Origin of the sequence: Proteiniphilum propionicum, assembly GCF_022267555.1 — a bacterium.
Taxonomy (GTDB): Bacteria; Bacteroidota; Bacteroidia; order Bacteroidales; family Dysgonomonadaceae; genus Proteiniphilum; species Proteiniphilum propionicum.
Map to the genome: position 1 here is coordinate 3,120,355 of NZ_CP073586.1, position 115,343 is coordinate 3,235,697.

General features: G+C 42.2%; 92 protein-coding genes, 1 tRNA gene, 1 other RNA gene and 2 pseudogenes (2 of these 96 only partly in view). 31 read left to right on the top strand and 65 right to left on the bottom strand.

From position 1 onward, the window contains the following. From KDN43_RS12965 to KDN43_RS13035, 16 genes and pseudogenes are all read right to left on the bottom strand, one after another. Positions 1 to 425, bottom strand: the 5' portion of a protein-coding gene (locus KDN43_RS12965) for a phytoene desaturase family protein (RefSeq protein WP_238866742.1). The gene continues 1,042 nt to the left of window position 1, outside the view; only the first 425 of its 1,467 coding nucleotides appear in the window; its start codon is at positions 423 to 425; the stop codon falls past the left edge of the window. A 1-nt stretch (position 426) separates the two neighbouring features. Then, positions 427 to 555: a hypothetical protein gene (locus tag KDN43_RS16485; RefSeq protein ID WP_256448710.1), complete on the bottom strand. Its 129-nt coding sequence runs from the start codon at positions 553 to 555 to the stop codon at positions 427 to 429. Positions 556 to 710: 155 nt separating this feature from the next. After that, positions 711 to 2,057: a cryptochrome/photolyase family protein gene (locus KDN43_RS12970; protein WP_238866744.1), complete on the bottom strand. Its 1,347-nt coding sequence runs from the start codon at positions 2,055 to 2,057 to the stop codon at positions 711 to 713. A gap of 59 nt (positions 2,058 to 2,116) precedes the next feature. Further along, positions 2,117 to 3,211, bottom strand: a complete 1,095-nt coding sequence (locus tag KDN43_RS12975; RefSeq protein ID WP_238866746.1) for a glycosyltransferase family 2 protein — start codon at positions 3,209 to 3,211, stop codon at positions 2,117 to 2,119. After that, on the bottom strand, positions 3,208 to 3,741 hold the full coding sequence (locus tag KDN43_RS12980) for a 1-acyl-sn-glycerol-3-phosphate acyltransferase (protein WP_238866748.1): 534 nt from the start codon (positions 3,739 to 3,741) through the stop codon (positions 3,208 to 3,210). The genes KDN43_RS12975 and KDN43_RS12980 overlap by 4 nt, the downstream gene beginning before the upstream one ends. 121 nt (positions 3,742 to 3,862) lie before the next feature. After that, complete coding sequence (locus KDN43_RS12985; protein ID WP_238866750.1) at positions 3,863 to 4,387, bottom strand: carotenoid biosynthesis protein; 525 nt, start codon at positions 4,385 to 4,387, stop codon at positions 3,863 to 3,865. A gap of 122 nt (positions 4,388 to 4,509) precedes the next feature. Beyond that, the gene (gene idi / locus KDN43_RS12990) at positions 4,510 to 5,031 is read right to left on the bottom strand and encodes an isopentenyl-diphosphate Delta-isomerase (protein WP_238866753.1); all 522 of its coding nucleotides are present in this window, start codon (positions 5,029 to 5,031) and stop codon (positions 4,510 to 4,512) included. Continuing rightward, positions 5,028 to 5,891: a phytoene/squalene synthase family protein gene (locus tag KDN43_RS12995; RefSeq protein WP_238866755.1), complete on the bottom strand. Its 864-nt coding sequence runs from the start codon at positions 5,889 to 5,891 to the stop codon at positions 5,028 to 5,030. The genes idi and KDN43_RS12995 overlap by 4 nt, the downstream gene beginning before the upstream one ends. A 778-nt stretch (positions 5,892 to 6,669) precedes the next feature. Beyond that, positions 6,670 to 7,824 (bottom strand): cytochrome d ubiquinol oxidase subunit II, encoded by a 1,155-nt coding sequence (gene cydB / locus KDN43_RS13000; RefSeq protein WP_238866757.1) that lies wholly within the window; start codon positions 7,822 to 7,824, stop codon positions 6,670 to 6,672. A gap of 35 nt (positions 7,825 to 7,859) precedes the next feature. Then, on the bottom strand, positions 7,860 to 9,464 hold the full coding sequence (locus KDN43_RS13005; RefSeq protein WP_238866758.1) for a cytochrome ubiquinol oxidase subunit I: 1,605 nt from the start codon (positions 9,462 to 9,464) through the stop codon (positions 7,860 to 7,862). A 29-nt stretch (positions 9,465 to 9,493) separates the two neighbouring features. After that, on the bottom strand, positions 9,494 to 9,733 hold the full coding sequence (locus KDN43_RS13010; RefSeq protein WP_238866760.1) for a DUF4492 domain-containing protein: 240 nt from the start codon (positions 9,731 to 9,733) through the stop codon (positions 9,494 to 9,496). Continuing rightward, positions 9,687 to 9,908 (bottom strand): hypothetical protein, encoded by a 222-nt coding sequence (locus KDN43_RS13015; RefSeq protein ID WP_238866763.1) that lies wholly within the window; start codon positions 9,906 to 9,908, stop codon positions 9,687 to 9,689. The genes KDN43_RS13010 and KDN43_RS13015 overlap by 47 nt, the downstream gene beginning before the upstream one ends. 47 nt (positions 9,909 to 9,955) lie before the next feature. Then, complete coding sequence (locus KDN43_RS13020; protein ID WP_238866764.1) at positions 9,956 to 10,264, bottom strand: DUF3467 domain-containing protein; 309 nt, start codon at positions 10,262 to 10,264, stop codon at positions 9,956 to 9,958. Between the two features lie 267 nt (positions 10,265 to 10,531). Further along, a pseudogene (locus tag KDN43_RS13025) lies at positions 10,532 to 11,998 on the bottom strand (NAD(P)(+) transhydrogenase (Re/Si-specific) subunit beta); the annotation flags it as partial. After that, positions 11,995 to 12,303 (bottom strand): NAD(P) transhydrogenase subunit alpha, encoded by a 309-nt coding sequence (locus tag KDN43_RS13030; protein ID WP_238866768.1) that lies wholly within the window; start codon positions 12,301 to 12,303, stop codon positions 11,995 to 11,997. The gene KDN43_RS13030 and the pseudogene KDN43_RS13025, both read right to left, overlap by 4 nt. Positions 12,304 to 12,384: 81 nt before the next feature. After that, the gene (locus KDN43_RS13035; protein WP_238866770.1) at positions 12,385 to 13,542 is read right to left on the bottom strand and encodes an NAD(P) transhydrogenase subunit alpha; all 1,158 of its coding nucleotides are present in this window, start codon (positions 13,540 to 13,542) and stop codon (positions 12,385 to 12,387) included. A 299-nt stretch (positions 13,543 to 13,841) separates the two neighbouring features. Between KDN43_RS13035 and KDN43_RS13040 the strand changes: the two genes are divergently transcribed. Then, complete coding sequence (locus tag KDN43_RS13040) at positions 13,842 to 14,834, top strand: class II fructose-bisphosphate aldolase (protein ID WP_238866772.1); 993 nt, start codon at positions 13,842 to 13,844, stop codon at positions 14,832 to 14,834. Between the two features lie 96 nt (positions 14,835 to 14,930). On the opposite strand, the gene KDN43_RS13045 is transcribed toward KDN43_RS13040, so the two are convergent. The 3 genes from KDN43_RS13045 to prmA form a co-directional block, all read right to left on the bottom strand. Next, entirely contained in the window at positions 14,931 to 17,600 is a 2,670-nt protein-coding gene (locus KDN43_RS13045; protein ID WP_238866774.1) for a 4-alpha-glucanotransferase, read from the bottom strand. Positions 17,601 to 17,932: 332 nt separating this feature from the next. Next, positions 17,933 to 19,603, bottom strand: coding sequence for a putative transporter (locus KDN43_RS13050; RefSeq protein ID WP_238866777.1), 1,671 nt, complete (start codon positions 19,601 to 19,603; stop codon positions 17,933 to 17,935). Positions 19,604 to 19,669: 66 nt separating this feature from the next. Beyond that, complete coding sequence (gene prmA, locus KDN43_RS13055; RefSeq protein WP_238866779.1) at positions 19,670 to 20,506, bottom strand: 50S ribosomal protein L11 methyltransferase; 837 nt, start codon at positions 20,504 to 20,506, stop codon at positions 19,670 to 19,672. Positions 20,507 to 21,028: 522 nt separating this feature from the next. On the opposite strand from prmA, the gene KDN43_RS13060 reads away from it, so the two are divergent. The 4 genes from KDN43_RS13060 to KDN43_RS13075 are packed head-to-tail and all read left to right on the top strand — an operon-like array spanning position 21,029 to position 23,684. Continuing rightward, a complete protein-coding gene (locus tag KDN43_RS13060; protein ID WP_238866781.1) occupies positions 21,029 to 22,120 on the top strand; it encodes a tetratricopeptide repeat protein in 1,092 nt (363 codons plus the stop codon). Positions 22,121 to 22,167: 47 nt separating this feature from the next. Further along, positions 22,168 to 22,719, top strand: coding sequence for an RNA polymerase sigma factor (locus tag KDN43_RS13065; protein WP_238866783.1), 552 nt, complete (start codon positions 22,168 to 22,170; stop codon positions 22,717 to 22,719). Positions 22,720 to 22,772: 53 nt separating this feature from the next. Then, positions 22,773 to 23,189 (top strand): hypothetical protein, encoded by a 417-nt coding sequence (locus tag KDN43_RS13070; RefSeq protein WP_238866785.1) that lies wholly within the window; start codon positions 22,773 to 22,775, stop codon positions 23,187 to 23,189. Positions 23,190 to 23,222: 33 nt separating this feature from the next. Next, positions 23,223 to 23,684 (top strand): hypothetical protein, encoded by a 462-nt coding sequence (locus KDN43_RS13075; RefSeq protein WP_238866786.1) that lies wholly within the window; start codon positions 23,223 to 23,225, stop codon positions 23,682 to 23,684. Positions 23,685 to 23,939: 255 nt separating this feature from the next. On the opposite strand, the gene ssrA is transcribed toward KDN43_RS13075, so the two are convergent. Continuing rightward, positions 23,940 to 24,341: a transfer-messenger RNA gene (ssrA, locus tag KDN43_RS13080) on the bottom strand. Positions 24,342 to 24,597: 256 nt separating this feature from the next. Between ssrA and KDN43_RS13085 the strand changes: the two genes are divergently transcribed. Then, on the top strand, positions 24,598 to 25,323 hold the full coding sequence (locus KDN43_RS13085) for a glycosyltransferase family 2 protein (RefSeq protein ID WP_256448711.1): 726 nt from the start codon (positions 24,598 to 24,600) through the stop codon (positions 25,321 to 25,323). 191 nt (positions 25,324 to 25,514) lie between these two features. On the opposite strand, the gene KDN43_RS13090 is transcribed toward KDN43_RS13085, so the two are convergent. From KDN43_RS13090 to KDN43_RS13100, 3 genes are read right to left on the bottom strand one after another with little or no spacing between them, the layout of a single operon-like run. Further along, on the bottom strand, positions 25,515 to 26,636 hold the full coding sequence (locus KDN43_RS13090; protein WP_238866788.1) for a glycosyltransferase family 4 protein: 1,122 nt from the start codon (positions 26,634 to 26,636) through the stop codon (positions 25,515 to 25,517). After that, entirely contained in the window at positions 26,633 to 27,646 is a 1,014-nt protein-coding gene (locus tag KDN43_RS13095) for a glycosyltransferase family 9 protein (RefSeq protein ID WP_238866789.1), read from the bottom strand. Before KDN43_RS13095 ends, KDN43_RS13090 begins: the two co-directional genes overlap by 4 nt. Positions 27,647 to 27,651: 5 nt before the next feature. Further along, positions 27,652 to 28,275, bottom strand: coding sequence for a DUF4254 domain-containing protein (locus tag KDN43_RS13100; RefSeq protein ID WP_238866790.1), 624 nt, complete (start codon positions 28,273 to 28,275; stop codon positions 27,652 to 27,654). A 348-nt stretch (positions 28,276 to 28,623) separates the two neighbouring features. Here KDN43_RS13100 and KDN43_RS13105 point away from each other — a divergent pair, with 348 nt between their 5' ends. The 4 genes from KDN43_RS13105 (at position 28,624) to KDN43_RS13120 (ending at position 33,888) form a co-directional block, all read left to right on the top strand. Continuing rightward, complete coding sequence (locus KDN43_RS13105) at positions 28,624 to 29,409, top strand: sulfide/dihydroorotate dehydrogenase-like FAD/NAD-binding protein (RefSeq protein ID WP_238866791.1); 786 nt, start codon at positions 28,624 to 28,626, stop codon at positions 29,407 to 29,409. Positions 29,410 to 29,462: 53 nt separating this feature from the next. Beyond that, on the top strand, positions 29,463 to 30,932 hold the full coding sequence (gltA, locus tag KDN43_RS13110) for an NADPH-dependent glutamate synthase (protein ID WP_238866793.1): 1,470 nt from the start codon (positions 29,463 to 29,465) through the stop codon (positions 30,930 to 30,932). After that, on the top strand, positions 30,929 to 32,047 hold the full coding sequence (pdxB, locus tag KDN43_RS13115) for a 4-phosphoerythronate dehydrogenase PdxB (RefSeq protein WP_238866796.1): 1,119 nt from the start codon (positions 30,929 to 30,931) through the stop codon (positions 32,045 to 32,047). Before gltA ends, pdxB begins: the two co-directional genes overlap by 4 nt. 140 nt (positions 32,048 to 32,187) lie before the next feature. Further along, a complete protein-coding gene (locus tag KDN43_RS13120; RefSeq protein ID WP_238866798.1) occupies positions 32,188 to 33,888 on the top strand; it encodes a tetratricopeptide repeat protein in 1,701 nt (566 codons plus the stop codon). Positions 33,889 to 34,001: 113 nt separating this feature from the next. Here KDN43_RS13120 and KDN43_RS13125 read toward each other — a convergent pair whose 3' ends face one another. Beyond that, on the bottom strand, positions 34,002 to 35,150 hold the full coding sequence (locus tag KDN43_RS13125; RefSeq protein WP_238866800.1) for an Sb-PDE family phosphodiesterase: 1,149 nt from the start codon (positions 35,148 to 35,150) through the stop codon (positions 34,002 to 34,004). A 719-nt stretch (positions 35,151 to 35,869) separates the two neighbouring features. On the opposite strand from KDN43_RS13125, the gene KDN43_RS13130 reads away from it, so the two are divergent. The 3 genes from KDN43_RS13130 to KDN43_RS13140 all read left to right on the top strand — a co-directional run bounded on the left by KDN43_RS13130 (position 35,870) and on the right by KDN43_RS13140 (position 38,850). After that, entirely contained in the window at positions 35,870 to 37,321 is a 1,452-nt protein-coding gene (locus tag KDN43_RS13130) for a TrkH family potassium uptake protein (protein ID WP_238866802.1), read from the top strand. Positions 37,322 to 37,384: 63 nt separating this feature from the next. Further along, positions 37,385 to 38,677, top strand: coding sequence for a tyrosine--tRNA ligase (gene tyrS / locus KDN43_RS13135; protein WP_238866804.1), 1,293 nt, complete (start codon positions 37,385 to 37,387; stop codon positions 38,675 to 38,677). A 102-nt stretch (positions 38,678 to 38,779) separates the two neighbouring features. After that, a tRNA-Gln gene (locus KDN43_RS13140) sits at positions 38,780 to 38,850 on the top strand. 675 nt (positions 38,851 to 39,525) lie between these two features. Here KDN43_RS13140 and KDN43_RS13145 read toward each other — a convergent pair. The 7 genes from KDN43_RS13145 to KDN43_RS13175 all read right to left on the bottom strand — a co-directional run bounded on the left by KDN43_RS13145 (position 39,526) and on the right by KDN43_RS13175 (position 46,398). Further along, a complete protein-coding gene (locus tag KDN43_RS13145; RefSeq protein ID WP_238866806.1) occupies positions 39,526 to 40,176 on the bottom strand; it encodes a hypothetical protein in 651 nt (216 codons plus the stop codon). 2 nt (positions 40,177 to 40,178) lie between these two features. Then, positions 40,179 to 40,367, bottom strand: coding sequence for a hypothetical protein (locus tag KDN43_RS13150; protein WP_238866808.1), 189 nt, complete (start codon positions 40,365 to 40,367; stop codon positions 40,179 to 40,181). Between the two features lie 144 nt (positions 40,368 to 40,511). Then, positions 40,512 to 41,387, bottom strand: coding sequence for a DUF6371 domain-containing protein (locus KDN43_RS13155; protein ID WP_238866810.1), 876 nt, complete (start codon positions 41,385 to 41,387; stop codon positions 40,512 to 40,514). Positions 41,388 to 41,527: 140 nt separating this feature from the next. Beyond that, complete coding sequence (locus KDN43_RS13160; RefSeq protein ID WP_238866812.1) at positions 41,528 to 42,829, bottom strand: DUF3987 domain-containing protein; 1,302 nt, start codon at positions 42,827 to 42,829, stop codon at positions 41,528 to 41,530. A gap of 23 nt (positions 42,830 to 42,852) precedes the next feature. Beyond that, positions 42,853 to 43,161, bottom strand: a complete 309-nt coding sequence (locus KDN43_RS13165) for a helix-turn-helix transcriptional regulator (RefSeq protein WP_238866814.1) — start codon at positions 43,159 to 43,161, stop codon at positions 42,853 to 42,855. 304 nt (positions 43,162 to 43,465) lie between these two features. After that, positions 43,466 to 44,851, bottom strand: a complete 1,386-nt coding sequence (locus tag KDN43_RS13170) for a tyrosine-type recombinase/integrase (RefSeq protein ID WP_238866816.1) — start codon at positions 44,849 to 44,851, stop codon at positions 43,466 to 43,468. Positions 44,852 to 45,210: 359 nt separating this feature from the next. After that, positions 45,211 to 46,398, bottom strand: coding sequence for an MFS transporter (locus KDN43_RS13175; protein WP_238866818.1), 1,188 nt, complete (start codon positions 46,396 to 46,398; stop codon positions 45,211 to 45,213). 200 nt (positions 46,399 to 46,598) lie between these two features. Here KDN43_RS13175 and KDN43_RS13180 point away from each other — a divergent pair, with 200 nt between their 5' ends. Next, positions 46,599 to 46,805: a hypothetical protein gene (locus KDN43_RS13180; protein ID WP_238866820.1), complete on the top strand. Its 207-nt coding sequence runs from the start codon at positions 46,599 to 46,601 to the stop codon at positions 46,803 to 46,805. A gap of 97 nt (positions 46,806 to 46,902) precedes the next feature. Here the strand turns inward: KDN43_RS13180 and KDN43_RS13185 are convergent, their stop codons facing one another. The 5 genes from KDN43_RS13185 to KDN43_RS13205 form a co-directional block, all read right to left on the bottom strand. After that, positions 46,903 to 47,796 carry a sugar phosphate isomerase/epimerase family protein gene (locus tag KDN43_RS13185; protein ID WP_238866822.1) on the bottom strand — a complete coding sequence of 298 codons (894 nt, stop codon included), beginning with the start codon at positions 47,794 to 47,796 and terminating at the stop codon, positions 46,903 to 46,905. A 66-nt stretch (positions 47,797 to 47,862) separates the two neighbouring features. After that, a complete protein-coding gene (locus tag KDN43_RS13190; protein ID WP_238869477.1) occupies positions 47,863 to 48,594 on the bottom strand; it encodes a 3-keto-disaccharide hydrolase in 732 nt (243 codons plus the stop codon). A gap of 147 nt (positions 48,595 to 48,741) precedes the next feature. After that, the gene (locus tag KDN43_RS13195; RefSeq protein ID WP_238866824.1) at positions 48,742 to 50,211 is read right to left on the bottom strand and encodes a Gfo/Idh/MocA family protein; all 1,470 of its coding nucleotides are present in this window, start codon (positions 50,209 to 50,211) and stop codon (positions 48,742 to 48,744) included. A gap of 41 nt (positions 50,212 to 50,252) precedes the next feature. Beyond that, positions 50,253 to 51,923 carry a Gfo/Idh/MocA family protein gene (locus tag KDN43_RS13200; protein ID WP_407681770.1) on the bottom strand — a complete coding sequence of 557 codons (1,671 nt, stop codon included), beginning with the start codon at positions 51,921 to 51,923 and terminating at the stop codon, positions 50,253 to 50,255. Positions 51,924 to 52,133: 210 nt separating this feature from the next. Beyond that, complete coding sequence (locus KDN43_RS13205; protein ID WP_238866826.1) at positions 52,134 to 52,613, bottom strand: DoxX family membrane protein; 480 nt, start codon at positions 52,611 to 52,613, stop codon at positions 52,134 to 52,136. Between the two features lie 644 nt (positions 52,614 to 53,257). Here KDN43_RS13205 and KDN43_RS13210 point away from each other — a divergent pair. Beyond that, positions 53,258 to 54,913 (top strand): AMP-binding protein, encoded by a 1,656-nt coding sequence (locus tag KDN43_RS13210; RefSeq protein WP_238866828.1) that lies wholly within the window; start codon positions 53,258 to 53,260, stop codon positions 54,911 to 54,913. Between the two features lie 122 nt (positions 54,914 to 55,035). Here KDN43_RS13210 and carB read toward each other — a convergent pair whose 3' ends face one another. Further along, a complete protein-coding gene (gene carB / locus KDN43_RS13215; protein WP_238866830.1) occupies positions 55,036 to 58,248 on the bottom strand; it encodes a carbamoyl-phosphate synthase (glutamine-hydrolyzing) large subunit in 3,213 nt (1,070 codons plus the stop codon). Between the two features lie 60 nt (positions 58,249 to 58,308). After that, positions 58,309 to 58,761, bottom strand: coding sequence for a carbamoyl-phosphate synthase domain-containing protein (locus KDN43_RS13220; RefSeq protein WP_238866832.1), 453 nt, complete (start codon positions 58,759 to 58,761; stop codon positions 58,309 to 58,311). A 746-nt stretch (positions 58,762 to 59,507) separates the two neighbouring features. On the opposite strand from KDN43_RS13220, the gene KDN43_RS13225 reads away from it, so the two are divergent. Then, on the top strand, positions 59,508 to 61,739 hold the full coding sequence (locus KDN43_RS13225) for a glycosyltransferase family 4 protein (RefSeq protein WP_238866834.1): 2,232 nt from the start codon (positions 59,508 to 59,510) through the stop codon (positions 61,737 to 61,739). A 137-nt stretch (positions 61,740 to 61,876) separates the two neighbouring features. Here the strand turns inward: KDN43_RS13225 and KDN43_RS13230 are convergent, their stop codons facing one another. Beyond that, the gene (locus KDN43_RS13230; protein ID WP_238866836.1) at positions 61,877 to 63,343 is read right to left on the bottom strand and encodes a glycoside hydrolase family 130 protein; all 1,467 of its coding nucleotides are present in this window, start codon (positions 63,341 to 63,343) and stop codon (positions 61,877 to 61,879) included. 249 nt (positions 63,344 to 63,592) lie between these two features. Here KDN43_RS13230 and KDN43_RS13235 point away from each other — a divergent pair, with 249 nt between their 5' ends. After that, on the top strand, positions 63,593 to 64,606 hold the full coding sequence (locus KDN43_RS13235) for a glycosyltransferase family 4 protein (RefSeq protein ID WP_238866838.1): 1,014 nt from the start codon (positions 63,593 to 63,595) through the stop codon (positions 64,604 to 64,606). 236 nt (positions 64,607 to 64,842) lie between these two features. Further along, a complete protein-coding gene (locus tag KDN43_RS13240; protein ID WP_238866840.1) occupies positions 64,843 to 65,544 on the top strand; it encodes an SIMPL domain-containing protein in 702 nt (233 codons plus the stop codon). Positions 65,545 to 65,604: 60 nt separating this feature from the next. Here KDN43_RS13240 and KDN43_RS13245 read toward each other — a convergent pair whose 3' ends face one another. The 11 genes from KDN43_RS13245 to KDN43_RS13295 form a co-directional block, all read right to left on the bottom strand. Beyond that, positions 65,605 to 66,297, bottom strand: a complete 693-nt coding sequence (locus tag KDN43_RS13245) for an NUDIX hydrolase (protein WP_238866842.1) — start codon at positions 66,295 to 66,297, stop codon at positions 65,605 to 65,607. A gap of 93 nt (positions 66,298 to 66,390) precedes the next feature. After that, the gene (gene galK, locus KDN43_RS13250; RefSeq protein WP_238866844.1) at positions 66,391 to 67,539 is read right to left on the bottom strand and encodes a galactokinase; all 1,149 of its coding nucleotides are present in this window, start codon (positions 67,537 to 67,539) and stop codon (positions 66,391 to 66,393) included. Between the two features lie 62 nt (positions 67,540 to 67,601). Further along, the gene (locus KDN43_RS13255; RefSeq protein ID WP_238866846.1) at positions 67,602 to 68,885 is read right to left on the bottom strand and encodes an MFS transporter; all 1,284 of its coding nucleotides are present in this window, start codon (positions 68,883 to 68,885) and stop codon (positions 67,602 to 67,604) included. Between the two features lie 64 nt (positions 68,886 to 68,949). After that, positions 68,950 to 70,023, bottom strand: coding sequence for an aldose epimerase family protein (locus KDN43_RS13260; protein WP_238866848.1), 1,074 nt, complete (start codon positions 70,021 to 70,023; stop codon positions 68,950 to 68,952). A gap of 207 nt (positions 70,024 to 70,230) precedes the next feature. After that, positions 70,231 to 71,544 (bottom strand): hemolysin family protein, encoded by a 1,314-nt coding sequence (locus KDN43_RS13265; RefSeq protein WP_238866850.1) that lies wholly within the window; start codon positions 71,542 to 71,544, stop codon positions 70,231 to 70,233. A 36-nt stretch (positions 71,545 to 71,580) separates the two neighbouring features. Continuing rightward, entirely contained in the window at positions 71,581 to 72,483 is a 903-nt protein-coding gene (locus tag KDN43_RS13270) for a sugar phosphate nucleotidyltransferase (protein ID WP_238866852.1), read from the bottom strand. Between the two features lie 196 nt (positions 72,484 to 72,679). Beyond that, positions 72,680 to 73,345, bottom strand: coding sequence for an RluA family pseudouridine synthase (locus KDN43_RS13275; RefSeq protein WP_238866854.1), 666 nt, complete (start codon positions 73,343 to 73,345; stop codon positions 72,680 to 72,682). A gap of 301 nt (positions 73,346 to 73,646) precedes the next feature. Then, positions 73,647 to 74,393: a 3-oxoacyl-[acyl-carrier-protein] reductase gene (fabG, locus tag KDN43_RS13280; RefSeq protein WP_238866856.1), complete on the bottom strand. Its 747-nt coding sequence runs from the start codon at positions 74,391 to 74,393 to the stop codon at positions 73,647 to 73,649. Positions 74,394 to 74,416: 23 nt separating this feature from the next. After that, on the bottom strand, positions 74,417 to 75,007 hold the full coding sequence (locus tag KDN43_RS13285; protein ID WP_238869480.1) for a TetR/AcrR family transcriptional regulator: 591 nt from the start codon (positions 75,005 to 75,007) through the stop codon (positions 74,417 to 74,419). Positions 75,008 to 75,144: 137 nt separating this feature from the next. Continuing rightward, positions 75,145 to 75,720 carry a DUF3109 family protein gene (locus KDN43_RS13290; RefSeq protein ID WP_238866858.1) on the bottom strand — a complete coding sequence of 192 codons (576 nt, stop codon included), beginning with the start codon at positions 75,718 to 75,720 and terminating at the stop codon, positions 75,145 to 75,147. A 112-nt stretch (positions 75,721 to 75,832) separates the two neighbouring features. After that, positions 75,833 to 76,732, bottom strand: a complete 900-nt coding sequence (locus tag KDN43_RS13295; RefSeq protein WP_238866860.1) for a CPBP family intramembrane glutamic endopeptidase — start codon at positions 76,730 to 76,732, stop codon at positions 75,833 to 75,835. Positions 76,733 to 76,918: 186 nt separating this feature from the next. Here KDN43_RS13295 and tig point away from each other — a divergent pair, with 186 nt between their 5' ends. From tig to trkA, 7 genes and pseudogenes are all read left to right on the top strand, one after another. Then, complete coding sequence (gene tig, locus KDN43_RS13300) at positions 76,919 to 78,301, top strand: trigger factor (RefSeq protein ID WP_238866862.1); 1,383 nt, start codon at positions 76,919 to 76,921, stop codon at positions 78,299 to 78,301. Positions 78,302 to 78,453: 152 nt separating this feature from the next. Continuing rightward, on the top strand, positions 78,454 to 79,131 hold the full coding sequence (gene clpP, locus KDN43_RS13305; RefSeq protein WP_238866864.1) for an ATP-dependent Clp endopeptidase proteolytic subunit ClpP: 678 nt from the start codon (positions 78,454 to 78,456) through the stop codon (positions 79,129 to 79,131). A 6-nt stretch (positions 79,132 to 79,137) separates the two neighbouring features. Next, entirely contained in the window at positions 79,138 to 80,379 is a 1,242-nt protein-coding gene (gene clpX / locus KDN43_RS13310; protein WP_238866866.1) for an ATP-dependent Clp protease ATP-binding subunit ClpX, read from the top strand. Between the two features lie 315 nt (positions 80,380 to 80,694). Beyond that, positions 80,695 to 82,503, top strand: a pseudogene (gene recQ, locus KDN43_RS13315) (DNA helicase RecQ); the annotation flags it as partial. Between the two features lie 60 nt (positions 82,504 to 82,563). Further along, on the top strand, positions 82,564 to 82,896 hold the full coding sequence (locus KDN43_RS16600) for a hypothetical protein (RefSeq protein ID WP_407681796.1): 333 nt from the start codon (positions 82,564 to 82,566) through the stop codon (positions 82,894 to 82,896). 65 nt (positions 82,897 to 82,961) lie between these two features. Next, positions 82,962 to 84,932, top strand: coding sequence for a 1-deoxy-D-xylulose-5-phosphate synthase (gene dxs, locus KDN43_RS13320; RefSeq protein ID WP_238866870.1), 1,971 nt, complete (start codon positions 82,962 to 82,964; stop codon positions 84,930 to 84,932). A gap of 19 nt (positions 84,933 to 84,951) precedes the next feature. Beyond that, on the top strand, positions 84,952 to 86,289 hold the full coding sequence (gene trkA, locus KDN43_RS13325) for a Trk system potassium transporter TrkA (RefSeq protein WP_238866871.1): 1,338 nt from the start codon (positions 84,952 to 84,954) through the stop codon (positions 86,287 to 86,289). A gap of 123 nt (positions 86,290 to 86,412) precedes the next feature. Here the strand turns inward: trkA and clpB are convergent, their stop codons facing one another. Further along, a complete protein-coding gene (gene clpB / locus KDN43_RS13330) occupies positions 86,413 to 89,001 on the bottom strand; it encodes an ATP-dependent chaperone ClpB (RefSeq protein ID WP_238866873.1) in 2,589 nt (862 codons plus the stop codon). A 185-nt stretch (positions 89,002 to 89,186) separates the two neighbouring features. Here clpB and KDN43_RS13335 point away from each other — a divergent pair, with 185 nt between their 5' ends. Together KDN43_RS13335 and KDN43_RS13340 are read left to right on the top strand one after the other, a co-directional pair. Further along, positions 89,187 to 90,377 carry a transposase gene (locus KDN43_RS13335; RefSeq protein WP_238866875.1) on the top strand — a complete coding sequence of 397 codons (1,191 nt, stop codon included), beginning with the start codon at positions 89,187 to 89,189 and terminating at the stop codon, positions 90,375 to 90,377. Continuing rightward, the gene (locus KDN43_RS13340) at positions 90,352 to 90,894 is read left to right on the top strand and encodes a hypothetical protein (RefSeq protein ID WP_238866877.1); all 543 of its coding nucleotides are present in this window, start codon (positions 90,352 to 90,354) and stop codon (positions 90,892 to 90,894) included. The genes KDN43_RS13335 and KDN43_RS13340 overlap by 26 nt, the downstream gene beginning before the upstream one ends. Before the next feature lie 269 nt (positions 90,895 to 91,163). On the opposite strand, the gene KDN43_RS13345 is transcribed toward KDN43_RS13340, so the two are convergent. Further along, entirely contained in the window at positions 91,164 to 91,466 is a 303-nt protein-coding gene (locus tag KDN43_RS13345) for a hypothetical protein (protein ID WP_238866879.1), read from the bottom strand. A gap of 344 nt (positions 91,467 to 91,810) precedes the next feature. Here KDN43_RS13345 and KDN43_RS13350 point away from each other — a divergent pair, with 344 nt between their 5' ends. Together KDN43_RS13350 and trhA are read left to right on the top strand one after the other, a co-directional pair. Continuing rightward, positions 91,811 to 92,011 carry an RNA polymerase sigma factor gene (locus KDN43_RS13350; RefSeq protein WP_238866882.1) on the top strand — a complete coding sequence of 67 codons (201 nt, stop codon included), beginning with the start codon at positions 91,811 to 91,813 and terminating at the stop codon, positions 92,009 to 92,011. A gap of 133 nt (positions 92,012 to 92,144) precedes the next feature. Further along, positions 92,145 to 92,801: a PAQR family membrane homeostasis protein TrhA gene (gene trhA / locus KDN43_RS13355; protein ID WP_238866884.1), complete on the top strand. Its 657-nt coding sequence runs from the start codon at positions 92,145 to 92,147 to the stop codon at positions 92,799 to 92,801. A 309-nt stretch (positions 92,802 to 93,110) separates the two neighbouring features. Here the strand turns inward: trhA and KDN43_RS13360 are convergent, their stop codons facing one another. From KDN43_RS13360 to KDN43_RS13405, 10 genes are all read right to left on the bottom strand, one after another. Beyond that, complete coding sequence (locus tag KDN43_RS13360; protein ID WP_238866886.1) at positions 93,111 to 94,496, bottom strand: MFS transporter; 1,386 nt, start codon at positions 94,494 to 94,496, stop codon at positions 93,111 to 93,113. 198 nt (positions 94,497 to 94,694) lie between these two features. Continuing rightward, on the bottom strand, positions 94,695 to 96,194 hold the full coding sequence (gene hutH / locus KDN43_RS13365) for a histidine ammonia-lyase (RefSeq protein WP_238866888.1): 1,500 nt from the start codon (positions 96,192 to 96,194) through the stop codon (positions 94,695 to 94,697). Between the two features lies 1 nt (position 96,195). Next, positions 96,196 to 96,822: a cyclodeaminase/cyclohydrolase family protein gene (locus KDN43_RS13370; RefSeq protein ID WP_238866890.1), complete on the bottom strand. Its 627-nt coding sequence runs from the start codon at positions 96,820 to 96,822 to the stop codon at positions 96,196 to 96,198. Between the two features lie 151 nt (positions 96,823 to 96,973). After that, positions 96,974 to 98,221: an imidazolonepropionase gene (gene hutI / locus KDN43_RS13375; RefSeq protein WP_238866892.1), complete on the bottom strand. Its 1,248-nt coding sequence runs from the start codon at positions 98,219 to 98,221 to the stop codon at positions 96,974 to 96,976. A gap of 73 nt (positions 98,222 to 98,294) precedes the next feature. Beyond that, a complete protein-coding gene (gene ftcD, locus KDN43_RS13380; RefSeq protein WP_238866894.1) occupies positions 98,295 to 99,191 on the bottom strand; it encodes a glutamate formimidoyltransferase in 897 nt (298 codons plus the stop codon). 99 nt (positions 99,192 to 99,290) lie between these two features. Next, positions 99,291 to 101,279: a urocanate hydratase gene (locus tag KDN43_RS13385; RefSeq protein WP_238866896.1), complete on the bottom strand. Its 1,989-nt coding sequence runs from the start codon at positions 101,277 to 101,279 to the stop codon at positions 99,291 to 99,293. Positions 101,280 to 101,304: 25 nt separating this feature from the next. Then, entirely contained in the window at positions 101,305 to 101,589 is a 285-nt protein-coding gene (locus KDN43_RS13390) for a reverse transcriptase domain-containing protein (RefSeq protein WP_294073002.1), read from the bottom strand. Positions 101,590 to 102,446: 857 nt separating this feature from the next. Continuing rightward, entirely contained in the window at positions 102,447 to 103,706 is a 1,260-nt protein-coding gene (locus KDN43_RS13395) for a hypothetical protein (RefSeq protein ID WP_238866898.1), read from the bottom strand. A 64-nt stretch (positions 103,707 to 103,770) separates the two neighbouring features. Continuing rightward, complete coding sequence (locus tag KDN43_RS13400) at positions 103,771 to 104,070, bottom strand: winged helix-turn-helix domain-containing protein (protein WP_238866900.1); 300 nt, start codon at positions 104,068 to 104,070, stop codon at positions 103,771 to 103,773. Between the two features lie 3 nt (positions 104,071 to 104,073). Further along, positions 104,074 to 104,685 (bottom strand): hypothetical protein, encoded by a 612-nt coding sequence (locus KDN43_RS13405; protein ID WP_238866902.1) that lies wholly within the window; start codon positions 104,683 to 104,685, stop codon positions 104,074 to 104,076. A gap of 308 nt (positions 104,686 to 104,993) precedes the next feature. Here KDN43_RS13405 and KDN43_RS13410 point away from each other — a divergent pair, with 308 nt between their 5' ends. Both KDN43_RS13410 and KDN43_RS13415 read left to right on the top strand, forming a co-directional pair. Further along, positions 104,994 to 105,944, top strand: a complete 951-nt coding sequence (locus KDN43_RS13410) for an IS30 family transposase (RefSeq protein ID WP_238866903.1) — start codon at positions 104,994 to 104,996, stop codon at positions 105,942 to 105,944. A 107-nt stretch (positions 105,945 to 106,051) separates the two neighbouring features. Further along, complete coding sequence (locus tag KDN43_RS13415; protein ID WP_238866905.1) at positions 106,052 to 107,650, top strand: DUF6377 domain-containing protein; 1,599 nt, start codon at positions 106,052 to 106,054, stop codon at positions 107,648 to 107,650. A 93-nt stretch (positions 107,651 to 107,743) separates the two neighbouring features. Here KDN43_RS13415 and KDN43_RS13420 read toward each other — a convergent pair whose 3' ends face one another. The 3 genes from KDN43_RS13420 to KDN43_RS13430 all read right to left on the bottom strand — a co-directional run. Beyond that, the gene (locus tag KDN43_RS13420) at positions 107,744 to 110,836 is read right to left on the bottom strand and encodes a discoidin domain-containing protein (protein ID WP_238866906.1); all 3,093 of its coding nucleotides are present in this window, start codon (positions 110,834 to 110,836) and stop codon (positions 107,744 to 107,746) included. A gap of 98 nt (positions 110,837 to 110,934) precedes the next feature. Continuing rightward, positions 110,935 to 113,211 carry a GH92 family glycosyl hydrolase gene (locus KDN43_RS13425; protein ID WP_238866907.1) on the bottom strand — a complete coding sequence of 759 codons (2,277 nt, stop codon included), beginning with the start codon at positions 113,209 to 113,211 and terminating at the stop codon, positions 110,935 to 110,937. Between the two features lie 137 nt (positions 113,212 to 113,348). Then, positions 113,349 to 115,343: the 3' portion of a GH92 family glycosyl hydrolase gene (locus KDN43_RS13430; protein WP_238866908.1), read on the bottom strand. The gene runs 372 nt beyond the window's last position; 1,995 of the gene's 2,367 nt are visible here — the last part of the coding sequence; its start codon lies beyond the right edge, outside the window; it ends in the stop codon at positions 113,349 to 113,351.

Consider the following 115,343-nt stretch of genomic DNA (forward strand, 5'->3'; position numbering starts at 1 on the left):
TTACTACGGATTACAATGTCGAAGGTGTCGTGGAAGAGGACGCCCGACTTCTTAAGGTAGCGCTCCATCTTCGCCTCGAAACCGGGTTCGATGTCGCGGAACTGCTCTGCCAGCTTCCTGATATCCTTGTAGAGGCGGAAGTTGCGCCCATCGGCGAAGTGCACCGAATAGAGCGGATCCAGCTCCACGAATCGGAAGGGCATCTCCACACCGCAGAGCTTCAAAAAGTCGGTAAAGACGTAAGACATGCTGAAGAAGCTGGGACCGGTGTCGAAGGTGAACCCATCCTTCTCGATGCGGTTAAGCCTTCCTCCGGGGCAACTGTTCTTCTCGAGGAAATGCACATCGTATCCCTTGCTTTGCAGCAGCAGTCCGCTAGCGAGGCCACCAAGCCCCGTGCCGGTGATGATCACTTTCTTTTTCATTTTATATGGTTTGCTTCCAGGTTGCCATGTCACTGTTCAGGTAAGCCCGGTAGATGGCCTCCTTCTCTCCTGCTGTTACAAGAACGGAGCAGAGGGTAAAAATTAACAGAAAAACAACTAAAAGCTTCAAAATATGAACTTTAAATTTTTAAACATCAAACTATGAGTCCTCTCCGAAAACCTCAAAACCCAATTTTATCGGTTTGTAACTTATTGAATATCAACGATCATCTTATGAAATTTTCAAGAAAAAAGACTTATCGGAGGAGACTCAACTATGGGCCATTAAACGTTATATCGTTCCAGTGCCCGTTGTCGGGCGAAAGTGTGTCCGATCACCGGTGCGGGGTATTGTGGCGTTCCCAGCTCAGGGATCCAGCGACGGATATACTCTTGTCGTGGATCGAACCGTTTCTGTTGTTCCGCTGGATTAAAGATCCGGAACCAGGGCGCAGCATCGCATCCGGTACCGGCCACCCACTGCCAGTTACCGTTGTTGGCCGCCAGATCGTAGTCGAGCAATTTCTCCGCGAATCGGGACTCACCCCACCTCCAGTCGATGAGCAGGTGCTTGGTGAGAAAGCTGGCGGTAATCATCCGCACCCGGTTGTGCATGAATCCGGTAGCGTTCAACTCCCGCATACCCGCATCTACCAGCGGGTAGCCGGTGTTGCCATTGCACCAGAGGTAGAAATCCTCCTCGTTGTTCTCCCAGAGGACCGCCTCGTACTTCTTCCGGAAAGGCCCTTCCGTTACATAAGGGAAGTGCCAGAGTACCTGCATGAAAAATTCACGCCATATCAGTTCCTTCAGGTAGGCCTCGTTGAGTAGCGAGGCGCGCAGTACCAGTCGGCGGATGCTGACAGTGCCAAATCGCAGGTGCACACCCATGCGTGTTACACCATCCTGCAGCGCCGGAAAGTCGCGTGTGCGATCGTAGGTTGCGATCACTCCGTCGTCTGCCTCAGCAGGAGGAAAGCAGAAACCGGGATCATGGAACCCGGTCTCCTCTATTGACAGCACCGGAGGAATCTCATGCAACAGGTTGTCCAGCATTTCTTCCGAAGGATAGAATACCTGTTCCCCTACATGATACTTCAGCAGCCAGGCACGGGAGTAAGGCGTATAGACGATGTAAGGCTTACCCGCAGCGGTGAGGATATCCTCTTTATGGAAGATTACCTGGTCCTTGTATTGTCGGAACGGCACCCCTCTTCGCGCAAGTAGCTGTTCCACCTTTCGGTCGCGCGTGATGGCATAGGGTTCGTAGTCCTCGTTGCAGCAGACCGCCCCGATTTGGTAATCGGCCAGCAGCTTTTCGAAGATCTCTTCCGGCTTGCCCTGCAGACAGAGTACACCGGAGTTGTATTGTTGTCGCAGCCGCCTGTTCATCGTCTCAATCGCAGAAAAGATAAAGGCAACCCTACGGTCCTCTTTCTCCCTGAGTGCACCCAGTATCTCAGTGTCGAAGATAAAAAGCAGCAGCACCGGGCAACCGGAACGCAGTGCCTGCCAGAGGGCATGGTTGTCTTCCAGCCTAAGGTCGCGCCGCATCCAGCAGACGGTCACCGGATTTTCCTTTCGAGTACTTTTTATTACCGCATCAGCCAGTTTTGTTATTTTTTCGGACATCTATGTTTAATTAAATATGATTATTCACTTTTCACATGTTGCTTTTAATAAGAATGCAACTATATACTCCGCCCCTTCCAGCGGAACGTTTTTTTTCTTTTGTTGACGAGCGAGCGTAGTATAAAGACTCCCAGCATCAGTTGTTGCGGGAGGAACAGCAGCAGGTTGTAACCCGCCTTCAGACCTGCTGTCAATGATGCAGCAATTCGGGCGAGGAGGGTGGTAGCAAGCCAGAGCCAGAGTCCGTCACATCTCCCCGCGACGATGAAGACAATGAAGCCGAGAGAGGTGACCAGCCAGTAGAGGATCGCAGCCGGCGATGAGTTGCCGAAGAAGTATGTGACGTTCTTTGAGAAACCTTCCACCGCTTCCGGCAGGGAGCGATACATGCGGCAGCGCACCCCCTCAATGCCGGTGAGGCAGCTCACCCGCCTGCGTTCCCGCTTCAGGTAGCGGGCAATCTCGATATCCTCCGCCCGGCTTTTCGGGAACTGCCGGTGAGGCTCAAGCTCTTCATAGGTTTTACGCTTGAACATCATAAACTGCCCGTTAGCAGCTGACAGCGAGGATAAACCCGATAGGCGCACCAGCGGGAGTGGCAGCAACGTGAGCAGGATAATCTGCATATTGGGCACGGTAATCTTCTCACCGATGGAGCGCATCTCCTGTGTAGGGAAGATGCTCATCAGGTCGCATTGCCACCGTTGCATATAGCACATGGAACGGTCGATCACTCCCTCTCCCACCCTAACATCGGCATCGAGGAAGAGGAGGTAGTTACCTGTTGCTTCCTTTGCCAGGCGGCAGCAGGCATGGTTCTTGCCAGACCAGCCGCCGGGCAATTCGCCACCGCGTATCAGCCGGATGCGGAAATCGTGTGCGGCAAACTCTTCTACAATCCTTGCGGTATCATCGGCGGACTGGTCGTCGAAGACGATGATCTCCCGGATACGGTCTGAGACAGTAACAAGATCGTTTAACAACCTGACAATGTTCGTCTCCTCGTCGCGCGCGGGTATCAGCAACGACAAGCTTGGCGGCTGTATTGCATCTTCACGCTCCGGCAGCCGCTCCCGGAAAAAGAGGTTAACCAGTGCTACCAAAAGTTGTATCAGCGCAAAGGCAAGAATAAGGCAGGCTATGTATTCCGTCATTCGGTCCGTGATGTTTGGAGGGTTAGACAATCGGAATAAAACCGGTTATAGGCTTCCTCCAGCGCTTCGCGGCGGAACTGCCCTTCATAATCGCGCAGGTATATGGTGAGTGATGGTTTCGGATGCGCCAGGTAGTCTATCATGTTGACCGACATAAGCAACTGAACCATACCTTCCCTACCCTGCAGGATGCGCTCGATTCCCTTCTCGAAGTGGAAGCTCTTGCAGTAGAGCGACTGCAACCTGCCCTGAGGGTATATTAGCACCATGTTGCCCTTATCTTGAAGCAGTGATGATGCATACCGGAGTGAATACAATGCCTCCCGGCTATTCCTCTTCACCGAAAAAGCTCCGGTGTAGTTGAAAAAGCGGAAACGGAGCAACTGATCTTCCTGCATCATGAAATGAATCTTGCGCTTTACCACCTCCAGCTTGAGGTACATCGCCCAGAAGCCGTCCCACCAACCAATGTGGTTACCGATCAGCAGCACTGGAAACCCCCGGTCCGCGAATGTACCCTCTACTGTCACTTGGTGGAAATGTCTTTTCAGCAACCAGCGGGTGTAGTGCTGGAAGAATGGGTAGATGAAGAAGTGGTGTCTTGAGCGAAGCATCTAAGTCTCTATTCGATATAATTGATAATACAGCGAATCAATTAATTAACAGTATAAACAGAAAGAAAAGCGTCTGCACTATGAAGAGCGGCAATGCCATCGGGTTGCGGTCGCTGACCTTCATCATGTAGCGTATTGTATGGAAGATGACAGCCAGCAGCCCCCACATAAGGTAGTTCTGTATGGGGATTACATCCTCTTGCCACGACCACATGTCCATCTTGGGAGCTACATGTTCCATGACCAGGTCATAACCCACCATCATCAGCGAGGGCCACACGATGCCGTCGAGCAGGTTACACTGCATCGGGGTGAAGATGGCCGATGTAAGATAGATCATCAACACCCAGCTGAGCCCGATAAACGGTGGTGTACCGGCAATCCTGGGTCCCAGTCCGCTACCGTAAAGGTAGCTGCCGAACAGCGCGCCGGTGTTGACTCCCCACATCTCAACCATGAAGCCGGCGGTGAAGACAAAGGTGTAAAAAACAATCCTTTTTAGCTGCCCCCCACTCCGGCGGCCGCTATCGTACCATATGAGCAGCAAGAACGAGAGCAGCAATACCAACGGCGTCAACAGCATAAAGGCCCCGTGCGTAAGGGGTATGCTGAACCCGACGACTCCCACTCCATAGATCACCACGATGCGGCGAACCATATTCTTCTCCTTGAGGGTATATTTTGTCACGTACCGGCTGAACGCTGAAAAATCAATTTAAACCACTCGGTGAAGCGACCTGAATACAGTCTCAACTCCTCATGCAGCGCCTCCGAAGTAACGTATCTCCACTCATCAACTTCATCGGGGTGTGGCCGTGGAACCTCATCGCTGGTCAGGGAGAAGACCCTGTCGTACTCATACTCGGTCAGCTCCTTATCCACCTTTGCCCGGTAAATGAAGTCGAAAAGATGCTCCAATTCTCCTTCGGCAGCGATACCCATCTCCTCCTGCAGCCTGCGACGGGCTGCATCGGCATGTGCTTCTCCCGGCAATGGGTGTGTACAGCAGGCGTTGGACCAGAGGCAGGCAGAGTGGTACTTTCCAGCGGCACGGCGGTGCAGGAGCCAGTCGCCGGAAGAGTTAAATACCAGCACCGATACTGCACGGTGCAACGTAGGATGGCGGTGTGCTTCCATTTTCTCCATGGTCCCGACAGGATTGTCCTGCTCGTCGACCAATTGCACCAGGTTTTGTATTTCTGTCATATGATCTGCATATGTAATTTGTGTTTGAGGACGGCACCGGAAAGCAACCGGAACTTTTCGGCATTGGGGATTCGTATTCTTCTGGAAATCAATTCACAGGCAGGTGTTTCACGGATCTTGTCCAGTAAACGCACATAGTATCGGTAGGCAGTATGAACGGCAAGGCGTGAGTTGTCGGGCAACCGCCGAATCCCCTTGAGGGCCTCGGCAAAATCGGCCTTGATATCATCCACCAGCTCCAGTTTGGTTTGCTCATTAAAATGCTTCAAAGAAAAGACGGGAAAGTAAATACGTCCCAGCTCCAGCACATCGTGCCGCAAGTCACGCAGGAAATTGACTTTCTGAAAAGCTGAGCCAAGGCGCATAGCCGGCATCACCAGTTCTCCGAACAACTGTTCGTCATGGTCACAAAAAACCCTGAGGCACATCAACCCCACCACGTCCGCCGATCCATAGATATACCATTCAGTCTCGAGCCTGGTGGTATAAATCTTCTTCTCCAGGTCGGCACGCATGCTGGCCAGGAATGCCCGGACATAGGCATCATCGATGCCGTAGCGGTTGACGGTGAGCAAGAAGGAATTGATCACCGGGTTTGAACTTACGCCCTGCTCCAGAGCAAAATAGTAGTCCGCCTCGAACCGGTCAAGCAGAATTTTTTGGTCACAGCCGTGGAACGAGTCAACGATCTCATCGGCCAACCGCACAAAGCCGTATATACCGTGAATTGCTTCCCTAACAGGCGAAGGAAAGAGCTGTGTAGCAGAGTAGAAAGAAGTACTGTAGTGCCTAGTCACCTCGCGGCTCATCCCAAAGGATAGCTTGCAATATTTCAAATAGCCGGTGTCTTCTGTGATCATCTGTCAATATTTTTAAAAAGTGGTGCACCATCAGCTTGTAAATATCAGAGACAAATGTAATTTGTTTTTTGAAATTTCACAATCAACACATTAAATCCGCCTGCCATTTAACTATTTATAACTGATTTAAATACTATTGAGTAGGTATGCTGATTACTCCCCTGCCCTATCATTCGAATAGATAAAAGGAGCTCAGATCTGTACTGATCTGTTATGTACTAAATTAGATTTAAAAAACATATATACACAAATATTTTCTTTATGTTATACAACATATTTTTGAACATTATGTTAATCTGATGTTATCAGCTAAACTTCTTTTTGTCAATCATTCAACAAGTTCCATCAGGTCCCGGTAAATTGTTTTCACAAATATGTTTATTCATGGTAATTGTTTAACACGGAAAATATTTTACATCATTTATAATATTTTTTTACTTGACCACCTTTATTTGAATGCTGCTTGCACATGGCTATTGATATAAAGTTTTTATCACTATTGTGCCTCTACAAATTGTTATTTTCCAATAATTGTTGTGCTCCTAAACATTTGCATTAAATTTTAAAAGTGATGGGTTAATTTTCCTCTCATTTCGACAGTCGGCATAATAATGTTTATTAGCTGATTGATCGAGCAATAGAGCAATAAATTTATTTTATTATCTAGCAACAATTATATCAATTATGTTGATTAGCATAGTAACATGCCAGACATAATAAAAGAGGGGATGAATAATCCGACTATTCATCCCCTCCGTTTTATTTTGAAATTGTAATATCAATAAGAATTTCCGTCTGTTTTAAGATCTTCAAGACTGAGTTTTTTCCTTTCAAGGGCCCTCCATGCGTAGAAAATATAGGCAACTACCACAGGGACAAAGAGAGATACTATTGCCATTACCGAGAGAGTGAATTCACTCGACGATGAGTTTTGCAGGGTTAGAGAACTCTGCAGGTCAATTGAAGAGGGATAGTAGGCCGTATTGTTATATCCTGCCACCAGAAACAACATGGTTACGGTAACTACTGTTCCTGCACCTGCAAACCATATACCTTTTTTGAATTTCAAATTGAAAACGGTATTGAAGATACCGTACAACACTGACACAACTCCCATTATAAAGAGCACCATCACTATCGGCATATCAATAAAATTGCTCAAATACTTCATTTTTTCCAGATAAACAACCTTTGTGACTGGGTTTAAAGCGTAACCTTCAGCCAAGAGTGTCCAAATAAGAAAAACAAGAAAAAACAAAACAAAAGGTACTCCATTATATAGGGTAAACCGGCGTGATCTCTTTTCCAGATCTTTATGATCGAGGCGATTCACAAAAAAGAGGCTTGCCAAAGTTCTTGAAAGGAACAATACCGCGAGTCCCAGGCTCAGGTTTCTTACATTGGCCAGCAGTTCTAGTCCATGAAGCGGATTTTGCCACTGGCTTATAACAGGGCCTGAACCTCCCAAAACAGCAATATTAGCTTTTCCTACAGTAAATTCCGAACCTGTGAAAAATGTTGCAACAACCACGCCAAGCAGAAAAGTACCTATCACTCCATTTAAAAACAGCAACATACGATAAGCACCTGCTCCAAATATATTACCAGGTTTGGATTGAAACTCGTATGATACTGCCTGCACGACAAAGCTGAAAAGGAGGATCATCCATGCCCAGTATGCTCCGCCGAAGCTGGTAGAATAGAAAAGAGGGAACGAGGCGAAAAAAGCCCCCCCAAAGGTTACAAGTGTTGTGAACGTATATTCCCATTTGCGTCCCAAGGCATTTACAAGAAGTTTTTTTTCATCCTCCTTTTTAGAGAGTGAATTAAGCATGGACTGTCCCCCTTGCACAAACATCAGAAACACAAGGAGCCCTCCCAGAAGTGACATTATGAACCACCAGTATTTTTGTAGAAAATCATATGTAATCATAGTTTTAATCTTTAATTCTGTTCAACCTTGTAAAATCAGTTATTTTTCGATACTAACTTATCCGGGCCTTTTTTAATCTGTTTTATCATAATTGTCACCTCTGCAACAAGTAATCCTGTGAATAACACTGCGAACAAGATAAAGGTGGTGATGACATTCCCCGGAGATACTGCTGAAGCAGCTGATTGTACAGGAAGTATATCCTGAATAGTCCATGGCTGGCGGCCTACTTCGGCTACCACCCATCCCAGCTGTCCCGCAATATATGATAACGGAATACTCCACAGGGCAACATACTGAAGCCAACTGGCTGTGCTCATGCTTTTCCTGTACAGGTAGTAGAGTATTACAAAAAAGAACAGTATAAAGTAGAAACCAATAACCACCATCAGATGAAAGCTGTAAAAGGTAAGTGGCACATTGGGAATAAGATCCTCACCTTTTTCCAGGTAACCATATCCGAAATGTGCATAGTTTTCCCTTAGAACAGTTTCATAATTGGCAGCTGCCACAGCAGCAGCTGCAGCTGCTGCTGAATTGCCAGAATTAATAGCTTCATTCTCCTCCTTTCTGGCTGCCTGATAATCTGCAAGCGTCTGAATAGCCTTCCTTCCACGGGCCTGTCTCTCTTCAAACGACAATGCCACTGTGCCGTCCTGAAGTATGTATCCTCCATCTACAATATCTTTTATTCCCGGGACGAAAGCATTAATATTTCTGTATCCAAGGAGTGATAAGAGCTTTGGTATCTCAAGTTTGAAAACGTATGGGTTCACATCATCGTTGTATGCTTTCTTGGCAGGATTCAACATACCGATAGCAACTAGCCCGGCGCCCGATTTTCCCTCATATAGGCCCTCCATGGCTGCAAGCTTCATCGGCTGTTTTTGTGATACCTGATAAGCTGAGCCATCACCCGTAACTGCAAGCATAACAAAGGCGACCAGCCCTACCAGTGAACTTATTTTCAAAGTCTTTATAGCAAAATCAACGTGCCTCTTTTTAAGAAGATACCACGAAGATATTCCCACTGCGAAACTGGCACCAACACCCCATGCTGAAAAGGTAGTATGAAGAAATTTATTATATGCTACCGGCGAGAAGGCTACTGCCCAGAAATCCACCATTTCGTTACGCACTGTTTCGGGATTAAATTCCATCCCTGCAGGATATTGCATCCATGCGTTTGCAACCAAAATCCAGTATGCGGATAAGGAGGCGCCGATAAAAACCAGCCAGGTTGATGCCAGATGCATCTTCTTGCTTACCCTGTTCCAGCCAAAAAACATGATAGATATGAATGTAGCTTCCATAAAGAAAGCAAAGATACCTTCTATAGCCAAGGGAGCACCAAATATATCTCCAACAAACCAGCTGTAGTTCGACCAGTTTGTCCCAAACTGAAACTCAAGGATAATTCCTGTTGCAACGCCTATTGCAAAGTTTATCCCGAAGATTTTCTGCCAGAACCTGGTAGCACTTTTCCATTTCTCATCTCCTGTTTTCACATAGATGCTTTCCATTATTGCCATAATAAGCCCCAAACCGATTGTGAGCGGTACAAACAACCAGTGGTATCCTGCAGTGAGAGCAAATTGCGCTCTAGACCAATTAACTGTAAACACATTTAGTAGATCCATAAATTGTATATTTTATTTAATTATTCCGCTTATGGCGCTTTTTCAATTAGTTCAGTACTCACGTGCCGCGCTTTGTCAGCATCGTTATTATACCTTGAGTTTAATAGATTCGGGAAGAAGAAAGGTTTTAAAATAAAGAACATGATGATTAGTTTTATGATAACCACTATCCACAATGTCTTTCCCAGACGGCTCATGTTTAGGAATCCGTCGCGAAACATTTTAAACCAGTTGAACTTTTCCGGGGGTTTGATTATTTCTATTTCCATAATTACTGTGATTTAAATTAGAGCAAAGGTCAAACTCTTTTGCCTTATGCTTAACTAAGAAATAGCCTGATTTATATAAGCCTCTATCAGCAACAGTTCCGGCCCCTGGTAAAATGGCTGTGCCATCAGCAATACATGTAAAATCACCTGAATTCATTTTACGAATAACTTTCATTCACATGGCTGTGCCGGCAGCATTACATGAAAAGCACCGGGATAAGCTTAAGCATGCCCCATTCCGCCAAGAGGCGGCAAAAACCCGAGATCGTTCTGAACACGAATAGAACCGTTATGTTGCTCAAACTTATCAATATTATCCTTCAGTGCCATCAACAACCGTTTAGCATGTTCAGGAGTGAGGATAATTCTCGATTTTACTTTTGCTTTTGGAACACCGGGGACGATGCGAATAAAATCAATAACAAACTCAGATGAGGAGTGGGCAATAACTGCAAGGTTAGAATATACACCCTGAGCTATCTCGTCGCTCAATTCAATTTGTATCTCGTTTTCTTTATTTAAATTTTCCATTATTGATTCGTATCAGGTTCATTTAACTTAGTTCTCTTCTCGCAATGGCATAAAACAAGCGAGAATTTCCCCTGCTCGTTTATATTAACGCTATCAGCGAAGTTAATATGTACAGCAAAGAAAAAGAAATTTTTGTTATCTGCAAAAAAACAGAAGATATTCTTAATAAATCTTTCACTATTTACTAAGAATATCTTTAATTGCGTTATGAATGCCTAAAACATGCTTATACCCTATTACTATACTTAGTTGGGTATTCTCAATTCAATTCAGTTTGGCTATTATTTCATTAAGTGAATCTTTTGCATCGCCCAAAAGCAGATGAAGACCTTCGGTTCGTCTGTAGAGAGGGTTGTCTACACCTGCATACCCAGGGTTGAGGTCGTAATTGCAGATAAAAATCTCCTTGGCCTGATCAACATTCAGTACCGGCATGCCAAAGATGGGTGTATCCTTTGCTTCACGGGCAGCAGGATTTATTACATCATTAGCACCAATAACTATGGCAACATCTGTTGTAACAAAATCATCATTTACTGCATCCATTTCAAACAGTTTTTCGTAGGGAACATCAGCTTCAGCAAGAAGTACGTTCATATGACCGGGCATACGTCCGGCTACAGGATGAATAGCATACTTGACTTCGGCACCGTTAGCCTCCAGAATGTCGGCAAGCTGGCGTACCAGGTGTTGAGCCTGAGCAAGTGCCATACCGTAACCGGGTACAATAATTACAGATTTTGCCGATTTCAATATCTCTTCGGTTGTTTTTTCTGACACCTCCACAGATGCCACCTCTATGGGTTCATGTTCATCATTGCCAGGAACCGCGGCACCAGTAATAACATCATGAGATAAGCCAATCTGATCAGGGATCTTTCCTGTAACCGCTATTTTTCCAGTAACCGATGTCTTGCCGGTGAGAATATCTTTCAGGCTCCGGTTCATTGCCCTGCACATAATCTGTGTAAGCAAAAGCCCTGAAGCCCCTACAATACCACCCACTGAGACAAGCAAGAGATCGCTGACCGCCATACCGGCAATGGCACCTGCAACACCGCTCAACGAGTTTAGCAAAGATATGGTTATGGGCATATCGGCACCCCCAACCCTAATGGCAAAAGCATATCCGAAAAGTAAGCTTACAATAATACTTACAACCAACGCTATCTCCACACCGAAGGAAATATTTTTCGAAAAAGCGGAAAAGATAGCTGTCATTATCAGAACAATCAGACTGAAGTTCAATATTGCAGAATGATTTTTCCAGATCACTGGCTTCTGAGGCAGAAGCTTATGAAGTTTGCCTGCTGCCACCAGGCTTCCGGTAAGAGTAACCAGGCCTATTATAATTGCCAGTACAGATGTTACATTAACAAAAACCAGATACTCTCCAGCTATAATTCCTATACCCAGGAGAGAGAGTATGCCCACCAGAGCAGAAGCAAGCCCCCCTACACCGTTGAACAACGCAACAAGCTGAGGCATCTGTATCATTTTTACCCTCACGGCAAATGCACCTCCAATGAGAACACCTACCAGCATAAAAAGATAAATACTCCACGACTCTAGAATATTATTGAAGAGTAATGTGACTATAATAGCTAAAAAAACGCTAAAAGCGCTAATCAGATTTCCAGCGACAGCCGTCTTAACTCTGCTCATCAGCGAAATACCTAACAAAACGGCAACAGACAACAGTGCACAGATGATGATATAAACAGTACTGCTCATAATTTTTTCTTCTTTTTATCAAACATTTTAAGCATTCTGTGAGTCACTCCAAAACCGCCCACCACATTCACCGTCGCAGCAATAATGGCTATACCGCCTAACAATTGCCCCAACAGCCTACCTCCGCTGTCAACAGCTATAAGAGACAACCCTACTGCAGCCACTGCTCCAAGAAGGGTGATGCCCGACAATGCATTCATGCCTGACATCAAAGGGGTGTGCAGCAGGCTGGGTACATTTTTAATAATCAGGTAACCCACAACTGATGCGGCAATAAAAACCAGTACTAAAAAGATTGGATTCATAATTTTTCAACTGTTTAAAATGTAATTAAGCATCTGCTTAACCGCTAATGCATTTTTGATGTATATAACTTTTTTTGAATATTATAATCCCATAGCTTCACGTGCGCCCTCATGTACTACCTCGTGGTTATGAGTCACCAGAATCGATCCTGTTATCTCATCTTTAAGATCAAGCACTATCTGACCCTCTTTAATAAGATAATTCACCAGATTATAAACATTATTTGCAAACATCCAGGTGGAGCTTGCAGGAATTAAGCCGGGAATATTTTTTATGCCACCAATGGTCACATTGTGTTTCACCTCCTTTGTTCCGGCAGGGGTGATCTCGCAGTTCCCCCCCTGGTCTATTGAGATGTCAACTATTACAGAACCCTTCTTCATCTCTTTCACCATATTTTCAGTGATGAGTATTGGAGCTACCTTGCCGGGTATCAGCGCACTAAGAAAGATGATATCCATCTCACATAGTACTTTACTCAACGTCTCTCTTTCCTTCTGTATCCACTCTTCTGATAGCTTTTTAGCATACCCCCCTTCACCCATAGCCTTCTCAGCAGGTACACCCGAATCAATCACTTTGGCGCCAAGGCTCTTAGCTTGCTCATTTGCAGCGGGACGGATATCCATGGCATAGGTTACCGCACCCAGCCTCTTAGCAGTTGCCAGAGCCTGTAATCCCGCTACCCCTGCACCTATAACGAGTACATTGGCAGGTTTAAGCATTCCCACAGCTGTGAACATTTGCGGCATAAAGCAGGGAAGGTCATTTGCAGCCATTATCATTCCCTTATATCCGGCACACGTGCTCATTGAGGTGAGAGCATCCATATGCTGTGCCCTCGATATACGCGGAATACCATCAAGAGTAAGGCTCGTCACACCTGCTCCGGCAAGTTTTTTCACCATCTCATGATTTCCGGGAGAGGCAGGATGTATAAAGGTGATGAGATACTGTCCCCGGTGCATCATATCCACTTCGTGCCTGTTTTCTTTTTCGTTGAACAGCGGTTCTTTTACTTTCAGAATAAGGTCGGCTCTTTTAAATAGTTGCTTCGGGCCGGGGATCAGTTCAGCCCCTACGCCTGCATATTGCTCATCATAATAGTGGGAATTTTCTCCTGCTCCGGTTTCCACAAGGACCGTTAACCCATCCTTAACAAATTTTTTCACGGTTTCTGGAGTTGCAGCAACACGGGCTTCACCCCGCATAATCTCTTTAGGTATTCCTATAATCATAATAACTAAATTGTAAGTTAAAGTAAAATAATATTAGAATAAGTGATAGTTAACTTGAAAGATATTGTCCTCAACTGAATAATGATCTGTAAGCTGACTTATCGAAAGACAAAAATAGCAAAAATAATTTGTTTAACAACCGTTTTTGGTAATTATCAATCAGATGGATTTTGTTTTTTTCACCACCTGATAATCATTTTTAAACACTCTTTCGGATTATAATTTCTCTAATTACAGATTTAATCGTATTTTTGTGATAATATTTTGATAATTCTTAAAAATAAAAAACAATTAGTACAATGGTAAGTTATAAAGAATTGGGTCTTGTAAACTCAAGAGGGCTTTTTAAAAAAGCTATTGATGGCGGATATGCTATCCCCGCTTTTAATTTCAACAACATGGAACAATTGCAGGCCATTATATCTGCTTGTGTTGAAACCAAGTCCCCTGTGATTCTGCAAGTGTCAAGCGGTGCACGTAAATATGCCAACCAGACACTGTTGCGTTATATGGCTCAGGGAGCTGTTCAATATGCCAAAGAACTTGGCTACGAAATTCCAATTGTTCTACATCTCGACCATGGAGATAGCTTTGAACTCTGTAAAGATTGTATAGAAAACGGTTTCTCATCAGTAATGATAGACGGTTCTCACCTCCCTTATGAGGAAAATGTTGCATTGACAAAAAAGGTGGTCGATTTTGCCCATCAGCATGATGTTACTGTGGAAGGAGAATTGGGTGTACTTGCCGGCATTGAAGATGACGTGCAGGCTGAACACCACACATATACCGAACCGGATGAAGTTGTAGACTTTGTAAAACGCACCGGTGTAGACTCACTTGCAATCTCTATCGGCACCTCACACGGAGCCTTTAAGTTCACTCCCGAGCAGTGCACACGCAACAAAGATGGTGTACTGGTTCCTCCTCCTTTGCGTTTCGATATTCTTGAAGAGGTTGAAAAACGAATTCCGGGCTTCCCCATCGTTCTTCACGGATCATCATCCGTTCCGCCTCAGTATGTGGAAACCATAAACAAATATGGAGGTAAGCTGAATGACTCTATCGGCATACCCGAAGAGCAATTGCGCAGAGCTGCAAAATCGTCTGTATGTAAAATAAATATCGACTCTGACGGCCGTCTTGCTATGACAGCTGCCGTGCGTGAGGTATTTGCAACCAAACCGGCTGAATTCGATCCACGAAAATATCTCGGCCCGGCACGTGAAGAGTTGAAAAAGCTCTACATGCACAAAACTGAAAATGTATTGGGTAGCGCAGGAAAAGCGTAACAATCACTATACAGCATAACTGTAAAAAGAGGGTAAAACATAATGTGTTTTTACCCTCTTTTCATGTTTACTCTAAACCTGTCATTTTTATCTCCTTTATCTCCGTGAGATTGCCTCCACTTTTTTATTGAATGTGGTCTCTTTGAGCAAGTCATCAAGCGATATATGCATTCTGTAGCGCCAGTAATGCGAAGGATTGGCGGGCACATTAATCCTTTCGTCCGCAATATCGGGATTACGAAGCCTTTCATCTATCGACATCCAGTCCTGCAAGGGAAGAATGACCCACATGGCCGATGATTGGAGATGATGTTCAATAATCTGCAGGCAGATTGCTGTATTACATTCGGCCGGTGCGGTACCCTCTCGATGCAGTACCTCATTATAATAACGTTGTGTTAGTTCCCGGTTTTCAGTCCACCATAAACGGAGGGGCGACATATCATGTGTTGATGTAGTACAAACGGAGAGATAAGGAAGCTTTTGCAGGTCGGTGAAAGTAGCATGCTGATCTTTGGGCATTCGTTCAATCTCCAAGCTCAACATCTGCAATTCATGCATTACCGAAGGTACACAGTCGGGCACCATACCCAGGTCTTCTCCACATACCATCATCGGTGTAGATGAAATAAGCACAGGCAGTTTTTTCATTGCCTGTTCTCTCCAAAAATAGTTATGACGGTTGTAAAAAAATTCGACATAAAGGCGATTAAAAGCCTCTTTTACATTATCATCCAGATACTTGTACGAATAGGTGTATTGTGCCGTAATGCGCGGATGAAAACGATTTTGATCAAGTGGATCTCGAATAAAAAGGACCTCTGTACAAAGAGATAGAAGACCATCGCATATAAGTCGGCTTTTCTTGTCAGACTTACTATCAAATAGGTGTTTGATTTTTTTTTGAGAATCACAAAACGGCTTTAGCTTGAAACGCTGCCAACCCGATACCTCCAGGTAATTCTCCTTTACTTCTTTGGTATATTTATCAAAAATATCCGGTAAAAAATGTTCATGAATAAACGGTTTTACCATTCTCTCTTCATCGAAAGGAATACCTGCCCGGTTAATCTCTTCAGCCCAGTAGGGCAATGCCGGGTTAAAGTGGCCTAATAGTCCTTGTACGGCATCCAGAGGTATTTCCCAGATACGGAAAAATCCCAGGATATGATCGATACGGTATGCATCAAAATAGTCCGCCATTTTTTGGAATCGGCTTATCCACCATGCATACCCGTCCTCCTCCATCGCATACCAGTTGTAAGTAGGAAATCCCCAGTTTTGGCCAAAGAATGAAAAGTCGTCGGGCGGTGCACCGCTTTGCGTATCCATATTAAACAGATTGGGATTGGTCCACGCATCAATACTGTTTCTACTTATTCCGATAGGAATGTCTCCCTTGAGTGTTACACCTCTGCTGTGAGCATACTTCTTTACCCGGGAAAATTGTTTGTGAAGCAGGAACTGCACAAAGAACCAGTAATTAGTCTCATTTTTCGCTTCCGGATAAACTTCAAGCATCCGTTTCAAGCGGGCTTCATCGTAACTACTGAATTCACCCCAGTTTCTAAAGTCAGCCGTACTGTTTTTATCGCGCAGCAGACAGTAGCATGCATATGGAAAGATCCAGGCTTTATTCTTTTCATAAAATACGATGTATTCTTCCGAAGACAGTACTTCCCTACCATCCTGCACGAAGAGATCCCTGCTGTAACGTCTCTTGAGCTTAAGCACCTTTTCATAGTCCAACTTGGGTAGGCAGTTAAGATGTTCCGCCTCTTCCCTGTAATCTTTAAGCTTCTTCTTATCTTTTAAAGGATATTCCATGCACCCCAAATATATTGGGTGGAGTGCATAAATTGATATGCCACTGTATGGATAGGAGTCGCACCATGTGCCCGTGGACGTAGTATCATTCACCGGAAGCAGCTGAATAAGTTGTTGACGGGTAGCCACTGCCCAGTCTATCATCTTGTGCAGATCGGTAAAATCGCCCACTCCAAAGCTTTCGTTTGTTCTCAACGAGAAAACAGGTATTGAAGTACCCACTCCCTTATATGAAAAGTGATGATGATGATATTGCAGAGCCATCTCAGCAAAGAGCCTGTAGTTTTTATGAGCCTTTCCTGCATACAGAATGCGGTTTCCACCATCTTCCCAGTGAATGGCTTTTCCACTTTTTTTATCGAGAATGACAAACTTATAATAACATGTTTCGGGCAGTTCCTCAGCATCAAGCACTATCTGCCATTCGCCGTCATTCACGAGCGATAGTGTTTTGGCTTTTTTTAAGTCCCATCCGCCCAATGCCTCGCAATCGCCGCTCACGGAAAGGATCTGGTCCCTGCATACATAAGGACATGTTACATTCAATAAAACTGTTTGAGAGTAATATTCTGAGGGTAGAGGCTCTTTTTCATGAAAAAATATACTTTCTGTAAAAGCCGATGAGTATAAATAGGTGTGGTATGGCCTGTTTTTCCAAAGGTCCTGAACAAGATACTCTTTAATCTTTTCAATGACGTTAAGTCTTCGGTTGCTTCCCCATTCACGTCGAATGGTACTGTTCCCCTGCCTGATAAAATAGTAGTATTGAAGCTCTGCCGTTTCTGATACATTAATTTCCGTATACCACCTGTCGCCATCATTCGAAAGGACAACAGCATCGGTTTCATTATAATTACCCAGTTCGGGAATAGAACCACAGAGGCATACCGACTGACCCCATGTGGTATGATAATCAATTTGAAAAGTAAGAAGTACCATTCTGTTTCTTTCGTTTAGTAAGATTTTCTTCTTTTTTAACGTATTATGCGTATTAAATTATTTTAGATTCAGAACAAATCTACAACTATTAGTCAACGAAAGAAGTGATTACATGCAACTTTTACTCATAAAACAGTGCAAACGATTGCGACAAAACATATCTCTTGCTACACTATAATACTTCCTGCCCTCCCCAAGCGTGCCCGAAACGATGGCGATAAAACATGTTTTTTGTAACACCATCCGTCACATTTTCACATTTAGAAATACAACAATCACTAATTCGCGCATCAAATATAATCAGCTGCCAGAACAATAATGGCAGCTTTAAGTTAAATAAAAAGAAGGATAAGCAGTTGCGCCGTAATTACTCTGAGAAACATCGTAAGTGGATATACGGTTGCATAACTCACTGAAGGCACATCATTTCCGGCTGTCGCATTTGAATATGACAATGCTGGCGGATCGGTCATACTGCCTGCAATCAATCCCATAAGTGTAAAATAGTTCAGCTTACATACCTTTCTTCCTATAGTACCAATTATCAATAATGGAATCACGGTGATGATAGCGCCATAGCCAATCCATTTGTAGCCACCATTAACTACTGTTTCTACAAAATTCTCACCGGCACCCAATCCCACGCAAGCAAGGAAAATTGCAATACCTATCTCCCGTAACATCAGATTTGCACTCATAGTGGTATATGTAACAAGCTTGTATTTAGGGCCGAATTTACTTATCAGAATTGATATGATAAGCGGGCCGCCTGCAAGCCCAAGTTTCACAGGCTGAGGAATACCGGGTAACATAAAAGGGATGCTTCCCACTAATACACCCAGTGCTATTCCCAGAAATATTGATATAAGATTGGGTTCTCTAAGCCGTTTCAGAGAGTTTCCAAGAAATTTTTCAACGTTGGCAATATCTGACTCAGCCCCTACCACCGTTACACGGTCACCCAACTGCAGCTGGAGCCTCGAATCGGCAATAAGGTCGACACCGGCGCGATTCACACGTGTAATATTTACTCCAAAAATATTTCTCAATTTCAGGTTACCTATTGATCGGCCGTTGATCTCGGATTTGGTGATGTTAATTCTGCGGGAAACAAGTTGTGAATCGAGCTTATTCCACTCCTCCCTACCCATATCTATAAGCTTTCCTATGAGAGCTTCAATAACATCAATATTCTTAAGGTTTGAAACAACCATAATTTTGTCATCCTCATTCAATATTGTTTCTGTACGCGGTACCGCCAGTCCATTTGTCTGTGAGTGTAAAACCCTGGAAATCACAAATTCCTTGTCAATAAGTGTTTTTACTTCATGTATATTCTTTCCGAAAATGGCGGGATTCTTAACCTGAAGCGAGAACATATGTGCTTCATTCATTTTGGATTCGCTGTTTTCATCGAGCCTTTTATTCTCTTTGTGAAGATCAATTTTGAATATATATCTGAAAAATACAATACTCATTATTATCCCCACTACTCCAAGCGGATAGGTCACGGCATATGCTGTGGCAATAGAAGGATCGGTTGAACCGGTAATATCGGTATATGTTTGCTGAGCCGCACCCAAGCCAGGTGTATTGGTTACAGCACCCGAAAGGATACCCACCATGGTTACAATGGGTATTCCATTAACAAGATGAATAACGTATGCTGTTAAAACTCCAAGTATTACAACACCCGATGCCAGCAGGTTCAGTGTCATTCCTCCCTGCTTGAACGAAGAAAAAAAGCTGGGGCCCACCTGCATTCCAATGGAATAGATAAAAAGGATAAGCCCAAACTCTTTCAGAAAGTGCAATACCTCACCGTTAACCTCCAGTCCAAGATGTCCTAAAAATATACCAAGAAAAAGTATCCATGTTGTCCCCAGCGATATACCAAATATTTTTATTTTCCCCAGTAATAAACCTCCGGAAATAACAAGAGCAAGAACTAATATTGAATGCGCAATCCCAGAACCTGTAACTAACTCTACTAACCACTCCATTTGTAAATAACCTAAATAATATCAATTTTTTAAAGTTGCGCAAAGGTAATACTTATTTTATTTAATTCAAAAACGAAACGAAACAGCAACCCATTGATCCATCACCAAAAAGTGCTGATATACTAAGCCGTATTCTTCGCTTTTGGCGCGGATGGCAGGGATATCCTCTGCGAAGAACCCGCTCATAACAATCTGTCCGCCAACATTTAGCACGTTAACATATAATGGAAAATCCCTTAAAAGAATATTCCTGTTGATATTGGCTAAAATTACATCATATGTTTCAGAGCCTAACAACCCGGCACCTCCCTGCAACACTCGAATGTTTTCAGTACCGTTCAGTTGCACATTCTCAAGAGCATTGCTATAGGCCCACTCATCTATATCGATAGCTGTAACGCGCTCAGCCCCTTTCATCGATGCTAATATTGCCAGCAAAGCCGTACCGCATCCCATATCAAGAACCGATTTACCTGCCAGGTTCATGGCTAGAATCTCTTTCATCATCAAACCAGTGGTCTGGTGATGGCCGGTTCCGAAAGCCATCTTAGGATCGATAAGAATGTTGTATTCATACTCCTTTTCCGGCCGGTGGAAAGAGCTATGGATGCATACCTTTTCATCGATTACAATAGGCTGAAAATAGTTTTTCTCCCACTCTTCGTTCCAGTCTTTATCTTCCATTGCATGGGATGAATAGGTGATTGTTGCTTCCATGGGAAATTTCGAAAGAAGATCATCAATCTCTTTCTCCGAAAACAGGGTTGCCGGTAAGTAGGCATCCAAACCTCTGTTTGCCGGAACAAATGTCTCAAATCCAATCTCAGCCAGAAGTGCTGCCAGAACATCGGTTATAACCTCATTTGCCGGATTACAATCAAATTGTACCTGAATATACTGCATAATATTTTATTTTATAATAATAGAAAGCGTTTTGGTTTTTTACTCAAAAATCTTGCTCACTTTGTTGACTTTCATAAACTTAATAGCCAAGCAAATGTCTCGATTTGCCATATATAAATAATTGCCGGCAGAATTGGTTTTGCCGAAAATCAGTAATCTTTATCCAGTATTGTCTGGTGTCGAAATAAACATTTACCTAAGTATTATCATTTATAAACTATTTGATATTTTGGGCTTTAGGAGCAAGTTCTTCTGCTGAATGCAAAAATCTAATCTGTACTTCTCGTCTCAAAAGCAGTTTTTCAGCCATAAAAATGAGACTACAAAATTAAACAACTTTTCCTTATGTCTTATATAAAAACGGAGCTACATGGAAAAGTTACTGTCACCAAAAAAAGTAAAAAACCCGATACTTGTACATAAAATTTGTTTATAAGTGTTACAATTTACACCATTTCTATAAATATAAATCCGGAATTACTTTTTTTGTCTTACTTTTATCAACCCAAATGAATTTTTACGATGATGAGAACCTTATTTACAATCACTTTTTTAGTGGGCACTTTCTCAATCCTATTATATGGGCAGAGTGCCAACGTACAAAAGCTCATTCAGGAAGGTGTGGAACTGCACGATGCGGGTGAATATAAGAGCGCTATCGGGAAATACAGAAAAGCTCTTGAAATTGATCCAAAAGATATTCATGCAACCTATGAACTGTCATTGTCATATCTGGCACTTAATGATTATCAAAATGCATCGAAATTCAGTACTGTAGTAATTAATTCAAAGAATAAAGAGCTTTCAACCGGTGCTTACGCTGTAAAAAGTGAAGCACTGGCAGGAATGAACCGGCTGGAAGATGCCATCAATCTCCTTGAAGAAGGATTAATAAAAAACGGTGATGAATATCTACTTCATTTCAATTTGGCTGTTAACCATTACAAAAAAGGAGATATTGAAAATGCAATCGGACATATAAAAAAATCAATCGACCTGGATAAATCGCACAGCGACGCCTTCCTTCTTAACGCATATGCTTTGAACGACAAAGGATTATGGGTCCAGAGCATACTCTCGTTCCAGATGTTTCTTCTGCTGGAACCAGACAGCAAGCGTTCTAAAAACGCGTTCGAGGAGATGTTGCGCACCATGCGAATAAAAATTACTGAAGAGCCCTTGGAAAGATCTTTTATTCAACAGCAGTTGATTCGTAAAACAACCAAATCGTCGAGTCATGGAGAAATTCCTCCACTTAGCATAGAGGAAGGATTAAACCGAAATTTTGTTTACCATGCCATCATCACTGCTCTTGATTCATTGAAAAATACACCTGAAGAAGAAAGTGAATTTACACTTTTCAAGACTGTCAACAAAGAGATTATGCAGGTCATTGATAAAGAAAGCAAGAGAGATAATAATAGTTCTAAAGAGGGAGTATTATGGACGTTTTACATTCCCTTTTTCTCACATATATTTCAATCTGATTATTATGACACATTCTGCCGCTATATCAGCGTTTCGTACTACCACGATTCATATGAATGGTGGCAACAAAATACCGATATCGCACAGAATTTTATTACATGGTTCGAAAAAGGTGATAACATCTGAGATAAATATTACAAAAAATTTTTATCTTTAGATTGAATTCCGCAAATATGGAAATAAATAACGAGGAACGGCTACTGGAAGAGTTGCGCAACCCGCGCACAGCTCGTAAAGCGTTTGCCGGTATTGTGTCTGAATACAGCGAAAGGCTTTACTGGCAGATACGAAAAATGGTTTTGTCTCACGATGATGCCAACGATATCCTTCAGGATGTGTTCATAAAAGCCTGGACAAATCTTGATCATTTCAGGGGTGAGGCCAAGGTTAGTACCTGGTTATATCGTATTGCTATTAACGAAAGCATCACCTTTCTGAACAAAAAGAGAAGCCAGAATAACGTTTCCATTGACGATGATGACTCTTTTCTGCTAAACACGATAGAAGGAGACGAATATTTTGACGGTGATAAAGCACAATTACTCCTGCAGAAAGCCATCCTTACCCTTCCCGAAAAGCAACGACTTGTTTTTCAGATGAAATACTTTGACGAGATGAAATATGAAGATATGTCCGACATACTTGGTACTTCAGTTGGCGCCCTGAAAGCATCTTACCATCATGCTGTAAAGAAAATTGAAAAATTTTTGGACAAAACACATTAAACCTTTTACCTATCGTTAAGTCTATTTATCAGTACAGCGAAAAAATAAAAGGTATGGAAACCAAATTTAACAAATTAAAAGAAATAGATAAAACTAAAACTCCTTTTAAAGTACCCGAAAATTATTTCGCACAATTTAATGAAGAAATAATAAATCGCCTGCCGGAGAGGGAGATTATAAAACCACAGGTTATTACCATGTGGGATAGGGTAAAACCCTGGGTTTATATGGCTGCCATGTTCGTGGGTATGTATGTTGTCATAAATTTTTTGATTAAAGAAAAAAATAAGAGTAGCAATATTGCAGACTATCAGAATGTTCCGGAACAAACACTCACCGGATCGCCTCAAGTTGATAATTATTGGTCAACTGTTCAGATAACCGAAGAGGAATTCTATCAGTATCTGGAAGAACAAATGATAAATGACGGCTACTTCGATTACATGTACAAACAATATTATTTAAACTAATAATTATCATACATCTTTTAAAGGATTTTTGTTATGAGAAAAAGTATTGTATTGCTTTTTTCGGTGCTGATGCTTCCGGTATTCTCCTTTACAATATCTGCCCAGAACAGAAAAATGAACATGGCTGATTACGAAAAGAGAAAAATGGAATATATAAAGAAGGAAGCCGGACTAACTCAGGAAGAGGCAAATAAATATTTCCCTCTGAACAATGAGTTGACACAAAAGAAGTTCGATCTGCATAAGCGCCACAGAGATAAAATTGATCGTATTAAGGATAACAACAACATCTCAGAGGAAGAATACAGAAAGATGCTGGATGACGATGTGGATGTAAAGCTCAGAGAAGCAGCACTTGACAAAGAGTATTCTGCAAAATTCGAAAAGGTGCTTTCTCCCGAGAAGCTATATAGAGCTCAGCAAGCCGAGAGAAGCTTTATCCAGAAAGAGGTGACTAACTTCAGAAGCGGACAGGGAAGCCGGGGAAATAAATAGATGAAGATGAATTAATAAGAGAGCTTCACGACACCAAATCATGAAATTGGATAGGAGAAAAACAAAACAGGTTTTCCTCCCATTTTATTTTACAGTATCTCAAACCACCGGTATCAACCAGTTCTTTGTATCGAGCTGTTCTACGAATACCATTTCCTGCAACCGTTAAAAAATAATTGTCTATAAATGTCTGACAGACAATTCATAGACAATTAAACTACTCCAGCACGTTGATTATGTGCGACTTACCAAACCATGTGGAGTTGGAGGGATTCGAACCCTCGTCCAAACGAGGAAGCAATCTGCTTTCTACATGCTTATCTTCATTTTATTTGTCAGGAAAGAGCGCGACTGAAGCCATCATACTCAATCCTTATCTTCTAATTTTTCGGAAAGGAGCCGAAGCCTCTCCAATCCTATCTCCGATTTGCCTGCACCACCTGATCGGAACGCTTCGAAGCCACAGCTTCCGGGTGATGTCTTGTTCCGCCACCTTGTGGCAGAATTAAGCGATTAACCTACTGTACTTCGGTTACGCAGCAAGAGCGTAATTATTATTGCCAGTTAATTGTTTGACGTTTGAGATTAAAGTGCAAACCGACAACGCACTGCATGCTTACAAACCTCTTCTACCCGCTGTCAAAACCGGTCAACCCCATTAAATATTATAACACATAAATACCAGTAGCTTAATAACAGTTCACTTGCTGTTTTGCAACTATGGTTTTATGTTGATCTTTGAAACCCGGCCAGTAACTGAGACACAAAATTAATCAAATAGTTTAATTCCTGCAACAGATTTATTCCGTAGAAATATTTTTCAGTTAAATACATTTCCATTAAAAAGATTTGTTATACTTTTACCGGCAGAATAATTTATAAGATTAATTAAAAGATTTTTTAGGATTCAAAAATGCTTATATCCGTTGTTACTGTTTGTTTTAATGCTCAGAAGATGATAGAAAAAACCATTCAGAGCGTGATAGATCAAAATTTTTCAGATAAAGAGTACATTGTAATAGATGGATCATCTTCCGATAGTACATTAGAAATTATAGAGAAATATCGTGATTCAATAGATATTCTTGTTTCTGAGAAAGACGATGGCATTTATCATGCTATGAACAAAGCTGTAAATAAAGCATCGGGAGAGTGGGTCATTTTTATGAATGCAGGAGATATTTTCGCTAATGCCAATGTCCTTGAATATGTAAGCGGTTTCCTAAAAATGCCTGCAGATGTTTTTTATGGTAATATTTTGACGGAAAGAGACGGCTCTCATATTTTAAAAGAGGCACCCTCCGAAATCAAAAACATTCACCGGATGCCGTTTTGCCATCAGGCTGTTTTTACCCGTACCTCACAACTTAAAAAATATCCGTTTGATGAAAAGTACCGACTGTCGTCTGACTTTAAATTCTATAAAAAATTGATTTTGGACAAAGTTATCTTCAAAAAGATTGATATCCCCATTGTTGTTTACGATAAATCGGGACTATCACAGACTCAACGTGTAAATGGATTATCAGAGAATATAGCTATAGTGATGGAACTAGACGATTTTAAAACCAAATTAAAATTGCTTCCACGACTTTTTTTCGTAAAATACTGGAATCAGCTAAGAATAAAAAAACATTAGCCCCCCTTCATGTTTGCTTGCAATAAATGAGTAAATAGCCATATTAGCATAAAACAAGCTTGTTTGTTATAGGCAATAGCAAAACGAGCTGAACAAAGTTAAAAAAATAACTTCACTAATAGGTTCAGATGCAACTGTAATACATTAGAAAGTTTAATAAAATAGAGATCAGCTAACTTGAAATAGTTTTGTTAATGTTTAAGTAAATCATAGACCTCCATTAAAGATGATGCAATTCTATCATCCCTGAATTTTTCAGCATGTTCTTTTCCTTTTGCAATCATCCGGTTACGAACGATATTGTCCGTAAGGACACGCTCAATTGCTTCTCCCAGTTCATCGGCATCCAAAGGATCCACGTAGATGGCTGCGTCTCCGCCGGTCTCCTCAAAACAACTTCCACGCGAGGTGATAACCGCGGTTCCAGTCGCTAAAGCCTCCAATACCGGAATACCAAATCCCTCAAAAAGAGAAGGGTAAATAAAAGCTGCGGAAGCACTATATATTGCAGGTAAGTCAGCTGTATCAACATTATGACGGAATATTACCTGTTGTTCCATTTTATAATCACTGATTATTTTCTTTAGTTCATCCATATAGTTGCTAGGTTTTCCCACAATCAGAAGTGGTATTTCCAGCGACTTGCGATGGAGTGCTTCAATAATGAGCCTCGCATTTTTACGTTTTTCTATAGCTCCCACATACAACAAAAAAGTGTTTGTCAACCGATAAGCTTTACGAACTGCCTGTTTCTTGTCATTATCAACTGAATTCCAAAAGATTGAGTTACAACCTTGATAAACTACAGATATTTTCTTTTCATCTGCTCCAAAAAAATCAATAGCGTCACGCTTGCTTTGCTCACTAATGGCAATAATCCTGTCAGCATTACGACAAGAGTATTTATTTTTTTGTTCAAATATTTTCCGATAGTAGTAAGGATAAAGCTCAGGATATCGAATAAAAATGGCATCATGGAAAGTAACAACCGATCTTGCACCGGTACGTTTAATACCTATAGGCAGCTCTTGGCTCAGGCCGTGAAAAATATCAATTTTATATTTTTTTATGTCACTGCAAATTTCCATACTGCGCCAAAAAGAGGGAATTGTTTTCCCTATAAGAGATTCAGGCCGCAATTCTCTGACATTTTTCAGCATAGAAACCGCAAATTTATGACTCTCTTTCGGATTAAAGAGCAAATATTCATTTTTCGGAAAATTTTCCGTCAGCAGCCTCAGGGTATCGCGACTGTAATTACCAAGACCGCGTGTGTTGTGGAAGAATCGCTTAGCATCAAACCCTATTCTCATATTATTCTCATAATTTTAGAATATATCAAGTTGGAGCTTATACTTTTAAGACATGCCAAATCTCCCCTGGCACATGTTTTGTTCCCATAAACCGAACAAGGACGGCACTCCAGATCTATCTGCACGGCATTTCCAGGAGATTGCTTAAATCCGTAAAAGCCAAAACAAGGGTGAGTTGCCCCCCAGACTGAAATCACCGGGATGCGCACGAGTGATGCCAGATGCATGTTTGCCGAATCCATGGAAATTAATACGTTTAGCCTCGACATCAGATATAGCTCCTGTTCGAGTGTCAGAATTTCTGTAACTGAAATTGTGTTGTACTTCTCATGCCATCCCGATAGCAACTCCATTTCCTGCTCATTTCCGAACAGGTAAATGTTAATATTATCCAGTGCTGACAGTCTGCTAATAAGCTGCTCCATCTGATCAAGTGGATACATTTTTGTGTTGTGTTTCGCAAAAGGGGCAATGCCTATATTTTTTAAAGCAGTATTAAAGGGAAAAGAATCCGGTAAAGAGACTTGACTTGGCCTGTGGCTGAAAAAAGACTCAAATTGCATCTCTGCAGGATATCCCAACTTAGAAAAGACATCATGATATCTCTCTGTAGTATGTTTCAGAGGATGAATCGGGCTCTTGCGTGAGAGAATAGCTTTTTTTTCGCCTCTTCCCTTATCTATATGTTTCACTTTTATATTTCTGAGAATAAAGATTACACGCAACAATTTGCTTCGTATCACATCGTGCACATCTGCTACCTTGTCAATATTTAATTTCACGAGATCCTTGGCGAGCCTGAAAATTCCAAAAACCCCTTTGTAGTCATTTAAATCAATTCCTATTGGCTCCAAATTACTTAATAATCCTTTGAAAAGGGGTTCGAAGCGCTTATTTGTAAGCACAAAAAAGTGATCACCCGGATAACTTCGTGCTACCGAATATGCTTCGGGAACAAGCATTGTTACATCTCCGAAGGCCGAAAAACGGATAATCAAAATATTTGCCATAAACTTTAAAGCTTTTTGACATTTTTAGCATATAGTACAGGATTAAGCGAAGGATCATTGTACATTTTCATCTGCCTGTAAACCTTCATATATTTTTTTCCTTGTTTAATCTCATCAAGAAGGTTATCGATTGCTGAAGAGAGATCAACCCGTTGTTCCAACAATACATCAAGTTTGCCGCGACAACTGTCCAGGTGATCAGGATCAGTATCGATACGAAGAGTCTGTTCGCGCATATGGTAAATCTTCACCGCCAGAATAGATAGGCGGTCTATTGCCCAAGCAGGACTCTCAGTGTTTATTGAAGCATTAGGCAACGTTTTTACGCCGTTGTATAAATGATAAAAATATGTATCAATCTTCTCAACTAAATCTGTTCGCTCCTGATTAGAACGATCAATCCATCTCTTTATCTCCAACGCCTTAACCGGGTCTATCTCCGGATCCCTAATTATATCCTCAAGATGCCATTGAACTACATCAATCCAATTCTTTTCATATAGATAATTATCTATTGTTTCAGGTTGAAATGGATTGTTCATAACTGAAGTTACATCATTTTTAATATGATAATCCTCAGTGGCTCGATCAAAAATAAGATTAGCGTTGTTGCAAAAATTTCTCTTCATTGTCTTTAAATTTAGTATTCGCAAAGATAACTACCCTTTTTATAAAAAATATCTTTTTTGCAATTTCATACGATTATTTAATTTCCTTTATGCTGTTTGAAATATGTGGTGTCGATTCGAGAGAATTCTTAACAGGTATTACAACATGTAATGGAATTAGTTTCAAATTCTAATAATTAATTACATTCAGAATCACAATAAGGTGACTTTTTCCACTGACAAAGTTATACAATATTTTTATCTTATGAAGCAGGGAGGATGTTTTAACTGTTTAATAATTACTTTAGATGATAAAAAAGTAGTATTTTTGCAAATGATTGTACACTTTATAAGGATTCCTCATAAATAATGAATAAAATTGTAGCAAAAGATAACCTCTCCGACAGAGTAGTTCGATTTGAGGTTGAGGCTCCGCTGATTGCGAAAAGCCGTAAACCAGGCCACTTTGTAATTGTACGTGTAGGTAAAAAAGGGGAACGCGTTCCTTATACCATTGCCTCGGCCGACCCTAAAAAAGGCACTATTACTCTTGTAGTACAAAGAGTAGGCAAATCGTCCGAAAAGCTTTGTCTACTAGAGTCAGGTGATTACATCACCGACATGGTGGGACCGTTAGGGAAAGCTACTCACATCGAGAACTTCGGCACGGTAGTCTGTGCTGGTGGAGGTGTTGGAGTAGCTCCAATGCTTCCCATAATTGAAGCTATGAAAAAAGCAGGGAACAGAGTCGTTTCCGTACTGGGAGCCCGTACCAGGGAGTTGATTATCCTTGAAGAACAGGTTCATGAGCATTCCGATGAAGTGGTAATTATGACCGACGATGGTTCTTATGGGGAGAAGGGACTGATTACCGCCGGAGTGGAGAAAGTAATAAAACGAGAGAAGGTGGACCTGTGCGTAACCATCGGTCCCGCCATCATGATGAAGTTTGTGTCGGAACTGACAAAAAAATACAATATACCCACCGTGGCATCACTCAACACAATTATGGTGGATGGCACCGGAATGTGCGGTGCATGCCGTGTAACTGTTGGTGGGCATACAAAATTTGTTTGTGTCGATGGTCCCGAGTTCGATGCACATCAGGTAGACTTCGACGAGATGCTTATGAGATTAAGAGCCTACGACAAATAACTCAAACACTTGCATCTGTCTTTTTGAATCTTGAAAAGTGAGCAATAAAAAATATGAATGACTATTTAAAAAATGAGCGGTCGCAAGAGTGGCGTGAGACTTTGCGTAAGTCTATGAAGAACAAAGGCCGTACTGACATTCCTCGTGTGAAGATGCCTGAAGTGGATCCGGTGTTACGCAGTCGCACCTACGATGAGGTAAACTTGGGACTGACCAAAGTGATGGCTGTTAACGAAGCTCATCGTTGTCTTGATTGTATTGATCCCACCTGTATAACCGGATGTCCCGTTGAGATAAATATTCCCAAATTCATTAAAAATATTGAGCGTGGTGAATTTCTGGAAGCGGCCAAAGTGCTAAAGGAGACCAGTGCGCTTCCAGCAGTTTGCGGACGTGTATGCCCTCAGGAACGGCAGTGCGAAAGCAGATGTTTCTACAATCTGAAGCTGAAAAAAGAGCCGGTAGCCATTGGTCATCTTGAGAGGTTTGCAGCCGACTACGAACGTATTAGCGGAAATATATCGATACCGGAAACAGCTCCAGCCAACGGTATAAGAATAGCGGTCGTGGGCTCCGGCCCTGCCGGGCTGGCTTTTGCCGGTGATATGGTTAAACTGGGGTACGACGTTACTGTCTTTGAGGCGCTCCATGAGCTGGGAGGCGTTCTGCGCTACGGAATCCCCGAATTCCGACTGCCAAACAATATTGTGGACATTGAGATTGACGGGCTTAAAAAGATGGGAGTAAAGTTTGAGACAAACTGTATAGTTGGCAAAACTATCTCTCAGAAAGATCTCAAGCAGGAAGGGTTTAAAGGCATTTTCGTGGGAAGTGGTGCCGGATTGCCCAACTTTATGAATATTCCCGGTGAGAACCTTATTGGTGTAATGTCGTGTAACGAATACTTAACCCGGGTGAATCTCATGCAGGCAGCAGACCCCGATAGCGACACACCTGTCTATCACGGAAAGAAGGTAGCCGTTATAGGCGGCGGCAATACCGCTATGGACGCCGTACGCACTGCACGGCGCCTGGGTGCCGAGAGAGCAATGATTATCTACCGCCGTTCTGAAGAGGAGATGCCGGCAAGGGTGGAAGAGATAAAACACGCAAAAGAAGAAGGCGTAGAGTTCTATACATTGCACAATCCTCTTCGCTACGAAGGTGATGAACGCGGGCGTGTTCAGCGCATGCTGCTGCAACGGATGAAGCTGGGCGAACCCGATCAGTCGGGCCGTCGCCGCCCCATATCAATTGAAGGTGATACTGTATGGCAAGAGGTTGACGAGGTAATTGTGAGCGTGGGTGTTTCTCCAAATCCGCTTATTCCACAGTACTTCTCGGGTATAGAGATTACTTCCCGGGGTACCATAATAGTAAACGAAACAACCTTGCAGACTGCCGATGAGATGATCTTTGCAGGCGGTGATATAGTCCGCGGCGGAGCCACAGTTATTCTTGCAATGGGCGATGGCAGAAAGGCAGCCACCGGAATGGATAAATATTTAAAAAGCCAGTTATGAAAATAATGGCTGATGCACATATCCCTTTTCTAAAGGAAGTTGCCGAACAGTTCGGCGAGGTGGAATACCTGCCTGGAAATCAATTCACCCGGGAGGCCATCAAAGACAAAGACGCACTTATTGTAAGAACTGTAACTCATTTCGGAGAAAAGATACTTTCAGGCACTAACGTAAAACTTATCTGTTCTGCTACCATCGGCTTCGATCATATCGATACAGTATGGTGCGATACACACGGAATTGCGTGGCGAACAGCTCCCGGCTGCAATGCCAATTCAGTAGAACAATATTTAACAGCATCACTTCTGTATCTGGCCGGCAAGTATCAATTCGAACTTAAAGAAAAAACCATCGGCATTGTGGGTGTTGGAAATGTAGGGAGCAAAATAGAGTCAGCCTGCCGGAAACTAGGTATGAATGTATTGCTGAACGATCCTCCAAGGGAAGAGCGTGAAGGCAGAGGCCTTTTTGTGGATATCGCAACTATCAGACAGGAGTCTGATATAATCACCTTTCATACCCCTTTGACCAAATCAGGCAAATATAAAACTTTTCATCTTGCTGATGAGCGCTTCTTTGAAACGGTAGCCAAAAAGCCATTTATAATAAACGCTGCACGTGGAGGTGTCACAGACAACATCGCGTTGAAAAAAGCTCTTTCTCAAGGAAATATTTCAGGTGTAGTAATCGATTGCTGGGAAAATGAGCCCGATATTAATAAAGATCTCCTGCAGATGGCAGATATTGCCACGCCCCATATCGCAGGCTACAGCGCCGACGGCAAGTGGACAGCAACAAGGATGAGCCTTGAAAATCTGAACAGCTTCTTCAATCTTGGAATAGAGCCTGACTATCAGAAGATTCCCTATCCTGCTAAACCAGTTATCAACCTGCAAGGAATTGCACCCGAAAATCAACTAGCACACGCTGTATGGCACACATACAACCCTATGAACGAAACAGCAGCATTAAAAACCGAACCCGGGAAATTCTACCACTTCAGATCGAGCTACCCTTTACGAAGAGAGTACAATGCTTATAATTTTGTGAACGCAGCACCTACTGTGTCTGAAATATTGTTGAAAATGGGTTTTAAACATACAAATATGCCGTAATAGAAGATCAAAATCAATCCAATAATCAAAAGGTAACTAACAAAAAATAGATATACTTATTTTTTTTATTAACAAATAAAAAGTAAATTCGCTATTGAAATAAAAAAGGAAGGAAGCTTAATTTATTAAATACTTACATCATGCAAAAAAAATCTAGTTATTTGTCGCTTCTGCTTCTGCTTTCAGTGGCACTTTTTGCCATATCCTGCAGCAGCAAGCTCAAGCCACTCTCGCAAAACAATTTTAATGTTACCCCCTCTCCTCTCGAGACAGTGGGAAATCAGATTCCGGTAACCATCAACGGGACATTCCCTGAAAAATGGTTTAACAAGAATGCAACAGTAACCATTACTCCTGTTCTTAAGTACGGAAATGGTGAGATAACCGGTACACCATACAGTTATCAAGGAGAAAACATTTCAGGCAACAGGGTAACAATCCCTCAAAACCAGGGTGGTAACTTCACCATGAACAGTACATTTTCCTACATTCCCGAGATGCAGTCATCGGAACTATTTCTCCGCTTTGACGGAAGAATTAAAAACAAACCAGCTAAATTGCCCGATCTGAAAATAGCTGATGGCGTTATTGCTACATCTGCCCTGGCTGATGTCAAGACAACCACTCCTTCTGTAGCTCCCGACGGGTTCCAGCGCATCATTAAGGAAGCTCAGGAAGCCAGTATCATGTTTGTGATTCAACAGGCAAACCTTAGACAGGGCGAACTTAACAAACGCGATATGGCTGATTGGAAACAACGGGTGGAACAGGCTTTCAAAGATCCCAGGCAAAATGTGAATGTAGAAGTTTCGGCCTACGCATCACCTGACGGCGGATTTTCTTTAAACGAAAGACTGGCAGCACAACGTGAAAAAAACACATCGGAGTATCTTGAAAAAGAGTTGAACAAAAGAGATATCGATACTGATGTATATGCACACTATACCGCACAGGACTGGGAAGGATTCCGCAAGTTGGTATCTGCATCGAACCTGCAGGATAAAGAACTTATACTGCGCGTACTGGAGATGTATCCCGATTCTGAAGCACGTGAAAAAGAGATAAAGAACATCTCTTACGTGTTTGAAGAGCTTGCAGAGACTATACTGCCGCAACTGCGTCGTTCGCGCATCATAGCAAATATTGAGATAGTTGGCAAGTCTGATGAAGAGATTATGACAACATGGAAAAACAACCCGAAGGAGTTGTCGGTAGAGGAGTTGCTTTATGGCTCAACATTAACCGCCGATGAAAAAGAAAAAGAGAAGATATATCAATATGTGACAGCCAATTTTTCGAACGATTACAGGGGATGGAACAATATTGGAACAATGTTCTTCAAAAGGGGAGAATATGCAAAGGCAAAACAGTCATTCGACCGTGCAGCTCAGGTAAATCCGTCAGCCCCAGAAGTGAATATGAACAAAGCTCTGCTTGCAATTATGGACAACGACCTATCAACAGCGAACGAATATCTCGGCAGGTCTGCCGGTGCCAGTGGCCTCGATGAAGCAATGGGATTGATAAATTTGTTGCAGGGTAACTACAATCAGGCTGTTGGTGCTTACGGAAACGGCAAGTCCAACAATGCAGGCCTGGCACAGCTATTGGTCAGGGACTACAATAAGGCAAAACAGACATTGGAATCTGTTGAAAACCCGGATGCAACTACCGCCTATCTGCTTGCTATCATCGCATCAAGAACGAACAACTTCAATGAAGTTATCTCTAATCTCCGGACTGCAATCGGTCGCGACAGAACAATAGCTTCACAGGCACTTAAAGATCTGGAATTTGCGAAATATCGCACCAACCAGGAATTTATGTCGGTTGTCGGTTAAGACAAATTCATCAATAATTACAAAAAAGTGGGCTGGTTCAGCCCACTTTTTTTATCTCAAAAACCTGTAATCGTTTATTCAGAAATGATCATAACCGCCAATACCAATAAAACCTATTCCAGCGAAAAAGTCACGTTCAGATGTTTATCGCTTCTAACATAAGTTGAAGTAACATCATATGAGAGCGATTGCTGTCCTTCTGCAGCAGAGATAAGCTGCGTTGAACGGGGGTAAAGAGTAATACTCCGGGTGCCATTGCCCAATGTTAATTTAAGTTCGAAATAAAGATCGCTGTTATTTTTTAATTCGTAGAATATCGTTTTTTCACCATTTTTATTTTCCTGTATATAGTGCCCCGGCATTAGCTTAACACAGGCATTGAACAGACTTCTCACATTCTCCTCTTTTCCTGCCAGTATTTTGCTTGCCCAGGCAACGGTACGGCCTGAATTCAACGCTTCACGAATAGACTCGGGCGTTCTCTCTTTTGCCATCACCAATGTCATAGTTCTGTGCACATAATCTTTGCTTTTATCATAATCATGCCCTATCAGGTTGTGTGCATCAGTACTGCCCATCACTGTCAATCCTTTATCAACGCACCAATCGAGTGCTTTCATATGTAACCCAAAACCGTTGATAACCTCAATTCCGTGCAATGCCCCACTTTTATAGAGATCTTCGATTAACGGGAGCCATTCATATGATCCTTCTATGCCTGGCTGCCAACCGGGATGGTTCCAGAAGATAAAAGCATCCTGCTCTGCCGCTTTCATCACAGCAGCCTTGTTATGCTCATTGCTTCTATCCTCTATAAAGGGTGATGAATCCTTAACATAAATTGCATTAAAGTGGCCCGGAGGAGTATTACGGGTTATTTCCGATCCATTTACCAAGATGATGTTATTTTTCGGGGCAACATCTTTAAGAAGCTCATACCCACGGTTGTGATCAGTTCTCACATCTGCTTTATGTGGCTGATACTCTATATGATCTGTCAGGGCAAATGCATCCAGACCCTCTTCCCATGCCTCCTGGTTACGGATAGTGGGCCACACCTGTCCGTCGGAAAAAACCGAGTGCATATGGAAATCACATTTAAGTACTTCATACCCATTCACTTCGGGTATGATAATATTTTCACGATACACAGGCCGCCTATTTTCATCGAGGTACATCATTCCCTCAACAGTGCCTCGTTGTCCGAATATCAGCATAGACAACAGCAAAAATCCAATCAGTAAAATGTTTCTTTGTGTCATTATAAAAAATTGTTGGTTTTTATCTATAAGTCAGCACCGAAAACCTTGAACATAAACATAATACATTATATATCAATATTTATTTTAAACCAAATGCAATAAAAAAGACTTTCTGGCGGGGATTCATATTTAAAAACAGTTAGTAATTATCCTTATAATCAGTTGGTATTTCTCTGTAAAACAAGTTTGAATAAACATCTAGTATTTTTCCGTAAAAAAGTTGATTATTCTATACTTTGCCAAATTAGTTTATTATTTTATCTCTGCCAAATTAGTCAGGTACAAAAATCATCTGCAACCATATTATTCTTAACCTTCCTTAGAATTCATAAAGTTGTTACACTGTTTTATACGGAACATTTTAATTATAAACATTTAATTTAAAGTTGTGCCTCTGTCATCTGAAAATGCTTCGTTAAAACTTCATTTATAATACTGACAGTCAATAAGTTATACCGCACCCTCAAAAGGTGTCGTACTCTATTGATATTCAGTGAATTATAAGGACCATTTTAAAAGTATTACCGAAGTATTGATATGACAAAAGGTTCATAAAAAATAAAAAGCTCACAAAATGGGACAAACAGATAAAAAACGATTAATTTTACAGCCTGATTGAGGTTGATTAAAGTATTGTAATTAGAAGCCGCTCAAAATTGCAAATAATCAGGAAGATATTTTGGCTTCTCCTGAAAAACTGAAAATTTAACATAAGATTTATGATACGGACAAGGGCTGTAATAAAATATTTAGGTTTCATTTTACTATTCAATTCGCTGTTTCTCTTCATTGCCGCTACAATTTCCTATGCATATAAAGAAGACTCCTTTAATGCTCTGTTATTCAGTGGCGTTTTTTGTGCCGCATCGGGAATCTTACCACAGCTTTTTATCAAAAAGATTGATGAGATTGTGTTTCATGAGGGATTGGCAATAAGTGTTCTGGGATGGATAATTACCTGTTTTGCCGGTATGATTCCGTACTGTTTTTGGGGAGGGGAGTTCACACTTGCAAATGCGCTGTTTGAAAGTGTATCCGGCTACACTACAACAGGAGCAAGCACTTTGAGTAATGTGGAAGCATTGCCTAAAGGGTTGCTTTTCTGGCGGGCATCCACCTCTTTCATTGGGGGAGTAGGAATTATCCTGTTTGTATTATTGATCCTTCCAGAAAAGAAAGGTGTTATATCCAGCTTTTATCGTTCAGAGGTATCAGATCTCTCCAGAATGAGTTTCAGAATAAGATCTAAGCATATTACCCGCATAGTTGTTTCGGTCTATTTAAGTCTTATTATCACTCAAATAATTCTTTTGAAATTATTTGGCATGAGTCTTTTCGATGCTGTCTGCCACTCATTCTCCACGGTTGCCACATCGGGATTCTCTACAAAAAACTTAAGTATAGCTTCATACAACAACTTGGGAATTGAGATTGTTACAATGTTTTTCATGCTGGTAAGCAGTATGCATTTTGGATTGATCTATGCTACTTTGACAAGGAAAAAACTCAATATATTCACTTCCCATCCAACACAAATGTATATGCTCGTTATATTAATCGGGATTATATTGATAACACTTCAACTCACCCATGAGAAAATATTTGGATTTTGGGACTCCTTACGGCATGCAGCTTTTCAGGTGATCTCACTAACTAGTACTACAGGCCTGGTTACAGCTGATACTTCAGTTTGGCCTATTTTCTCAATCATCATATTATGCTATTTCTCTATTCAGTGTGGTATGGTAGGTTCTACCGCAGGAGGGATTAAATTCGACAGGGTTTACCTCTTCTTCTCCTCTGTAAAAAAACAGTTAAAACTAATTCTTCACCCAGAAGGAGTTTACGCCGTGAGAATGAACAAGATAGTCATTGTGCACGATCTGGAACTGCAAATCATGGTGTTCATTATATTCTATATCCTTACTTTTTCAATTACCACTCTCATACTCTCTTTCATGGGGATAGACGGAATGACATCTTTTTCAGCATCAATTGCCACTATAGGCAACGTTGGGCCGGGCTTTGGAGAGGTAGGGTCGGTCAGTAACTACGGACATCTGCCCAATGCTGCTAAATATGTTCTTTCTGCAAATATGTTTCTCGGTCGACTTGAAATAATGAATGTGTTTGCTCTGTTTTTAATGTTGGTTAAGAAAAAGGAAAGGTAAAGAGCGGATAAATTATTATCTTTGCATAATTTTTTGAATTCGATAAACAGACATACAAAGATTATGAATTTTGTGGAAGAGCTCCGATGGCGCGGCATGATACAAGATATGATGCCAGGCACGGAAGAACAGTTACAAAAAGAGCAGACCGCAGGGTATCTTGGAATAGACCCCACAGCCGATTCACTGCATATAGGTCACCTGGTGGGTGTGATGATGCTAAAGCACTTGCAACGAGCCGGGCACAAGCCTATTGCTTTAATTGGCGGTGCCACAGGAATGATTGGCGACCCATCAATGAAGTCAGCAGAGAGAAAACTGCTCGATGAAGATACGCTTCGACATAATCAGGAAGCAATAAAAAAACAATTATCCAAATTTCTTGACTTCGAGAGCGATATTCCCAATAGAGCTGTGCTGGTAAATAATTACGATTGGATGAAAGATTACACTTTTCTCGCTTTCATACGTGACATCGGCAAACATATCACGGTAAACTATATGATGGCGAAAGACTCAGTAAAAAAACGTATCAGCGGCGAAGCGGGTGAAGGGATGTCGTTTACCGAATTCTCATATCAGCTGCTTCAGGGATATGATTATCTTTATCTTTTCCGGGAGATGGGGTGCCGGCTCCAACTGGGCGGATCTGACCAATGGGGAAATATTACAACCGGCACAGAACTCATTCGTCGTGTGGATAGCGGCGACGCATTCGGACTGGTATGCCCTCTCATAACAAAAGCTGACGGTGGAAAATTCGGAAAAACAGAAAATGGTAACGTATGGCTCGACCGCCGCTATACATCACCTTATAAATTTTACCAGTTCTGGATGAATGTGAGCGATGAGGATGCTGAAAAGTATATTAAAATATTTACCTCACTGTCGAGAGAAGAGATCGATGGATTAGTTTTGGAACAGAAATCATCACCTCACCTGCGTCCTTTGCAAAAGCGGCTGGCTGAAGAGCTGACAGTGATGGTGCACTCTCGTGAAGACTATGAGATGGCTTTTAACGCATCAGAGATCCTATTTGGCAAGTCCACCTCTCAGGCTCTGCGCTCTATTGATGAAGAGACTTTTCTTCAGGTATTTGAAGGAGTACCACAATTCTCAATCTCTCGCGGTAAACTAAACGAAGGAATAAGGGCGGTTGATCTTCTTACTGATGAAGCCAGCGTATTTCCTTCAAAGAGTGAGATGCGTAAGACAGTACAGTCTGGCGGAGTAATGATAAACAAAGAGAAGCTTGAAGCCTTTGATGAAGTAATCGGCGTTTCACATCTTATTGGAAATAAATATTTACTTGCACAGCGAGGAAAAAAGAATTATTTTCTACTTATTGCCGAATAGTATACAAAACAGGACTATCTAATGTAAAATCAGATCAAAATATTTGGAACGTTAAAATTAATATTATACTTTTGCACTGCTTTTCACGAAGCACATAAGGATTGTCCCATGGTGTAATGGTAGCACATCTGATTTTGGTTCAGCCAGTCTAGGTTCGAATCCTGGTGGGACAACAACGTAAAGAGTGTAAAGGGTTTATAAACAACTACTTACACTCTTTCTTTTTGCTCTTATAGCGGAATATATGGCGGAATATATTTTCAGCATACATATATTAACATTATGTCTATATATCAAAAATGAATGTTAACATAAACACCTGATGTACCATATATCATTACACTCTATTTAAGGGCATTTAGAGACGTTTTAAGCGACTTTCTCATTATGTGGCATACTCTTACTCATATCAAATGTTAAACGTGTCTTATATAGCCTTAAAATAGCTCACTACACTACCTTCATGTTAACAATATAATAAGTACAATTATAACTGCATTAATATCTGGTATAGAACAAATTTTTAATAAATGAGTCAACTTCATTGCGTGTGGAGGTTGTAATGTTTTGACAAAAATAGGAAAAAATTTATGGGGAATAGTACTTATCATTCCACACCACCATATAGGGGGGTATACCCTATTAATCTGTAAAACATATATATAAATACTATACTCTCGTACGTGATATATACAACATCTATTACAAATGTCTGATATTTTTCCACCAAAAACCATCTGTGATAGCATTGTAGACAAAATGAATTTCGGTCGATTCCTCAACAACAAAAAGAAAGAGTAAGCATCACACCTACTCTCTCTCAAAAAACCTAATAAAAAAAGAATATCCTATTTACTCTTCAGTGTCACGTGGTCTTGGGCAACTTCTGCAAATAACTCAGGTGTGAAACCTTCATCTATAAGCATCTGTAAACTGTAGCGATTTATATTCCTACCATTATTTCGTGTCAGCTCTCCATTTAGCACGTCAGGCAATCCATTCTTGGTTTGAAACTCTCTGAGTTCAGTCATAGCATCTATAATCTTCTTCACCTGTAAATAGTAGTCCGTCAGCTTCTTCACATTGATACGAATGGTAGCTTTTTTCTTGGATATGGACTCTATTTGATTATAATCAGCTATAATGGCATCTCCTTCTGCTAGTAATGGCAACCGCTCAGCCCTTATTCTTCTGAGTTTACTGACACTGTTTCTGAGTCGGTCGTGCAAGTCGCTATAGCTTTCAATGATTCTCATGCGTTCATCTACAGGCATAAACAAGTCCTTCATCTGGCGTTCCCTCAGCTTCGTTAAGTATGCTGAAAATGATTCGTCACTTTCTGTTATGGTCATGAAGAACTCCATAGTAGTAGGCAATCCTTCTTCTCTCAGAGCCTGTAAGCATAGCGGTAAATATTCTGCCAACTCGGTAAAACGACTCTTAGTGCTGTGATACAATGCGTAATCAAACACTTCATTCTCAAATAATGTTTCTTTCATATCTACTTGTTTTTATTATCTTTAAGTTGGATTGCATCCATATCAAGTAAATTTCTTAGCTTAGAAAAATCATGTTTTTTTTCCTTTACTTCTGGAAAGGTTTTCTCTACTTTCTCTTTCATCTCATTTACGCTGTTTATCAACTCTTTTGCCCATTCTGGCACTTCATCAAAATTAGTCATGTCATTCATAATTAAATAGTTTAGTTTTTTATTTTATACCTCACTTTACATTCTTTGGATACTCGGTTGTATATCAATACAATATCTTTATTTTCGTAAACTTCATTCCATTTCGTCTCGTGGCTGAAGTTCAGTCTCAGTAAATCAATTATTTTATTTTTCATTTTTCATTTGTTTTATAATGTAATCTGCAATGTCGAGTCCATCTCTTCTTTCTTCATCTGTAGCTACCTGTTCAAGTAAATTTGAGACTTTAAAACCATATTTAGTTGCATATTTAGTCCAATCATGATACGCTCCTAAATCAGGAAATAGTGTAACATCATGTCCTCTTAGTGCCTCTAAAAGTCGATAGTTCTGCTTACCACCTGTAGCAACCCATGTGTACTCTGGTATTGTCAGACTCGCTATAATGGCACTCTTTTCGCTTTCTACTACGGCTAGAGGTGTGGTGGACTTCTTCACTAAATGCAACCCATACAGGCATTGTGATAGTTGATAAGGACTCTTAACGTGCCTATGCACCCAATCAAATGAGTTCTTCACATTCTTAGCCCGCTTACCTGTCACTGGGTCGTATAACATTATCTTACCTGTCCTGATGCGGTCTTCTCGGTCTATTTGCCAATAGATTACCCTTCCTTCTTTGTGGTCTCCAATTCGGTATCTATCGATGGCTCTTGCAACGTCTATTAATGGAAAATATTTTGTCAAAAAGTGAATAAAGTTATTATCAGTATTTAGACTTCTCACCATCATTTCCTCAGGTATGTAGTCAGTAGGTGGTAGTGGTTTCGGCGCAACATGAATAGTAGGTGTATAGTCTATTCCTTTGTCTTTAAAGTACTCTGATGGTGTCAAATGATAACCGCATTTATCCTCTCTATTGCATCTGCCTACATTGTCAGATATATAATTACCTCTTTCATCTACATAACGTACAAATGATTGGTAGGTATGGCAGTGTGGGCACTCGTGCCTTGTGGTTCTGCCTTTGTATTTTTCCAACTTATATTTAAACTCTTTCATATATAAATATTCCTTAGGTCACACATCACACATCACAATCACCTGAAACCATTTACGGGAAAGGTTTTGAACGTCTTTCAGGGTGTGACCTGTTGCTCTATTCATATCTATATCACTATCTCCTAACATCACACTTTAAATTAGTTGAAACCTGCTTCTGTAGTGGGTTCTATTGCAGTGTGACCTGTGACCTGTGACCTGCACACTCTATTTACATATTCTCTTGAGACTCCAACCATCTCAGCTACTTTTGTCTGATTGGCTTCGGGGTTTTCCGCAAATATTTGCAGTATCAAGTCTTTCTTGGTCGATACTTCTTCCCTTTGCTCTACTTTAAATTTATCAAGTGACTTAATGAAATACTTCACCATTCCTACACCTGCCATCATATCCACGTCAGACACTGAAGTGTCGGGTACTTCAGATAGTCGTGCTATCTTAACGGTCAGTGCCAACCTGAGGACTTGGATTTGTGCCTTACTGAAAACTGCACTCCAAAAGTCATTTGCCTTAATACGTCTGCCCTCCATATCATTGTAGAACTGTTCGTATACGTCTTCGGCTTCGGCAGAAAGATGCATCTCGCCACCACCACCATACGACTCAATTCTATCTATCATATTGTCGAATGCTTCGGAGTCAGGTGTAGTCCCACCACGTTTATATTTTCGTATCGGAAATTCAGGATAAAGGAACATGAACCGTTGCGCAAAACCTGATTGTTCAAAGTTGTTTTTTGTCAATAATTCAGAAAGAACACTTGGCTGTATAGTCCCATAAATATTCAGGAACGGTTCTTCAATTAATTGTGGTTGCTCTTTTTTTCTATTTATGCTGAATGTTTGATTGTCAAAGATAGAGAGGTAGTGTCCCACTTCACCACTCTTGTTATATCTACCGAAGTCTGAGAACCACCCGCTCAGCTCATCTCTATTAAGGGTTAGTCCATTCTCAGCGTAAGATAGTGCGTTAAACATAGCTTCGGGAGTAGTATCATTAATAAGCATCTGCGCCCAATGTGGTGGTGTGCCTTGCTTCTCCTCAGCTTCCCATTCCTTATATTCCTCTTGGTATCTCAGGTATCTCTCAGCGTCAATCTCTGATATTCTCTTGAATGCGACTCTCCCTGCATCACTCTTTCCTGTTCCTGAAGAACCTACCACAATTACCCACAATTGAGGGTAGTTTTTATAGTTCCCTACCGTCAAGTACATTCGCTTACCTGATGCTGTGGCAATGGCTGTCAGGAATGCAACCGCCCAAAGTTCTTCAGGCGTGCCATAACTCTCTGCGTGTTCTCTGATGGTCTCTTGCAACCATTCAGGGAGTAGGTCAGTCGGGAATGCAGTCTGCTCTTGGGTGGTCTCTGTGGCAGTGGCGGTCGGAATAATTACTCCCTCGCCGTTTTTTATTTTTTCTATAATATTTATCATATCGTTCATATAGTTATAAGTGAATAACCTAATTATGCTCTTCGGTACTTCATAGGTTGAACTGCATTCAGTGCATTCGCCACGTCTTCTTTCCGAAAACGTATTGTTTTCTCACCCACCCTGTGAGCGGTAAGATAACCTTTCTTAACATAACTATGGAGTGTAGGCAATGATACACCCAACATCTCTGCTGTCTCTTTGCGTGATAGATACTCTGGAGTTGTGTCCTTCGGTATTGTCTCAGAAATGGCTGTCAGTGCGTTTTTCACCTCTTCTGCAACTATACCTTTAATAGTTTCGCTTAACTCCTCAACTGAAATTCCTTGCAAAAATAACCCCATGCTATAAAATTTTATTTGTTAATTAAAAAATCTGTTTTACTTAAAAAACATTAAACGAATTTAACATAATCTTTTATTATACGCAAGGGTTTTTAAGCGTTTTTTACTGGGGCAAGGGGAGTTGTTTGTTTTTAGCAGGTCTTTTTTTACTATAATCCTGAATAACAGGCAAATAAAAAACCCATAGCGTTTAAACTACGGGTTCTCGGCAATCACACATCACACTTCACATCTGCTGAAATCGTTTACAGGATTAGGTTATATGGGAGTGTGACCTGTGACCTGTGACCTTTGGGTGAAGTGGTCACATAGACTTTACTACGGTCAATTGATTAAAGAACTGATGGTGTGACATCTTTTTTGCACTTTCTTCTGCACTTATCCTTATATATTTGAGAAATGCTACTTCTGTCTTGTGTCCTGTCACCTTCATTATATCAAGCGTAGGAACGTCTGCTATATAGGCATTTGTCGCAAAACTTCTACGTGCTGTGTGACTCGTTACAAGTTCATACTTCGGCAATGTAGTAGTGGTCAGCTTCCCTGCGGTCGTGTGGGTACGTGTCACTGGTGCAGTTATCCCTGCCATCTTTGCTATATCTTTGATGAATTGATTGTACTTCTGATTGCTGATAGGTTTCGGCAACTTATAATCATATTTTTTAAAGATACGCTTCACACGTGGAGTCACAGGCGCATAGATGGTCTTCCCTGTCTTCTGCGTCTGTATTTTAATAAGTCCTTCTTCTGTGATATTCTCGGCAGTCAAGCGTATCACGTCTGAGTATCGGAGTCCTGTGTCTGATGCAATGAGAAACATATCTCTGACTTTATCTAAAGACTTGGGTAGCAATACAAGTGCATCTATGGCATTCAGTTCGTCTACGTTCAAATAAATGCTCTCAGTCTCTTCTGATGGCTTGGCAAAGGACTTCTTCCGGAAATCATCACTATACTTTACTCCCTTCTTTTCACTTGCGTAATTAAGAACGGTTTTCACTATCTTTATGCGTGTGCCTATGGTGTTTTTTGCCAACCCTTCGGCAGTCAGATACTTCACAAAGGAATGGTAGAAGTCCTCATCTGCGGTCAGTGGAGTCACGACCGTCTTATACTTGGTCTGATACTCTGCAATGTTCTTTCTTACCACTTTGTAGCTTTTTATCGTGGACTCCTTCAGGTTTGAGAGTGTTTCTATCATATGGTCTATGAACTGCACAAGGTTCATATCTGAGAAGTCCCTGTTCCCATCTACACTACTTTCTTCTATTCTGTCAGGATTGTAGATGCGGTCGAGTTCCACCTTTACACGCTCTCTGATTGGCAACCTACCATCTACGGTTAGATCATTAACGATGCGTTCAACGTGGAGTCGGAACTCCAACAAATTAGAGTTCATTTCAGATTGATTCTTTTTAGCTGAGGATTTAATGGAACTGTATGTTCCCTCTATCTGTGCATCTACACTTGCCAACTGGTCGCCATACTCCACACGAACATCTTTAGCGTTCCATAGTGCCACAGGTACACTAACAGGGGTGGTGTACTTCAACTGAAGATACTTTCTATCCTTATTCTTACCTTTACCCTTACCACGCTCTACAATGGTATATAGTCCATAATTTATTTCAGCATAAATGTTTGTTACATCTGCTTTTTTGTCTGTAAGTCGGAAATTCACTCGTACCATATCTCAAAGATTAAGTTTGTTACTGATACAAATATAACTATATATGGTGGAATAAAAAAGATATGGCGGAATATATGGCGGAATTTAACTTAATCACTTTACTTTATTCTTTATTGTGTTTAACTATAAGAATAGGTACACTCTCTATTTATCAACATTATACACGCTATTCTTTATCGTACAAATAATATAAAGTTAATAGTAGTGTTGTTCTGGTGGGACAACAACAAAAACGCTATTACTCTGACAAAATAGATTAATAGCGTTTTTATTTTCCTAATATGCGAAACTCATATTTTTTGTTCTACTTTTATGCATAAAAGTAACTCCGAAAAACATCGGAATCGGTGCCTTAAAAATCAAGCCTTTTTATTGACAAACAGGAACATTATCATTAGAGCTGCAGCAATAAGCGACATAACACTCCCAAAGTAGAAAGGAGCACCTGGGCTTACACGGTCGTAAAGATACCCGGCTATAACACTTGCCGGCAACAACATTATTCCGAGCACAGCGTGATATAATCCGTAACCGGTTCCTTTCATCTCATTGGGTATCAGGTCGGAAACTAATGCTTTCTGGCAGGTATCGGTAAGGGCGCTGTATACACCGTACATGCCAAACATGGCAATATACACCAGAATCTGACTGGATGCACCAAACATAAAATATACAAACGAATAGACAATAAATCCAGCCGTAATGAGCTTCGCTCGCCCAATTTTATCTGATAGTTTTCCGAAAGGAATCGCCAAAAGAACAGAGACTGTATTGAAAAGCATGTATATTAGTGGTACCAATGACGGACTAATTCCTGTCTCACTGGTCCTTACGATTAAGAGTGAATCGGTAGAATTACCTAGTGTAAAAACAGCAACAATAATAAGAAAGAAAGAATAATTCCTTGGTAATTGCTTCAGTGATATCTTACTTACGGTAAAACTCTTCTGTGATTTGGCCTCTTTCAAAAAAAAGATGATTGTTAGAACACCAATCACAGCTGGTACCGTAGCTACCCAAAAGATGATTTTATATTGAAGAACTGGATTATCCTTAGGCAGGAAAAAAAGTATTCCCGATGCCATTAGAGGACCAACAATAGCACCACTATTATCCATGGCTTTATGAAAACCGAAGCTTTTGCCGGTCTCTCCATTATTAACCGATCCAGATATAAGACTGTCACGCGGTGCAGTACGTATCCCCTTACCTACCCTTTCCAAAAACCGGTATGCCAGCACCTGCATTGGATTAACTACATATGCGTACAAAGGGGTTATTAATGCAGTAATAGTATAACCAATAAACATAAAAGGTTTGTTCTTCCCTATTTTATCACTCCAGAAGCCAGAAACGGCTTTCAACAAGGAGGCAGTACTTTCTGCAATTCCCTCAATAAGCGATATTTGTATTTTTGATGCACCAATAGACATGAGAAAAAGAGGCATTACACTATACACCATTTTAGATGATGTATCTGTAAAAAAGCTTGTCAATCCGGTATAAAAGACGTTTTTCTCTAACCCAAAATAGCGCTTGAGTTTCATCTGTAAATCTGTTTATAACGACAAATTTAGTGTTTTTCACGACAAGAAAAAACAAAAGTGTAAATCCTCTTGCGTTATCGGCAAGTGGTTTTGCTGTCGAAATCACTCACGGAGCATGGTTGACTGATGCTTTACTGAGGTATTACTATTCCTTCTTTATCGAGAGTTTGTAACCCACACCATAAATACTTTTTAATTTTATGGATGGAAAATTCTTTAATATTTTTTTTATACGGGAAATGGACGTATCCAGCGTGTTTTTCAAATGTGAACCGTCATCATTCAAAGAAGCGTTCTGGTTTCCGCTGGCGGCGGGAACGATTGGCGGGTTGGCAATGTCGATTGTGGGGATATTTGTGTTTTTGCCGTTGATGACGGTGAGAAGAGAAAACTATAAAAAAAGATAAAATGTAAAGGCCCACTTCGATGAATACTTCCAACAAAAAAATCCCCGGCATATATTACATATACCAGGGGATAGTTAAACTCAATTAGATAGGTTTGTTATTTCGAATAACTCTCTTTTACAAAAGCTGCATTATTCAAAAAATCATAACTCTCCTTCACTCCTTCGAAAGGGGTTCCTGTATATCTTTCCACTTCCACAATCATATATTTTGCGCCCGATTTCTCTGCATTGTTGAAGATATTCTCAAAGTTCACTTTTCCACTTTTACCTAATTCGGTCTCATCTTTTACATGCAATTGTTCGAAGCGCCCGGGGAAGCTGTTGAAATAATCTACCGGGTCTTTACCGCCCTCACACACCCAGTAAACATCCATCTGGAAAAACACTTTGGAGGGATCGGTATTGTTCAACATATAGTCGTACATTAATTGACCTTCTATTTCGTTGAACTCAAAACTGTGGTTATGATAGCCTAAACGAAGACCTGCAGCATTACATTTCTCACCTATCTGGTTATAATAATCACAATATACCTGAAGGTCGGATAGCGTTTCAGGGGTGGTCATCCAGGGAATGACAATGTATTTCATTCCTGCTTCCTTGTGAGCCTGAATAGCAGTATCCCACCAAGCCCAGGTCTCATCCCAGTTTGTTTCACCCGGTTTTTCGGCTAAAGGTCTTGAAGCATGTGAAGACAGTACTTCCATGCCTGCATCTTCGATCGATTTCTTAAAATCGACAGGAGACATTCCATAAAACTGTCCGTCATTATATCCTGCTGCCTCTACTCCGGTATATCCTATTTCTGCGACTTTTGCAATGGTACCAGCGTAATCAGCCTTGATATCATCTCGTACTGAATATAGTTGAAGGTAAATCTCTTTTTTGGCTGATGCCTCCTCTTTCTGTTGTTTTCCCTGGTTGCATGCAGAGAAAAAGAACAAACCGCTTAATAATGCGGTACTTAACAAAATTGAACGTTTTTTCATTGTATAAGTTGTTTAAAAAAAGGATGTTCCCGTTTCAGATGAGAATATCCTTTCCCTTTGTTTAAATTAATCCAATATTTTAATTTTTATATTTCTGTACCATACATCATCGCCGTGATCCTGTAAGCCTATATAACCTTCCTGATTTTCACCTCCTGCATTCAGGAAGTCAGGCCAGTTTTTGAATTTGCTCCCGGCAACCATTTCTTTCCATGAGTCTGTCCACAGGTGATATTCTACAACATTTTCACCATTCTGAGTATGAATAACGGTTCCTTTATACACCATAATGCCACCTGTATTCCATTCACCTGCAGGTTTTGAATTCTGTGGTACTGCAGGCACCAGATCATACAAAGAAGCAGATTGGCGATTTCCGTCTTTTCCTAACTTGGCATCGGGATGTTTTGCATTATCAAGAATCTGATACTCGGGTGCCGATTCGTAAATTTGTTTTCCTTCCAGCTCCTGAGCCAGATAGAACACACCACTATTTCCACCTTCAGATACTTTCCATTCGAAGGTAAGCTCGAAGTTTTTAAATTTCTGGTCGTAAATGATGTCTCCACCATCTTTTGCACCGGCTTCACCCATTCCCGATCCGTTTATCTTGATTGCACCATCTTCAATGGTCCAGGCCGAAGGCATATCGGCACGGTTATAACCACGCCATCCTGTAAAATCTGTACCGTTGAAAAGTGTAATCCATCCTTCACCGGCTGCAGTCATCTCAACAGAGTCTGTTGCATCGGCTGTCTTAGATTGTTTGCTTGTGTTGGAACATGACATAAAAATCATTCCTGAAATAATAATTAGACTAAATACATTTAAAACATTTTTCATAACTATTTTCTTTTTAATTAAACTGAAATTTAATTTTTTAAATACAGGGAACAACGACGAAAGAATCAGTCGTTGTCCCTTCTAACCATCAAAAGTGTAATATTATGGCATATCAGGCAATTTCCATCCATTCTGATAGGAGTGCTTGATCATCTCATTTGCATATTCAATAGCATTTACCGGTTCTGTCCAAGTTTTGTTGAATGTCGGGTGTCCGTCGGTGATCTTAAATCCATCTTCAATAATGGTTTTGATAACAGCATCAGCAGGTATATTGGTGAATTGCATGTTTTCACCATCCCAGTGAAGCTCCTGGTTTAATCCTTGCAGTCTTACAGCAAGAACACCCATCACAACCATCTCATTGAAAGGGCCAGCTTCAGAGAAAGGAGACGCAGTTTCAACACGATTTGCAGGAGATTCCTTACAAGCACGTACCCAGTCCATTTCATGCGACAAGGTAACCTCGCGCTGTGTTTTGGGCGAGTTGGGTTTGCGACCGGATACCAGCCACGGGTTAACACCATAACAACCGCATATAAGCGTATCTTTAGATCCGTAGAAGATCACACCCCCACCCTGATCGTTCAGGTTCTTACCCGCAGGAACACCTTCTGGACGCATTGGTTGTAAACCACCATCGTACCAGGTAACCTCAACTTCGGGCATGGCAACTTTAGGCAAGTTGTCGCGTTCAGGGAATACATATTTAACCATTTGAGCGTTGGGAGCACAATCTGTCAGCAACATTGTAGAAGAGCCCTGCACCTTGGTAGGATAGCCCAGATTTAATCCTTTAAACACCGGATGTAAAATATGACAAGCCATATCACCTAATGCGCCGGTACCGAAATCCCACCATCCGCGCCAGTTCCATGGATGATAGATATTATTGAACGGACGTTTTTTTGCCGGTCCTATAAAAAGGTCCCAATTCAGTGTAGATGGAATCTTATCAGCCTGTTTAGGTGTCATCAAACCTTGCGGCCATATAGGCCTGTCAGTAAAAGCTTCAACTTTTCTCACTTCACCTATCTGACCATCTCTTATCCAGTCTATAACCTGGCGTACTCCGGGAGCTGAAGATCCCTGATTACCCATGCTTGTTGCTACTTTGTACTTTGCTGCAAGATTTGTTAACAAACGTGATTCATATACACTGTGAGTAAGTGGTTTCTGAACATACACATGTTTACCCATTGTCATAGCATCAGCGGCAATCATTGCGTGCGTATGGTCAGCCGTAGCTACAACAACAGCATCGATGCTCTTACCCAGTTCATCGTACATTTTTCTGTAATCGTAATACTTCTTAGCTTTCGGGTACTTATCAAACACACGCTGGCTGTACTTCCAGTCCACATCACAAAGTCCGATAATATTCTCGCTTTCAAGCCTGCTAAGGTTGGCGTTCCCCATTCCGCCAATACCTACTCCGGCAATATTCAGTTTATCACTTGGTGCAGTTTGTCCTACACTTTTCCCAAGTACCGATGAAGGTACAACGGTTAGTCCGGCAGCAGCTATTGCTCCGGTTTCTAAAAATTTTCTTCTTGTAATTTTTGATGACATAAGTACTTTTTTTGGTTATTACTTGATATTAATTATAGTTTTTATCCTCTTGTTATCTCTTCTTTTTCTTTATTCCAGTACATGGTTCGGCCTTCGAGATAGGCACGTGTTCCCATATGAGCCGTAATTGCCTCTTCAAAGCCCTGATCGATACCGCAGGAAGGTTGCTTTCCGTTTCTGATGCAGTCCAGCCACTCTTTAAGGTGCAGAAAGGTAGTGTTATATCGCTTTCCACTTATAAATGAGAAGAGCAACCCGCGTTCTGCAAAATATTTTTCGGTAGCAGTTGACACAGCATCAACACTCTGTCCGGGTATATATGAGTAAAATGGTTCACCGGGCTTTATGATTCCCTTGTCTATTTTATCACTATACTGCTCAGACCTGGGGTCTACGGTAACGGTAAGAGTGTTTCCAACCTCCATGGTAGCATCATGGCCCATGATCTTACGGCTGCGATTAAACTGGTTGGCCAGTGTTGCTGAGTAGAGCATTGTCAGGTCCCTGTCTTTGTATTCGAATACCGTTTGCAATACATCCGGTACGGTTCGTCCGTCCTTAAAGAAATAGACACCTCCCGAAGAGCTTGCAGATGAAGGTATACCCAGATTAAGTATCTGGTTCATTGCGTCATACTCATGTGTTAAAAGATCTCCACTCAAACCTGTACTGTAATCCCACCAACAGCGCCATCGGAAAAATCTTTCAAGACTGAACTTTTCGCGGGGCTCTGGCCCTACATATTTTAGTAATCCTGCCGAAGTCATGTAATCCATGTACTCTTTTATACGGCCGGTATCTCCTTCAAATTGTTTCCAGTCAATATTTTTAGATGTAGCCTGTTCATGTATTGGGTATACCCATGCGCCATTAGGATCATTCCTGTTTGTACCGGTCTCTATCAAAGAAACTTTGCCCAACAACCCTTTTTCAATGATCTGCCGTGCCCTCTCGTAGGCTTCAATCTGCCTGTTCTGGTGTCCTAACTGAAATACTAGCTGAGGGTTACTTTTCACAATCGAGCGGAGCTTGTAGGTCTCTGGTACGGTCCAGGTCATTGGCTTTTCAAGATAAACATGTTTGCCCGCCATTATGGCGTCCATAGCCATGGTACCATGCCAGTGATCGGGTGATGCAATTACTACAGCATCAACATCCGGTGCAGACAACAGTTCCTTATAATTAAGGTATCGCTTCGGTTCCGGGCCATGCTTCCCGTTCACCCCTTCCCTGTGTATATTTGCTCCTGCCTTTATAGCATCATTACCATAGACATCAAAAATATCACAAACAGCAGTAATTTCAACACGCAAGTCCTCCTGTTCCATAAAATCACGGTAACGAGTATTGTCAGAGTCTGCTTTTGCCTGCTTAATAAGGTCTTCAACATAGCCGGGAGTAGCAAATCCCAGAGCTTGCATCAGCTGAGCACCTCTGATGCCGAAACCGACAATACCTATTTTAATAACCGGGGCATCCGATGGTATGGAAGCATAGGGTGCTACATCACTCTTGAATCGAAAAATCTCAGAAGCATTTCTGTTTTTGTTTTCAATCTGTTTTTTTTTGTACACTCCGTATGCCATCGCCCCTAATACCGGGACAGAGGCCATCGCCTTGAGTACATCACGGCGCCCTTGAGATACTTCTTTGCCTGATGATTTTTCCCCTTCTCCATTATTGTTATTATATATCTTTTTATCTTCGTCCATTAGATTAAAAATATTGATTTTCACATGTATAGCTTGAACACGATTTAATCATCTGCTTGATTTAAATTAAATATCATGCTCGTCTCATACAAAATTGAAATAACAAAAAATCAGTTTTTTACATTAAGATATATTTTAGAAAGCTATTTCTATTTCAGAATTTAGTATATCGCAAAAGTACCCGATAAAGCAAATGAACTGACTCTGCTTTCACTTTTTCCGGCGAAACAACAAACTGTCAAAACCAATTATTTTTGATGTTGGAAAAAGCATCAGTACCACTACTGCAGATATTATAATAAGATTTTTTTCTATCCACAAATAAGATCCTCCAGCAGGCAATATATATTCTGCATTTAATAATGGAGGATGTGAAAGATAGTACAGAGTCAGAAAAAAAACAGCACCGTAATATCCAATATTTGAAAAAAGGCCCAATATCAACAGTAAGCCAATAAGAGTTAATCCCCATATATTTATAAAATTTGCGACAGACAGTAATATGTTATTTCCGGCAATATACATAAAAACAGGTGCAAAAACCCCTTGCGAGTCCATCATATAGCCATATGCAGACCAGTTTGGAGTGAATACCTTTGCCAGTCCCTCATACAAAAAATACCAACCTATTAAAATACGCAGCACAAACAGTGAGTATAATTGTAATTTGCTATAATGTATTGATTGCATTTTTTTACGGCTTAAAAGATTGTCATCTTGCTTTTTTATGAAGCAAAATGCACCCGTAAAAGTAAGACAAATAATTTTGAAAATGAAATTTTATTGTTTTATTATCACAATCATGCAAGACAAATTGTCAATATTGATGCTTTTCGACTGTTTTTACTGACAATGCTATATAAAAAACGTCATAATAAATTCGGATTTCTTTTATCACTTTATTCATCTTTCACTTATGTTTTGATTAGAGCTGAAAACAGTTTCGGGAAAGTTGTAAATTTGTTCATTCGTTTTTTTTTATCTACTTTTATGGTCTAAAAGTCTTGAAATATTAGTCACGGTAGCTGGCAATTCACTGCTCCCGGCAGATTATTTTCAATAAATAATCACTTTATCACTGTATTTACAGAGATAAGCAAGTTATTTATAAACAATTGAAATTACGAATTGAAATAAACAATACACACGATAAATTGTTTTTTAATTTGTAAAGAGGTATGATTGTCCGGTTTTTTCGAAAATTACTTACAATTTACTGATTATTGAATTGATTTGTACTTCGCATCGTGCAGTTGTCAATCGGTTTATTGCGTGAGTATTGGGTATATATTTGCCAGATTATTAAAGAGATGTAAAAAATAAAAAACAGAATAATGACCCAAAACACTTTTTTAGGCTCAATTGAGCAAAGTATTCGAAATCATTGGAATATGCCGGCCATGACCGATTTTAATGGCAAAACCTTTTATTACAAAGACTTTGCCCTTGAAATAGATCGGCTGCACGACTTTTTTAAATCTGCTGGGATAGAACGTGGGGACAAAATCTCGGTGTGTGGTAGAAACTCCGCCAACTGGGCTATAGTCTTTTTTGCAACTCTCTCTTATGGCGCTGTCTCGGTAAGCATACTTCATGAATTCGATAAAGAGAGCGTACAGTTCATAGTGAATCATTCCGATTCAAAAATGTTTTTCGTGGATGAGAATATCTGGGGCGAAGTTGACGAAACCACCATCCCCAAAGTGGAAACTGTTTTCTCTCTCGACAATTTCTCACTCATAAAAACTGCCTCAAAAGAATTTGAAGTGTTTGTGCAGAATGCACCTGCATTTTTCGAAAAAAAGTATGAGAAGGGTTTCTTTGTCAACGATATCTCTTTCCGTACCGATAAACCGGAGGAACTGGCTGTCATCAACTACACTTCGGGAACAACAAGTAGCCCTAAAGGTGTGATGATACCCTACCGTAGCCTGTGGTCGAATACTAAATTTGCCAACGACAATCTGGAGTTTATTTTTTCGGGCGACAATATTGTATGTATGTTACCAATGGCACATACGTATGGACTGGCTTTTGAAGTTCTCAATTCCATATCAATGGGTTGCCACATCCATTTTCTGGGGAAAACCCCTTCTCCGAAAATACTGCTCGAAACATTCGCGAAAGTTAAACCAAAGCTGATTCTTGCCGTTCCACTCATAATAGAGAAAATTGTTACCAGAAACGTTTTACCCAAGCTGAAACATGGAGCTGCCGGGACACTAGTTAAAATACCGCTGCTAAACTACATAGTGCATGCGAAGGTACGAAAATTGATGATGGCATTTTTCGGCGGGAACCTGGTAGAGGTTGTTATTGGTGGTGCTGCACTCAACTCAGACGTGGAGAAGTTTCTCCGGAAAATCAGATTCCCATACACCGTTGGGTATGGTATGACTGAATGCGGTCCACTTATCTCCTACTCCTTCTGGACTGAGTTCAAAGAGCGTTCATGTGGAAAAGTTGTGGACAGAATGCAGGTGAGAATTGACTCCGAAGATCCACAGAACGTTGTTGGAGAGATTCTCACAAAGGGTGCAAATGTTATGCTGGGATATTATAAAAATGAAGAGGCAACAAAGAAGTCGTTCACAAAAGACGGATGGCTAAAGACTGGTGACCTGGGTACTCTGGACAAAGACAATTACGTCTTTATCAGGGGACGAAATAAAAACATGATACTGGGACCTTCGGGGCAAAATATCTATCCCGAAGAGATTGAAGAAAAAATTAACGCTTATACCTATGTTAGCGAGTCACTAGTGATTGAAGAAAATGAAAAACTTATTGCTCTTATTGTACCCGACAAAGATACATTACAGGAACATGGAGTTAATGAACCTAAAATAATACCCTTCTTAGAGCAACTGATAAACGAGGTTAATAGCAAACTGCCATCATACAGCAGGATAACCTCCATCCGCATTCAGGAAGAGGAGTTTGAGAAGACACCCAAACGAAGTATAAAGCGATTTAAATATCAGAAGTAAATAATCAGTGAGATCATTCAAAATAGGAATATAAAAAAAGAGGGTGTCATAATGTGACTTTACCCTCTTCTTTTTTGGTAGATGTATCAATGTCTCTCTTTCACTTTATCAAACGGCCGTGGTCAATACTCATCCCAGCTCTTTATCTCAATATCTTCAAGATCCTTCTTGCAGAAAGCGGTGATAAAAGCGCTAGCAAGCCTGGCGTTAGTAATGAGAGGAATATTGTAATCCACTGCAGCACGGCGAATAATGTAACCGTTTGTCAGCTCCCTGCGAGTTACGTTTTTGGGAATATTAATAATCAAGTCGAATTGTTTTTCTGAAATCATTTTCTTGATGTTATTATCACCATCTTCATCAGGCCAGTTGACATCGGTCGCCATAATGCCGTTATCTTCCAGAAACTTCTGCGTACCGTGGCTGGCATAGAGATCATACCCTCGCTCTCCAAGCAGCTTGCATGCCTCAAGCAGATCAACTTTAGACTTCATCTCACCCGAAGAGATAAGAATTCCCTTTTTAGGTATTCTGTACCCAACAGAGAGCATCGACTTAAGGATTGCCTCTGAAAAATCATCTCCTATACAGCCTACTTCACCGGTGGAAGCCATATCCACACCAAGCACCGGATCGGCATTCTGCAGGCGAGAGAATGAGAACTGCGATGCTTTAACTCCAATATATTCCAGATCAAACACCGAGCTGTCGGGTTTGGTATAGGGAGCATCCAGCATGATGCGGGTTGCTGTCTCTATAAAATTGTGTTTAAGGACCTTAGATACAAACGGGAATGAACGCGATGCTCTCAGATTGCACTCTATTACTTTTATATCGTTATTTTTGGCGAGATACTGAATATTAAAAGGGCCACTGATATTAAGCTCTCTGGCAATCTGCTTCGATATCTTCTTAACGCGTCGCATGGTCTCAAAATAGATTTTTTGAGCAGGAAAAACAAGAGTGGCATCGCCTGAGTGAACACCTGCAAACTCCACATGTTCAGAGATAGCATATTCAACCACCTCACCCTCTCTGGCCACAGCATCAAACTCAATCTCCTTGGCATTTTGCATAAAGCAGGAGACAACTACGGGATATTCTTTCGATACGTTTGAAGCCATCTTCAAGAAGGTGTGCATCTGCTCCTTGTCATAACACACATTCATTGCAGCGCCTGAGAGCACGTAAGAGGGACGGATAAGCACCGGGAAACCCACCTCATCAATAAATAAATCAATCTCTTCAAAGCTGCTCATCTCTTTCCATCGCGGCTGATCAATACGCAGCTCATCGAGCATAGCAGAGAACTTATGGCGATTTTCTGCCCGGTCTATGGAGAGTGGTGAAGTACCCAGGACAGGTACGTTTTGCCTGTGCAGCTTCATAGCTAAGTTGTTAGGAATCTGCCCCCCTACAGAGACAATCACCCCTTTAGGATGCTCAATATCTATAACATCCATAACACGTTCAAACGTAAGCTCATCGAAATAGAGCCTGTCGCACATATCATAATCGGTTGATACCGTTTCAGGATTGTAGTTTATCATCACCGATGCATAACCCAGATCACGGGCTGTTTGCACGGCGTTGACCGAACACCAGTCGAATTCCACTGACGAACCAATTCTATACGCACCTGATCCCAGAACTATAACAGCCTCCTTATCCTCTTTCACCGTGTGGCGACTATCACCTCTACCATAGGTGAAGTAGAGATAATTTGTTTTGTCTGGATGCTCCGAAGCAACGGTATTGATTCGTTGCACAGATGGTACAACCTGCAATTTTTTCCTGTGATTGCGCACCCTGATTAAATCATTTTCGAGGGTTCCCTGAGGATCTTCCACAAAACGGGCAATCTGGAAATCGGAAAAGCCAAGACGTTTTGCCTCTCTAAGTACATTTTCCGGTAGCTCTTCTATCTTATTGTATGCAGAGAGTACCTTTGAATAGTTGTATATATTCTCCAGCTTCTCCAGGAACCAGCGATCTATCTTTGTCAGTTCCTCAATTTTTTCTACACTATACCCTTTATCCAACGCATCAGCGATGGCGAAGATACGCATATCGGTAGGTTTGTATAGTGCCTCTTCCACATCATCGAAAGTCATCTCCCTGTTTCCCACAAAACCGTGCATTCCCTGCCCGATCATTCGTAGCCCTTTCTGGATAATTTCTTCAAACGATTTGCCAATAGACATTATCTCTCCAACCGACTTCATGGAAGAACCAATCTCGTGACTCACACCATAGAACTTATTAAGGTCCCAACGAGGTATCTTCACAATCATATAATCTACCTCGGGTGCCACGTAAGCAGAATTTGGCGTTCCCATTTCACCTATCTGGTCCAGTGAATAGCCCAAGGCCAGCTTGGTAGCCACAAAAGCCAGAGGATACCCCGATGCTTTGGAGGCTAGAGCAGACGAACGGCTCAGGCGAGCATTGATCTCTATTATTCGATAGTCGTTTGTTTCGGCATTAAATGCATACTGTATGTTGCACTCACCCACAATCCCAATATGTTTAACTACCCTCCGGGCAACATCCTCAAGCAAGGCTACCTGTTTTTTGGCAAGGGTGATGATGGGGGCCACCACAATACTTTCGCCGGTGTGGATACCCAGCGGATCAAAATTCTCCATAGGCACAACGGTAAAACAGTGGCCTTTCTTGTCACGTATAACCTCAAACTCAATCTCTTTCCAACCTTTGAGGCTCTCTTCCACAAGTATCTGATCTGAAAAAGAGAGGGCACTTTTGCAAAGTTCGATAAACTCCTCTTCGTTTTCGCAAATACCTGACCCTTGCCCTCCCAAGGCGTAAGCCGATCGAACCATAATGGGAAAACCAATTTCACGGGCAGCTAGCAGTGCATCGTCAATACTCTCCACAGCATGTGAGTGGGGAGTCTTTGCTTCAATCTCATTCAACTTTTTCACAAAGAGATCACGATCCTCAGTAATCATAATAGCATCGACCGAAGTGCCCAGCACGCGAACCCCATATTTTTCAAGCGTACCGTTCAGGTACAATTCCGTTCCGCAGTTCAGCGCTGTCTGTCCGCCAAAAGCCAGTAGTATGCCATCTGGCTGTTCCTTGCAAATTACTTTCTCCACAAAATAGGGCGTAATGGGCAGGAAGTAAACTGTATCGGCTACTCCTTCAGAGGTTTGTATGGTTGCGATATTGGGGTTGATCAACACTGTTTCTATTCCCTCTTCACGCATTGCTTTCAATGCCTGCGAGCCGGAGTAATCGAACTCCCCTGCCTGTCCGATCTTCAGGGCACCGGAACCCAGTAAAATAACTTTCTTGATTGATTTATCCATTTATATTTACTTATATATATTGCTTAGTGTATTACTAAAATATTTAAAATATAGTTCTTATTAATTGTACCCTCTCCAATGTTTTACAGCTATAATCTGGTTGCCGGCTTTACTGAGTGACCTAACAAAAGCATTCGTCAAACAGTTATTGGCAGAAAGCTGAGTATCATTAATAATTCGGTAGCCTGAAAATCCCATTTCACTACTCAAATGCGAATACTCTCTGGAGTAGCACATTAGGATAAGGGGAGCCAAATGTAGATATCCGGGCCCAAAAAAATCGGAAATCACGTCTGTTTCGCTGTGCGCGGGAACTTCGTTATTTCCGATTATGTGATATATGAGTGTTAATATTTGGCCTTTACCAGAGGGATCCGTCAGGCTTTCCCGGTACCCTGTAGCAGCTGTATTGAAAATCACCTCTCCCGATGCTGCCTCTCGGGCTCCAAACGACCATCCGTGAAAAGCCGTACCGCTTACAAGGATCAATCGCACCGGTCTTTCTCTCTGCATAGTGCGTACATTGTTATTTCGAGTTGATATATTATGATATTAGAATGCAAAGATAGAAAAAAAATCTGAGAACATTACAACTGATAAACCGCAACTTTGAATAAATAATTACTTTAACAATACGGTAAATATATTATTAAAATTTACTTGTTAACAGATTACAGCTAAATGCACGACTTCCAATGTTTTGTAACCTGTTTCATATGATGGGTACTCTAAAATAGATATATAAGTCTCATATTTAGCTGCATGAGAAAGTAATAAACGCATGTGTTACGATGACAAGTAGATGGATAAGTAGAGTATTTTTATTAGGCGTACAGATCTTTTTCATTTGCTTTTTTCAAAATTTTTGCTTATATTCAGGGTGGAGAAAGCATGCTAAATATTATGTAAACCACTACTAATCAGTAAGTAATAAACATTGTTGCGTATTTCAGGAAAGATTTAGCAATTCTCATACAGGTTTCGTATGTTTATTTTTCGGAATATGCTGAAAATCTTTACGGATTGAGGCATGAGTATGCTCGAAAATTCAAAATATCAAAAAATAATTATTTATAACGCATTGAATATCAATATCTGTTTTGACACGGTTGGAGTGAAAAAACTTTTCGGAGGTAACTCAGATATAAAGTAATTCAATTATCGTATGAGTTCCGGTTGAAGCTTAAACATTTAATGTATTAAGATATGCATAGCATGGATATATACGAAAGTCAGTTAAAGTAATTTTTAGTTTAAATATGAATAAGATTGCAATAATTGGGAATTATCCTCCCCGTAGATGTGGCATTGCCACATTTACAAAAGACTTAAATGAAGGATTGAAGGCTAAAGGCGTATCCACCGGCGTGGTAGCCATGAACGACGGTTTAAACCGGTACAATTATTCTGAAGATGTGGTGTTTGAGATTGAGCAGAATGTGATGGCATCCTACATCAACGCCGCTGAATATCTGAACTCGAATAATTTTGATGCAGTGATTGTGCAGCATGAGTTCGGAATTTATGGCGGCTTGAACGGCATACACATTCTCCAACTGCTGAAACGTTTACGGATCCCTGTAATTACCACGCTGCACACCGTGATCGATAATCCCACCGACAATCAGAGGAAGGTGATCAGTGAGCTTGCACGCGTCTCCCAAAAGCTGGTATGTATCTCCCAAAAAGGCATTGAATTGCTGCGGACCGTGTACGGGATTCCCGCCTCCGGTTGTGTACACATTCACCATGGGGTTCATCATTACAAAACCAAAAACGTTTCCCATCTCAGGCAAAAGTTGGGAGTAGAAAACAAAAAGGTGTTGCTTACCTTCGGCCTTCTCTCCAGAAACAAATCTATTGAGGTGGTTATCAAAGCGTTGCCAAAAGTCGTGGAGAAATACCCGGATACTGTCTATATTGTGCTGGGCGCTACTCATCCCCATGTCGTGAAGCATGAGGGGGAAGATTATCGGCTCATGCTCATCAGACTCGTAAACAAGTTAAAACTGGAAAAGCATGTGATCTTTATCAATCGGTTTGTCACCAATGAGGAGCTCTTCAGTTACCTGGAACTGTGCGATATCTATGTGATTCCTTATCTGGGTGAAAAACAGATCTCCTCGGGGACACTGATCTACACCATGGGAGCTGCTAAACCCATCATCTCTACCCCCTTCTGGTACGCCAAAGAGATGCTTGCCGAGGAGAGAGGCCTGTTGTTTGACTTTAACAACTCAGATCAGCTGACAGCGCACATCAACGATCTGCTGGAGAATGAGGACAAAAGGCAAACGATTGCCCGGAATGCATTCAACCTGGCCAAAGAGTGTTATTGGCCCATGATTGGCAAACAGTATTATGAGCTTACTGACCAGATCATTGCGGAAGACAAAATCAGAGCCATCACTGAGCCATCGCAGGTGATGGAATCAAAGTTTGTCCTTCCGCCCATCAAACTGGATCACCTCCGTGTCTTAACAGACTACACCGGTATTCTGCAACATGCCCGGTATAATGTGCCCGACCGAAACCACGGGTATTGTACGGATGATAACGCCAGGGCACTGCTCCTGTCGGTAATGCTGCAGAATGAGGTGCAGGATGTGGATGAAGTGACCCGGCTCACCGGCACCTATCTTTCATTCATCGATTACGCTTACAATCCTGCCATTTCGAAGTTTAGAAATTTGATGAATTATGAAAGAAAATGGCTTGATGACCAAGGATCGGAAGACACTACGGGGAGAGTGGCGTGGGCACTTGGATACACGACGGCCTATACCGATGTATGCAATTTCCATCATCACGCCAACTACCTGTTCGGGAAGGTGTGGAAATCGGTCGGAACGCTGACTCATCCCCGGGCGCTGTCATACGCTGCATTGGGATTGGCTTATCACGCAAAAGCGCATGGGGAAGAAGCAGTGATTGAAAGGCTGAAGCATTGTGTAAAGAAACTGTGCGACCTGTTTGATCAACCCATCGGATCGGAATGGCGCTGGTTTGAAGAAAAGGTGAGCTATGCCAACAACCGCATCCCCCACGCATTGATCCATGCCGGGATGTTGTTGAATGATGAATCGGTGATTCAACGCGGATTGAAGGTGCTGGACTGGCTCATTGAAAAACAATTCCATGATGGCATCTTTTCCCCCATAGGCAACCACGGGTGGCTTACCCCGCATGGCAAGGCAGCGTTCGATCAGCAACCCCTCGAGGCCAACGGCATGATCGATGCTTGTCTTCAGGCAGAGGAGTTTGTAAAGGACGGCACCTATGCCGATTATGCACTGAAAGCATTTTACTGGTTCACGGGAGAAAATGATCGTGGAGAGTCTTTGTATGATTTTGCAACAGGCGGCTGTCGCGACGGACTGCAGGCAAATGGTGTGAATCTCAACCAGGGGGCAGAGTCCACCATCTCATGGCTGATGTCTTTGATGAGCATCTCGTTTTTTCTGCGCAACAAGAATGATTTACTGGTATGACGCAAAAGCATCGTCTTCCCATCCATATTCTCCCTTCTTCGAGAAGTGTACACTGTTCCGGCCCTTAACTGCCCTCATCACGCATCTGACCGTTCTGCAAAACCACGAGCCGGAATCCTGGCTGTCGGAAGCATGCATCAGGAGTTGAGAATCTTCCCAATCAGTTCCCTGATATCGATGGACATAAACCCGGCGCCCGTATCTGACAATCCATATGGAACAATCAGGTGATTGTTGTGCAGGATGGATCCGCAGGAGTAGACTACGTTGGGGACATAACCCTCCCTCTCCTCCTCGTTGGGTGCGAGCAACGGTTCCTTCAGGCGGCCAATCTCTTTTGTCGGATCATACAGGTCCAGCAAAGCAGCACCCAGGCAATACTGTCTCATCGGCCCCACTCCATGCGTGATCACCAGCCATCCCTCAGGCGTCTCAATCGGGGCGCCGCAGTTTCCCGTCTGGATAAACTCCCACGGATACTTTGGCTCCTGTATTTTGACAGGTTGCTGCCAGAGATTGATGTTGTCGGAGAAGCCGATATAGCTGTTGATGCCATCGATGCGCGATAACATGGCATACTGGCCACGTATCTTCCTCGGAAACAGGGCAAGATTCTTGTTTTGTGTCCCTCTTCCGTGAAGCGGTTTCACCTCAAAAGAGTAAAAATTTTCCGTAACAATCATCTTCGGGAGAACCGTATATCCGTCGTAAGCGGTATAGGTAGCATAGTAGATAACCTTTCCGTCATCATCGGTAAAACGTACGAAACGTGCATCCTCAATGCCTCTTCGTTCCGTATAAGATATGGGGAAAATAACCCTTTCGGAAATATGGGTATCCCGTGAAAACTCTATGCGATAGTGCGAATCGGCCACCCAGACAATATGGTCAACATCTCTGCGTTCCTCCTCGCTCAACGAAGGGCGTGCCAGCACTTCCAGAGCTGAGCCCAGCAGCTCGCCATAAATGAACGTCTCTTTCAGAGGCTGCATCACCGCGCGGACAATTTCTCCCTCCACACCCATCTCTCGCAGCTTGGTTTCAATCAAAGCCTTGTCGTAGGTATGTCTTTTCACTACTTCCGGCTCATCCACATAATGTCCTGTCTGCTCAAAACTGAGTGCTCCGTTTCGATCAATCACGCCGGTGTGAAACACGATACTGGAAATATGTCCCTCGCCTGTAGCGCGGAAACTGATAATCACACGCTTCGAGCCCTCTTCAAGCCCCGTCTGGTCAGGCGATTCGACAATAGAAGGATTAAAAAATGCTGCAGAACTGATCGCATACTCCATCGAGAAATAGGATCCGATCAGCAGTTTTTTATCCTCGCTTATCTCATCCAGTTCGGGGAGCGTTTCTCCAACAATCTTCAGAGCCTCCCGGTAATGATGTTTGAATTTTCGTGTGAGGTTTCGATGCCGCTTGGAAAACTCACGCAGGGTCTGCATCAATGTCTGACGTGCAATCACCTCATCCATCTCAATCACCTTTAACATCAAATCACGGGTCCGTTGTGCCCCAAGATCGTGGAAACGAATGATCACCCTCTTAAAATCAGGATAAAACCTGTTTGGCAACCTGTTTACAGTTATTCTCATCATAAAAAAACAATTTTAAAAATTGCAGTGCATCAGTAACAAAGATAATATTTTTTGCGTTCATCTCCTCGGATTATCCCTTAAAAGTGGTTTTTCTGTTTGGTATTCCATTCCTTTTTCCGGACTGGTGGAGACATTTCCATCCATCCGGAGAAAAACTGAGAAAAAAAATGTAATTTTGTCAGCATCCTTCCACCTTTGCCACTATCAGCGGATATGGGTGCCGGAAGAGATGAAAAAACAAATCATCATATGAAAATTGCAATGCTTTCACCCATAGCCTGGCGAACGCCCCCTGTTCATTACGGGCCCTGGGAACTTGTTACTTCTTTGCTTACAGAAGAGTTGGTAAAAAAAGGGATAGATGTAACTCTTTTTGCCACTGCCAATTCAATAACAGAAGCAAAGCTTAGATCAGTATGTCAAAGGGGGTACGAGGAGGATAAGAGCATAGATCCAAAGGTGTGGGAATGTCTTCACATATCGGAATGCTTTGAACATGCAGGGGAATTTGATATTATTCACAACCAGTTCGATTTTTTACCGTTAACTTATTCGGGATTGACAGATACACCCTTAATTACCACTATACACGGTTTCTCATCGCCTCGCATTATGCCGGTGTACAAAAAATACAACCGCAAAACACACTATGTTTCCATAAGCAATGCCGACCGTTCGCCCCTGCTGGACTATATTGCCACCGTTTATCATGGCATTGATACGGGTAATTTTACCTTCAATCCTAATCCGACAGGCGACTATCTGCTATATTACGGGAGGGTCCATCACGACAAGGGAACTAAAGAGGCGGTAGAGATTGCCCTGGCACTTGATATGCGGCTGATTATCGCCGGTATTATTCAGGATCAGTTGTATTTCGACACTTATGTTAAGCCTTTTCTAAAAGAGGGCAAAATTGAATATATAGGCAGCGTGGGCGCTAACAGGCGTGACGGGTTACTGGGAAATGCGCGACTGCTCTTGCATCCTATCAATTTTAATGAACCATTTGGCCTATCCATTGTGGAGGCTATGGCATGCGGAACACCTGTAGTAGCATTCAACAAAGGGAGCATGCCTGAGCTGATAACCGATGGGAAAAACGGCTATCTTGCAGAGAACTCAGAAGATGCCATTGAGAAGATCAGGAAGGTGGATAAAATCAGCCGGCAATCTTGTAGAGAGGTTGTGGAAAAGCATTTCACCAAGGAGGTCATGGCTCAGAGCTATATAAAAGTGTATGAAAATATTTTGAATAAATAATTTTACTGTTACCCGGCTCTTTTCTTTTACGCTTCTTCTGTTCTCGTTATCCGTTTCCGGATTTACAAACTCGCCTAATGTCAATAAAGGGAGCAAGTGAAGGAAACAATAGGTTTTTTAAAACTATTTATCCGTTTAGTTGTTAAACATATAATAAAAACATGAAACGTGCGGGCATAATCATTCTCACTTAACAGTTATAGTGAGGTGCAAGTTCCGTAAAAAAACTTATAAAAATGAAAAACTGGAGGATAGAATCATTGATTATTGCGGTGGGACTGACATTAATAGGTGTCATGATTAATACCGGTATCAGTAATTTTAAAAACAGAGACCGTGTAGTAACGGTAAAGGGACTTGCCGAGATGGAGGTCCCTGCAGATAAGGTTGTTTGGCCTTTGATGTACAAAGATTTAGGTAATGATTTATTAACGCTCTACAACAATATTCAAACGAAGAACAAAACCATTGTGGAGTTTTTACAGGCAAACGACATATCAAGCGAAGAGATAAGCGTTGCTCCTCCTGAAATAATTGATATGGAGGCAGAACGTTACTCCGCACAAACACCTCAATACCGGTACAATGCTACATCGGTAATCACCGTTACTTCCAAAGATGTGGAGAAAATAAGGAAACTAATCTCAGAGCAAACCGAACTGCTGAAGCAGGGTGTTGCCATTACGGGTGGCGATTACCGCTATAGCACCATCTACGAGTTCACCGGGTTGAATGATATTAAACCTCAAATGATAGAGGAGGCTACCAAAAACGCACGGCTTGCCGCCGAAAAATTCGCCATCGACTCCGGAAGCAAGCTCGGTAAGATACGCGATGCTTCACAGGGGCAGTTCTCCATTACCGATAGGGATGCCAACACGCCATACATTAAAAATATAAGGGTAGTAACCACGGTAAACTACTACCTGAAAAATTAAAACGAACCAGCAACAGTCTGCAATATTTAGACCTAATAAATAACTAAGATTGCATATCGCTTACAAAGAGAAGCGTTTTCCAGTTTTAAGATAACTCTCATATTTGTTTTGGTTGAATCTGTAATAAAAGGCTCCTCTGCGAGAGTTTTCCTTGTCTTTTATCTCCAGTTTATCCAACAGGTTCATCGAGCTGAGTTTCTTCCTAAAGTTACGTTTATCCACAGGCATTTGATAAATAGCTTCATAAAGATCCTGCAAAGCAGGAAGTGTAAACTTGTTATTAAAGAAGCGAAACATTAGAGGTTGCGTCGAAACTTTATACTGAAGAAGCTTTAGAGCATCGTTTACCATTAGGTTGTGGTCGAAAATAAGTTGCGGTAGTCTATTTATGTTTGTCCATTTGGCATCAAACTTTCGTGCCTGTGAGGTATTGAAATTTTCCGTTGGCACCAGTGCATAAAAGGCTACAGAAATAACCCGTCCCCCCGTATCACGGTCTATCTCTCCGTAAGCCTTTACCTGCTCCATGTAAATGTTTTTCTGTTTAGTGTACCGGTATAACACTTTTTCAGCTGCCTTATACAGGCTTTCATCTGCTTCCATAAAACCTCCCATAAGAGACCATTTATTTTTTAAAGGTTCAACAGGCCGCCGGGTAAGCAGTACGTGAAGATCTTTTTTGCTAAAACCAAAAATAATGCAATCCACTGCGATCAAAAATTGATCATTATTTTTGTAATATGTCTGTAACATAGTAATTATAAGGTAGTTAAAACGGTTAAAAAAACACAGAAGAGGGATACTGTCGTATCCCTACTTCTCTATCATGGTTTGTGTTTACAGAGCTTAAAGTTTGCGTGCACCGTCGCTTATTACCACGTCGTACACCTTCGGCTCATGGCCAAAGCGCGCCTTAAATTTTTCTTTGGCATCGGCTACAAAACTGTCATGTAACTCATCTTTAACAAGGTTGATGGTACAACCTCCAAACCCTCCACCCATAACACGTGAACCGGTAACCCCATGTTCACGTGCAATATCGTTCAAAAAATCGAGCTCATCGCAACTCACTTCGTACAACTTGCTCATACCATGATGAGTCTCATACATTTTCTCACCCACGGTTTTATAGTCGCCCCGTTCAAGGGCATCGCTCACATCTCTTACGCGTTGAGTCTCCTCAATAACATATTGTGCACGCATAAAGTCCTCTTCTGAGATCTCATTCTTCACCTCCAGGAGCATCTCCATTGTTGCATCACGCAAAAATTCCATTTCAGGATGGCGTTTAGCAATGGTTCTTGCTGCGTGTTCACACGATTCGCGACGTTTATTATATGCTGATGATGCCAACTCATGCTTTACCACCGTATCAAGCAGTACCAGCTTATAACCCTGGGGATCGAATGGGAAGTATTCATATTCCATTGTTTTTGTATCGAGGCGTATCAGATGTCCTTCCTTTCCGAATAGAGAGGCAAACTGATCCATGATACCGCATTTTACTCCTACATAGTTGTGCTCGGTACTCTGTCCCACACGGGCCAGTTCGAACTTGTCGATACCCAGTTTAAGCATATCATTCAGCGCAAAAGCATAGGTGCTTTCCAATGCAGCGGAAGAAGACATACCTGCGCCCAGTGGTACATCGCCCGAAAATACTGTATCGAAGGCTTTAATTGTACCTCCTCTTTTAATTATCTCACGGCATACGCCAAAAATATACTTCGCCCACCCCTCTTTAGGGAGATCCTCCTCGTTGAGCCCAAATTCGGAACTTTCGTCAAGATCAATTGCATAAGCTTTCACCTTATCGGCCCCGTTAAACCTGATGGCAGCAATCATCCCTTTGTCAATTGCTCCCGGAAAAACGAAACTACCATTATAGTCGGTATGCTCCCCGATTAGGTTTACACGCCCCGGGGAGGTATATACCTCAGGTGCTTCAGCACCGAATTTTTCATGAAAAATTTTAACTATTTGTTCTTTTGTCATTATTGTCTGATTAATAAATATGAATCACGTAAGAATAAGTTCTGTAAAGAGTACTTTTTGTCTTACTCCTCATGGTTTACAGGAATATTCTTGTTAACATTTTTTGATCCGGCAAGTGCATAATATAACAAAAATGCCATACCTGCGATCACAAGCCAGTAACTACTGAGGAAGCCAGCTTTATCGGAAATTAATCCCTGCAGATATGGAAGTATTCCACCACCGCAAACCATTACCATGAATATTCCGGATGCCATTTCAGTATATTTACCCAATCCTTCCACAGCAAGGTTAAAGATGCTTCCCCACATGATGGAAGTGCACAAACCGCCTAAAACAAGGAAGAAAACTTTAATAGGCACAACAGCACCGAATAAATTAATCGAAAGTGCTGCAGGAATAAAGATAGCTGTCAATATTAACAAGATACCCAATGATGATGTAAAGCTAAGCATGGACTTGCTTGATACTTTAGCACCAACCGAAGCACCTATTAAACGACCGGCAAGCATCAGCAACCAGTATAACCCAACAATTGAGCCTGCAACTCCTGCAGCTATGCCAAGGCCACCACCTTCAGCACCTGTTGTCATATAAAGGTTAGCAATGTTGGGAATACCCACTTCAACACCCACATATATGAATATTGCGATAATACCCAGAACGAAGTGACGGAACGACAATGCACTGTGCTTGTCTTTTACTTTTTCTTTTTTAGGCTGGTTACGTGTTATCTCCAAACGTGGTTCGGGAATATTAACTGCCAAAATAACAATAAAAGCAAAGGCAAAAATACCCATTGCAAGAAACAATGCAGGATTGGCATCACTAATAGCAGCCCGTGCCACATCACCCATCAGGTAACCCACAAGTATGGGAACGATAGTTGCTCCAATGGAGTTGATTGCACCACCGAACTGAATCAACTGGTTTCCTTTATTTCCACCACCGCCTAAAGTGTTAAGCATAGGGTTGACCACGGTATTCAGCATACACATTGAGAAACCTGAGATAAAAGCACCTGTCAGATATACACCAAAACTAGCCACAGTTCCTGAAAGGAAGGTAATTGTCACTCCAATAAAACCAATAGCTACAGCCATCAGGGCAGTGAATTTATATCCTTTTCTTTCAAGGATTAATCCAGCCGGGATTCCCATAAAAGCATAGGCGATAAAGTTTGCCAGATTTCCAAGTTGAGACATGGCATTGCTTGCGCCGAACTGGTTTTTCACAATAACTCCCATCGGATTCTGCAAACCGGTAACGAAGGAGATCATAAAAAACAACATGAACATTACCGCGATAGGCAATGCGTAATTCTTTTTCTGAGTTGTCGTATTCATACTTTTTTATTGTTTAATAATTTCAATTATAGAATAATTTTACTTTATATTTCAAATATTTATCTCACACAAAGAATCTGTAGGTAGTTCTGGAATTAAATATCTCAGCGGTACTCAAAATCACTGAAGGGTATTGCGGTTTATTAATACTATCCGGATAGTGCTGTGTCTCAAAGCATACGGCAGACCTCGATGGATAACGTTTACCGTTTTTTGCAACAAAGCTACCATTCATCCAGTTACCGGTATATACCTGAACTCCGGGCTCTGTAGTATAAATCTCCATTTTGATCCCTGTTTTGGGCGATTCACATAAACCTGCGAAAGAATATTCATTTACTGACTTTTTGTTCAATACAAAATTATGATCGTAGCCACGGCCAATTTTAAGTTGCTCAAAATCATCATCTATACGTTCACCAATAGCATGCGGCCGGGTAAAATCGAACGGAGTTCCTTTCACCGGTTCTGCATCGCCCAAGGGTATGGCTGTATTGTCTGTAGGCAGGTAGCTGGAGGCATTTAGCATAAGAATATGTTCACCAATATATTCATCGCCTTGTCCTGAAAGATTAAAATAGGAGTGATTGGTAAGATTAAGAATGGTAGTTTTGTCTGTTGTTGCCCTATAATTTATGTCCAGAGCATTGTCATCAGTTAATGTGTATGTTACCGTTACAGACAGGCTGCCGGGGAAACCCTCTTCACCGTCGGCTGACAGATAAAACAGTTGAATGCTGTTGTCTGTCACTTTTTTCACCTCCCATACAACTGCGTTAAATCCCTTGATGCCACCATGCAGCGAGTTTGGTCCATTGTTTATGGCAAGATGATACTCCCTACCTTCCAGTTCAAACCGTCCTCCTGCAATCCTATTGGCTGTTCTGCCGCAGACAGCACCAAAATAGGGCTCTTCCGAGGTTAGGTACTCATCGATAGTGGGGTGTCCCAAAACTACGTCAGTTAATATTCCGTTTTTATCGGGAACCATTAACGATACAATTTTAGCTCCGTAATTAGTTACGGTGACTTCACTTCCAAATTTGTTTTTAAGAATGTATAACCCGGTTTGCCTGCCATCCACTGTTTTGTCAAAAGCTTTGACAAGCAAACCGGATTCGCTATACAAATTGTTCATGTAATTTCCTGGGTTTAAGAATAAGATATTGATGAAGATTGATTTTCTGTATAATTGGTGTAAAATTAACACAGTTTTTTGAAACGTCCTAATAAAAATTTGTGTTTAACAACATAAATTCATTAATTAACATTTTAAACTATTAAATATAAACTGCATCAAACCTGCAAAAAACAACCTCCCTCATCTCTCATTATTTGTTATTAATTATATTATTACTTCATTTTCCGCCTTGAACCTTCTGGTAACCAGCACTTTGTCTATCTTGTTGCCATCTATATCTACTATCTCGAACATAAGATTATCATACTCAAATCTATCTCCTACGCCGGGAATTTTGTTAATACATTCAAATACAAAACCGGCGACTGTTGAATAGTCGATTTTATCAAAATCAACGATAAAATCCTCATCAAGCTGTGATAATATTTCTATAGGGGCCTCCCCGCTTACCAGGGCAGAGTTATCATCCCTCATAAAAATGAGTGGTTCATAAGATTCATCTTCTGTCTCCTCCGGGATAGCACCTACAAGATTTTCAAAAATATCATGAATGGTGATTATTCCGTCGAGGCTGCCATACTCATCTACCACCATAGCCATAAATATATGATTTTTCCTGAAGTACTCAAGCACTTTTTGCGCCCGCAGGGTACTGGGTACGATAACAGGCTCCTTAATAAGCTCTTCAATTGTGAACTGTTCATTGTTATTCAGACGCAATAGAAAATCCCTTATAGATATAGTTCCTGTAAAATCATCAATCTTTTTTCTGCATGCAAGAATAATGCTATGTTTTGTCCGAAGCAGATCCTCAATTATCTCCTCACGGCTTTTACTTATATCCACCCACTCCACATCCGTTCGGTGAGTCATCAGGTGAATTGCCTTTTTATCGGAGAAGTAAAATACCTGTTCGTGGATAATATTCTCTTCAACATCAATAATACCTTCATGCGAAGCTGTCTTCAGCATTGCACGCAGTTCCATTTCCGAAACCACCTCATCTTTCGGTTTTAACCCTATAAGTTTATTTACAAAACTTGTTGATACAGAGAGAAGTTTCACGAAAGGATAAAAGATAAGACTCACCACGTGTATAGTAGGCGAGACAGCAATCGCCATTTTTTCGGAATTGTTCAGTGCAACTGTTTTTGGTACAAGCTCACCTATAACAATTGATACATATGTGATAAGGAATACCACTACTATCAATGAAGCAGCGTCCGCAAAAGCACCTATAGCATTAAATTGTTTAAAGAAAGGTACCAGATAGACAGCAAACGCCTGCCCCCCGTACGCACCATTAACAATACCAATAAGAGTAATTCCCACCTGAACTGATGAGAGAAAATTATCGGGGTCGGCCTGCAACTTTCGTGCACGCGCGGCACCTTTACTTCCTTTCTTGCGTTCTGCTTCCAACTTGTTTTTCTTTGCCGAAACAATTGCAATCTCCGACAACGCGAAAAAACCGTTAAGAAGGATAAGAAGAAGTATAACGACAATATGTACCCACATAATCAGCCTATCAGGTGAAGAAAAGTAATCATAAAATTACCACAGCGGAGAGGGATAGGCCTTGTTAGCGGTAAGGCTTTTCAGCTTTGATACTACTTCGGGACGATCATCGGCATAAGTCACACCAAACCACTTTGAAGGTGTATCCAATACTTTCACTGTAATATTACCATTCACAATCAGATGGTTTACCAGTAAAGGGATAAAAAACTCAGCTCTGATATTCTCCGCGTTCTCATTAAGAAACTGCACGAAATAATCATCGGAATATTTGAAGTAATCTGGTGTGAAACCCCACATATTCATAGATACTGGCGTATTGTCGTCAATAGCTATCCACTGATCTCTTTCATTCTTGTAGCTCACTTTTCCATCAATACGCATAACCTGTGTGCGCTCAACCACTCCGGTGAGATTTCCATTTTTATCGGTCTCACATACTCCTCGCGCCACAGTACCGCTTTCTGACAATGTGTTGCCAACTCTATAACCAACCATACAATATTTGTCATGACTGTATTCAAGAGTCTTTAGATAATCTGCCAACACCTGAAAGCTTTCACGCCCATAGAAGTCGTCGGCGTTGATCACGGCAAAAGGTTCGTGAATCACCTCTTTTCCCATCATTACGGCGTGGTTGGTACCCCACGGTTTTACTCTATCGGGATGGGGGGAAAAGCCTTCTGGAAGATTATCCAGCTCCTGGAATACCAGTTCAACCGGTATTTTCTTCTCATATTTTTTTACAATCTTTTCCCTGAAGTCATCTTCAAACGATTTGCGAATAACAAAAACCAGTTTTCCGAAGCCGGCGTTTACCGCATCATAAATAGAGTAATCCATTATGGTCTCACCTGCCGGGCCTACCCCGTCTAACTGTTTCAGTCCGCCATAGCGGCTGCCCATTCCTGCTGCCAATACAAATAATGTAGGTTTCATCGTGAAAAATTAAAAATTTAGTTCGTCCACAAATGTAAGATTTTTATCGAAAACGAGGAAAAGATTATTGCTCAAATTGCTCTTCAGACCTGTTTTTTGGTTCTTCATTGGCACAATAGATCTATAAATAATTATTAAACCTGCTTGAGAAAAAGTTTTTATACAAATAAGTTACCGCATTTCTGACGATTACGTTTTATACAAATGCTTTCCACAGATCATCTTCCGGAACAGGTGCAGTTACCGATATCTTCTTTTTTGAAACAGGATGTATAAATGATATAGAACGCGCATGCAGGCTGATGCTGCCATCGGGATTGGAGCGCTCAGCCCCATATTTAAGATCGCCCTTGATGGGACACCCCGTTTCGGCCAGCTGGCAGCGGATCTGATGGTGTCTCCCGGTCTCCAAAGCGATCTCCAGCAAAAAATAATTTTTTGAAGCACCTACAAGTCTATAATGTAAGACAGCTTTTTTGGTATTTGGTTTCTCGTTATCGAAAGCAGTAGACTTATTTGTTTTTTCATTTTTCATCAGATAGTGCACCAAAGTGCCCTCTTCTTTTGGTGGGCGATTTTTTACTATAGCCCAATAGATCTTGCTTACTTCATCGTCACGAAACATTCTGTTCAGTCGCGCGAGCGCCTTGCTTGTCTTGGCAAACACCAACACCCCGCTTGTGGGCCGGTCGAGCCGGTGCGTAACGCCACAAAACACGTTACCGGGCTTGTTATATTTAACTTTCAAAAATTCTTTCACCATCTCCGACAATGGTTTGTCGCCCGTTTTATCGCCCTGCACAATTTCACCTGGTGCCTTGTTAACGATAATAATATGGTTGTCTTCGTAAAGAACTGTCATCTGATATGTGACTTCCCTTTTGCCGGGAATAAATAGTGATAATTAAACTTGTGAGCCTACTTTTGAAACCCTTGAAATAAAAAAATGATTTCTAATGCATTAGATGTCAACATCATCCGTTTTGTCACGATTGCAATGAAAGAGGCTTTTAGAAATCCCTATGTTTGCAAAAGCAATAACATTAGGAGTATTGTTATTTATTGAGGATTCACTGATGAAACAAAATATCAGAGACACAAAATTTATTCTGTATCCCTGATATAATCAGTATCCCTGTAATAAAGGCAAAAAGTGGTAATAATTATGCATTCATTCCCCCACAAACATTTATCACCTGCCCACTGACATACGAAGAGAGGTCTGAAGCAAGAAAAAGGGCTACATTCGCAACATCTTCGGGCGTACCTCCGCGACGAAGAGGAATTTGCTTTGCCCATTCTTTTCTTACCTCTTCAGACAATTGACCTGTCATATCGGTTATGATAAAACCCGGAGCAATGGCATTTGCACGGATACCACGTGACCCAAGCTCTTTTGCTATAGATTTTGCCAGGCCTATCATGCCTGCTTTTGAAGCCGAGTAGTTAGCCTGTCCCGCATTTCCTGAAACACCAACCACAGAACTCATATTCACAATGCTGCCCGATTTCTGTCGCATCATCACAGGTGTAACAGCATGGATAAAGTTGAATGCCGACTTCAGGTTCACATTAATTACCGCATCCCATTGCTGTTCGCTCATCCTCATCATCAATCCATCTTTAGTAATACCTGCATTATTGATAAGTATGTCGATACGGCCGAAATCCTTTATTATCTCATCAACTATTTTGTGAGTCTCCTCAAAATTAGCAGCATTGGATGCATATCCCTTGCACTTAACACCAAGCGAGGCAATTTCACGCTCAGTGGCTGCCCCCACCTCATCTATAGTTAAATCTGTGAACGCGATGTTTGATCCTTCCGACGCAAACTTCAAAGCTATGGCTTTACCAATACCACGTGCGGCGCCGGTTATTACCGCTGTTTTTCCTTCTAGTAACTTCATTTGATTGATTATTATTAAAATATCTATTTGGTATATAACCCATTTAAAACGAGGTTCGAGATAATATCCCTATCCTCTTTTTTGTTATATTCTAGTTTCATTACACCACGGATAACAGGCACCTCAAGACCTTTAAATGCATAGTGCAGAATTTCGGCTGTCTGCCTTACATCTTTAATCTGAAAGATAGCGCTGTCACACCCATCCTGCAAGATAGTCTCAAGATAATGAATCTCTTTCTTGTCGAACTCCTTGCGCACATTCTCCACCTGCCATATATCTCTGAAAAAATCGGCCCGGAGTGTACCGTTTCGTGTAACTACCTCTTTTATTGCATTTAGCCGCGTAAAAGCCAACAAAAGAAGTTTTTCATCGTTGGGCATATCACGCTCAACCACCTCTTCAAGCTTATTGTACAGTACTTTTAGCTCAGACTCTATAACTGCCTTGTAAATATCGTTCTTGCTGCTGAAATAGGTGTACAATGTTCTCCTTCCTCTTTGAGAAGCCTCTGCAATATCGTTCATAGTCGTATTCTCGACACCCTTTTTCGCGAAAAGTTGCCGGGCTACGTCTATAAGATTATTCTTCGTTTTAGATATTGCTGCAGACACTTTACTTTGCACATTTCATTTATTTATGTGCAAAAATAAAACAAAGATTTAATATTCCGAAAGTAAATGGGTAAAAAAAAGCGAAATAGTGCTTTCGGCTGGCTTAAGTAATCCAAAACAGGAGAAATTGACTGCTTTTAACAGTTTTCTTTAAACAGTTCTGCAGCCTTACACAGCTCGTTATACCAATCCTCACCAAATCTCCTTATCAACGGTTCTTTTAAAAACCGGTAAAGAGGTATCCCCTCTTTTTGTCCAAGATTAAGTGCAGGCTTGCAGAGATACCACCGCTGGTAATTGACAGCTGTAAAATTATTATACTCATTAAGCCGGATAGGGTATAAATGGCAAGATATTGGTTTTTGAACTGAAATCCTCCCCTCTCTGTATGCTTTGTCAATTGCGCACTTGCATACGCCATTCTCATCGAAATAGGTAAAAACACACTCCTTGCCTTCTATTATTGAGGTAACCAGTTCTCCATCATTATCTATATATGCTATTCCCTGATCATTGATCAATTCAATCGCTTTGGCGGAGAGCTCATCCCGGATATCCGGCAGAATTTCTTTTATTTGTTCAAACTCCTCTCTAGTAAGTGGCGCTCCCGACTCACCCTCAACGCAACATTGCCCTTTGCATTTACAGAGGTTACAGATAAATTGTTCTTCGAAAATATCGTCCGATATTAATGTATTCTGAATTTGTATCATTATTGTTCGTTACTTAACTTTCGCTTGTGTTAGTTGTTATCATTTACAGCTAAATATAAGACTTAGGATAGCTGTTTAGCTGTTACCGCAACACGTTAGAAAATTGAATTAGTCAGCAAGAATCAACTTCAGTTTGTACTGAGGTTCTTAAATTTTTTTTGTATAACCAGAACAGTAGAATTGTCAGCAGCAAGCAAATTAGTGCCATAATTGCAAAGGGTGCAGTGATCTCACTGTTTTCAATATTGTACAACCATTCACTGTCTCTACAGAAATAGGCCAGCACAATAACTGTAGCGTTATTCACAAAGTGCATAAGTACAGGTATCCACAGATTCTGTGTGTAGAGAAAAAGGTAGCCTAACAGGGCTCCCAACAACAATCTTGGAAAAAAGCCATAAAATTGAAAATGCACTACACTGAATATCAATGCGCCAATCCACACAGCCATATGCCCATTTCTGAATTTCTCCTGTATAAGCTGTTGTAATGCGCCGCGAAAAAACATCTCTTCCGCAACAGCTGCAAGTCCGGCTATCATAAACAGGTTCATGAAAAGGCGCCCGATACCTTCACCGGATAACAGCAAATCGGTTGTTTCCTGTGCAGCATCCTCCATAGAACGCATCCACTGTTCAGCAATCTGCATCGATTCTGGGAGTTCAATGCCTTTATTCCATTGTGTAAGGAGAAAAACCGGTATATAAGAAAGGAGAAAAACCATTATTGCTAAAATAATTTTCCTCCCTGCATGCTCTTTGTCCACCATCTTCAGGTATTGCGCTGCCCCGGGAAAACTCCATCCGGTTACAAGATATGCAGGCATAACGAATGCAAAAAAAGCCTGTAATCCCGAACTCAGATATATGATTGTTACCCCGCCCTCTTCAACGCCTGTAACAGCCGAGAAAGCAATCAATATGCTCCCGGCCAGAAGCAGACCGATAAACATGAGTAAAAAAAGATATACAATTTTTGTACCAGCAGTAACCGAAGTAAGAATTTGTCGCATCTTTTCTGTTTTGGAATGCAAAGATAACTAAATAATAATTCAGGCAACTCCTCTTGTAGTAAAACACGGATGTAAAATATTTTTTGCAAATTGGAAGAATAACACTAATTTTGCAGTTTTATTTAAAAAATCATTTCAATCGGTTGAATTTTACCGACTTTCAACAAAAACTAATCACTCAGTATAATGAAGTCAACACTGAATAAAACAGACGAAGTAAACGGAACTATTGTCATTGAGCTGGAAAAAGCAGATTATCAGGAAAATGTAGATAAGTCACTTAATCAATTCCGTCAAAGAGCCAATATTCCGGGATTCCGCCAGGGCAAAGTGCCTAAAAGCCTGATACAGAAGCTATATGGCAAAGCTGTAAAGGCAGATGAGATCAATAAAATTGTGACAGATGAAGTTGGCAACTTCATTCGCGACAACAAACTGAAAATTCTGGGTGAACCTCTTCCCGATAATAGTGATGAGAAATTAGTTGATCTGGAGAATGACGAAATACTGAAATTCTATTTCGATGTTGCCCTTACTCCCGAATTCGACCTTCTCCTGGATAAAAGTGTTGAACTGACCTGCCACAAGGTCCTTTTGGAAGAAAATCTCCTGGATGAGCAGATGGATGCCTATAAGAAGAATTACGGCACTTATCTCTCTGTTGAAGATGAAGCAAAAGAAACAGACCTGATAAAGGGGACCCTCACCGAATTGAGCGACAGTGAAGATAAAGACAACCTGCAGGTGATAGAAAACGCTATTCTTATGCCTTCATATATTAAGGATGAAGAGATAAAAAGCAGCTTCACAGGTTCCAAAGCGGGCGACAAAGTGGTATTCAACCCAAAGAAAGCATATGATAATAATGAAGCAGAGATAGCATCACTGTTACAGACAACCAAAGATAAGGTAAAAGATATTGATTCCGATTTTTCCTTAGAGATTAAAGAGGTGACCCGTTATCAGGAGGCAGAAATGAACCAGGAGCTTTTCGACCGTGTACTTGGCGAAGGCGTGGTTACTACAGAAGAGGAGTTCAGGACAAGGATAAAGTCAGAGCTTGAAAAACAATTTAAGCCCAATGCCGACCATCTATTCATCCATGAAGCAAGAGATATCATCGTAGAAAAGATGAAAGAGGTTAAGTTTCCCGATGAGTTTCTGAAACGGTGGTTGCTTGAAACAGGTGAAAACAGAACATCAGAGCAGGTGGAAGATGATTATCCGAAAATTCTGGAAGATCTTAAGTTCCACATTGCAAAACAGAAAATTGCGGAAGAAAATAATATCAGCGTCGAATTCGCTGATATTGAAGCGTTGGCAGCAGAGGTGGCAAAAGCCCAATTTGCACAATACGGAATGACCAATCTGCCAGCAGATGTGCTGCAGAACTACACAAAAAGCATGTTGGAGAAAGAGGAGACTGTTCAAAATCTTTACGACAAAGCTACAGAAGACAAGATTATTGACTGGTTAAAAGAGAATGTAACTGTCATTGAAAAAGAGATCTCTTCCAAAGAGTTCAATGATTTGATGAATGAACGCACTCGTTTGCAGGAAGAGAATTGATTGTTTTTCACTGTTTTATTTTGCATTTCAATTATTCTTTATAATTTTGTTAGGTGAATGGAAAACATAAAACTGTTTTCCATGATATTCCGGTACTGTTTTTGCAACTGTTCATCTGACAACTTAAGTTGAACATTCCAAAAAAAAGATTTATGAACAACGATTTTAGAAAATACGCGGTAAAACATTTGGGTATGAGCGGATCAAGGCTTGACAGTTATATGAATATAACAAGTCAGGGAGGGGGAGGCTATATCTCACCAACAATCATAGAGGAACGCCAGCTCAATGTTGCACAGATGGATGTTTTTTCCCGCCTGATGATGGACCGCATCATCTTTCTAGGGACCAGCATCGACGATTATACAGCCAACGTGATTCAGGCACAACTTCTTTATCTCGACTCCTCCGACCCGGGCAAGGATATCTCAATATACATCAACTCTCCCGGTGGATCGGTATACGCAGGATTAGGCATTTATGACACAATGCAGTTTATAACAAGTAACGTATCAACCATTTGCACCGGCATTGCCGCATCTATGGCTGCCGTTCTTCTGGTATCAGGCTCTGAAAAAAAACGTTTCGCTCTCACTCACTCCCGGGTAATGATACATCAGCCTATGGGAGGTGTTCAGGGACAGGCATCCGATATAGAGATCACTGCCCGTGAAATAGCTAAAATCAAACAGGAACTGTACACCATTATTTCCAATCACTCCGGTAAGCCTATCGATGATGTATCAAAAGACTCCGACCGTGATTTCTGGATGACCGCAACCGAAGCCAAAGAGTATGGCATGGTGGACGATGTTCTTATTAAAAAGTAATCAAGAATGGCAAAAAAAGCTAACAGCAGCAATCATTGCAGTTTTTGCGGCAGAAGCGAACAGGAGGTAAACCTTCTTATTTCGGGGATGACTGGTTTTATTTGCGACATGTGTACTGAGCAGGCACACGAGATTGTTAACGACTCGTTCAAGAGTACCGGCAAGACCGATTCAGGTATTTCACTGTCCTCACTCCCCAAACCTGCTCAGATCAAAGAGTTTCTTGATCAATATATCATCAAACAGGACAACGCAAAACGTTTTCTATCGGTTTCGGTTTACAACCACTACAAACGAATTTTACAGAAAAACGTGAAAGATGATGTTGAGATAGAAAAGTCCAACATAATTATGGTTGGCGCAACCGGTACAGGGAAAACGTTGCTGGCAAGAACCATAGCTAAAATGCTGCAGGTCCCTTTTACCATTGTTGATGCAACTGTCCTTACCGAAGCAGGTTACGTGGGAGAAGATATTGAAAGTATTCTCACCCGTCTGCTGCAGGTAGCCGATTACGATGTAAATGCCGCTGAGAGAGGTATCGTCTTTATAGATGAAATAGATAAGATAGCACGGAAGAGCGACAATCCTTCCATTACCAGAGATGTCAGCGGCGAAGGTGTTCAGCAGGGATTACTTAAGCTGCTGGAAGGTTCGGTAGTTAATGTCCCCCCGCAGGGAGGCCGGAAACATCCTGAACAGCGAATGATTGCGGTAAACACCAAAAACATACTCTTTATTTGCGGTGGCGCTTTTGACGGAATAGAAAAGAAAATAGCCCAGCGGCTCAATACACGTGTGGTAGGATATGCCGCCAGCAATCAAAAGGCAACTATCGACAGGAACAATCTGATGAAATATATTACTCCGCTCGACCTGAAATCATTTGGGCTCATCCCCGAGATCATCGGGCGCCTTCCTATTCTCACCTACCTGGAGCCACTGGATAGAGACGCGCTGCTACGCATACTTGTGGAACCGAAAAACTCCATCATCAAACAATATCAGAAGTTGTTCGAGATGGATGGAGTAGCTCTCACTTTCGACCGGGATGCATTTGAATATATTGTGGACAAAGCTATTGAGTTCAAGCTTGGGGCACGCGGATTGCGTTCTATCGTTGAAGCAATAATGATTGATGCAATGTTCACTCTGCCTACTGATGATAAGAAGAAACTTCACGTAACGCGTAAATACGCTTCCGATCAACTGGAAAATTCAGATTTACACCAATTGAGAGTTGCCTGAAATATTCCCGATAATTTTCGGATAATCAATCCGCCGGTAGATGAAAATTCGCCGTGTGAAATATAAAAAACGCATGTCCGGCTTGCGTTTTTTTAATTGTGAAACGAACATTTTACAACAATTTCAAAGAAACTGATTATAATTGGGTTTTGTAAACTGCCTGCAATAAGAAGAATATAAACACCAAAAAAAAAAGTAAAATTAAAGTGTTATTTTTTTCTCAATTTTGTTTTTATTGTTGGAAATATGAAATACTTTTTTAATTTTGTACATAACTTTTGATGACAATTTTTTTACATCAGTGTGATACGTGCAATGGATAAAAAAGAGATACTTTACAAGGGTTTAAAGGAATATTTTGGGTTTGATACATTCAAAGGCAATCAGGAAGCTATCATAAAAAGTGTCTTATCCGGAAAGGATACTTTTGTATTAATGCCCACTGGCGGAGGAAAATCGCTATGCTACCAGCTACCGGCTCTGCTTATGGAGGGCACGGCAATTATTATATCACCGCTTATCGCACTTATGAAGAATCAGGTTGATGCCATGAGAAATTACAGCGAGGAGGATGGCGTTGCACACTTTTTAAACTCATCACTTAACAGGCAGGAGATTGAAGAGGTAAAAAAGGATATTCTTTCAGGTTTAACAAAAATGCTGTATGTGGCTCCCGAGTCGCTCACAAAAATAGAAAACGTTGAGTTCCTGCGAAATATTCAAATTTCGTTTTACGCGGTAGATGAAGCACACTGCATATCGGAGTGGGGACACGATTTCCGTCCTGAATACCGCCGTATCAGGCCAATCATCAGTGAAATATGCCCGAAACCAATCGTAGCCCTTACAGCAACGGCAACACCCAAGGTTCAGCACGACATTCAAAAAAACCTTGGCATGCATAATGCAGTGGTCTTTAAATCGTCTTTCAACCGTCCCAATCTCTATTACGAAGTCCGTAATAAAACAGAACAGATAGACAAGGAGATTATCAAATATATTCTCTCGCAGGGGAGAAAATCGGGCATTGTATATTGCCTTAGCAGAAAAAAGGTGGACGATTTCGCCGAAATCCTGCAAGCAAACGATATAAGGGCATTACCTTACCACGCAGGGATGGATGCTGCCACACGCAGTTATAATCAGGATGCCTTCCTTATGGAGCAGGCAGATGTGATAGTGGCTACCATAGCATTTGGCATGGGCATAGATAAGCCTGACGTACGTTACGTGATACATTACGACATACCAAAAAGCCTGGAGGGTTATTACCAGGAAACCGGCCGTGCCGGCCGCGATGGGGGCGAAGGGAAGTGTATTGCCTTCTACTCCCATAAAGACTTGCTTAAACTGGAACGTTTTATGCAGGGAAAACCAGTTTCCGAACAGGAGATAGGTAAACAGCTGCTGCTGGAAACAGCCGCCTACGCAGAGTCATCAGTATGCCGGAGAAGAGTGTTATTGCACTACTTTGGCGAAAATTATAATGAAACTAATTGTAAAAATTGTGATAATTGTCTAAATCCAAAGAAGAAAGTGGAAGCAAAAGAGTTACTTATTACTGTATTAGAAGCGATTATTGCTCTTAAAGAAAAACAAAAAGCCGATTATGTTGTCGATTTCCTCATAGGAAAAGAGTCGTCCGATATTGAAACCTACGGGCACAACGAACTGGAAGAGTTCGGGACAGGTGCAGACGAAGAAGATAGTACCTGGGAGGTGCTTATCCGTCAGGCATTGCTGGACAACTACCTGAGAAAGGACATCGAAAACTACGGTATTCTAAAAATCACCAAAAAAGGAAAAGAGTTTTTAAAAAACCCCGTGTCTTTTAAGATAACTAAAGACGATGAAGATGAGGATGATATGTCTGATCTTGAAAGTGAAGATTCAGATGCTTTAGCCTCGTCCGGGGCCAGTGGCGGTGCGGCCGATCCTGTACTTTTCTCTATGATGAAAGATCTGAGAAAGAAGCTGTCGAAAAAACTGAACGTGCCCCCCTATGTGATTTTTCAGCCCTCATCGTTAGAAGCAATGGCAACCTCCTACCCCATCACGCTGGAAGAACTGCAAAATATACCGGGCGTGGGAGCAGGGAAAGCAAAACGATACGGTAAAGAATTTGTGGAGCTGATAAAAAAACATGTTGAGGAGAATGATATCACTCGTCCCGAAGACCTCCGAGTGAAGACAGTAGCCAACAAGTCGAAGCTAAAAGTATCTATAGTACAGGCCATTGACCGCAAAGTAGCACTTGACGACCTTGCAGAATCAAAAGGTATAGATTTCAATGAAATGCTTTCCGAAGTGGAAGCAATTGTTTATTCAGGTACCAAAATCAATATCGATTATTTTCTCGAAGAGGTTATGGACCCGGATGTGATGCAGGATGTGTATGCCTATTTTAAGGAGGCGGAAACAGATGATCTCGACAGTGCACAGGAAGAGCTTTCAGAATATACGGAAACGGAGATTCGCCTCGTTCGTATCAAGTTCTTTTCTGACATGGCCAATTAGAGCTAAAAAAGAAAAATAAACTATTTTACACCTTCATCGTTATTATTAGGATGGGTGTATGAAATATGAAATACTTACAAAAAATAAATAGTCCCGGTGATCTGAAAAAACTCAGTGTTGACGAACTGAAAACTGTTTGTGATGATCTGAGAGAATTCATCATTGAACAACTGTCGCACAACCCCGGGCATTTCGGATCGAGCCTGGGTACGGTGGAGTTGACAGTGGCACTCCATTATCTATACAATACACCTTACGACAGGCTCGTATGGGATGTAGGGCATCAGGCATACAGCCACAAAATACTTACCGGGCGGCGCGGACTCTTTTCAACCAACCGCAAACTGGGAGGACTTTCCGGATTCACTAATCCCAATGAAAGTGAATACGATACTTTCATTGCCGGACACGCATCAACCTCCATTTCGGCAGCGCTGGGAATGGCAGTTGCAGCTAACCTCAACAATGAAAACCGTCACATAGTTGCAATCATTGGCGATGGTGCAATGACGGGCGGCCTGGCATACGAGGGAATCAACAATGCCTGTTCACAACCCAACAACCTGCTTATTATCCTTAACGACAACGATATGTCTATCGACAATAATGTTGGAGGAATTCAGGACTACCTGGTGAAACTGACTACATCGGCCAAATATAACAGGTTCCGTAACAACCTTTACCAGGGTTTCAAAAAACGGAAGCTAATCTCCGAGAAAGAAAAAAATCTGGTATTGCGATTCAACAACAGCGTAAAATCGCTTCTCACTAAAGAACAAAATATTTTTGAGGGATTCAACATACGCTATTTCGGTCCGGTTGACGGTCACGATCTGCCGGGACTTATCCGCATTCTAAGAAACATCAAAGATATGCAGGGTCCTAAACTGCTGCACATTAAAACGGTTAAAGGAAAAGGATTCAAGCCTGCAGAGAAATCGGCCACGGTATGGCATGCTCCGGGACTTTTCAATAAAGAGACTGGTGAACGTATTCTAAAGGATAATAAGGATCAGCCACAACTATATCAGGATGTTTTCGGACATACACTCGTTGAGATGGCAGAGAAAAACTGCAAGATTGTGGGTGTTACACCGGCAATGCCTACCGGCTGTTCCATGACCTATATGATGGATAGATTTCCCAACCGGGTTTTCGATGTAGGTATTGCCGAGGCGCATGCGGTAACCTTCTCTGCAGGTATGGCCAAAGAGGGGCTTATTCCTTTCTGCAACATCTACTCATCATTCATGCAGCGTGCTTATGATCAGGTTATTCACGACGTTGCCCTTCAGAAGCTGAAAGTGGTTATGTGTCTCGACAGAGCCGGGCTGGTAGGTGCCGACGGCCCCACTCACCACGGTGTATTCGATCTGGCATACTTGCGGCCGATACCCAATCTGGTAATCTCAGCACCTTTTAATGAGCATGAGCTACGAAACCTGATGTACACAGCTGTATATGGTAACGACGGGCCATTTGTGATTCGCTATCCACGGGGACAAGGTGAGATCACCAACTGGCAGAACGAACCTCAGATACTCACTATAGGAAAAGGACGAAAACTTAAACAAGGAAAAGAGATTGCCCTTCTCTCAATAGGAGCTATAGGCAACAACGCGTCTAAAGCAATTGCCGAGGCAGAGAAGTTAGGTATAAGTGTGGCACATTACGACATGGTTTTCTTGAAACCTGTAGATGAAGAGTTACTTGAAGAGGTTGCGAAAAAATACAAATATATTATAACTGTTGAAAACGGAGTTATTAAAGGTGGTTTGGGAAGTGCTGTACTTGAGTTTCTGGCAGAAAACGACTACAGTAACATTCATTTACACCGCATAGGCATCGGCGATGAATTTGTGACACACGGGTCGGTTAAAGAGCTTCAGCAACTAACCAAAATTGACGAGAACAGCATCCTGGAAAATATTATTAAGATAAATGATAAACTAAATAACCGAAGCAGCGATATACTGCCTACAATAGAACCCATAGCCTCCACCAACATAATACACAATCGTTTCATAGTCAAATAAAATAATTGTAACATAGTAAATGAAAATCTTAATTGCCGGTGCAGGCGCCGTGGGAACTCACCTCGCGAAACTTCTGGGACAGGAGAATCACAATATAACACTGATGGACGACGACAAAGACCGTCTATCTATGATAAACGACAATACAGATATATTGACATATATCGGCAACTGCACTTCACTTAAAGATCTCACTGACGCAGGTATTACCAATTCCGATCTTTATATTGGCGTAACCACTGAGGAGTCAAGGAATATCACTTCATGTATGCTGGCATCCAACCTGGGAGCAAAAAAAACACTTGCCCGCATAGATAATTACGAGTACCTGCTGCCTAAAAATACCGGATTCTTCGAAAAACTGGGAATCAATTCAATGATCTACCCTGAACTGATGGCCGCAAAGGAGATCGCAATGGCGCTTAAAACACCCTGGACACGCTTTTGGTGGGAGCTATGCAACGGAACAGTGATACTTTCTGCTGCAAAAGTAAGAGAGAATGCTCCCATAGTGAACAAATATCTGCATGAGCTTATGCAAAGCGTGAAACTGTTCCACCTGGTAGCCATCAAACGTGACTCTCACACCATTATACCCAAAGGAAGCGACCAGATACTTCCTAACGACATTCTCTATTTCACCACTTTAAGAAAACACCTGGATTCACTTCCCGAGTTGCTGGGGAAAAAATCTTTCGAAACAAAAAGGATCATTTTCATGGGAGGAAGCCGTATAACAATGCGTACAGTACAGCAACTCCCCCAGAATATCAATATAAAAATAATAGAACAGGACAGAGAACGTGCTGAGATGCTGGTCGAAACAGCTCCTCCAAATGTCACAGTTTTTGTAGAAGATGGGCGCAACACTGAGTTCCTTATACGCGAAGGTATCACCGAAACAGATGCATTCCTCGCTCTCACCGGGAACTCGGAAGCAAATATCCTGAGCTGTATGATGGCAAAACAGTATGGTGTAAAGAAAACTGTTGCAGAGGTTGAAAACATCGATTATATATCGATGGCGGAACGGTTCGACATTGGAACAGTTATCAACAAAAAACTTATTGCAGCCAGTAAGATCTATGAACTGCTGTTGAAAGCCGATGCCTCGAATATAAAAAGCCTCACCATCGCCGATGCAAACGTAGGGGAGGTAATTGCCAAACCCAACTCGAAGGTGACAAAAAAACTTATTAAAAACCTTAACCTGCCCTCCGACATCACTTTTGGAGCGCTTATCAGAAACGGCGAGCCTATGCTTGTAGATGGAGATACACTAATAGAACCTTACGACCAGGTTGTGGTATTCTTCCTAAGTAAATCACTGAGGAGCATAGAAAGCTATTTTAATTAAGATGGTTATATGCTGAAAAAAACTTATGCAATTATTTTTCAGACTCCTGACAATCAGGTAAATAATCGCGACACTTCTGCAAAGCTCACTCTCGTGAGTTAATTGATTGCTTGCCTTCCCCTATTAATTTTTGAAATAAAGCATGTCGTCAATCGCATCAATGATGATAGGCTTTGATTTATCCACCTTACCTGCCAGAAGATCTTTCGATAGCTGGTTCAATACCCGTCGCTGTATAACCCTCTTCACAGGGCGTGCACCGAACTCTGGATCGTAACCGGCAAAAGTGATACTGCGAACTGCTTCATCGGTATATTTGAGTTCGATACCATTCTCCTTCAGCATCCTTCCTACAATACCAAGCTGCAAACGTACAATCTGTTCAATCTCATTCTCCTTCAACGGAGCAAACATGATAATATCATCTACGCGATTCAAAAACTCGGGACGGATAGTTCTCTTCAGCATATCCATCACAATATTTTTCGTGTTTTCAATGATCTCCTCTCGGTTTTCTCTGTTTATTTTTTCAAAGTTCTCACGAATAAGTTCAGATCCCATGTTTGAGGTCATGATGATAATGGTGTTCTTGAAGTTCACTACCCTGCCCTTGTTGTCAGTGAGGCGACCATCATCCAGCACCTGAAGCAGAATGTTAAACACATCAGGGTGCGCTTTTTCTATCTCATCAAACAGCACCACAGAATAGGGTTTGCGACGAATAGCCTCGGTAAGCTGTCCCCCTTCATCATAACCCACATATCCCGGAGGGGCCCCGATCAATCGCGTAGCACTGAATTTCTCCTGATATTCGCTCATATCAATACGCGTCATCATATTCTCATCATCGAAAAGATACTCGGCCAATGCCTTTGCCAGCTCTGTCTTGCCCACACCCGTTGTCCCAAGGAAAATAAACGAGCCTACAGGACGCTTAGGATCGCTCAAACCGGCGCGACTGCGGCGTACGGCATCAGCGACGGCAGTTATGGCCTCTTCCTGGCCAACAACACGTTTATGAAGCTCATCTTCCAGCTGAAGCAATTTCTCACGTTCACTCTGCAGCATCTTGCTAACAGGAATTCCGGTCCAACGCGACACTACATCGGCAATATCTTCAGCATCAACCTCTTCCTTTATCATAGCTCTTCCGCCCTGGCGCTCATGAAGCTGATTCTGCAGATCTTTTATTTCGTTTTCTTTTTCCTTAATTCTTCCATATCGCAATTCGGCTACCTTCCCGTAGTCGCCCTCACGTTCGGCACGATCGGCCTCGAACTTTGCATCTTCTATATCAATTTTTGCCTGCTGGATCTTATTGATAAGCTCTTTCTCAGCCTTCCATTTGGCTTTCTGTTCAGACTCCTCGTCTTTCAGATTCCCAATCTCTCTGGTCAGAAGATCTTCTTTTTGTTTGTCATCCTCACGCCTAATAGCTTCACGCTCAATCTCAAGCTGCTTTATCCTGCGCATAATCTCATCCAGCTCTTCCGGAACGGAATCCACCTCCATACGTAGCTTGGCAGCAGCCTCATCCATAAGGTCAATAGCCTTGTCGGGCAAAAAACGATCGGTGATATAGCGGCTTGAAAGCTGTACAGCAGCGATGATAGCCTCATCTTTAATTCGCACCTTGTGGTGGTTCTCATACCGCTCTTTCAGTCCGCGAAGAATGGAGATACTGTCAGATTCACCCGGCTCATCCACCATAACCGTTTGGAAACGACGTTCAAGAGCTTTGTCTTTTTCAAAATATTTCTGATACTCATCGAGTGTGGTAGCACCAATAGCCCGCAGATCCCCACGTGCCAGCGCTGGTTTCAGAATATTGGCGGCATCCATTGCACCTTCACTTTTTCCTGCACCTACCAGCGTGTGGATCTCGTCAATAAAGAGAATAATCTCTCCGTTCGATTTTGTCACCTCGTTTATAACAGACTTCAGACGCTCCTCAAACTCTCCCTTGTATTTTGCGCCTGCAATAAGTGCCCCCATATCGAGAGAATAGATCTGCTTGCTTTTAAGATTCTCCGGCACATCGCCTCGGATAATTCGGTATGCGAGTCCTTCGGCAATAGCCGTCTTACCCGTCCCCGGCTCACCAATAAGAATGGGGTTGTTTTTGGTACGCCTGCTCAGGATCTGCAGCACTCTTCTAATCTCCTCATCACGACCGATAACTGGATCTAGCTTACCGTTTCGCGCTTGCTCCGCCAGGTTCACCGCATATTTACCCAGTGACTGGTATGTATCTTCAGCCGATTGGCTTGTTACCTTCTCACCCTGCCGAAGGTCCCGGATAGCCGACTGCAGCTGGCTGAGTGAAATACCTGCATCTTTCATCATCTGCGAAGCGCTGTTCTTCTCGCTCAGGATTGCAAGCAGCAAATGTTCAAGAGAAACAAACTGGTCTCCCATCTTGCTTGCGTAATCAGCCGCTTTCTGAAAAACAGCATTTGCCTCCCTGCTCAGCATAGGTTCGCCACCCGACACCCGGGGGTATGATTCAATTTCACTGTCTACAACCTTTTCCAGGTTCCGGCCATTCACCCCAAGCTTCTGAAACAGAAAGCCAGTCACATTCTCACCAACCAGCATAACCCCTTTGAGAAGATGTGCCGGTTCAATCATCTGCTGATTGTTACCCTGTGCCAGATTTATCGCTTTTTGCACCGCTTCCTGCGCCTTTATTGTAAAATTATTGAAATTCATATATCCATTATCCTTTCTTTTTAATATTGTTGAGTCCGCTCCGAAAAGTCGGAGTGATAATTTAGTTTAAAATTTTTTGTACAATAAATTTTATAAATCAGGTAAATTTCACCTGAAAAGTTCTTTGAAATATTTGCGTATATAGCTATTATTCACTACCTTAGTAGGGCTTAAAACTGTATAATATGTTCAAAAAATCGGACGAAAACCCTCAATTGGGCATTTTTTCATCACCGACGGAGTACTTCAGAGACTCTAAGAAGAAAGAATACCTAAAAAATGACTCCTGGCATAACCGGTTCCGAAACCATGTTGTAATGCGTGTGGATGAGTCTATTTTCAGACCACTTTATTCTAATGGAACGGGGGCTCCTAATGCCTCTATCCGTATTTTGGTCGGTATGATGATCCTCAAGGAAGGCCAGGGATGGAGCGACGCACAATTGTTTGAGAACTGCGCATACAATTTACTTGTTCGCAGTGCTCTGGGTCTGATGTCGTTAGAGGACGCTGAGCCTGTTTCATCCACTTACTACCTTTTCCGTCGCAATCTGGTTGACTATGCAAGGGAACACGGCGAAGACCTGTTCAAAAAGTGCCAGGGGCAAATCACCCGTGACCAGCTATTGGAGTTTGAGGTGAGCGGCAAGCAGGTGCGCATGGACAGTAAACTGGTCGGCAGCAATATCGCCTGGTACTCCCGTTACGAGTTGATTCATGAAACCCTGCGTCTGTTTATCAATGAAAGGGAGGAACATATCTTCAATAAGAGCCTGTCCAAAGAGATGTTTTCCCTTATCGAAAGCATACAGGGTGAAACGGGCAACAAGGTGGTGTACCGCAGTACAAAGGCCGAGGTTGATGCCAGGTTCGTTGAACTGGGCAAACTGATGTACCGTTTTATAGGGCTCTTCAAGAAGCATGACTATGGTCATTACCAGACCCTTAAAGCGGTTTTCGAACAACAATACTCGGTTGGCAGGGACAAAACTGTCGTTCCTCTGGAAAAGGAGAAAGTCAGCGCCAAATCCATACAGTCACCCCATGACACCGACTGCCATTACCGTGACAAAGACGGCAACAAGGTCAAAGGGTATTCGGTGAACGTCACCGAGACATGCGACCAACCGGGAGATGACAAAGATACGGCATTGAACCTGATAACCGATACCGAGGTAACGGTGGCATCGGCTCCGGACAACGGCTTCCTTGAACAAGCCCTGGATCGGACACAGGAAATAATATCCGACAAAATAGAGAAAGTATATGCCGACGGGGCTTACCACAGTGCTGATAATCAGGAGTATTGCCAAAGCGATAAAAAATGGCATCGAGCTGATACTCACAGGCATGCAAGGCCCCGCACCGAGATATGACATCCGTTTGGACGAACAGAATGAAATCAATTTAATAGTAACCGACAACAAAACAGGAACAACAATACAGGCACAACGGGTAAAACTCCGCAAAGACAAAACACAGAGGAAATGGAGGATCAAGACTGAAGAAGGAAAATACCGCTACTTCGATGAGGATAACCTCAGGGCTGCCGCTCTGAGGAAGAAATTGGACGATATCCCGATAGATGAAAAAAATATCAGGAACAATGTCGAAGCAAGCATTTTCCAGTTAGGATACCATTACCCGAATGACAAGAGCCGTTACAGGTCACTTGCCAAGCACAAACTATGGGCATACTCCCGCTCGTTGTGGATAAACTTCGTCAGGATAGTGAATTATATGACGCGAATAAGTCAAAGAGCGCTTTTTTGGCAAAAACTGCCACAATATATAATTAATTTATGTTTCAATATGTATATTATTGTAAACATACTTTCAATTAATAAAAACAATCACATTTGTCCGGTTAAACTTCATTTTTCAGCAATTTGAAAAAATGGGGTTTTCAGAGCAGACTCATTGTTTAATCTGGAACATATCTCACCGGATAAGCCACTTGAAGCAACAGCTAAAAGTGGGCAGCCCTTTCAACCGGGCTGCTTTACCCAAAGCCTGTTCAACGCTGATTCACATCATGGTAAGGTCAAAATCTTTGCCAAAGGACTAATCATGACGTTTTGGCAGTCGAGTATTTATCTGTGAATATATGAAAGTTTATTTACAGTACATTAATAGGTAATATGGCCCAATTGTTTCAGTTATTATACTCTCTTCTTCATTGACTTTCTTAATTCATTAGCCTTCTTAAAAAAGGTCTCATCTTTTCCAAACTCAATAATGCGAGCTACGCTTCCATTGCATACTTTGCAGCTCCCCTTTACCAGAATGTCGTTAAAATGAGTCAGATAAATCTCTTCCACCAAAACTCCTTTTTCAGCAATACTCCTGCAGTGGCTACAAAATACGTTAGCAGAAATTATTGTGTCGTAAAAAATTTTTTGTCCTTTATCGAGTAATATTCCCAATTGAAATTGGTTGATTTCGATTTCATCTTGTCGTTTCATCTTGTCGTTTCATCTTTTGTCTCAGTTTTGTCAATTTATGGTTAATATTTTTTTATACATGGTACAAAGATGAACAGATACTTTGACAACTTTTGTCAATGCTTTCCGCATTTGCAAAAGAAACTGAGAAACTTACATAAAGCAAGCTCCTCTGTTTTTCGCTTTCATATAGACCATTATCCAGCTAATATTCATATCATTATACCGCATTAAGAAAAAGTACTAAACTATTTTCTTTTTTAAATGCTCTGTATAAAGGATACAAATGCACTACAAATTCCATAACCGAACGAATATTTTTTTAATTTTGTGGAACTTCTTTGTACAAATCAACAGGCAACGGATTGAAAAGCAGAACAGAAATAACAAAACTATCGAACGATGAATTGTTTGATCTTTGTAAAAAAGAAGAACAAGCAACCTACTTCGACGAATTATACCGGCGCTATATACCTATGGTATACGGATTATGTCTGAAATACCTGTCTAACGAGGCCGACGCACAAGATGCAGTGATGGATTTGTTTGAAGATGTTTCACAATAACCGATAATGGAAAAATCTATGGACAATGAGATTAAAGCAGCCACAGCACAAGGTAAAAAAGACTTTTACCCGGGTCTCCGCCATGGTCGGAAGTGAGCCGGAAAATAACGTTGAAAGTTGAATTATAAATCTTGTGACAAACGAAAAATTCTATACTGACCGCGAAGAGAAGGCCAACTACATAACACATGGCCTTGGGGTATTGATAAGTATTGCAGCAACTGTTATACTAATTAACAAGGCTATTTCTTCAGGTAACCGTGGTGCAATCATCGCCTATGGGTTATTCGGCATCGGTATGACTATCTGCATGGGCTCCTCCACCATCTATCACTACGTGCGGGATCAAGTTTTAAAAGCCAGGTTACGCCATTTCGACCATGCAAGCATTTATCTTCTTATCGCTGCAAGCTACTCTCCATTCACTATTATCCTGCTTCGCGATGCACAGTTCTGGGGCTGGCTTCTGTTCGGGATAGCCTGGACAACCGCCATTGCTGGTATCGCCTTGAGCTTCAGGAAGCTCAGTAAAAACAGCCACCTGAAAACCGCTTCATATGTAATGATGGGGCTGGTGGCTCTCATCGCTTTCAAACCGTCAATAGAGATTGCTCATGCAAAAAACTGTATGGATGTGATCTACTGGCTGCTTGGGGGAGGCCTGTTCTATATTGCCGGCGCCGTTATATACGCCACTGCCAGACGGGAGTTTGTACACGCTGTATTCCATCTGTTTGTATTGCTGGGACTTGCATGCCATATAACGGCAGCATATCTGATCCCGCTATAGTATTATAGTAAGACTGGGATCGTAAGGCCCTAATCACTACCATTTTTCCACATGCTAACCATCCCTTATAGATACACAAAGTTTTATTAACTCTCAATAAAGCCTCAATCAAAAAAGGCGACCCGCCTTTGTAGCGAATCGCCTTTATGTAGTTTTCAAATCAACTTCGGGCCGTCAGTCATCAGCTTTCAGTTGCCTGCTATAAGTTTTCTGTGATCAGTTTCTCTTCCCAGCTTTATTTAGCCTGTCATCAGCTTTATGTCATCAGTAACAGTACTCGCAAGCCATGAAACATGAAACTCTTCACGATTAATTCTGGATATTAGGTAATTCCAGTCCGTATCCTTTCTTTTTATCCTCTGCTTTCAGCAGGAAAGCAAAAAGAAGTGCCAGAACACCAAAGGATGTAAAAATCATCATTGGAATTGTGTAGTCGTATGTGTTAACGCTCAGTCCGTCGCGAACTGTCTGCCCCGTCACGCAGAACTTCTCGAGCACCCATCCTATCAGAAGAGGGACCCCCATCAATCCCCAGTTTTGTACCCAGAAGATAAGTGAATAAGCTGTACCAAGGCGCTTTTCGGGAACAATCTTGGGTACAGATGGCCACATTGCCGAAGGAACAAGTGAGAAGCCAATACCCAGAATTACGACCAGCACCATCGCAAAAATCCAGTTGTTGAATAGTGGAACGGAGAACAGTGCATGAACCAGAATCAGCAGCAGCGAGCCAATAATCATAATTGTTGCACCTTTCCCTTTCTTGTCATATATACCGCCAAACAGAGGTGTAAGGAGAATATTTCCGAAAGGCAGCAACATAGGTATCATTCCCGCAAGGTCTTCTTTCACTCCGAACTTATTTACCATCAGGTCGGTGGCATATTTAAGAAATGGGAAAACAGCAGAATAGAACAAAACGCACAAGATAGCAATATACCACCATCCTTTATTACCCAGAATCTTTCCTATATCAGATAGTTTAAACTCATCTTCAGAACTACTTTGTTCCATAGAATCCGTTGCCTCCGAAGCATCCAGCTTTTTATCCATCACCACATAAACCAAGAACGAAATAAATCCGATACATAGTCCTATCAGGGCCACCAGCACGGGGCGCGAAACATCAATAATACCTGTAGCTTTTGCGATAGGGATAGAGAAACCCAACGCCATAGCGGTACCTATTCTTGCCATCGCCATCTCCATACCCATAGCCGTGGCCATCTCTTTACCCTTGAACCACTTAACAATAATCTTTGAAACGGTAATTCCGGTCACCTCTACACCCACGGCAAAAACTGCAAAACCGATACTTGCCCATAAGACCTGGGCATCCAGTCCCAAAATGACCTTTCCTGCAAGTGTGTCAGTAGAAATAGCCCAGTATTTTATAGCCGTACCTATCACCATTACAGCTGTGGCACCAATACCTGTCATACGTACTCCCAGTTTGTCGAGAATTATTCCTCCAAATATTAGCATCAGCAGAAAGACGTTAAACCAGCCATATGAGCTTGTGAATGTGCCATAATCAGCACGTGACCATCCGAGTTGTCCCTCAAGCAGTCCGGCCAGGGGGGCCATGATATCCGTTAAAAAATACCCGCACATCATTGTAAAAGCGACGAAGAACAGTGCGGACCACCGTGCCGCTGCAGAATCTCTGAGCGATTTCCTGATTTTTTCTACCATTTCAAATTATTTTAAATTTTAATTGAGTTAAGTTTCGCATATATAAATTACTGGCATATACACCTAAATATAAGACTTTTGTGATTTTATATAGCTCTTATCGTAACACATGTGAAAGTTAATTAATTTATTTTCGAATCTGCAAAGATAATCAATCCGAACAACTTATTCAGAAAATAACCGTATATAATCACATAATCAGAGTTCATCAACCTGAAGTCTGTTAAGGAATGCCACTGTCTTACGAATCTCTTTATACATCACAATATCCTCTTTAATGAATGGCACCTCTTTCCTATACTCCTTTACCACTTTTTCAATCATTTGCGACGATTTTAGTGGGCGTCGGAATTCGAGCGCCTGTGCTGCATTCATCAGTTCAATAGAGAAAATGATATCGAGATTGTCCAGAATCCTTAGAAGCTTAATTGCCGAAGTGGCACCCATGCTCACATGATCTTCCTGGCCATTTGAAGAGACAATTGAGTCAGTACTTGAAGGAGCGCAGTACATCTTGTTCTGGCTAACTACCGATGCCGCCACATATTGTGGAATCATAAAGCCCGAATTAAGACCGGGACTTGCAACCAGGAACTCCGGCAGCTCACGCCTTCCCAATATCAACTGAGCCGTTCGTCGTTCGGAGATATTACCCAGTTCTGCAAGCGCTATAGCCAGAAAATCGTAAGCTATTGCCAGCGGTTGTCCGTGAAAATTTCCTCCAGATATTATCTTATCATCATCAGGGAAGATTGTTGGATTATCGGTCACCGAGTTGATCTCGGTAAGCACCACCGATTTTACGTAAGCGAGGGCATCCTTGGTAGCTCCGTGCACCTGCGGTACACAGCGGAATGAGTACGGATCCTGCAAATGCTTCTTTGCTCTTGAAATGATCAGGCTTCCCTCAAGGAAACTACGTATATTACGTGCAGTCTCCAGCTGTCCACTGTGCGGTCGGATCATATGCAACCTTTCATCGAAAGGCTCCAGGTGTCCATCATATGCATCGAGCGACAATGCAGCTATAAGGTCGGCCCTCTTCGAAAGCCTTTGCGCTTTCATAATGGCATATACACCATGTGCCGACATAAACTGGGTACCGTTCAGCAATGCCAGTCCCTCTTTGCTCTTCAGTCTTATCGGCTGCCAGCCGAACTCATCGAGTACACTCCCTATATCACGTTTGCTTCCCTTATAAAAAACATCACCCACACCTATAAGCGGCAAAAATAGATTTGCCAATGGAGCCAGGTCCCCTGAAGCACCAAGTGATCCCTTATCATACACAACAGGCAGTATATCGTTATTGAACAGATCAAGCATCCTTTGCACTGTAGCCTCCTGCACGCCACTAAAACCTAATGAAAGAGCATGTGCCTTCAGCAAAAACATAAGCTTCACTATAAGCGGTGTAACCTCTTCTCCAACACTACAGGCATGCGATTTTACAAGATTCTCCTGTAATGTGTTCAGGTCATCACCTGAAACAGAATGATTACATAATGAACCGAAACCGGTAGTTATACCGTAAACAGGTTCAGTCTGGTTTTCCATTTTTCTGTCGAGGTAATCGCGGCACTTCCTTATACGTTCCCTAGCCTCGGGAGCCAGCTCCACCTTTATGTTACCAGTAATAATCCTCTCCAGGTCTTCAATGGTGAGATCTTTTTTTCCTATGTAGTAAATATTTTTCATATTAAATCTCATTTTTTGCCCATTCAAATAACTCCCGTTCACTATTGATAGCCTCTTTTTCAAGCAGATCGCATTTTAATGAAAGCTCACTGACAAACTTATCATCCCTAATCCCCCTCAGGTTAATGCGTACGTTAAGCAGTGCGCCCAGAATAGCGGTGCGACATGCCAGCATAGCCACACAACCATCGGTAACTGCATTTTTATTACCACTCTTCACTGTTTCGGCGATAATACCGAGCATACCTGAAGCTCGTTCGGCCACCTCCATCGGCACCAGCGACGCAATTTTAGTAGCTTCCTGAATTTTTCCGGTACGATATTCTTTCTCCTCTTCTGTCTCTTTCGGAAGTTTGTAGGCACTGATAACAAGGTTATATGCATCGCTGTCCCTATCGATATCTTCTATAAAGCGCATCCGCAAATCAGATGCCTTATGTAGGTTCTGCTTCATCATCGCCTCAGCATCAGCATAGTTCTTTTTGCCGATGGTCAAATTAGCCATCATTTCAGTCAATGCCGCAGCAATGGCTCCATTCAGTGCCGATGAACTGCCCCCTCCGGGCAAAGGTTCTTTTCCCGCGGTTTTTTCGAGAAATTGCTTTAAAGTTAAATCTTGTAGCCTCATATTTGTTAAACTATAAATAAAATAATACGGAAATTACTGTATATGATTTTTTGATTTCTTAGCGACAAATACCACAATACAAAGCAGCAGCTCTACTCATTTTCAACTGTTTAAATAAGATTGTGCCAGCTGTTTTCAGAATAAACTAATTTTAATGCAAACTACATACAATTTTCCCCCGTTTCACCACCTTATCCACTATATTCATTCCCACGTGGTAAGGCAGAAACTTGTACGACGGAAACTGCAACAGCACCAGATCCCCCTGTTTACCCACATCTATGCTGCCTGTTATCCCCTCCCTGCCGAGTGCTGCAGCACTGTTGATGGTAAATGCGGTAACAGCCTCTTCAGGTGTAAGCTTCATGTATATACATGCCAATGCAAACAGTAACGGGACAGAAGCCGTGAACGAGCTCCCCGGGTTGAAATCGGTAGCAAGTGCCACTATGCATCCCGCGTCAATCATTTCGCGAGCACGAGCATATTTTTCCCGCAACGAAAAAGCAGTAAGAGGTAATAATGTTGCCACTACACCTTTCTCAGCCATGGCACGTATTCCCTCATCGGAAGCTTGCAGCAGATGGTCAGCCGACAGGCAACGCAACTCCGCCGCCAGCTCTGCACCTCCGAGAGGAGTTATCTCATCGGCATGTATCTTTATCTTAAGCCCTTGCTCTCTGGCGGCTGTCAGATAGCGGCGCGATTGGGCGATAGCGAAAACCCCCTTTTCGCAGAAAATATCCACCGCTTCGGCCAGTTCCCCCTTCACCACAAGTGGGAACATTTCGTTAATATTAAAATCTATATAATCTTCCTCCCTCCCCTGCCATTCGGCGGGGATAGCATGTGCACCCATAAAGGTTGAAACAATATCCACCGGATGGGTTTCGTTGAGACGATGCATCACGCGGAGTTGCTTAAGTTCGGTATCTTTGTCCAGCCCATAGCCGCTCTTTCCCTCTACGGTGGTGATTCCAAGCCGCATCATTGCATCAAGCCTCTGCCTGCCCGTCTCCATCAGCTCCTCTTCCGTCGCTTCACGGGTGGCATTTGTAGTCTTTACAATGCCACCTCCCCGTTCCATTATCTCCATGTAGCTATCGCCCCTCATCCGCCATGAGAACTCTTCCTCCCGGTATCCTCCAAAGATAAAATGTGTATGAGGATCGATAAACCCCGGCAACAGCGCTTTGCCTGTTGCGTCAATAACCCTGTAATCCTGTTCATTTACCGGAAGAGTCTCTCCTGCTTTCAGGATATGAGAGATCAGGCCATCTGTCACTATCACCGTACCGTTTTCAATAACATGTAAATCGGACATTTCCCTTCCTTGCTTCCCCGCGAAACCGCTGCAAGTAACCACCTGCTCTGCATTTTTTATAATCAGGTTATTCATCAGTTATAACTTTTCGTGATACCCCTGGTTTATGCCTTTATTCAAAAGCCAATTCAAATTGCAAAAATTTCAACTATTCCATCAGCTTTGTTTCCAACACCTGGTTGACGGAGAAATTCTCAAGGCCAAGGTAATAAGCTGCCGAATCAATCAGAGCCTCCATAGGCACCAGTCCTATTACCTCTCCGCCCACCACCGGAACACCATACCGTTTAGCTTCCATGCGCACCATCTCATGGGCGCGGTAAATAGCCGTTTTGGTGTAGTCGGTCAGGTTCATCGATACCTGTGTGATACCCCGATCGTGCAGTGCAACACCCATCGCCTTGCAGAAACGCAGTCCGCCTCCAATATGGCGCACCTTCCTGCTGATAGCCTCAGCAATCTCCAGGTTATTGGTCCCCAGGTTAACGTTGTAAGCCACCAGCGGCATGCGGGCACCGATAGCAACTGCTCCTGCTGTAGGGTGAGGTTCTGTAGGACCAAAGTCGGGCTTCCATTCCTGTTTTTTCATTTTCTCTACCAGTCCTTCAAACTCGCCCCTGCGAACATTCGCCAAATTTTCACGATGAGATGCCGAAGCCGATTTCTCATATAGATATACCGGAAGGTTGTAACGTTCTGCCACTGCCTCCGCTACCTCCTTAGACAGAGCCACCGCCTCATTCATAGTTACGTTTTTAATAGGGATAAACGGCACCACATCAGCGGCTCCCATACGAGGGTGCTGCCCCTGATGCCTTTGAAGATCAATCAGCTCCACTGCTTTCCCTATTGCTTCAATAACTGCAGTTTTCAATGCCTCCGGCTCCCCAACAACAGTTACTACCGATCGGTTATGGTCGGCATCACTGCTATAATCCAGCAGTTTCACTTTCTCTCTTCCCCGGAAGAGGTCCGCTATTTTTTCCACTTTCTGTCTGTCGCGTCCCTCACTAAAGTTGGGAACACATTCCACGATTTTATTCATAATTGTTATTCCTATAAAACAAAGTTAACTAAAATGATATTGCTTATTTTTTTGTTATCCGCCTTTTCCGATTTAAAAATATGAAAGATAAGCCGTTCATTACTTATGAGAAACATACTTCCTGATTATATCTTCATCAACTAAAAAGGGTTCTGTTATATGATAGTTCTCCGGATAAATCCTATTAAACTCACGAGCAGTGGTAATTGCATGCTCGTTGCGTGCCCAGGCACGGCGAGCCACGCCACCCATCACATCCCAAATCATTGCGGAACGGAGGATCTCGTCAACCCGCGTGCTACCATCGCACACCATGCCGAAGCCGCCGTTGATAGCTTTACCGATGCCCACTCCGCCGCCGTTATGTAGAGCCACCAAGCTCATGCCGCGCGCCGCATTACCTGCGAAGCACTGCACCGCCATGTCGGCCATCACGTTGCTGCCATCCTTTATGTTGGCTGTCTCACGGAAAGGCGAGTCTGTACCGCTCACGTCATGGTGATCGCGACCCAGCATCACAGGTCCTATTTCGCCGTTACGTACCATTTCATTGAATCTCAGTGCTATCTTCTGCCGTCCCTCGGCATCCTGATAAAGTATGCGAGCCTGGGTACCAACCACCAGCTTATGTTTCTCTGCATCGCGTATCCATAACCAGTTGTCACGATCCTGTCCACGCCGGCCGGGGTCGATGCACTCCATTGCTACCATGTCGGTTTTAACCAGATCCTCGTGCTTCCCGCTAAGGCATACCCATCGGAATGGGCCATAGCCATAATCGAACAGCTCTGGTCCCATTATATCCTCCACATATGATGGCCAGATAAAGCCATCTTTCTCATCAACCCCGTTTCTTGATATCTCCTTAACGCCTGCATCGTAGATCGCCTTCATAAAAGAGTTACCATAATCAAAAAAGTATGTTCCACGGGCAACTAACTTACTTATAACATTAAAGTGGCGGCGAAGCGAATCATCAACCAGTTTTCTGAATTTGTCTCTATCCTCGTGCAGCAGGCTGGTACGCTCTTCAAAGGTTATGCCGGCAGGACAGTAACCTCCTGTGTATGGTTCATGGCAAGAAGTCTGATCGCTAAGCAACTCTATATCGATTATCTCTCTCTCCGCATATTCCAGCAGATCAACAATATTTCCATAGTAAGCAATCGACAGTGGTTCCTTCCGTCTTATTGCTCCATTCGCCCAGTCAAATGCCTGTTGTTTCTCAGCTGTTACTCGCTGCACCCACCCCTGTTGCCGTCGTGTTTCTATACGCGACCCATCCACCTCGGCAATAATGGAAACGGCTCCGGCTATATCGGCCGCTTTGGGTTGTGCTCCGCTCATACCTCCCAAACCAGACGATACGAACAGATGCCCTCTGAGATCACTATCCGGAGTTATTCCCAGTTTCAACCTCCCCGCGTTAAGCAATGTGTTGAACGTACCATGTACAATGCCCTGGGGACCAATATACATCCATCCGCCGGCAGTCATCTGTCCGTAGTTTGCCACCCCCATCTGAGCAGCGATATCCCAGTCGGCCTGGTTATCAAACAGCCCTATCATCAACGAGTTGGTAATTATTACCCTCGGCGCATCGGGTCTCGATTTAAATAATCCCAGCGGATGGCCGCTCTCCACCACCAGAGTCTGCTCCTGTGTCATCACCTCCAGATATTTTTTTATCAGCCTATACTGCATCCAGTTCTGGCATACTTGGCCTGTTTCGCCGTAGGTGACCAGTTCATAGGGATATAGCGCGATATCGAAAGAGAGGTTATTGTCAATCATTACCTGAAACGCTTTTCCTTCCAGGCATCTACCTTCATACTCATCAACAGGTTTTGCTTTCAGGTCACCTTCGGGACGATAGCGGTATCCATAAATCCTGCCACGTGTTTTCAGTTCATCAAGAAACTCAGGAGCCATCTGTTCATGCAGTCCAGAGGGAATATAACGCAAGGCGTTTCTCAATGAAATTTCCGTTTGCGATGGCGAGAGTGAAAAACCACGGTCGGGTGCACGACGAATCCCCTCCCTGAACTCAGGATAATTCGGTAATTTACTATCTAAGGCAATTCTCATAACTTTAATTTTTTCATGGCGATATTCACGTCACGATATCTAACAAAAATAGTGATTTTTTTACAAAAAATGTAATATGCAGGCCGTTTTTTATAAAACAAAATTTATCTGCATTTATATAACAATACTTCGGTAATTTTTTTAAAATAGCTCTCATAATTTGCTGAATATCAATCGAGAGTGCCTTGTGGCAACTTCGATGAGGACGGAAGCCAAAACTGTTGTCGCTAAACTGACCCTCATAGATAGGGCTCAGTATCTGGCTGATGGCCTGTTGGATGACCCGGTCTACTACCGTTGGGATACCCAGTAGAAGTCTCTAGCCGTTATCCTTCGGTATCTCTACACGACGGACGGGATTCGGGCGGTATCTCCCCGACTTCAAGGATTCCACGAGTATTTCTTTGTGCCTTTTCAGATGGTCTCCCAACTGCTCGGTTGACAATCCATCTACTCAACCACTGCCATTATTACGCTTGACTTGCTTGTAGGCTTTGTTAAGGTTATCGGGCGAGAGGATGAACTCCAATGGGTCTCCTTGTTCAAATTGCACTTCCTTGAGTTTGTTTTCTGTTATCTCCATAAAGGTCTGCCCCCCCTCATAGCCTTAGCATTCCGTGCTATTCTTTTGAAGCCGGCTATCGCTCGTTGTCGATATTTTCTGCATTCGCTCCTTCATAAAGTAATATTCATTGACTACTCAATTGAATTTGGTTCAGTCCTTCCCTAAGTCGAATAAATTGGGTCTTAGATACTATGACCTCGGCTGACTTCTCATGGCAAGCTTTACTCCGTGTTTCTAAAAAGACTTATCAGCACGTCAATGAGACCTCCACAGTTAGGGACATCCTCTTTCCATCTTATGCCAGCTGGATTTACTTAGGGTGTTTCAGTATAGCTATTGGACTTTGATTTGTACTGTAATCTTATCCATATCCTTCAGTCTTATATCAAGTTCCTGTTCGTCAGACCAGATGTTTACCGCCGGCTTCCTTCAGATTCCGTCTCGCGGCAGACACCCTTTCCTTGGGCTATACACTTCCCGCTATCGGGCGTGTTACGGATTTACACCGATTATAGAATGTTAGTGTTGGGCGAACACGAAAGAATGTCGGACTGATTAATCATTGGTCCGACATTGCTCTATGAAGACAATTTCACGCCGGTTTACCTCCATCCAAAAACCACTGGAAAGAGGAACGTCACCAAAAGCGTCCATGCGGCATATAACGGCAGGTACTTAGCGATGGTATGTTCAACAATCTTCATCCTCTTTCCTTTTCTTACGACCATGAAAAGATCGACCGCAATCAGCACAAGATGTACAAATATCAGAAGATTGGAGCCGAGCACTGCAGTCCGGTTGGGTGTAAATCCAAACTCTCCCACTCGGTAGAGGATGGCAGAAAGCGCCACCAGATCAACCGCCAGTGCCAGGAGAGATAACACAAAGAGTATCCATTCATTAAAACGTTGTTTTTCACGGGTCGATATGCCTGCAACTGAAAAAACAACAATTGCCATGACTCCCAGAAGCATCAGATTAAATACAAGTAGAAAATCTCTATCGTTGTAGGGATCTTTTCCTGTCACGATAATAAATATCAAATAGACTAACAGCGTGACCAACACCAGTGGACTGAAAATTTGGGCAATAATCGGTGCAAGTTTATCGGTGATTGCCGGGAAGTTCCTGATAATATAAGTGGCTACAATGGGTGATGCAACCAATCCAATGATTGCGATATTTTCCATATAGAAGTTTTCGATATGCACGCCGATCGCAGAAAACAAACCAATGGTCACCGCAGTGAGAGCCCCTCCCCCAATCAGAATCAGGAGAGTCAGGATAATCAGGTCTCCGTTGTATTTGAGGTAATCTATTCTTTTCGACCGCTCTTTCAGATCAAAATCGATAAAGATCACGCCATAGAGGCACCATAAGAACAGAGGCAGATGTATGTAAGTCAAGATAATTGAATCGCTTCCCTCACCTGCCGGGAGCAGGTTGACGTACAAAGCCGCTAACACATATACCCACAGCGTTATAATTAAATTTCCTGGGTTGAGACGGCTGTTTGTGAGAAAAATATAGGTCGATAATCCCAGAAAAACAATGATTCCGGTATTCTTCATGTAGAAGGCGTATTTCTCCGGATCAAAACTGGCCAGTTGAGGAATCTTGATCAAAAGGCCTGCCATCACACAGGAGATGATCAGAAAAAGGAGATCGCGCTTCAGTACCTTTCGGCCGGGGTCAGCCTGATGATCGAACTCCAGCCTGGCTTTCCAATAATCGGCCATTGGAAGGGCGGCAATATCGGGATAAAGGGCAAAGAATGATTGCTCAAAACGCTTTTTATCGGACCGGTAGAGTTTTTCCAGTTCACCGGGATAATTCAGATTTTCTCTTATTGCTGTTTCCATACCGTAAAATATAATGTTTTTAATTTGCTGACTGTTTGTTAAGACTCTGACCGTTGACAGTTTTCTATCTTTTCTCCTGAAGCAGCTTCTCTATCGCGCCGATATGCTTCCTGAATGCCTTTTTTCCTTTGGTCGTGGCAGCGTAGGAAGTGTTTGGTTTACGCTCCAGGAATGATTTGCTGAAGGAGACATATTCGCTTTTTTCCAGTGACTTGAGATGACTCGCCAGATTACCGTCGGTGACTCCAAGCAGATCCTTCAGTGTATTAAAGTCCAGCTGATCATTCACCATCAGTGCCGACATGATACACAACCGGGTTCTGTTTTCGAATGCCTTGTCCAGATCTTTTAGAAACTCCTTCACCGCTTATCCTTTCCGCTGAATCAGCACACCGTAAATCATCTGTATCACGCCAAAGCCCAACATCCACAGGTAAAGGCTCTGTCCGATAAAGAGGAACGCCGTAAGACCCAGTACAATCTCTGCAATTCCCAGATACCGGATATGACTAAACGTGTAATGGCTGCCATTTACCAGTGCCAGACCGTAAAAGATCAATGTCAATCCGGGAAGAAAACCCACATATCCTTTGAATAGAAGTATCAGACAAAGAATACCACCGGTTGTCAAAGGAATCAGCAAATTTATCAGGAGTCGCTTTGCCTGATTATCCCATACACGCTGGTTTTCCTTTCTGCTCTTTCTACCAGTAAACCAGACGGCACTGACAATCGATAACAACAACGTGCCTAACGCAATCAGCAGCAAACTGGCTGGATTTTTCAGGTCGGGCCACACCGCTCCATATATCAGGTAATCGTGATGCCTGAAAACCATTTGATGGGCCAGCAAGGCTCCAGCCAGGGCGATCAATCCTGTCGATACACCCGAAAGGCCACTGAGGGAGATGAACCGGGCACTACGATTCATGATCTTTCGAATCTCACTCAGATCGTTTGCATATTTTTCTTTTTCCATTTGAAAGTACTTTGTTCTGCAAAGTAACATCAAAAAAAAAATAACTTGCAACTCTTTGTCCAAAAATATTCAATCTCTTCGGGGTTTATAGTGATTTGATATGGGGTTGTGGATAAGGAAGTGCCTAAATTCAATATAGAAGTGCAACAAACTCGACATTCCTATTCTTCTATATTCAATTGTTTTTTTCAAATCCCCTTTCAAAAACACTCAAGGGGTTTTGAAAAAAACAATCAAGAGTCAAACAGCAACATAAATAAAACAAAAAGGAGACCGAAGTCTCCCTAAAATTAACTATTATGTTGCTTATGAAAAAATACAAACAGTTAACTTCAGAACAAAGATACGCTATTTATTTAGGCTTACAAAACGGAGTGAGCAAAGCTAAAATTGCAGAGTCGATACAGGTTGATCCCTCTACTGTTTACAGGGAAATAAACCGCAATATAAACAAAAGAGGAGGCTATTCATGGCGTTTGGCACAAGAGATGGCAGATGAGCGCGAAGAGCGTTTACCGGGCAACAGATCAATACCTGAGTGGATAAAACAGAAGATAATTCGTTTGATTCGCAAAGAGTGGTCGCCCAAGCAAATCAGTGGATATCTTATGAAATTTGAGCAAATATCCATCTCACACGAAACCATTTATAAATGGATAAGAGAAGATAAAAAAGCAGGAGGAGACCTTTGCAAACACTGCCGCCACAAACTCAAATACCGTAAAAGACCCGTAGGGTCAGCCAAAAATATTCCTAACCGAAAAAGCATCAGGGAAAGACCCCAAGAAGCAGACGGAAGTAGATTTGGAGATTATGAAATGGATACGATAATAGGAGACTCACAAAAAGATGTAATGCTGACAATAACAGAAAGAAAAACCAACTTTATAATGATGAAAAAACTGCCTATGGAAAAAGACTCGAAAAAAGTTTCCAAGGAAGTAATTGCCATGCTGCTGCCCTATAAAGACAAGTTGAAAACAATAACAACCGATAACGGATCCGAATTTGCAGCTCACCAGGAAATAACAAAAAAATTAAAAGTGCCGGCCTATTTTACAGACCCATATTCATCGTGGCAAAAGGGAGCGGTGGAAAATGCCAATAAACTAATCCGGCAATACATACCAAAAGGGGCTGCATTCAGCAACTATTCAGCTAAGGAAATCAAAGATATACAGCATAAATTAAACAGAAGACCAAGAGAAAAATTAGACTTCAATTCTCCAAAAGTTGAGTTTTATAAAAAATTTGATTAATATTGCACTTGCTGATTGACTCTATAGTGTGTTAATTACGAAAAGAGGTACTTCTAATCACGCAAATTATCCAATTTTTGTAAATAAATAAAAGTGTATTGTTTACTGTGAAATATCCCCTGCTGGCCATATTGATCTTTTTTCTTCCTAGCTCCTTATTTAGCTTAGAAAATAAATCCGATTCATTACTTAAGGAGTTGGATAAGATCATATTGAAACGTTCTGACTTTTTGGAGATGAAAGAAGCCGGAATTTTAGCACTTAAACAAAAAAAGCTACAACTCAGAGAACCGGCAGATATCGTTGATATTAACTGGGAGATCATCAATCAGTACAATAGTTTCATTTGCGACTCTGCTGAATTTTATATCAAAGAGAATCTGAATATTGGCAAACAATTAGATAAAGAAGAGATTATTACCGAATCCCTACTACAGCTTTCATATGTCTATTCACTCTCGGGCCTTTTTTTTCAAGCAGCGGAAATTTTCGAGTCAATGGAGTATGAACATCTTCCCAATCATTACAAAGCATGGTATTGTTGGAATTATATCCGGTACTTTGAGAATCTGATTGTCTATATCGATGATTCGAGATATTCTTATCCCTATGAGGTAAAGAAGGAAAAATGGAGAGACAGGGTGATGAATCTCCTAAGTGACCAATCGGAAGAGTATAGAAAAGAACTTACCCATAAGTTACAATTGTCCGGTCAGTTTCCTGCAGCAGAGGAAATATTGTATTCAATTTTCTGGCACCAGCAACCCCACACACACCAATATGCCATGGCGGCCATGAATCTGGCAAAACATTACGCAAAGACCAATGAAACAGAAAAAGAAACCTACTATTTAATTATAGCGGCTATTTCAGACATAGAGCTGGCTGTGAAAGAGAATGAAGCGCTATTGTCTCTTGCTGTAAAACTATACCATAAAGGAGATGTGGACAGAGCATATAATTACATCAGGGTGGCCCTGGATGATGCCCTTTTCTACAATGCACGGTTTAAGAATTCGGTCATAGCACGCATACAACCCATTATTGAGGATACTTATTTACAGAAGATACATTCTCAACAAAAGAATTTAACACTATATTCAATCGCTACAAGCCTTTTTGTGATTTTTCTCATTATCACCTTATCCTATCTGTATATTCAGATTAAAGCAGTTTCGAGAGCAAAAAAAGAGCTCAGGGTGATGAACGATGACCTTATTCAACTGAATAGAAAGTTGGATGAAGCTAATATCGTGAAAGAACACTACATTGGATACTTTATGAATCAATGTTCCGTATATATCAACAAGCTTCACAAATATCGAAAAAATGTAAATCTGAACATCAAGACTGGTCAAATGGGAAATTTACACAAGTTCTCCGCTGATGAAATGGAGTATGATATCAACGAACTGCACACGAATTTCGACAAAACCTTTTTGTCGCTCTATCCTAATTTTGTAACAGAATTCAACTCTTTACTCAGATCCAATGAACAGTATAATCTCGATCGGGATGAATTAAACAATGAACTTCGCATATTTGCCCTCATAAAGTTGGGGATTATTGACGTAAAACAGATTGCCGAATTTCTGCACTATTCCGTACAGACGGTATACAATTATAAAAGTAAAGTAAAGGCAAAAGCATTGGTAGAAAGCGATCTATTCGAAGAAGAGGTAATTAAAATCGGAATCATCAAGTAAGTAGTACACATTCGTGATAATCCTACAACTTATGCTTCCGATTTTAATTTGTCTTTCTAAAGCTTGGTGAAGACCTGATATCAACAAGCATTGTTATTTATAACCCAGCGATAACACTTTTTTTTCCTTTTGATTATACTGTTTATGAAGAAGGGTAATTCCGTTTTTACAAAGTTCGGTATCGGCTTCAATGGTTATCAGTTTCATTTCACCCGGCATCAAGGTGATGTAATTCTCATTCATGATTACAGGCAAAATTCGCTCCCCGGTTATGCTATCCACCAATCTCAGCCGGTTACCGAAAGCAACAGTAGGGGAATTGTTTTTCACTTGTAGATAGATCATCTCCGTATCCTCACTCTTATTGTAGCGATGCTCCGCAACACGGACAGATAAATTTGCTTCTGGCAGCTCATCGAGATCCCTATAGTCCAATTCATTGACTCCATTTCTCCAATAGAAATTCTCAGATATCAGCCTGCCTGCTGCATCATTCAACTCAAGACGCACAAAATGCAAAGGAGTCAGGTCATCCAACTGTTTGTTTTCTCCATACACCTCGAACTCATAGATGGAATATCCAAATTCTGTTCCGCGTTTCAGTCCATTCATCCGTATATAACGTGCTTTAACCGGCTTGAAGATAATTTCATCGGTATTGCCACTGCCGTCTCTTATCTCTGCGACTGTTTTCCATTTCTCAGCATCATTTGAAACCTGAATTTCATATTGTTTAGCGTAAGCATCTTCCCATTTCAGTTCCACTTTCTGCACTTTCTTCATTTCTCCGAGATCTACCTGAATCCATTCAAAATCGCTATAATCACTCTCCCAGCGGCTTCCTGCGCACCCGTCGGCCGCAAGCCCAGCTGAACCGATGGTCGTTTCAGAAGACGCCTTAATTTTTTTTCCTCGCGCAAGGTTGGATGGATTGAAGTTCAATGTAAAAGCCTCTTGGAAATTGGCAGAAGGGACATTCAAAACCACTGAATCTCCATAAAGTGGCATCTCTTCACCTTGTAGGGTAAAGATGCGGGCTGTGGCAGTAACATTCTCTAAATTAGCTGAAGATGAATTGATTACTTTCACGCTATTGCTGGAAGCGTTCCATTGTATATGAAACGGTTCGCACGCTTTTTTGGCACCCCAGTAAGCTCCCGAAGCGTCATGGTAATAATCATAAGTCTGCCATACAAAGGATGGGTATGCCGACTGGCTCATCCAAATCAGTATCCCGGTGGCATCATTCCACATTTTATCATTCCAGGCTTCATACATTCCTTTCATCACCTCGATATTCAGGAACTGCGCTTTTTCACAAAAGGCTTCCAGGTTGTCCGATTCACCAAACTGCTCATTCACTGCTTTCTTGTAGTTGATAGGGTTGGCATTGGAAGCCGATTTTCCAAAAAAATGACAGTCCCATACATTCTCCTCATCCTCTTCCAGTTGCTTGTCGGTTGGCAATGGCCAGAGCTGGTCTTCCGGGATAAACCGCCTTACACTCTCGTAGACGGGAAATGTAGCTGTGCCTATCTCGGATCGCAAACCATAGCCCCGATCCGAACCGTATGGATAGGGGGGATTGTTCCAGGCCAGATTGCTTCCTGAATTTTCGAAATGGCGCTTGGGAGGCTGATTACCCCACCATCCGCTACCCGACAGGCCATCCTGGTTGGAAGAAGACTTATACATCCTGTCGTTATGATCTTCCGAACCTATAATTCCTCTGAGGTAATTATCCAGTTCCGGTGCTGGATGTGTTTCATTGGCACCACACCACAGGGCAATGGAGGGGTGATTTCTAAGACGCTTCACTTTGTCCAGAGCGTTCAGCTTAAAATGTTCCGCATTCTCTACTTCGTTATAGGCTACATAGAGCCAGAAGTCGTCCCAGACCATGATCCCATACTTATCACAATATTCATAAAACTGGTCATCGGTTACACAGCCCGTCCACAAACGGATCATGTTATAGTTCATATCCTTGTGCATCCGGATCTTCTGTTCATACTCTTTGACATTTGTTCGGAGCAAATATTCACTCATACCCCAATTACCTCCTTTCAGAAAGAGCTTCTGTCCGTTGATGTAAAAAGTCATTACAGGCCATCCGGCGGCATTCTGTTCAAATCGATAATCATATTTCCGAATGCCAAAAGTAATCTTACGCGTATCGGTCACCACGCCCTCCACTTTGCAGGTAACATGACAGTTGTATAGATTAGGCTCTCCATAACCATTCGGCCACCATAGGGCAGGATTCTTCACAATCAGCTCTTCAAATTGCTTTCGATTAAGATACACCATTCCTGCTTCTCCAGCTTGCAGACCAATATTTTTAGAAACCGAAATGTTACCAGGCTGAACCGTGATGGTTACGGTCACATCTTTCTTCATATTCGAACAGTTCTTCAAAGCGGTCTGAAAAGAAAGATCGGCTATCTCGTTGGACTCGAGTTCCGACCTGATCCAGGGATCCTCCATCACGACATCCCCTGTTACTTCAAGGTATACATTCCCGGTAATGCCATGCAATCTTCCAGGTACATAGGGCATCCAATCCCATCCCGCAGCGGACAGATAGGTGGGGCTGGCGGTTATACCGAATCCATCCTTTGCGTCACGGGTCTTTTTCTGATTGGCGTCATAGATTAAAACTGCGATTGCGTTTTTTCCTGTTTTGCTGATCAAATCTGTTACATCAAACTTTGAACGGAGCATGTGCCCGCTCACATCTTTAATGGACAACTCTGTACCGGAAATTTTCACACCGTTAAAATAAAAATCTGCATACCGGTTAATATTATCAAAATGAAGCCAGACACGCTCTCCTTCTTTAGGGTACGGCGGCAGGGCAAACTCGGTTCTGTACCAGAATGGACGGTTGTAAAAAGTTTCATCTACTCGATAGATGTTGTCTCCATAATTTGGGTCCTTTTCCAGTCCGGCTTCCACATAGGCAGTAAAAACAACTCCCGGTACTACCCCTTTCACCTCATTTTTAGCAACGTATCCGGCCTCAGAAATTTCGTATCCGGATACTTCAACTTCTGCCTGCGGCATTAATTTCCAAGTGATGTCGGGATTGGAACTGTTTAAGGAAACTCTCTTGTTCTGTGCAGGGGAATAAGTAAACAAGCACAACAGTGACATCATCACCATGCCAAATTTCAATCTATTCATATCAAATTAAGTAAAAAAAATGTTTCTTCAGGGCTCATGAACACTGAAGCATAAAACCTACATTATTGTGGACTGGAGAAGGTGGCGGAATCAGCGAGCTATTTATCCGTTGAGACTGAATAGGGACGATCCTCCATGCGTGTTCCCCTTTCCTTGTTGGGGGTGTTGCTCATCACCAATTTCAACTTTCCGCCATTCACAATATCAGCATACGCAATCCAGTTTTTAGTGTATGCGACCCCGTTCAATTCAGCATAGGTGATGTATACGTTATCGGGACTGTTGTTTTCGGCTTCGATAACAAACTGTTTGCCGTCTTCCAGGGTAAGAGTCACCTTCTTGAACATGGGACTGCCCAGTACATACTGATCGCTTCCGGGACAAACACTGTATATCCCCATGGCACTCAATACATACCAGGAAGAGAGTCCACCCTGATCTTCATCACCTGGATAACCCTGAGGAGAAGAATTGTACAACTGCGACATCACTTTACGCACCTGCGCCTGTGATTTCCATGGTTCTCCCGAAAAATTATACAGATAAGGTACATGTTGGCAAGGTTGGTTTCCATGTGCGTACTGCCCCATATTGGCTGCAAGCATCTCCTTAATCTCGTGGATGACCTCAAAATAAGCACCTTTGTCGTATTCATTTGTGCCATGAAAAAATGAATCAAGACGTGCATTGAACGAATCTTCTCCACCCATGAGACTAATCAACCCCTCTATATCATGGAACACAGACCATGAGTATTGAGCGGAATTTCCTTCGGTAAAGGGATTGCCCCACCTGTAAGGGTTGAAATCTTCAAAAGCCCAACCGCCATCCAGTTTTCTGCCACGCATATACTTTGTTTCAGGATCCCACATGTTTTGATAATGATAAATCAACTCACCGAATATTTCTTCATATTTCTTGTTTCCTGTCATCTTCGCCAGGTGATACGCACACCAGTCGTCATACGCATATTCCAACGTTTTGGCAGCACTTTCTCCGGTTATTTCATAGGGGATATACCCTCTTTCAAAATAGTATTCATGGCCTTCGCGTCCACTGGATCCCTTCCAAAAGCTCACATGGGTAATCTCATGATGGTACTGTTCCAATACTTTCGCAGGATCGAAGTTACGGATCCCTTTTGCCCAAGCATCCGTCAGCAGGGAAATGGCATGATTGCCGATCATGATACCCGACATCCCGGGACAAGACCAGGCAGGAAAGAATCCACATTGTTCTTTCGCGTCCACCAACGACTGCATATAACGCCCTAGCATGGAGGGATGCAGGATATTGGTCAATGGGAACTGAGAACGGAAGGTATCCCAGAAACCATTATCGGTGTACATATATCCGTCATGGACGTTAAAATCGTAGGGACTTCTGTAATAAGCTTCACCCTCTTCATCGATTTCATAAAAGGTGTGGGAAAATAAATTGGAGCGAAACAGACAGGAGTAGAAAGTTGCTTTATCCTCTTCACTATCACCTTCCACTTTTACCCTGTTCAGCAGATCATTCCACAGTTTTCCAGCAGCTCTGCTCACCTCCTCCAGTTTGTCGAAATTACCCAATTCCTGTCTTAGCGTCAGCTCAGCCTGTTCCGGACTGATATAGGACATCGCTATCTTCACCTGGACGGTAGCACCATCGGCAAATGCAAGATACGCTCCTTTACCCTCTCCTTCATCTGAAAGTTTGTGGGGATCGATCTGGTTTGTGCGATTATCCCAGGTACCGTGCGACAGAAATGGCTGATCAAAAGTAATTACAAAATAGCCTTTCATCTCCTGTGGAAAAAGAAAACCACTGTTTACCCATCCAACTATTTTATTTTCTTCCGGAATGATGGTCACACCGCTTCTGCCGATATAACCATCCAGCACGAGGAAGGTTTTTTCCTTTTCCGGGAAAGTGAAACGCATCATGCCACCGCGCTTAACCGGTGAAATCTCCACTTTTACGCTGTTGTCCAGTTGCACGACATAATAGTGAGGTTGGGCTGTTTCATGGTCATGTGAAAAGCCTGTGGCTCGTTCATCCTCATGCACAGTGAGCTTGCCTGTTTGCGGCATCAAGGAAATCGTAGCATAGTCCCTCACCCATGGGCTGCATTGATGCGTCAACTGAAATCCCCTGATGGTGGTCGCTTCATACTGGTATTTCCATCCATCGCCGTTTTTGCCGGTTTGCGGAGAAAAGGCATGCATGGGATATGGCACGGCCACAGTGGGATAGGTATTTCCATAACTATAATCCGGTCGTGAATCCGTCCCCTGCAAGGTATTCACATATCGAACCAGATTTTCCTGTCCCGTTTTACACGAAAGGGTGAATATTCCTACAATCAGAACAATCATTACAATCTTTCTCATAATTTTTAAGCTTGATTCGTTTGTACACTCAAATAACTTATTGGATGAATCCTATTCATCAAAAGGCTTCCATAAAACCTTTTCAGAGCGCTTCCATGATTGCATTTATTTGAACAGGGAGATGCAAGAGCACGGCATCATACTCCCCAATTCATATTGGGTTCGGGGCCCATTTCCAGTTTCAGTTCTCCTCCCGAGATGATCTCATCGTAATGCAGCCAGCATCTCTCAAGTGGCACACCGTTCAGACTTGCCTGCTGAATATACACATTCTTTTCAGAATTATTGGTTGCAATGATCCGAAAGCTCTTCCCTGTAGCAAATTTTCCATCCAGTTGAATTTCTATTTCCTCGAATATAGGGCTGGTTATCTCATACCGCAGGTCTCCAGGGCAAGCCTGATGCAAGCCTACAGCCGATAAAACATACCAGGCCGACATCTGTCCCACATCTTCATTCCCGACCAACCCATCCACCCGGTTTCTGTAGGCACGGTGACAAATCTCCCGGGTCCACTTCTGCGTCAGCCAGGGAGAACCCAAACGGTTAAAAAGATAGGGGACGAAATGTACCGGCTCATTGGCATGGTTATAATAGTCGTTCCACATCATGTCATCGGGTACATTCTCAAAGAAACTGATCAGGTCGGGCAAGACTTTTTCTATGCCCCCCATCAGGTCAACCATCCCCTCCACATCGTGCGGCACGAACCAACCCTGTTGATAGGGGTTACTTTCAACCGTGCCGTAGCTCTCTTCCAGTCTACCTTTCACCGGCCATTCAGCCCACGTTCCGTCTTCGTTTCTGGGCCGGAACCAACCCATCTGCGCATCAAATACATTCCTGTAGCTTCGGGAGAGAGACAGATACTTTTCCTGATCCTCCTTGTGATCCATCATCCCGGCTAACCGCGACATGCACCACTCGGTATAACTCAGCTCCAGCGTATTGGATATGGAGAAGTTTCCTGTTGCGTAACCGGCACTCCCCGAATCAACAGCATCGCTCCGCACGGCAAAACCCAGCTTTTCATTTCCACTTCGTTCTGATGTGCGAAGGGCCAGCTCATATGCTTTTTGGATGTCATAACCCCTGATTCCTTTTGCATAGGCGTCGGTCAGTACCGATATGGCCGGATTGCCTATCATACAGGCACTATAAGCATTCATCAGTTCCCACCGTTCAAGATAACCTTTGCCACTCTCCTCAGCCAGTGTAATGAGCGATTGAAGCATATCATTCACGACAGTGGGGTTGATGAGAGTCTGCAATGGAAACTGACTGCGGAATACATCCCAACCGCTAAATACAGTCCGCTTTGTAAAATCGACTGACGTATGAACCTCCTGATCGCCTCCACGGTACTGTTTATCCACATCTTCATAGGTCCTTGGATCGATCATCGTATGATAGAGAGCGGTGTAAAAAACTTTTTTCTGCTCATCGCTTCCGCCGCTAATTTTAATCTTAGCAAGAGAATCGTTCCATTTTATATATGCATCCTTCCTTACTCGGTCGAAATCCCAGTCGGGTATCTCCTCCTCGAGGTTCCGCCTTGCACCTTCCTGATCCACAAACGAAATACCTACCTTCATCGACACCCGGTCTCCTTCCTTTGTAGGAAATTCGGTAAAAAAGCCCAGATGTTTTCCCTGCCCTTCCGCGATGTTTCTTTTAATTCCAGCTTCTGCAATGATCTGTTGATATCCGGGACTGGTCACATCTTCCAGCTTTCGTGTCTGGTCATCCGGAATGGCAGCACTCCAGATGCCATAGTCCCGAAGTGGTTTTTCGAATTGTGCATAAAAAAAGAGCGTATAATCCGATTTTCCATCGCCATTTCCCCATCCTCCTCCTTCGGGTGGACATTTCATCCAGCCGGAAATCGTGTGTTTATCTACCACCTTCACCTGCTGCTCTGTAGAGGTACCTCCCACACGACGCGCCAGGTCGATCTGTATTCTTGATTTTTCGTTTTCGGGAAAGGTGAACCGATACATGCCACAACGCTGCGTAGCCGTCATTTCTGCCATAATATGATAGTCGTCCAACAGGACGGAATAGTAGCCGGCTTTTGCCTTTTCATTTTCGTTGGTGTAGCGGGAACGGTATCCGCTATCAGGATTCTCTTC

Bases quoted from the DNA above. Each gene is read 5' to 3' on its own strand.
- hutH (WP_238866888.1), bottom strand. From the start codon at position 96,194: ATGAAAAATATTTACTACATAGGAAAAAAAGATCTCACCATTGAAGAC.
- hutI (WP_238866892.1), bottom strand. From the start codon at position 98,221: ATGAATAACCTGATTATAAAAAATGCAGAGCAGGTGGTTACTTGCAGC.
- KDN43_RS13225 (WP_238866834.1), top strand. From the start codon at position 59,508: ATGAATAAGATTGCAATAATTGGGAATTATCCTCCCCGTAGATGTGGC.
- ftcD (WP_238866894.1), bottom strand. From the start codon at position 99,191: ATGAATAAAATCGTGGAATGTGTTCCCAACTTTAGTGAGGGACGCGAC.
- KDN43_RS13220 (WP_238866832.1), bottom strand. From the start codon at position 58,761: ATGCAGAGAGAAAGACCGGTGCGATTGATCCTTGTAAGCGGTACGGCT.
- KDN43_RS13170 (WP_238866816.1), bottom strand. From the start codon at position 44,851: ATGGTACGAGTGAATTTCCGACTTACAGACAAAAAAGCAGATGTAACA.
- tyrS (WP_238866804.1), top strand. From the start codon at position 37,385: ATGAATTTTGTGGAAGAGCTCCGATGGCGCGGCATGATACAAGATATG.
- KDN43_RS13010 (WP_238866760.1), bottom strand. From the start codon at position 9,733: ATGGAAATAGAAATAATCAAACCCCCGGAAAAGTTCAACTGGTTTAAA.
- trkA (WP_238866871.1), top strand. From the start codon at position 84,952: ATGAAAATCTTAATTGCCGGTGCAGGCGCCGTGGGAACTCACCTCGCG.
- KDN43_RS13105 (WP_238866791.1), top strand. From the start codon at position 28,624: ATGAATAAAATTGTAGCAAAAGATAACCTCTCCGACAGAGTAGTTCGA.
- KDN43_RS13185 (WP_238866822.1), bottom strand. From the start codon at position 47,796: ATGAAAAAACGTTCAATTTTGTTAAGTACCGCATTATTAAGCGGTTTG.
- KDN43_RS13235 (WP_238866838.1), top strand. From the start codon at position 63,593: ATGAAAATTGCAATGCTTTCACCCATAGCCTGGCGAACGCCCCCTGTT.
- gltA (WP_238866793.1), top strand. From the start codon at position 29,463: ATGAATGACTATTTAAAAAATGAGCGGTCGCAAGAGTGGCGTGAGACT.
- KDN43_RS13030 (WP_238866768.1), bottom strand. From the start codon at position 12,303: ATGAATCCAATCTTTTTAGTACTGGTTTTTATTGCCGCATCAGTTGTG.
- KDN43_RS13150 (WP_238866808.1), bottom strand. From the start codon at position 40,367: ATGAATGACATGACTAATTTTGATGAAGTGCCAGAATGGGCAAAAGAG.
- KDN43_RS13085 (WP_256448711.1), top strand. From the start codon at position 24,598: ATGCTTATATCCGTTGTTACTGTTTGTTTTAATGCTCAGAAGATGATA.
- idi (WP_238866753.1), bottom strand. From the start codon at position 5,031: ATGACAGAAATACAAAACCTGGTGCAATTGGTCGACGAGCAGGACAAT.
- KDN43_RS13425 (WP_238866907.1), bottom strand. From the start codon at position 113,211: ATGAGAAAGATTGTAATGATTGTTCTGATTGTAGGAATATTCACCCTT.
- KDN43_RS13275 (WP_238866854.1), bottom strand. From the start codon at position 73,345: ATGACAGTTCTTTACGAAGACAACCATATTATTATCGTTAACAAGGCA.
- KDN43_RS13370 (WP_238866890.1), bottom strand. From the start codon at position 96,822: ATGAGGCTACAAGATTTAACTTTAAAGCAATTTCTCGAAAAAACCGCG.
- KDN43_RS13385 (WP_238866896.1), bottom strand. From the start codon at position 101,279: ATGAGAATTGCCTTAGATAGTAAATTACCGAATTATCCTGAGTTCAGG.
- KDN43_RS13130 (WP_238866802.1), top strand. From the start codon at position 35,870: ATGATACGGACAAGGGCTGTAATAAAATATTTAGGTTTCATTTTACTA.
- cydB (WP_238866757.1), bottom strand. From the start codon at position 7,824: ATGATTACATATGATTTTCTACAAAAATACTGGTGGTTCATAATGTCA.
- KDN43_RS13245 (WP_238866842.1), bottom strand. From the start codon at position 66,297: ATGTTACAGACATATTACAAAAATAATGATCAATTTTTGATCGCAGTG.
- KDN43_RS13255 (WP_238866846.1), bottom strand. From the start codon at position 68,885: ATGAATACGACAACTCAGAAAAAGAATTACGCATTGCCTATCGCGGTA.
- KDN43_RS13240 (WP_238866840.1), top strand. From the start codon at position 64,843: ATGAAAAACTGGAGGATAGAATCATTGATTATTGCGGTGGGACTGACA.
- KDN43_RS13015 (WP_238866763.1), bottom strand. From the start codon at position 9,908: ATGAAAGTTATTCGTAAAATGAATTCAGGTGATTTTACATGTATTGCT.
- KDN43_RS13205 (WP_238866826.1), bottom strand. From the start codon at position 52,613: ATGCAATCAATACATTATAGCAAATTACAATTATACTCACTGTTTGTG.
- KDN43_RS13195 (WP_238866824.1), bottom strand. From the start codon at position 50,211: ATGTCATCAAAAATTACAAGAAGAAAATTTTTAGAAACCGGAGCAATA.
- dxs (WP_238866870.1), top strand. From the start codon at position 82,962: ATGAAATACTTACAAAAAATAAATAGTCCCGGTGATCTGAAAAAACTC.
- KDN43_RS13160 (WP_238866812.1), bottom strand. From the start codon at position 42,829: ATGAACGATATGATAAATATTATAGAAAAAATAAAAAACGGCGAGGGA.
- KDN43_RS13060 (WP_238866781.1), top strand. From the start codon at position 21,029: ATGATGAGAACCTTATTTACAATCACTTTTTTAGTGGGCACTTTCTCA.
- KDN43_RS13405 (WP_238866902.1), bottom strand. From the start codon at position 104,685: ATGGAAAAAGAAAAATATGCAAACGATCTGAGTGAGATTCGAAAGATC.
- KDN43_RS13095 (WP_238866789.1), bottom strand. From the start codon at position 27,646: ATGGCAAATATTTTGATTATCCGTTTTTCGGCCTTCGGAGATGTAACA.
- KDN43_RS13190 (WP_238869477.1), bottom strand. From the start codon at position 48,594: ATGATTTTTATGTCATGTTCCAACACAAGCAAACAATCTAAGACAGCC.
- KDN43_RS13395 (WP_238866898.1), bottom strand. From the start codon at position 103,706: ATGGAAACAGCAATAAGAGAAAATCTGAATTATCCCGGTGAACTGGAA.
- KDN43_RS13045 (WP_238866774.1), bottom strand. From the start codon at position 17,600: ATGGTACTTCTTACTTTTCAAATTGATTATCATACCACATGGGGTCAG.
- KDN43_RS13125 (WP_238866800.1), bottom strand. From the start codon at position 35,150: ATGACACAAAGAAACATTTTACTGATTGGATTTTTGCTGTTGTCTATG.
- KDN43_RS13175 (WP_238866818.1), bottom strand. From the start codon at position 46,398: ATGAAACTCAAGCGCTATTTTGGGTTAGAGAAAAACGTCTTTTATACC.
- KDN43_RS13200 (WP_407681770.1), bottom strand. From the start codon at position 51,923: ATGGACGAAGATAAAAAGATATATAATAACAATAATGGAGAAGGGGAA.
- KDN43_RS13290 (WP_238866858.1), bottom strand. From the start codon at position 75,720: ATGATACAAATTCAGAATACATTAATATCGGACGATATTTTCGAAGAA.
- pdxB (WP_238866796.1), top strand. From the start codon at position 30,929: ATGAAAATAATGGCTGATGCACATATCCCTTTTCTAAAGGAAGTTGCC.
- KDN43_RS13065 (WP_238866783.1), top strand. From the start codon at position 22,168: ATGGAAATAAATAACGAGGAACGGCTACTGGAAGAGTTGCGCAACCCG.
- KDN43_RS12975 (WP_238866746.1), bottom strand. From the start codon at position 3,211: ATGACGGAATACATAGCCTGCCTTATTCTTGCCTTTGCGCTGATACAA.
- tig (WP_238866862.1), top strand. From the start codon at position 76,919: ATGAAGTCAACACTGAATAAAACAGACGAAGTAAACGGAACTATTGTC.
- clpX (WP_238866866.1), top strand. From the start codon at position 79,138: ATGGCAAAAAAAGCTAACAGCAGCAATCATTGCAGTTTTTGCGGCAGA.
- KDN43_RS13075 (WP_238866786.1), top strand. From the start codon at position 23,223: ATGAGAAAAAGTATTGTATTGCTTTTTTCGGTGCTGATGCTTCCGGTA.
- clpB (WP_238866873.1), bottom strand. From the start codon at position 89,001: ATGAATTTCAATAATTTTACAATAAAGGCGCAGGAAGCGGTGCAAAAA.
- KDN43_RS13410 (WP_238866903.1), top strand. From the start codon at position 104,994: ATGAAAAAATACAAACAGTTAACTTCAGAACAAAGATACGCTATTTAT.
- KDN43_RS13360 (WP_238866886.1), bottom strand. From the start codon at position 94,496: ATGGTAGAAAAAATCAGGAAATCGCTCAGAGATTCTGCAGCGGCACGG.
- KDN43_RS13165 (WP_238866814.1), bottom strand. From the start codon at position 43,161: ATGGGGTTATTTTTGCAAGGAATTTCAGTTGAGGAGTTAAGCGAAACT.
- KDN43_RS13145 (WP_238866806.1), bottom strand. From the start codon at position 40,176: ATGAAAGAAACATTATTTGAGAATGAAGTGTTTGATTACGCATTGTAT.
- KDN43_RS13155 (WP_238866810.1), bottom strand. From the start codon at position 41,387: ATGAAAGAGTTTAAATATAAGTTGGAAAAATACAAAGGCAGAACCACA.
- KDN43_RS13120 (WP_238866798.1), top strand. From the start codon at position 32,188: ATGCAAAAAAAATCTAGTTATTTGTCGCTTCTGCTTCTGCTTTCAGTG.
- KDN43_RS13335 (WP_238866875.1), top strand. From the start codon at position 89,187: ATGTTCAAAAAATCGGACGAAAACCCTCAATTGGGCATTTTTTCATCA.
- KDN43_RS13090 (WP_238866788.1), bottom strand. From the start codon at position 26,636: ATGAGAATAGGGTTTGATGCTAAGCGATTCTTCCACAACACACGCGGT.
- KDN43_RS13035 (WP_238866770.1), bottom strand. From the start codon at position 13,542: ATGATTATAGGAATACCTAAAGAGATTATGCGGGGTGAAGCCCGTGTT.
- KDN43_RS13270 (WP_238866852.1), bottom strand. From the start codon at position 72,483: ATGAAACCTACATTATTTGTATTGGCAGCAGGAATGGGCAGCCGCTAT.
- KDN43_RS13340 (WP_238866877.1), top strand. From the start codon at position 90,352: ATGCAAGGCCCCGCACCGAGATATGACATCCGTTTGGACGAACAGAAT.
- KDN43_RS13260 (WP_238866848.1), bottom strand. From the start codon at position 70,023: ATGAACAATTTGTATAGCGAATCCGGTTTGCTTGTCAAAGCTTTTGAC.
- KDN43_RS12970 (WP_238866744.1), bottom strand. From the start codon at position 2,057: ATGTCCGAAAAAATAACAAAACTGGCTGATGCGGTAATAAAAAGTACT.
- KDN43_RS12995 (WP_238866755.1), bottom strand. From the start codon at position 5,891: ATGATCACAGAAGACACCGGCTATTTGAAATATTGCAAGCTATCCTTT.
- KDN43_RS13050 (WP_238866777.1), bottom strand. From the start codon at position 19,603: ATGGAGTGGTTAGTAGAGTTAGTTACAGGTTCTGGGATTGCGCATTCA.
- KDN43_RS13040 (WP_238866772.1), top strand. From the start codon at position 13,842: ATGGTAAGTTATAAAGAATTGGGTCTTGTAAACTCAAGAGGGCTTTTT.
- KDN43_RS13230 (WP_238866836.1), bottom strand. From the start codon at position 63,343: ATGATGAGAATAACTGTAAACAGGTTGCCAAACAGGTTTTATCCTGAT.
- KDN43_RS13020 (WP_238866764.1), bottom strand. From the start codon at position 10,264: ATGGAAAATTTAAATAAAGAAAACGAGATACAAATTGAATTGAGCGAC.
- galK (WP_238866844.1), bottom strand. From the start codon at position 67,539: ATGACAAAAGAACAAATAGTTAAAATTTTTCATGAAAAATTCGGTGCT.
- carB (WP_238866830.1), bottom strand. From the start codon at position 58,248: ATGGATAAATCAATCAAGAAAGTTATTTTACTGGGTTCCGGTGCCCTG.
- KDN43_RS13420 (WP_238866906.1), bottom strand. From the start codon at position 110,836: ATGAATAGATTGAAATTTGGCATGGTGATGATGTCACTGTTGTGCTTG.
- KDN43_RS13070 (WP_238866785.1), top strand. From the start codon at position 22,773: ATGGAAACCAAATTTAACAAATTAAAAGAAATAGATAAAACTAAAACT.
- clpP (WP_238866864.1), top strand. From the start codon at position 78,454: ATGAACAACGATTTTAGAAAATACGCGGTAAAACATTTGGGTATGAGC.
- KDN43_RS13210 (WP_238866828.1), top strand. From the start codon at position 53,258: ATGACCCAAAACACTTTTTTAGGCTCAATTGAGCAAAGTATTCGAAAT.
- KDN43_RS13295 (WP_238866860.1), bottom strand. From the start codon at position 76,732: ATGCGACAAATTCTTACTTCGGTTACTGCTGGTACAAAAATTGTATAT.
- KDN43_RS13265 (WP_238866850.1), bottom strand. From the start codon at position 71,544: ATGTGGGTACATATTGTCGTTATACTTCTTCTTATCCTTCTTAACGGT.
- KDN43_RS13345 (WP_238866879.1), bottom strand. From the start codon at position 91,466: ATGAAACGACAAGATGAAATCGAAATCAACCAATTTCAATTGGGAATA.
- KDN43_RS13180 (WP_238866820.1), top strand. From the start codon at position 46,599: ATGGATGGAAAATTCTTTAATATTTTTTTTATACGGGAAATGGACGTA.
- prmA (WP_238866779.1), bottom strand. From the start codon at position 20,506: ATGCAGTATATTCAGGTACAATTTGATTGTAATCCGGCAAATGAGGTT.
- KDN43_RS13100 (WP_238866790.1), bottom strand. From the start codon at position 28,275: ATGAAGAGAAATTTTTGCAACAACGCTAATCTTATTTTTGATCGAGCC.
- KDN43_RS13005 (WP_238866758.1), bottom strand. From the start codon at position 9,464: ATGGATCTACTAAATGTGTTTACAGTTAATTGGTCTAGAGCGCAATTT.
- fabG (WP_238866856.1), bottom strand. From the start codon at position 74,393: ATGAAGTTACTAGAAGGAAAAACAGCGGTAATAACCGGCGCCGCACGT.